Source organism: Halomonas sp. SS10-MC5 (assembly GCF_015992245.1).
In the GTDB taxonomy this organism is placed as follows: Bacteria; Pseudomonadota; Gammaproteobacteria; order Pseudomonadales; family Halomonadaceae; genus Halomonas; species Halomonas sulfidoxydans.
In genome coordinates, this window is record NZ_CP065435.1 from 3,278,180 (window position 1) to 3,392,544 (window position 114,365).

The 114,365-nt window shown below is 68.2% G+C and carries 98 protein-coding genes (2 of these 98 running past the window's edge); 34 read left to right on the top strand and 64 right to left on the bottom strand.

Annotated elements, in window-relative coordinates; genetic code table 11:
• The 5 genes from I4484_RS15305 to I4484_RS15325 all read right to left on the bottom strand — a co-directional run.
• On the bottom strand, nucleotides 1-81 hold the beginning of the coding sequence (locus I4484_RS15305) for an oxidoreductase (protein WP_197448098.1). Its footprint begins 1,017 nt before the window's first position; the window shows 81 of its 1,098 coding nt (coding positions 1-81); it begins with the start codon at nucleotides 79-81; the stop codon falls past the left edge of the window.
• A gap of 69 nt (nucleotides 82-150) precedes the next feature.
• On the bottom strand, nucleotides 151-1,995 hold the full coding sequence (gene ilvD / locus I4484_RS15310; protein ID WP_197448099.1) for a dihydroxy-acid dehydratase: 1,845 nt from the start codon (nucleotides 1,993-1,995) through the stop codon (nucleotides 151-153).
• Nucleotides 1,996-2,113: 118 nt separating this feature from the next.
• On the bottom strand, nucleotides 2,114-2,659 hold the full coding sequence (locus tag I4484_RS15315; protein WP_197448100.1) for a hypothetical protein: 546 nt from the start codon (nucleotides 2,657-2,659) through the stop codon (nucleotides 2,114-2,116).
• A 23-nt stretch (nucleotides 2,660-2,682) separates the two neighbouring features.
• Entirely contained in the window at nucleotides 2,683-4,491 is a 1,809-nt protein-coding gene (locus I4484_RS15320; protein WP_234283732.1) for a TRAP transporter fused permease subunit, read from the bottom strand.
• A gap of 52 nt (nucleotides 4,492-4,543) precedes the next feature.
• Nucleotides 4,544-5,521, bottom strand: coding sequence for a TAXI family TRAP transporter solute-binding subunit (locus I4484_RS15325; RefSeq protein WP_197448101.1), 978 nt, complete (start codon nucleotides 5,519-5,521; stop codon nucleotides 4,544-4,546).
• A 137-nt stretch (nucleotides 5,522-5,658) separates the two neighbouring features.
• Here I4484_RS15325 and I4484_RS15330 point away from each other — a divergent pair, with 137 nt between their 5' ends.
• On the top strand, nucleotides 5,659-6,387 hold the full coding sequence (locus tag I4484_RS15330) for an SDR family NAD(P)-dependent oxidoreductase (protein ID WP_197448102.1): 729 nt from the start codon (nucleotides 5,659-5,661) through the stop codon (nucleotides 6,385-6,387).
• A 69-nt stretch (nucleotides 6,388-6,456) separates the two neighbouring features.
• On the opposite strand, the gene lon is transcribed toward I4484_RS15330, so the two are convergent.
• From lon to I4484_RS15380, 10 genes are all read right to left on the bottom strand, one after another.
• Entirely contained in the window at nucleotides 6,457-8,892 is a 2,436-nt protein-coding gene (gene lon / locus I4484_RS15335) for an endopeptidase La (RefSeq protein WP_197448103.1), read from the bottom strand.
• A 121-nt stretch (nucleotides 8,893-9,013) separates the two neighbouring features.
• On the bottom strand, nucleotides 9,014-10,252 hold the full coding sequence (locus tag I4484_RS15340) for a DUF945 family protein (protein ID WP_197448104.1): 1,239 nt from the start codon (nucleotides 10,250-10,252) through the stop codon (nucleotides 9,014-9,016).
• 54 nt (nucleotides 10,253-10,306) lie between these two features.
• Nucleotides 10,307-10,780 (bottom strand): phosphatidylglycerophosphatase A, encoded by a 474-nt coding sequence (locus I4484_RS15345; RefSeq protein ID WP_197448105.1) that lies wholly within the window; start codon nucleotides 10,778-10,780, stop codon nucleotides 10,307-10,309.
• Complete coding sequence (gene thiL / locus I4484_RS15350; RefSeq protein ID WP_197448106.1) at nucleotides 10,777-11,730, bottom strand: thiamine-phosphate kinase; 954 nt, start codon at nucleotides 11,728-11,730, stop codon at nucleotides 10,777-10,779. The genes I4484_RS15345 and thiL overlap by 4 nt, the downstream gene beginning before the upstream one ends.
• 11 nt (nucleotides 11,731-11,741) lie before the next feature.
• On the bottom strand, nucleotides 11,742-12,248 hold the full coding sequence (gene nusB, locus I4484_RS15355; RefSeq protein ID WP_197448107.1) for a transcription antitermination factor NusB: 507 nt from the start codon (nucleotides 12,246-12,248) through the stop codon (nucleotides 11,742-11,744).
• Nucleotides 12,245-12,742 (bottom strand): 6,7-dimethyl-8-ribityllumazine synthase, encoded by a 498-nt coding sequence (ribE, locus tag I4484_RS15360; RefSeq protein WP_197448108.1) that lies wholly within the window; start codon nucleotides 12,740-12,742, stop codon nucleotides 12,245-12,247. Before ribE ends, nusB begins: the two co-directional genes overlap by 4 nt.
• Nucleotides 12,743-12,848: 106 nt before the next feature.
• Nucleotides 12,849-14,003: a bifunctional 3,4-dihydroxy-2-butanone-4-phosphate synthase/GTP cyclohydrolase II gene (ribBA, locus tag I4484_RS15365; RefSeq protein ID WP_197448109.1), complete on the bottom strand. Its 1,155-nt coding sequence runs from the start codon at nucleotides 14,001-14,003 to the stop codon at nucleotides 12,849-12,851.
• Nucleotides 14,004-14,207: 204 nt separating this feature from the next.
• Nucleotides 14,208-15,344 carry a bifunctional diaminohydroxyphosphoribosylaminopyrimidine deaminase/5-amino-6-(5-phosphoribosylamino)uracil reductase RibD gene (ribD, locus tag I4484_RS15370; protein ID WP_197448110.1) on the bottom strand — a complete coding sequence of 379 codons (1,137 nt, stop codon included), beginning with the start codon at nucleotides 15,342-15,344 and terminating at the stop codon, nucleotides 14,208-14,210.
• Between the two features lie 14 nt (nucleotides 15,345-15,358).
• On the bottom strand, nucleotides 15,359-15,841 hold the full coding sequence (gene nrdR, locus I4484_RS15375) for a transcriptional regulator NrdR (protein WP_197448111.1): 483 nt from the start codon (nucleotides 15,839-15,841) through the stop codon (nucleotides 15,359-15,361).
• Between the two features lie 135 nt (nucleotides 15,842-15,976).
• A complete protein-coding gene (locus tag I4484_RS15380) occupies nucleotides 15,977-16,450 on the bottom strand; it encodes a copper chaperone PCu(A)C (protein ID WP_197448112.1) in 474 nt (157 codons plus the stop codon).
• A 171-nt stretch (nucleotides 16,451-16,621) separates the two neighbouring features.
• Here I4484_RS15380 and dsbG point away from each other — a divergent pair, with 171 nt between their 5' ends.
• Nucleotides 16,622-17,377 carry a thiol:disulfide interchange protein DsbG gene (gene dsbG, locus I4484_RS15385; protein WP_197448113.1) on the top strand — a complete coding sequence of 252 codons (756 nt, stop codon included), beginning with the start codon at nucleotides 16,622-16,624 and terminating at the stop codon, nucleotides 17,375-17,377.
• Between the two features lie 60 nt (nucleotides 17,378-17,437).
• Here dsbG and I4484_RS15390 read toward each other — a convergent pair whose 3' ends face one another.
• From I4484_RS15390 to I4484_RS15420, 8 genes are all read right to left on the bottom strand, one after another.
• Nucleotides 17,438-18,454 (bottom strand): c-type cytochrome, encoded by a 1,017-nt coding sequence (locus I4484_RS15390; RefSeq protein ID WP_197448114.1) that lies wholly within the window; start codon nucleotides 18,452-18,454, stop codon nucleotides 17,438-17,440.
• Between the two features lie 11 nt (nucleotides 18,455-18,465).
• On the bottom strand, nucleotides 18,466-19,113 hold the full coding sequence (locus tag I4484_RS15395) for a cytochrome c (RefSeq protein WP_197448115.1): 648 nt from the start codon (nucleotides 19,111-19,113) through the stop codon (nucleotides 18,466-18,468).
• Between the two features lie 39 nt (nucleotides 19,114-19,152).
• A complete protein-coding gene (locus tag I4484_RS21085) occupies nucleotides 19,153-19,428 on the bottom strand; it encodes an ATP-binding protein (RefSeq protein WP_330932871.1) in 276 nt (91 codons plus the stop codon).
• 123 nt (nucleotides 19,429-19,551) lie between these two features.
• Nucleotides 19,552-19,965 carry a DUF6691 family protein gene (locus I4484_RS15400; protein WP_197448116.1) on the bottom strand — a complete coding sequence of 138 codons (414 nt, stop codon included), beginning with the start codon at nucleotides 19,963-19,965 and terminating at the stop codon, nucleotides 19,552-19,554.
• On the bottom strand, nucleotides 19,962-20,423 hold the full coding sequence (locus I4484_RS15405) for a YeeE/YedE family protein (RefSeq protein ID WP_197448117.1): 462 nt from the start codon (nucleotides 20,421-20,423) through the stop codon (nucleotides 19,962-19,964). Before I4484_RS15405 ends, I4484_RS15400 begins: the two co-directional genes overlap by 4 nt.
• A 25-nt stretch (nucleotides 20,424-20,448) precedes the next feature.
• Entirely contained in the window at nucleotides 20,449-22,221 is a 1,773-nt protein-coding gene (locus I4484_RS15410) for a SulP family inorganic anion transporter (protein WP_197448118.1), read from the bottom strand.
• A gap of 11 nt (nucleotides 22,222-22,232) precedes the next feature.
• Nucleotides 22,233-23,099: an MBL fold metallo-hydrolase gene (locus tag I4484_RS15415; protein WP_197448119.1), complete on the bottom strand. Its 867-nt coding sequence runs from the start codon at nucleotides 23,097-23,099 to the stop codon at nucleotides 22,233-22,235.
• Nucleotides 23,100-23,283: 184 nt separating this feature from the next.
• On the bottom strand, nucleotides 23,284-24,693 hold the full coding sequence (locus I4484_RS15420) for an MBL fold metallo-hydrolase RNA specificity domain-containing protein (protein ID WP_197448120.1): 1,410 nt from the start codon (nucleotides 24,691-24,693) through the stop codon (nucleotides 23,284-23,286).
• A 251-nt stretch (nucleotides 24,694-24,944) separates the two neighbouring features.
• On the opposite strand from I4484_RS15420, the gene I4484_RS15425 reads away from it, so the two are divergent.
• Nucleotides 24,945-28,796 (top strand): Ig-like domain-containing protein, encoded by a 3,852-nt coding sequence (locus I4484_RS15425; protein ID WP_197448121.1) that lies wholly within the window; start codon nucleotides 24,945-24,947, stop codon nucleotides 28,794-28,796.
• A gap of 12 nt (nucleotides 28,797-28,808) precedes the next feature.
• Here I4484_RS15425 and I4484_RS15430 read toward each other — a convergent pair whose 3' ends face one another.
• The 6 genes from I4484_RS15430 to I4484_RS15455 all read right to left on the bottom strand — a co-directional run bounded on the left by I4484_RS15430 (nucleotide 28,809) and on the right by I4484_RS15455 (nucleotide 38,441).
• Complete coding sequence (locus tag I4484_RS15430) at nucleotides 28,809-30,161, bottom strand: HlyD family type I secretion periplasmic adaptor subunit (protein WP_197448122.1); 1,353 nt, start codon at nucleotides 30,159-30,161, stop codon at nucleotides 28,809-28,811.
• The gene (locus I4484_RS15435; RefSeq protein ID WP_197448123.1) at nucleotides 30,158-31,906 is read right to left on the bottom strand and encodes a type I secretion system permease/ATPase; all 1,749 of its coding nucleotides are present in this window, start codon (nucleotides 31,904-31,906) and stop codon (nucleotides 30,158-30,160) included. Before I4484_RS15435 ends, I4484_RS15430 begins: the two co-directional genes overlap by 4 nt.
• Nucleotides 31,907-32,149: 243 nt before the next feature.
• Nucleotides 32,150-33,415, bottom strand: a complete 1,266-nt coding sequence (gene glyA, locus I4484_RS15440) for a serine hydroxymethyltransferase (RefSeq protein ID WP_197451072.1) — start codon at nucleotides 33,413-33,415, stop codon at nucleotides 32,150-32,152.
• A gap of 113 nt (nucleotides 33,416-33,528) precedes the next feature.
• Entirely contained in the window at nucleotides 33,529-34,944 is a 1,416-nt protein-coding gene (locus tag I4484_RS15445) for a hypothetical protein (RefSeq protein ID WP_197448124.1), read from the bottom strand.
• 150 nt (nucleotides 34,945-35,094) lie between these two features.
• The gene (locus tag I4484_RS15450) at nucleotides 35,095-37,695 is read right to left on the bottom strand and encodes an ABC transporter permease (protein ID WP_197448125.1); all 2,601 of its coding nucleotides are present in this window, start codon (nucleotides 37,693-37,695) and stop codon (nucleotides 35,095-35,097) included.
• Nucleotides 37,692-38,441 (bottom strand): ABC transporter ATP-binding protein, encoded by a 750-nt coding sequence (locus I4484_RS15455; protein WP_197448126.1) that lies wholly within the window; start codon nucleotides 38,439-38,441, stop codon nucleotides 37,692-37,694. Before I4484_RS15455 ends, I4484_RS15450 begins: the two co-directional genes overlap by 4 nt.
• A 73-nt stretch (nucleotides 38,442-38,514) precedes the next feature.
• On the opposite strand from I4484_RS15455, the gene I4484_RS15460 reads away from it, so the two are divergent.
• Nucleotides 38,515-39,147 (top strand): arylesterase, encoded by a 633-nt coding sequence (locus tag I4484_RS15460; RefSeq protein ID WP_234283744.1) that lies wholly within the window; start codon nucleotides 38,515-38,517, stop codon nucleotides 39,145-39,147.
• Between the two features lie 74 nt (nucleotides 39,148-39,221).
• On the opposite strand, the gene I4484_RS15465 is transcribed toward I4484_RS15460, so the two are convergent.
• Together I4484_RS15465 and I4484_RS15470 are read right to left on the bottom strand one after the other, a co-directional pair.
• Complete coding sequence (locus tag I4484_RS15465) at nucleotides 39,222-40,115, bottom strand: DMT family transporter (protein ID WP_197451073.1); 894 nt, start codon at nucleotides 40,113-40,115, stop codon at nucleotides 39,222-39,224.
• Between the two features lie 26 nt (nucleotides 40,116-40,141).
• Nucleotides 40,142-40,411, bottom strand: a complete 270-nt coding sequence (locus I4484_RS15470) for a SelT/SelW/SelH family protein (RefSeq protein WP_197448128.1) — start codon at nucleotides 40,409-40,411, stop codon at nucleotides 40,142-40,144.
• 54 nt (nucleotides 40,412-40,465) lie between these two features.
• Here I4484_RS15470 and I4484_RS15475 point away from each other — a divergent pair, with 54 nt between their 5' ends.
• The 4 genes from I4484_RS15475 to ettA all read left to right on the top strand — a co-directional run bounded on the left by I4484_RS15475 (nucleotide 40,466) and on the right by ettA (nucleotide 44,525).
• Nucleotides 40,466-41,782 carry an MFS transporter gene (locus tag I4484_RS15475; protein ID WP_197448129.1) on the top strand — a complete coding sequence of 439 codons (1,317 nt, stop codon included), beginning with the start codon at nucleotides 40,466-40,468 and terminating at the stop codon, nucleotides 41,780-41,782.
• A gap of 90 nt (nucleotides 41,783-41,872) precedes the next feature.
• Complete coding sequence (locus I4484_RS15480; protein WP_197448130.1) at nucleotides 41,873-42,307, top strand: PAS domain-containing protein; 435 nt, start codon at nucleotides 41,873-41,875, stop codon at nucleotides 42,305-42,307.
• Nucleotides 42,308-42,490: 183 nt separating this feature from the next.
• Nucleotides 42,491-42,703: a PA3496 family putative envelope integrity protein gene (locus I4484_RS15485; RefSeq protein ID WP_197448131.1), complete on the top strand. Its 213-nt coding sequence runs from the start codon at nucleotides 42,491-42,493 to the stop codon at nucleotides 42,701-42,703.
• Between the two features lie 160 nt (nucleotides 42,704-42,863).
• A complete protein-coding gene (gene ettA / locus I4484_RS15490; protein ID WP_197448132.1) occupies nucleotides 42,864-44,525 on the top strand; it encodes an energy-dependent translational throttle protein EttA in 1,662 nt (553 codons plus the stop codon).
• Between the two features lie 104 nt (nucleotides 44,526-44,629).
• Here ettA and I4484_RS15495 read toward each other — a convergent pair whose 3' ends face one another.
• The 14 genes from I4484_RS15495 to I4484_RS15560 form a co-directional block, all read right to left on the bottom strand.
• Complete coding sequence (locus I4484_RS15495; RefSeq protein WP_104202220.1) at nucleotides 44,630-44,788, bottom strand: DUF1328 domain-containing protein; 159 nt, start codon at nucleotides 44,786-44,788, stop codon at nucleotides 44,630-44,632.
• A 137-nt stretch (nucleotides 44,789-44,925) separates the two neighbouring features.
• The gene (gene lpxL, locus I4484_RS15500; RefSeq protein WP_197448133.1) at nucleotides 44,926-45,840 is read right to left on the bottom strand and encodes an LpxL/LpxP family Kdo(2)-lipid IV(A) lauroyl/palmitoleoyl acyltransferase; all 915 of its coding nucleotides are present in this window, start codon (nucleotides 45,838-45,840) and stop codon (nucleotides 44,926-44,928) included.
• 43 nt (nucleotides 45,841-45,883) lie between these two features.
• Nucleotides 45,884-47,002, bottom strand: a complete 1,119-nt coding sequence (alr, locus tag I4484_RS15505) for an alanine racemase (RefSeq protein WP_197448134.1) — start codon at nucleotides 47,000-47,002, stop codon at nucleotides 45,884-45,886.
• 132 nt (nucleotides 47,003-47,134) lie between these two features.
• Nucleotides 47,135-48,583, bottom strand: a complete 1,449-nt coding sequence (locus I4484_RS15510; protein WP_197448135.1) for a TolC family outer membrane protein — start codon at nucleotides 48,581-48,583, stop codon at nucleotides 47,135-47,137.
• A gap of 115 nt (nucleotides 48,584-48,698) precedes the next feature.
• The gene (gene rpoS, locus I4484_RS15515) at nucleotides 48,699-49,685 is read right to left on the bottom strand and encodes an RNA polymerase sigma factor RpoS (RefSeq protein WP_197448136.1); all 987 of its coding nucleotides are present in this window, start codon (nucleotides 49,683-49,685) and stop codon (nucleotides 48,699-48,701) included.
• A 144-nt stretch (nucleotides 49,686-49,829) separates the two neighbouring features.
• Nucleotides 49,830-50,903, bottom strand: a complete 1,074-nt coding sequence (locus tag I4484_RS15520) for a peptidoglycan DD-metalloendopeptidase family protein (RefSeq protein ID WP_197448137.1) — start codon at nucleotides 50,901-50,903, stop codon at nucleotides 49,830-49,832.
• Nucleotides 50,896-51,882, bottom strand: a complete 987-nt coding sequence (locus I4484_RS15525) for a DUF368 domain-containing protein (protein WP_197448138.1) — start codon at nucleotides 51,880-51,882, stop codon at nucleotides 50,896-50,898. Before I4484_RS15525 ends, I4484_RS15520 begins: the two co-directional genes overlap by 8 nt.
• Nucleotides 51,879-52,559, bottom strand: a complete 681-nt coding sequence (locus I4484_RS15530) for a protein-L-isoaspartate(D-aspartate) O-methyltransferase (protein WP_197448139.1) — start codon at nucleotides 52,557-52,559, stop codon at nucleotides 51,879-51,881. The genes I4484_RS15525 and I4484_RS15530 overlap by 4 nt, the downstream gene beginning before the upstream one ends.
• A complete protein-coding gene (gene surE / locus I4484_RS15535; RefSeq protein WP_197448140.1) occupies nucleotides 52,546-53,292 on the bottom strand; it encodes a 5'/3'-nucleotidase SurE in 747 nt (248 codons plus the stop codon). Before surE ends, I4484_RS15530 begins: the two co-directional genes overlap by 14 nt.
• A 4-nt stretch (nucleotides 53,293-53,296) precedes the next feature.
• Entirely contained in the window at nucleotides 53,297-54,361 is a 1,065-nt protein-coding gene (gene truD / locus I4484_RS15540; protein ID WP_197448141.1) for a tRNA pseudouridine(13) synthase TruD, read from the bottom strand.
• Complete coding sequence (ispF, locus tag I4484_RS15545; RefSeq protein WP_197448142.1) at nucleotides 54,358-54,846, bottom strand: 2-C-methyl-D-erythritol 2,4-cyclodiphosphate synthase; 489 nt, start codon at nucleotides 54,844-54,846, stop codon at nucleotides 54,358-54,360. Before ispF ends, truD begins: the two co-directional genes overlap by 4 nt.
• Entirely contained in the window at nucleotides 54,847-55,584 is a 738-nt protein-coding gene (gene ispD / locus I4484_RS15550; protein ID WP_197448143.1) for a 2-C-methyl-D-erythritol 4-phosphate cytidylyltransferase, read from the bottom strand.
• Nucleotides 55,577-55,912, bottom strand: a complete 336-nt coding sequence (gene ftsB, locus I4484_RS15555) for a cell division protein FtsB (protein WP_197448144.1) — start codon at nucleotides 55,910-55,912, stop codon at nucleotides 55,577-55,579. The genes ispD and ftsB overlap by 8 nt, the downstream gene beginning before the upstream one ends.
• A 74-nt stretch (nucleotides 55,913-55,986) precedes the next feature.
• The gene (locus tag I4484_RS15560) at nucleotides 55,987-57,120 is read right to left on the bottom strand and encodes a GNAT family N-acetyltransferase (RefSeq protein WP_197448145.1); all 1,134 of its coding nucleotides are present in this window, start codon (nucleotides 57,118-57,120) and stop codon (nucleotides 55,987-55,989) included.
• Between the two features lie 199 nt (nucleotides 57,121-57,319).
• On the opposite strand from I4484_RS15560, the gene edd reads away from it, so the two are divergent.
• From edd to I4484_RS15585, 5 genes are read left to right on the top strand one after another with little or no spacing between them, the layout of a single operon-like run.
• Nucleotides 57,320-59,206, top strand: a complete 1,887-nt coding sequence (gene edd, locus I4484_RS15565) for a phosphogluconate dehydratase (protein WP_197448146.1) — start codon at nucleotides 57,320-57,322, stop codon at nucleotides 59,204-59,206.
• Nucleotides 59,203-60,171, top strand: coding sequence for a glucokinase (gene glk / locus I4484_RS15570; protein WP_197448147.1), 969 nt, complete (start codon nucleotides 59,203-59,205; stop codon nucleotides 60,169-60,171). The genes edd and glk overlap by 4 nt, the downstream gene beginning before the upstream one ends.
• A 27-nt stretch (nucleotides 60,172-60,198) precedes the next feature.
• Entirely contained in the window at nucleotides 60,199-61,173 is a 975-nt protein-coding gene (locus tag I4484_RS15575) for a D-hexose-6-phosphate mutarotase (RefSeq protein WP_197448148.1), read from the top strand.
• Nucleotides 61,174-61,214: 41 nt separating this feature from the next.
• Complete coding sequence (locus I4484_RS15580; RefSeq protein ID WP_197451074.1) at nucleotides 61,215-62,048, top strand: aldo/keto reductase family oxidoreductase; 834 nt, start codon at nucleotides 61,215-61,217, stop codon at nucleotides 62,046-62,048.
• Between the two features lie 42 nt (nucleotides 62,049-62,090).
• Entirely contained in the window at nucleotides 62,091-63,065 is a 975-nt protein-coding gene (locus I4484_RS15585; RefSeq protein WP_197448149.1) for a carbohydrate kinase, read from the top strand.
• 4 nt (nucleotides 63,066-63,069) lie between these two features.
• Here the strand turns inward: I4484_RS15585 and cra are convergent, their stop codons facing one another.
• Entirely contained in the window at nucleotides 63,070-64,068 is a 999-nt protein-coding gene (gene cra, locus I4484_RS15590) for a catabolite repressor/activator (protein ID WP_197448150.1), read from the bottom strand.
• Nucleotides 64,069-64,276: 208 nt separating this feature from the next.
• Here cra and ptsP point away from each other — a divergent pair, with 208 nt between their 5' ends.
• From ptsP to I4484_RS15605, 3 genes are read left to right on the top strand one after another with little or no spacing between them, the layout of a single operon-like run.
• Nucleotides 64,277-67,153: a phosphoenolpyruvate--protein phosphotransferase gene (ptsP, locus tag I4484_RS15595; protein WP_197448151.1), complete on the top strand. Its 2,877-nt coding sequence runs from the start codon at nucleotides 64,277-64,279 to the stop codon at nucleotides 67,151-67,153.
• Nucleotides 67,153-68,127: a 1-phosphofructokinase gene (pfkB, locus tag I4484_RS15600; RefSeq protein WP_197448152.1), complete on the top strand. Its 975-nt coding sequence runs from the start codon at nucleotides 67,153-67,155 to the stop codon at nucleotides 68,125-68,127. Before ptsP ends, pfkB begins: the two co-directional genes overlap by 1 nt.
• Nucleotides 68,124-69,869 (top strand): PTS fructose-like transporter subunit IIB, encoded by a 1,746-nt coding sequence (locus I4484_RS15605; RefSeq protein WP_197448153.1) that lies wholly within the window; start codon nucleotides 68,124-68,126, stop codon nucleotides 69,867-69,869. Before pfkB ends, I4484_RS15605 begins: the two co-directional genes overlap by 4 nt.
• A gap of 185 nt (nucleotides 69,870-70,054) precedes the next feature.
• Here the strand turns inward: I4484_RS15605 and I4484_RS15610 are convergent, their stop codons facing one another.
• The 3 genes from I4484_RS15610 to zwf are packed head-to-tail and all read right to left on the bottom strand — an operon-like array spanning nucleotide 70,055 to nucleotide 72,920.
• A complete protein-coding gene (locus I4484_RS15610) occupies nucleotides 70,055-70,717 on the bottom strand; it encodes a bifunctional 4-hydroxy-2-oxoglutarate aldolase/2-dehydro-3-deoxy-phosphogluconate aldolase (protein ID WP_197448154.1) in 663 nt (220 codons plus the stop codon).
• A gap of 15 nt (nucleotides 70,718-70,732) precedes the next feature.
• Nucleotides 70,733-71,410 (bottom strand): 6-phosphogluconolactonase, encoded by a 678-nt coding sequence (gene pgl, locus I4484_RS15615; protein ID WP_197448155.1) that lies wholly within the window; start codon nucleotides 71,408-71,410, stop codon nucleotides 70,733-70,735.
• Between the two features lies 1 nt (nucleotide 71,411).
• Nucleotides 71,412-72,920 (bottom strand): glucose-6-phosphate dehydrogenase, encoded by a 1,509-nt coding sequence (gene zwf / locus I4484_RS15620; RefSeq protein ID WP_197448156.1) that lies wholly within the window; start codon nucleotides 72,918-72,920, stop codon nucleotides 71,412-71,414.
• A gap of 196 nt (nucleotides 72,921-73,116) precedes the next feature.
• Here zwf and I4484_RS15625 point away from each other — a divergent pair, with 196 nt between their 5' ends.
• Entirely contained in the window at nucleotides 73,117-73,974 is an 858-nt protein-coding gene (locus tag I4484_RS15625) for a MurR/RpiR family transcriptional regulator (protein ID WP_197448157.1), read from the top strand.
• A 21-nt stretch (nucleotides 73,975-73,995) separates the two neighbouring features.
• Here the strand turns inward: I4484_RS15625 and I4484_RS15630 are convergent, their stop codons facing one another.
• The 5 genes from I4484_RS15630 to I4484_RS15650 all read right to left on the bottom strand — a co-directional run bounded on the left by I4484_RS15630 (nucleotide 73,996) and on the right by I4484_RS15650 (nucleotide 79,252).
• A complete protein-coding gene (locus tag I4484_RS15630; protein WP_197448158.1) occupies nucleotides 73,996-74,616 on the bottom strand; it encodes a 2-dehydro-3-deoxy-6-phosphogalactonate aldolase in 621 nt (206 codons plus the stop codon).
• A complete protein-coding gene (locus I4484_RS15635; RefSeq protein WP_197448159.1) occupies nucleotides 74,613-75,596 on the bottom strand; it encodes a 2-dehydro-3-deoxygalactonokinase in 984 nt (327 codons plus the stop codon). The genes I4484_RS15630 and I4484_RS15635 overlap by 4 nt, the downstream gene beginning before the upstream one ends.
• Before the next feature lie 10 nt (nucleotides 75,597-75,606).
• Nucleotides 75,607-76,755 carry a galactonate dehydratase gene (gene dgoD / locus I4484_RS15640; RefSeq protein ID WP_197448160.1) on the bottom strand — a complete coding sequence of 383 codons (1,149 nt, stop codon included), beginning with the start codon at nucleotides 76,753-76,755 and terminating at the stop codon, nucleotides 75,607-75,609.
• Entirely contained in the window at nucleotides 76,752-77,546 is a 795-nt protein-coding gene (locus I4484_RS15645) for a FadR/GntR family transcriptional regulator (protein WP_197448161.1), read from the bottom strand. The genes dgoD and I4484_RS15645 overlap by 4 nt, the downstream gene beginning before the upstream one ends.
• 107 nt (nucleotides 77,547-77,653) lie before the next feature.
• Complete coding sequence (locus I4484_RS15650; protein WP_197448162.1) at nucleotides 77,654-79,252, bottom strand: solute:sodium symporter family transporter; 1,599 nt, start codon at nucleotides 79,250-79,252, stop codon at nucleotides 77,654-77,656.
• A gap of 263 nt (nucleotides 79,253-79,515) precedes the next feature.
• On the opposite strand from I4484_RS15650, the gene I4484_RS15655 reads away from it, so the two are divergent.
• From I4484_RS15655 to I4484_RS15665, 3 genes are read left to right on the top strand one after another with little or no spacing between them, the layout of a single operon-like run.
• The gene (locus tag I4484_RS15655) at nucleotides 79,516-80,385 is read left to right on the top strand and encodes a putative selenate ABC transporter substrate-binding protein (RefSeq protein WP_197448163.1); all 870 of its coding nucleotides are present in this window, start codon (nucleotides 79,516-79,518) and stop codon (nucleotides 80,383-80,385) included.
• Nucleotides 80,385-81,149 carry an ATP-binding cassette domain-containing protein gene (locus I4484_RS15660; protein ID WP_197448164.1) on the top strand — a complete coding sequence of 255 codons (765 nt, stop codon included), beginning with the start codon at nucleotides 80,385-80,387 and terminating at the stop codon, nucleotides 81,147-81,149. The genes I4484_RS15655 and I4484_RS15660 overlap by 1 nt, the downstream gene beginning before the upstream one ends.
• The gene (locus tag I4484_RS15665) at nucleotides 81,146-82,669 is read left to right on the top strand and encodes an ABC transporter permease (protein ID WP_234283731.1); all 1,524 of its coding nucleotides are present in this window, start codon (nucleotides 81,146-81,148) and stop codon (nucleotides 82,667-82,669) included. The genes I4484_RS15660 and I4484_RS15665 overlap by 4 nt, the downstream gene beginning before the upstream one ends.
• 18 nt (nucleotides 82,670-82,687) lie before the next feature.
• Here I4484_RS15665 and I4484_RS15670 read toward each other — a convergent pair whose 3' ends face one another.
• Nucleotides 82,688-83,065, bottom strand: coding sequence for a RidA family protein (locus I4484_RS15670; RefSeq protein ID WP_197448165.1), 378 nt, complete (start codon nucleotides 83,063-83,065; stop codon nucleotides 82,688-82,690).
• A 285-nt stretch (nucleotides 83,066-83,350) separates the two neighbouring features.
• Here I4484_RS15670 and modA point away from each other — a divergent pair, with 285 nt between their 5' ends.
• Genes modA through modC form a run of 3 tightly spaced genes read left to right on the top strand, consistent with a single transcriptional unit; the run spans nucleotide 83,351 to nucleotide 85,886 of the window.
• Nucleotides 83,351-84,124, top strand: coding sequence for a molybdate ABC transporter substrate-binding protein (gene modA, locus I4484_RS15675; RefSeq protein ID WP_234283730.1), 774 nt, complete (start codon nucleotides 83,351-83,353; stop codon nucleotides 84,122-84,124).
• Nucleotides 84,125-84,132: 8 nt separating this feature from the next.
• On the top strand, nucleotides 84,133-84,825 hold the full coding sequence (gene modB / locus I4484_RS15680; protein ID WP_197448167.1) for a molybdate ABC transporter permease subunit: 693 nt from the start codon (nucleotides 84,133-84,135) through the stop codon (nucleotides 84,823-84,825).
• Nucleotides 84,822-85,886 (top strand): molybdenum ABC transporter ATP-binding protein, encoded by a 1,065-nt coding sequence (modC, locus tag I4484_RS15685; protein ID WP_197448168.1) that lies wholly within the window; start codon nucleotides 84,822-84,824, stop codon nucleotides 85,884-85,886. The genes modB and modC overlap by 4 nt, the downstream gene beginning before the upstream one ends.
• A 28-nt stretch (nucleotides 85,887-85,914) precedes the next feature.
• Here the strand turns inward: modC and I4484_RS15690 are convergent, their stop codons facing one another.
• From I4484_RS15690 to I4484_RS15715, 6 genes are all read right to left on the bottom strand, one after another.
• A complete protein-coding gene (locus I4484_RS15690) occupies nucleotides 85,915-86,283 on the bottom strand; it encodes a winged helix-turn-helix domain-containing protein (RefSeq protein WP_197448169.1) in 369 nt (122 codons plus the stop codon).
• Between the two features lie 86 nt (nucleotides 86,284-86,369).
• Nucleotides 86,370-87,224 (bottom strand): universal stress protein, encoded by an 855-nt coding sequence (locus tag I4484_RS15695; RefSeq protein ID WP_197448170.1) that lies wholly within the window; start codon nucleotides 87,222-87,224, stop codon nucleotides 86,370-86,372.
• Nucleotides 87,225-87,337: 113 nt separating this feature from the next.
• Entirely contained in the window at nucleotides 87,338-88,828 is a 1,491-nt protein-coding gene (locus I4484_RS15700; protein WP_197448171.1) for a SulP family inorganic anion transporter, read from the bottom strand.
• Between the two features lie 339 nt (nucleotides 88,829-89,167).
• Nucleotides 89,168-90,082, bottom strand: coding sequence for a DMT family transporter (locus tag I4484_RS15705; RefSeq protein ID WP_197448172.1), 915 nt, complete (start codon nucleotides 90,080-90,082; stop codon nucleotides 89,168-89,170).
• Nucleotides 90,083-90,147: 65 nt separating this feature from the next.
• Nucleotides 90,148-90,951, bottom strand: coding sequence for a slipin family protein (locus tag I4484_RS15710; RefSeq protein ID WP_197448173.1), 804 nt, complete (start codon nucleotides 90,949-90,951; stop codon nucleotides 90,148-90,150).
• A 64-nt stretch (nucleotides 90,952-91,015) separates the two neighbouring features.
• On the bottom strand, nucleotides 91,016-92,476 hold the full coding sequence (locus tag I4484_RS15715) for a nodulation protein NfeD (RefSeq protein WP_197448174.1): 1,461 nt from the start codon (nucleotides 92,474-92,476) through the stop codon (nucleotides 91,016-91,018).
• A gap of 317 nt (nucleotides 92,477-92,793) precedes the next feature.
• On the opposite strand from I4484_RS15715, the gene I4484_RS15720 reads away from it, so the two are divergent.
• The 3 genes from I4484_RS15720 to I4484_RS15730 all read left to right on the top strand — a co-directional run bounded on the left by I4484_RS15720 (nucleotide 92,794) and on the right by I4484_RS15730 (nucleotide 96,498).
• Nucleotides 92,794-93,966, top strand: a complete 1,173-nt coding sequence (locus tag I4484_RS15720) for an ABC transporter substrate-binding protein (RefSeq protein ID WP_234283743.1) — start codon at nucleotides 92,794-92,796, stop codon at nucleotides 93,964-93,966.
• Nucleotides 93,967-94,171: 205 nt separating this feature from the next.
• The gene (locus tag I4484_RS15725; protein WP_197448176.1) at nucleotides 94,172-95,866 is read left to right on the top strand and encodes an ABC transporter permease; all 1,695 of its coding nucleotides are present in this window, start codon (nucleotides 94,172-94,174) and stop codon (nucleotides 95,864-95,866) included.
• On the top strand, nucleotides 95,863-96,498 hold the full coding sequence (locus tag I4484_RS15730) for an ATP-binding cassette domain-containing protein (protein WP_197448177.1): 636 nt from the start codon (nucleotides 95,863-95,865) through the stop codon (nucleotides 96,496-96,498). The genes I4484_RS15725 and I4484_RS15730 overlap by 4 nt, the downstream gene beginning before the upstream one ends.
• Here I4484_RS15730 and I4484_RS15735 read toward each other — a convergent pair.
• The 3 genes from I4484_RS15735 to I4484_RS15745 form a co-directional block, all read right to left on the bottom strand.
• The gene (locus I4484_RS15735) at nucleotides 96,488-97,081 is read right to left on the bottom strand and encodes a hypothetical protein (protein ID WP_197448178.1); all 594 of its coding nucleotides are present in this window, start codon (nucleotides 97,079-97,081) and stop codon (nucleotides 96,488-96,490) included. The two genes, I4484_RS15730 and I4484_RS15735, sit on opposite strands and share 11 nt — an antisense overlap.
• Before the next feature lie 94 nt (nucleotides 97,082-97,175).
• Complete coding sequence (locus I4484_RS15740; protein ID WP_197448179.1) at nucleotides 97,176-97,454, bottom strand: hypothetical protein; 279 nt, start codon at nucleotides 97,452-97,454, stop codon at nucleotides 97,176-97,178.
• Between the two features lie 128 nt (nucleotides 97,455-97,582).
• A complete protein-coding gene (locus I4484_RS15745) occupies nucleotides 97,583-99,922 on the bottom strand; it encodes a PqqD family peptide modification chaperone (RefSeq protein ID WP_197448180.1) in 2,340 nt (779 codons plus the stop codon).
• 293 nt (nucleotides 99,923-100,215) lie between these two features.
• Between I4484_RS15745 and I4484_RS15750 the strand changes: the two genes are divergently transcribed.
• The 8 genes from I4484_RS15750 to I4484_RS15785 form a co-directional block, all read left to right on the top strand.
• The gene (locus I4484_RS15750) at nucleotides 100,216-101,172 is read left to right on the top strand and encodes a sulfurtransferase (RefSeq protein ID WP_197448181.1); all 957 of its coding nucleotides are present in this window, start codon (nucleotides 100,216-100,218) and stop codon (nucleotides 101,170-101,172) included.
• Between the two features lie 585 nt (nucleotides 101,173-101,757).
• Entirely contained in the window at nucleotides 101,758-103,377 is a 1,620-nt protein-coding gene (glgA, locus tag I4484_RS15755; RefSeq protein WP_197448182.1) for a glycogen synthase GlgA, read from the top strand.
• A complete protein-coding gene (gene treZ / locus I4484_RS15760) occupies nucleotides 103,374-105,188 on the top strand; it encodes a malto-oligosyltrehalose trehalohydrolase (RefSeq protein ID WP_197448183.1) in 1,815 nt (604 codons plus the stop codon). The genes glgA and treZ overlap by 4 nt, the downstream gene beginning before the upstream one ends.
• Nucleotides 105,185-107,305, top strand: coding sequence for a 4-alpha-glucanotransferase (gene malQ, locus I4484_RS15765; protein ID WP_197448184.1), 2,121 nt, complete (start codon nucleotides 105,185-105,187; stop codon nucleotides 107,303-107,305). Before treZ ends, malQ begins: the two co-directional genes overlap by 4 nt.
• Entirely contained in the window at nucleotides 107,298-110,081 is a 2,784-nt protein-coding gene (treY, locus tag I4484_RS15770) for a malto-oligosyltrehalose synthase (protein WP_197448185.1), read from the top strand. Before malQ ends, treY begins: the two co-directional genes overlap by 8 nt.
• Nucleotides 110,082-110,091: 10 nt before the next feature.
• Nucleotides 110,092-110,862 carry a DUF2934 domain-containing protein gene (locus I4484_RS15775; RefSeq protein WP_197448186.1) on the top strand — a complete coding sequence of 257 codons (771 nt, stop codon included), beginning with the start codon at nucleotides 110,092-110,094 and terminating at the stop codon, nucleotides 110,860-110,862.
• Between the two features lie 39 nt (nucleotides 110,863-110,901).
• Nucleotides 110,902-113,106 (top strand): glycogen debranching protein GlgX, encoded by a 2,205-nt coding sequence (gene glgX, locus I4484_RS15780; RefSeq protein WP_197448187.1) that lies wholly within the window; start codon nucleotides 110,902-110,904, stop codon nucleotides 113,104-113,106.
• A gap of 54 nt (nucleotides 113,107-113,160) precedes the next feature.
• Nucleotides 113,161-114,365: the 5' portion of an alpha-1,4-glucan--maltose-1-phosphate maltosyltransferase gene (locus I4484_RS15785; RefSeq protein WP_197448188.1), read on the top strand. Its footprint extends 823 nt past the window's final position; 1,205 of the gene's 2,028 nt are visible here — the first part of the coding sequence; its start codon is at nucleotides 113,161-113,163; its stop codon lies off the right edge, out of view.

Sequence of the window (114,365 nt, forward strand, 5' to 3'; positions counted from 1 at the left end):
GGCCTGGATCAACGGGGCGTGGAAGATACGGCCGGCGATGCCGAAGCCGATCAAGCCGACGCCGAAGGTCTGCTTGCGCATGTCGTCGTTCCTTACTGCTGCATGAAAAAGCCCGCAACGGCGAACCGGGCCAGCCCGGTTCGCCGCATTTCAGTCGAGCTTGGAGAGGTCGCGCACCGCCCCCTTGTCGGCAGAGGTGGCCAGCAGCGCATAGGCCTTGAGCGCCGCCGATACCTTGCGCACGCGCTGAATGCTCGGTTTCCAGGCATCGGCGCCGCGCGCCTCCTCGGCTTCGCGCCGCGCCGCCAGCTCGGCGTCGGAGAGCTTGACGTCGATCGTGCGGTTGGGAATGTCGATACGGATCACGTCGCCGCTGCGCACCAGGCCGATGGCGCCGCCCGCCGCCGCCTCGGGCGAGACGTGGCCGATGGAGAGGCCGGAGGTCCCGCCTGAGAAGCGCCCGTCGGTGAGCAACGCACAAGCCTTGCCCAGCCCCTTGGACTTGAGATAGGAGGTCGGGTAGAGCATCTCCTGCATGCCGGGTCCGCCCTTCGGCCCCTCATAGCGGATGACGACGACCTCGCCCTCCTTCACCTGGCCGGCCAGGATGTGCTCCACCGCCTGGTCCTGGGACTCGACCACATGGGCCGGCCCTTCGAACACCAGGATCGAGTCGTCGACGCCGGCGGTCTTCACCACGCAGCCGTCCACGGCGATGTTGCCGCGCAGCACCGCGAGCCCGCCCTCCTTCGAGAAGGCGTGCTCGAGATCGCGGATGCAGCCGGTGGCGCGGTCGCCGTCGAGACTCGGCCAACGAGCGCTCTGGGAGAACGCCACCTGGGTCGGCACGCCGCCGGGGCCGGCCTTGTAGAACTCCACCACCTCGGGACTCGGGTTGCGCATGATGTCCCACTCGTCCAGGGCGTCCTTGAGGGTGTCGCCGTAGACGGTGGGCACGCGGGTATCGAGCACGCCGGCCCGGTCGAGCTCGCCGAGGATCGCCATGATGCCGCCGGCGCGGTGGACGTCCTCGATGTGATACTTCTGGGTGTTGGGCGCCACCTTGCACAGCTGCGGCACTTCCCGCGAGAGGCGGTCGATGTCGGCCATGGTGAAGTCGAGCTCGGCCTCCTGGGCAGCGGCCAGCAGGTGCAGGATGGTGTTGGTGGAACCGCCCATGGCGATGTCCAGCGTCATGGCGTTCTTGAACGCGGCCTGCGAACCGATGGCGCGCGGCAGCAGGTGGGCCTCATTGCCCTCGTAGTATCGCTTGGCCAGCTCGACGATGCGATGCCCGGCGGTCTCGAACAGCCGGCGACGATCGGCATGGGTGGCCACCACGGTACCGTTGCCCGGTAGCGCCAGGCCCAGCGCCTCGGTCAGGCAGTTCATCGAGTTGGCGGTGAACATGCCCGAGCAGCTGCCGCAGGTGGGGCAGGCGCTACGCTCGACCTCGGCCAGGGTGGCGTCGTCCACCGAGTCGTCGGCGGCCATGACCATGGCGTCGACCAGGTCGAGCCCATGGTCGAGCAGCTTGGTCTTGCCGGCCTCCATGGGGCCGCCGGAGACGAAGATCACCGGGATGTTGAGGCGCATGGCGGCCATCAGCATGCCCGGGGTGATCTTGTCGCAGTTGGAGATGCACACCAGGGCGTCGGCGCAATGGGCGTTGACCATGTACTCGACGCTGTCGGCGATGATGTCACGGCTCGGCAGCGAGTAGAGCATGCCGTCATGGCCCATGGCGATGCCGTCGTCCACGGCGATGGTGTTGAACTCCTTGGCCACCCCGCCGGCCTTCTCGATCTCCCTCGCCACCAGTTGGCCCATGTCCTTGAGGTGCACGTGACCGGGCACGAACTGGGTGAAGGAGTTGGCCACGGCGATGATCGGCTTGTGGAAGTCCTCGTCCTTCATGCCGGTGGCGCGCCAGAGGGCGCGGGCGCCGGCCATGTTGCGGCCGGCCGTGGTGGTGCGGGAGCGATATTCGGGCATGGTGTCCTCTTGATGCGCAGTTGGCGCTATGCGGTTCTCTCGCCGTCTCTGCCACCCACGGCGGCGACGGTCTCGGTCTGAAAATCAGTTCGATTCTGTCATGCACGAGCCGGGGCGGCTAGACCAATAGCGGGCTGTCGTCGGGTAACGGCTCGGTGCCATACAGCACCCAGACGTCCAGCGCCGGGCCCAGGTCCTCGACCAGGCGCAGCGTGTCCGGGTGTGCCTCCAGGGTCTGACGGGCGCAGATGCCCGCTTCGAAGCGGCCTTCCAGCAGCCCCTCGGCCACCGCCACCGTGGTGGGCGCATCGATCTCCTCCTCGAAGCCCGAGAGGTCGGTGTAGTAGCGCGTGGCCGGCTGGCGCGCCACCCGACGCGGCGCGGCGATCTCGCGTCGCGCCAGCAGTGCCAGCGGATGGCTACCGGCGACGAAGGCATCCACTGGAAAGGCGCGGTGCATGTAGCGCCCCACGCAGTCGGCGTGGCTGAAGTGCGCCGTGCACTGCAGGACCCGATCCACCTCGCCCGCCACCAGCGCCGCGAACGCCGCCGGGAAGCCCTCGAACAGCCTCACCTGCGCAGCGGCAAGCCCGCGGGTGTCGAGATAGCGGCGCAGCACCAGCACATGGTTGCTTCCTTCGGGGCCCAGCGTGGCAATGATCATCCCGTTTCTCCCAAGGGCTCATCTCAAAAGGCGAAGATCACCAGCGCGCCGGCCACCACGAGTACCACCCGCAGCCACGCTGCGCGCCGTGCGATCACCCCGTAGGAGATGGCGGCGAGGCCCAGCGCGATCTTGAGCGCATCGAAAACGGCCCAGAGAGGATCGAAGGCCAGGCGGATCACATCGGGATTGGCGACCATGGCCAGCGGAATGATGTAGAGCCCGATACCCAATGCCATGGCTTTCATCGCCACCTTGAGCCAGTTCTCCCCGACCATGCCGGCGGCGATGAACACCCCGCCGCATACCGGCGGCGTGATGGTCGAGAGCAGCGCGAACCAGAACACGAACAGGTGCGCCAATAAGGGCTCGAGCCCCAGCGCGGTGAGCGCCGGCCCCGCCACCGAGACGCAGATCACGTAGGCGGCCGTGGTCGGCACCTCCATGCCCAGCACCAGGCAGGCGAGCGCGGTGAGCAGCAGCGCCGGCCACAGCATCTCGTTCGACAGCGAGAGGATGCCGGAGGTGATCTTGACCCCGAGCCCCGTCAGCGAGAGCACGCCGATCACCAGCGAGGCACAGATGATGATGGCGCCGATCACCGCTACCTGGCGGCCGGCGGTGACCACCGCCTCGGCCATGCGCGAGGCGAAACCGCGCAGGGAGAAGGTGAGGTTCACGTCGAAGAACAGCAGCAGCATGCCGGCGAAGATGGCAATGCTGGCGGCGTACTGAGGGGTGTAGCCGCCGAGAAAGATGCGTTCGAGCAGCAGTACGAAGGGCACGGCGAAGAACAGCGAGGTGATCGCCACCTCCCTGCCGCCGGGCCGATCTCCCGCCGCCATGGGGCGCAGGTCGTGGCGGGTGGCGTAGGCGTTGATGCCCATCCACACGGTGGCGAAGTAGAGGATCGCCGGCAGCAGCGCCGCGGCCATGATCTGGGTGTAGGGCGTGCCGGTGAGTTCGACCATGACGAACGCCCCCGCCCCCATCAGCGGCGGCATGATCTGCCCGCCGGAGGAAGCCACCGCCTCGACGCCCCCGGCCAGGGCGCGCGGATAGCCCAGGCGCACCATGGAGGGAATGGTGATGGCCCCGGTGGAGGCCACGTTGGCCGAGGCCGAGCCGGAGATCGAGCCCATGAGCGCCGAGGAGATTACCGCCACCTTGGCTGCGCCACCGGTCAGGCGGCCGGCGACGGCGCTGGCCATGTTCATGAAGCCGCGACCCGCTTCGCCGGCGTTGAGCACCGCGCCGAAAATGACGAAAACCGCTACCACGCCGACGCTGACCCCCGTCAACTTGCCCCACAGGCCTCCCTCGGCGATGGTCAGGGTGCCGACGAAACTCTGTATCGGCAGCCCTGGGTGGCCGAACTGGCCGGGCACCATGTCGCCCAACAGGCCATAGAGAAGTGCCGCCAGCGTCACCAGCGGCAGCGGCCAGCCGATCGCCCGACGGGCCGTTTCCAGCGCCAGTACGATCAAGAATGCCCCGACGAGCATCTGGAAATGGGTATCGATGAAACCGTACTGGCTCGCCAACGCCTCCTCGTTGAAGGCGATGTAACCGCAGGCGGCAATACCCAGCAGGGTCAGCAGCCAACCGCTGCCGCGTTCATAAGGGGTTCGCGCCGCATGAATCAGGATCCAGGGCAGTGCCAGCGCCATGTGGATCGGCCGGCTGACCAAGGCAGGGGCCAGACCGTAAAAAATCAAACCGAGATGGAAGATGACAGTGACCGCGCCCAGGATCACCCAGGCGGGATGCGTGCGCGGCAAACCGTCGCCGACGACCGAGCCGGCCGCCGGGGAAGATAACGTCAGTGGCATAAGGAAGCCTTGAAAAAGGCCAGCGGCGAAGCTCGCCGGCTGGCCGGCAGGGTTAACGCAAGTCGTCAGGAATCTCGATGTCGGCTTCATCGTAATAGCGCACGGCCCCCGGGTGCAGGGTGCCGGCAATGTTGCCGATCATGTCAGGGGTGATACCACCCCACCAGGGCGACTCCTCGGCCATGGCATCGCGGCGCTCCCAGAACGTCTTGGTCAGGGTATAAGCGGTTTCTTCGTCCATGTTGGTCGTGGTATAGGCGATCACCGGCAGCGAGGTGGTCTCGACCGCTTCATCGATGCCGTTATAGGTGCCAGCCGGGATGGTCTGACGCGCCGCGCCGGTCTGTTCGATCTGCTCGTCGGTCAGGCTGACCAGGCTGACCGGCATGCTGGCGGCGGTCTCGATTACGTTGGGGGTGGGGAAAGAGCTTGCCGTGACGAAGGCATCGATCTGTCCATTCTTCAACGCATCCGGGCCGCTGCCGATCTCGGCATCCGCCACTTCCACCTTGTCCTGCAGGTCGAAAAGTTCGAGATAGCGTTCGGCCTCGCGAGCGCCGAAGGTGCCGCGACCGATGAGGATTTCCTTGCCCTCGAGATCCTCGAGGGCGATCACGCCCGCGTCGCCCGCCACCACGAAGTGCATGGTGATGGAGGGAATCGGGAACAGGCCGCGAATCTCCTCGAAGCGCGGGCTCTGCCGTTCGGCGAAGGGGCCTTCGCCAGCCATGGCCTGTTCGACCAGCCCCGGCGGCGTGGTGAAGACATAGTTGCCCTGGCGCGCCATCACCTCCATGACGTTCTGCACCGAGCCCTGGCTCTCTTCCAGGGTCAGCACGACCTCACCGTCGGTGCCCTGGCGAATGGCCTCGGAAAGTTCGACGCCCATCTGATAATAGGCGGTACCCGCCGAGGCGGACTTGTAGGTCACACGGGTCTCGGCCTGGGCGGACAGTGCGGTGGCGCCCACCAGCACGGCGGTGGCCGATGCCAGCAGGGTGCGGGTGAAGGCGTGCTTGGGATGCGGCATGTGATTCTTCCTCGAGTGTCCAGCAGTCGTTGACGATGCACTTGTTGTAGTGTTTCAGGATGACGCATTTATTAGGAAACATCCTGCAAAAGACTATAATGCCGATTTTTTGGCGCAAGGGAAATTTAGGATTAGCCATGCGTACCACGGCCGTAATCGGCGGCGCCGGAGGAATCGGCAGCGCCATCGTCGAACAGCTGCTCGCGGCGGGCGATTTCGTTCATGTCCTGGACCGCGAGGAGCGACGCGCGACGGCGGCGCCCCTGGTCGACGCCTGGCCGCAGCGATGCGCCTTCGTCGGCTGTGACCTGGGCCGCCCCGAGGATATCTCCGCCGCCTTCGCCGGGATCGAGGCGCGGGGCGCCGGGCTCGACGTGTTCGTCAGCGCCGCCGGCGTGATCCAGCGCGGGCCTTTCGTCGAGGTGCCGGCCGACGCGCTCGACGCAATGCTGACGGTCAACGTCCGCGGCGCCTACCAGGCACTGCAGGCCGCCGCCCGATTGATGATGGCCGGTGGCGGCGGGCGTATCGTCATCGTCGCCTCGGCCCATGGCCTGCGTACCACCAGCGAGCGTTCGGCCTATGCCATGTGCAAGGGCGCCATGCTGGCGCTCACTCGCGCCCTGGCGGTGGAACTGGGCCCCCACGGCATCCTGGTCAACGCCGTAGCCCCGGGGCCGGTCAGCGTGGGCATGCAGGATGCCGAGTCCGAATCGCGGCGGCGCTGGCAGGCAGCGACGCCGCTCGGCCGGGTGGCCGAAGCCGGCGAGGTGGCCAGGGCCGTGGCCTTCCTCGCCTGCGCCGAGAACACCTTCGTCAGCGGAGAGACGCTGGTGGTGGATGGCGGCGCCAACGTCTCGATGTAGGGAAACGCTGCACAATTTGCACAGCGCTTCCATGGCACTTCCATAGCGCCGTTCTCGACGTCACTGGGGTCAAATACCAAACGCCACCTTGGCCACGTCGCGGTAACGCTTGGCGAAGCGCACCGTCATACCTTCCTTGAGGAAGTCAGGCAATTCTTCGTAGTCGCGGCGGTTGGCCTCGGGCAGGATCACCTCGAAGATCCTGCTGCGCCGGGCGGCGATGATCTTCTCGCGAATCCCGCCCACCGGCAGGACCTGGCCGGTCAGGGTCAGCTCGCCGGTCATCGCCAGCGGCCGGTCGATGCCTTGGTGGCGCGCCAGGGACAGCAGCGCCGTGGCCATGGTCACCCCCGCCGAGGGACCGTCCTTGGGCGTGGCGCCTTCGGGCACGTGCAGGTGCACGAAGGCGGAGTCGAAGAAGTCGGTATCGACCCCGTACTCGGCGAGGTGACCCAGGGTGTAGCTGTAGGCGATGTTGGCCGACTCCTGCATCACCTCGCCGAGCTTGCCGGTCAGCTTGAAGCCGCGGGTCAGCGAGTGCACCTTGCCGGCCTCGATCGGCAGCGTGGCGCCGCCCATGGAGGTCCAGGCCAGGCCGGTGACCACGCCTTCGCCCTTGAGCACCTGTTCCTGGCGGAACAGCGGCGCCCCGAGGTACTCCTCGAGGTTCTTGACCGAGATGCGTACCGAGGCCTGCTCGCCTTCGAGCAGCTTGACCGCGGCCTTGCGCACGATGCTGTGCAGCTGCTTCTCGAGCTGTCGCACGCCGGCCTCACGGGCGTAACCCTCGATCACTTGGCGCAGCGCCGCGTCGGTGAGGTTGATGCGCTTCTTCGGGATCCTGTCGCGCTCGAGCAGCTTGGGCCACAGGTGGTGCTTGGCGATGGCCATCTTCTCCTCGGCGATGTAGCCCGACAGACGGATCTGCTCCATGCGGTCGAGCAGCGGACCGGGGATGGTGTCGAGCGCGTTGGCGGTGCATACGAACAGCACCTTGGAGAGATCCAGGCGCACGTCGAGGTAGTGATCGAGGAAGTCGACGTTCTGCTCGGGGTCGAGCACCTCGAGCAGGGCCGAGGCCGGGTCGCCCTGGAACGACTTGCCCAGCTTGTCGATCTCGTCGAGCATGATCACCGGGTTTTCGACCTCGACCTCCTTGAGCGCCTGGACCAGCTTGCCCGGCATGGCGCCGATGTAGGTGCGGCGGTGCCCCTTGATCTCGGCCTCGTCGCGCATGCCACCCACCGAGAAGCGGTAGAACTCCCGCCCCAGCGCTTCGGCGATGGAACGCCCGACCGACGTCTTGCCCACCCCGGGCGGGCCGACCAGCAGCAGGATCGAGCCGCCCACATCGCCCTTGAAGGTGCCCTCGGCGAGAAATTCGATGATGCGCTCCTTGACGTCCTTGAGGCCGTCATGGTCGCGGTCGAGCACCGCCCGGGCGTGCGCCAGGTCGAGCTGGTCCTGGCTGCGCACGCCCCACGGCATCGACGTGAGCCAGTCCAGGTAATTGCGCGTGGTGCCGTACTCCGGCGAGCCGGTCTCCAGCACCGAGAGCTTGTCGAGCTCCTCCTCGATGCGGGTCAGCACCTTGGGGGGCACCGTCAGCTCCTCCAGTCGGTCGCGGAAGGTATCGACGTCGTTCTCGCGGTCATCCTTGGAGATGCCCAGCTCGCGCTGGATCACCTTGAGCTGCTCGCGCAGGAAGAACTCGCGCTGACGCTCCTGCATCTGGGCATTGACCTGCTCGCTGATCTCGGTCTGCAGCTGGGCAACGTCGATCTCCTTGCGCAGCAGCGGCAGCACCTTCTCCATGCGCGCCTGCACCGGCAGCGTCTCGAGCACGGCCTGCAGCTCGCGCCCCTTGGCCGAGGTGATGGCGGCGGCGAAGTCGGTCAGCGGCCCCGGCTCGTGGGGGCTGAAGCGGTTGAGGTAGTGCTTGAGCTCTTCGCCGTAGAGCGGGTTGATCGGCAACAGCTCCTTGATGCCATTGATGATCGCCATGGCGTAGGCGCGGGTCTCGTCCTCGTCGGCCTTGACCGGCTCGCGCGGATAGCTGACCTCGACCAGGAAAGGGGGCTCCTTCGACAGCCAGCGCTGGATGCGGAAGCGGCGCAGGCCCTGGGCGATGAACTGCAGCTGCCCCTCCTCGCCGTGCATCTTGTGCACCTTGACCGCGGTGCCGATCTCGGGGAAATGCTCATGACCGAGCTCGTCCACCGCCCGGTCGCCGACGAAGGCCACCCCCAACGTCTGGTGGGGAGTATTGCCGACCCGGCGCATGGTCTCCTCCCAGCGCTCGCGGTTGATCACCAGCGGCTGGACCTGGGCGGGAAAGAAGGGGCGGTTGTGGATCGGCAGCAGGTAGATGCGCTCGGGCAGGTAGTCACTGGCCGGAATCACGGCGTTGGCGACTTCGTCCACCTCGCCATCGGAACCCAGCGCCTCGTCGGAGCCCGCCCGCGCCTGCCGCCAGTTGTGTTCGTCCTGATCATGCTCGCTCATGAAGACCTCGTCCTGAAGCTAGGAAAGCCGGTACACACTGAGCTGAGCAATGCGGGCGACGGCGGCCAACTTCAAGTCGGGCGTATCATTTGCCTGCGAAAGAAAAGGACGCCGCGCCTCTTCAGCGCCACAGGGGCGGCAGCGGGCGGCCGTTGACGCGCACCTGGCCCCGCCCGACGTCGACCTCGAGCGTGCGGGTATCCAGTGGCAAGCCGAGCCAGAGGGCAACCACGGTAGGCAGCTCGTACCAGGTGAAGTCGCCGTCGAGGCGCCGCCGCCAGCGCTCCTTGGCTTCGGGTTGGTCGAGGTCGGTCAGGCTCAGTGCCTCCAGCCGGCGGCCGTCGAAGAACAGCGCGCCATCGACGCGCGCCGCCAGCCCCAGCATCGGGCTGTCCAGCTCGAGGCGCTTGAGGTCGAGACGCGGCGAGTCCTGCAGGATCGCCAGCAGGTAGGGTTCGAGCTCGGCCAGCAGCGCCTCGCGGTCGCCAGCGTGGCGACCGCTGGCGGCCAGCTCACGCAGCCGCGACATGGTGCTGCGGATCGCATCGGCATTGAGCCGCGACAGCTCGGCTTCTACCTGCCCGGTCAACAGGACCTGCTCGGCGGTGTGGATCTCGCCCAGGTCGAGGTCGAGCTGCATGCGCAGCTCCTGGTCGTCCAGCGAGACCCGATTTGCCAGGCGCACGGCGGTGGCATCGAGCTTGAGCTGGGGCTGGTGCCAGGAGAGCGATTCGACCAGCAGGCGGTCCTCCTGGGTGAAGGCGTGCGCTCCCTCGGTATAGGCATACTGGCTGTTGAGCGTGGCGGGACCGATTTCCAGCCGCACGGCACCGTCGCTGAGCGTCCACGCCTCCAGCTGGGCGCGCAGCCGCCAGTCGCCCTGTTCGCCGCTGAAGCGCAGGCGCCCCCCTTCGAAGGTCAGCTCGCGCTGCTGCTGGGTGATACGCAGAGGGGACAGCTGAATCCCGCCCTCGAGGGCACCGTTCAGGGTGTGGTAGCTGGCCTCCCACTGGGGCGGAGAAGAGGCCAGCGAATCGCCGAACAGATTGTCACCGTCGGGGCCATGGCGGAGCATCGCCTCGCCGTCGAGCTGCGTGCTGAGCACGCCATGGCGGGCATGATAGGTCAGCTCCAGCTGCCACGTCTGGCCGAACAGCGGCGCCAGGAGAATGCGCCCGGTCGAGGACCACCAGCCCTGCTCCACGTCCACGCGCTTGATGTCGATCTCCCCGCGCGCCTCCAGGTCGGTGAGCGTACGGGCCATTTCTCGCTCGAACAGCCAGCTCGAGACCGCCTGCCCCGCCAGCCAGGCCAGCACCACCACGACCAGCAGCGGGACGATGAGCCGTTCCTTGCGCATAGCGTTCGCCTCCCTGTCGGTTTCCTTGCGCCAGCCCGTTCAACAATAGGTAACTTAGTGCAACCAGAGCCACAGGTGCATCGTGCTCCAGGCGTAGATGGCAGCCAGGACGTCATCGATCATGATGCCGAACCCGCCCGCCACGCGCCGATCGGCCCAGCGAATCGGCCATGGCTTGAACACGTCGAAGATGCGGAACAGCACGAAGCCCCACAGCGCCGCTTCCCAGGAGAACGGGACGGCGGCCATGGCGATCCAGTAGCCGACGAACTCGTCCCATACGATGCCGGAGTGATCGTGGACCCCGAGGTCGCGCGAGGTCTTGTCGCATAGCCACACGCCGGCCAGGAAGGAGACCGTCACCAGCGAGAGATACCAGGTCAGCGGCAGCTCCGAGAGCAGCCAGTAGAAGGGGATCGCCGCCAGGGTACCGAAGGTGCCCGGCGCCCAGGGCACGCCGCCGCTGCCCAGGCCGAAGGCGAAGAAGTGGACGGGGCGCCGCCAGACGCTCGGCGGGCAGCGGTTCATGACCCGCCCCCGCGGAAGTGCTGCCAGCCATGGCTACCCTCGAGGGCGACGCCCGAGATACCGGCCTCGCCACGAACCGTACCGATCGCGGTCAGCGCCAGCCCCTGCGCCGCCAGGCGACGCCTGGCCTCCTCCAGGGCGCTGCGGGGCAGGCTGACCAGAAGTTCGTAGTCGTCGCCGCCGCACAGCGCGGCGCGACTGGCCGCCGCCTCGCCCAGCGCCTCGACCAGGCCATCCGCCAGCGGCAGCGCCTCGGGCTCGAGCCCGGCGCCCACGCCCGACGCCGCGAGGAGGTGTTCGAGATCGGCCAGCAGGCCGTCGGAGATGTCGATGGCGGCACGGGCCAGGCCGCGCAGCGCCTGGCCGGCTGCGAGCCGCGGGGTCGGCTTGAGGTAGCGGGCCAGCAGCGGGTGGCCGAGGTCACGCTCGCCGCGCTGCCACAGCGCCAACCCACCGGCCCCACCGCCGAGCGCACCGGTCACGGCCAGCACGTCGCCGGCTCGGGCTCCGCCGCGGGACAGCGCTTCCCCGTTCGGCACCTCGCCCATCACCGTGACCCCGACGGCGAGTTCGCCGCGGGTCACGTCGCCCCCCACCAGCGCGACATGGCTGGCCTGGCAGAGCGAATGAAAACCGCGGGCGAACTCCGCCAGCCACGCCTCGTCGTCATTCTCGAGCGCCAGCGCCATGAGGCACCAGCGCGGCTCGGCCCCCATCGCGGCGAGATCGCTCAGGCTCACCGCCAGGGCACGGTAGCCGATTGCCTCGGCCGGTGCGTCGGCGGGAAAGTGCACGCCGGCCACCGAAGTATCGACGCTGACCGCCAGCTGCCTTCCCGGCCGCGGGGCGAGCAGCGCACAGTCGTCACCCACGCCCAGCGGCACGCCGGCCTCCGGGCCGGGTGCAGCGGGCGTGAAATGGCGGGCGATCAGTTCGAATTCGCTGGCCACCGGTGGCACCTTCAGCCGCGACGCGCCCTGACCTCGGCGCTACGCAACCGGGCGGCCAGCTTGTCGAGAATGCCGTTGACGTACTTGTGCCCGTCGGTGGCGCCGAAGGACTTGGCGAGCTCGACGCCTTCGTTGATCACGACCCGGTAGGGGACGTCCAGCCGGCGGCTGAGCTCGTAGGCGCCCAGGCGCAGGATGGCCAGTTCGATGGGGTCGAGGTCTTCCAGGCGGCGGTCGAGCAGAGGCGCGATGGCGGCATCCAGGTCGTCACGGAAACGTACCACGTTGTGCAGCAGCTCGTGGAACAGGGCCAGGTCGGCGATCTGCATCACCTTGGCCCAGTTCTCGTGATCCTCCAGGTCGTCATCGGGCAGCTGGCTGCGGAACTCGGCCTCCACGGCGGTCGCCGACTTGCCGGTCATGTGCCACTGGTAGAGGCCTTGTACCGCCAGTTCGCGGGCCGCGCGCCGTGCCTGCTGGCCTGCCGACGGGGTGCGCTGCGGACGCGATTCACTCATGAAGCTTCTCCGCTCTGGTTGTCACCGAAACCACGCAGCAACGACACCATCTCCATGGCGGCCATGGCGGCCTCGGCGCCCTTGTTGCCGGCCTTGGTGCCGGAGCGCTCGATGGCCTGCTCGATCGAGTTGACCGTCAGCACGCCGTTGGCGATGGGCGTCTCGAACTCGAGCTGGAGGTTGCCCAGCGCCGCGTTGCAGCCACCGGCCACGTACTCGAAGTGCGGCGTGCCGCCACGGATCACCGCGCCGAGGGCGATCACCGCGTCGGGACGCGCCACCTGCAGGGCGCGCTTCACTGCCAACGGCAGCTCCCAGGCCCCCGGCACGTGAACGATATCGATGTTCTCGGCCTCCACGCCGTGGCGCACCAGGCTATCCACGGCGCCTTCGACCAGGCTATCGACCACGTGATGGTTGAAACGCCCCACCACGATCACGTAACGACCGTCGACGTCGACGAAGTTGCCTTCCAGTTGAGACAGGGTATGCATCGCTGATTCCTGAAAATGATCCTGCTGAAAAACGATAGGTTCCGGCTGAAGTCGCGCGGGCCGGCAACTGGTGCCGGCCCCCCTTGTACATGGAAAGAGCGTCGGCTCAGCCTTCGGCGACCGCCCCCTCATCCCCCGGTGCGATCAGCTCGACCACCTCGAGGTCGAAACCGGACAGCGCCGAGAACTTCCATGGCGAGCTGAGCAGTCGCATGCGCCCCACGCCGAGGTGTCGCAGTATCTGCGAACCGGTGCCGATGGTCAGGTAGTTGCCGGCACCGTCGGAGTCGCTGGTGCGAGGCAGGCGGCGGCGCTCCAGGAATACCTCCAACTGGTCGCGAAAGTCCTGGTGCGGGCGGCCATCGTCGAGCAGCACGAACACGCCGTGCTCGACCCGGGCGATCTCTTCCAGCGCGCTGTGGGTCGTCCAGTTGCGGCTCTCGCTCTTCTGCAGCCCCAGCAGGTCGCGCATGGTGTCGGCCAGATGCACCCGTACCGTGGTCAGAACATCGGGGCTCGGCTCCCCCTTCACCAGCGCCACATGGTGGGCATTCTGGATCCGATCGTGGAAGATGTGCAGGGTCAGCTTGCCGACGGCCGTATCGACCAGCGTGGACTCCACCGGCTCGACCGTCTGCTCGTTGTGGATGCGGTAGTGGATCAGGTCGGCGATGGTGCCCATCTTGATGCCGTGCTCGGCGGCGAAGCGCTCGAGCTCCGGGCGCCGCGCCATGCTGCCGTCGTCGTTCATGATCTCGCAGATCACGCCGCTGGGATCGAAGCCGGCCAGGGCGGCCAGGTCACAGGCCGCCTCGGTATGCCCGGCACGGCGCAGCACGCCGCCCGGCTCCGCCATCAGCGGGAAGATGTGGCCGGGCTGAACGATGTCCTCGGCACGGGCATTGCGCGCCGCGGCCACCTGCACCGTACGTGCGCGGTCGGCGGCCGAGATCCCGGTCGTCACGCCTTCGGCGGCCTCGATGGAGAGGGTGAACTTGGTGCCGAAGCCGGAACCGTTGTCGCTGACCATCAGCGGCAGCTTGAGGCGCTCGCAGCGCTCGCGGGTCATCGGCATGCAGATCAGGCCGCGCGCATGGCGCGCCATGAAGTTGATATGCTCGGCCTCGACCTTCTCCGCGGCCATGATGATATCGCCTTCGTTCTCGCGATCCTCATCATCCATGAGGATCACCATCTTGCCCTGCCGAATGTCCTCGATCAGGTCTTCGATGGGAGCCAGGCCCCCGGGGGAAGATTGCACGCTGGAATCTCCGAATGTCGATCGACTTCCTGGGCGATAGGGCAGCGCAACAGCACGTTGCCGACCATATCGCACCACTTGAATGGGCGTCAGAGTACATTGGCGCGGCTTCGGGCGCCAGTAGCGAGTACATTGGCGCGGCTTCGGGCGCCAGTAGCGAGTACATTGGCGCGGCTTCGGGCGCCAGTAGCGAGTACCCTCCCCTCAGTCCTGCCGGTGCTCCGGTCGCGCCGTGATCCGCCAGTCGCGTCCCACGGCGCGGATGTCGAGGATCTCCAGCGGCCGCTGCTGGGCCATGCGTGTCAGGCCCGGCAGGGCGAACAGCGGCCGCGCCTCGCCGCCGAGCAGCGTCGGTGCCACGAACAGCTGCATCTCGTCGACCAGGCCGGCATCGAGCATCGCCCCGGCCAGCGTGGCGCCGGTCTCCAGCAGCAGCTCATTGACCAGCTCCTGTTCGGCCAGGTAGTGCATCAGCACGGCGAGGTCGACGCGGCCATCCTTGCCGGCGCGCAACACCACCACCTCAGCGCCGGCCGCCTCCAGACGGGCGCGGCGCTGCGGCTCGTGCCCGGGCACGGTCGCCACCAGCGTGCGCCCCGGCTCGCGCAGGCAGGCCGCCGCCTGCGGCAGGCGCAGTTGCGTATCGACCACCACCCGCAGCGGCTGGCGTGCGGCGATGGCATCGGCGTCGTCGAGGCCCAGCTGCGAAGCCCGTACCGTCAGGCGAGAGTTGTCGAAGATGATCGAATCGACGCCGGTCATGATCGCACTGGCGGCGGCTCTCAACCGCTGTACCTCGCCCCGTGCCTGGGGGCCGGTGATCCACTGCGATTCACCCGACTGCATGGCGGTGCGGCCGTCCAGGCTCATGGCCATCTTCAAGCGCACGAACGGTCGCCGGCGAGTCATGCGCGAGACGAAGCCGACGTTCAGCTTGCGCGCCTCCTCCTCGAGGAGCCCCACCTCGACTTCGATCCCTGCCTCACGCAGCATGGCGATACCGCGCCCGGCCACTTCGGGGTTGGGGTCCTGCATGGCGACGACGACCCGTTCGACGCCGGCCTCGATCAGCGCCACCGCGCAGGGTCCGGTACGCCCATGGTGCGAACAGGGTTCCAGCGTGACGTAGGCGGTGGCACGGTGGGCCGCCTCACCGGCCATGCGCAGCGCATGGACTTCGGCATGTGGCTCGCCGGCGCGCAGGTGCCAGCCCTCGCCGACCAGGCGCCGGTGACTGACCAGCACGCAGCCGACGCGCGGGTTGGGGTGCGTGGTATAGAGGCCGCGGCGGGCGAGCTGAAGCGCACGTGCCATCCAGGCGGCATCGGTCGGCTTGGCCATCTCTCTCCTCGGCGTTAGTCGTCGGCGGTGCCGGGCGGAAAGCCGGGTTCCTGGGCGAGACGGTCGATCTCGGCGCGGAATTCATCGATGTCCTGAAAACGCCGGTAGACCGAGGCGAAGCGAATGTAGGCCACCTGGTCCAGGCGCTTGAGAGCCTGCATGACGACATCGCCGATGTCGCGCGCCTGGATCTCGCGCTCGCCGCTGGCCCGCAGGCGGTGGCGAATCTGCTCGACGGCGGCCTCGATGGCCTCGGCGCTGACCGGACGCTTCTCCAGCGCACGCAGCATGCCGGCGCGCAGCTTGTGTTCGTCGAAGGTTTCCCGGGAACCGTCGGATTTCACTACCCTGGGCATCACCAGCTCGGCGGTCTCGTAGGTGGTGAAACGCTCGCCGCAATCGGTGCATTGGCGACGACGGCGCACCTGATCGCCCTCGGCCACCAGGCGGGAGTCGGTCACACGGGTGTCATGGGCGCCACAGAAGGGGCAATGCATGGTATCGGTCCGAACGTGGAGCGGGGCGACCGCGAGGCCGCGCAGGGTCACAAGGGTGAACTCGTTGGGCGATAGTGTACCCGTTCACCCGCTGGCCGCCCAGCATCGCCGGCCCCGGACCTCGACGGGGCAGCCTCAGTGCGCATGCCCCTGCGTGTGGCCGGCCTGCGCGGCGTCCGCGACGATACGTCGGACCGGGGCCTCGATCCGCTGGGTTTCGCCCGTCTCGAAGCGGAGCTCGATCTCGACGGGCTCGCCCTCCGCCAGCGGCGCGACCAGTCCGATCAACATCATGTGCAGCCCGCCAGGCGCCAGCTCCGTACTGCCACCGGCCGGCACCACGATCTGCGGCACCCGACGCATCTGCATCACCCCGTCCACGTCCCGATGGTCGTGCAGCTCCGCCGCCTCCGCCACCGGCGTTTCCGCGGCTACCAGCACCACGTCATGCTGCCCCGGGTTGCGCAGCGTCATGAAGGCGGCGGAGGTCTGCGAGCCGGGCGGCACGGCGCGTACCTGCGCATCCTCCACCACCAGCGGGTCGGCCAGCGCCGTCAGCGATACCAGCGACAGACCGGCGGCGACCAGCAGAGCACGAGGCAGCATCATAACGGGACTCCTTTGTTGTATCGTTGGCATGCGCCAGGAAAATGCAGCGCACAGCATACTATGACGCCCACGGTCAGTGCCCGGATGCGTCAACCCGACACGCCAGGCGGTCTCGCTGCGCGGTGAACGGTCCCTGCTCCGCCGACAGGAGCTTCTTTCAAGGAAATCGACATGGTGTTTCGCTTCACACTGCTTACGACGGCCCTCGCCACCCTTGCCGCCGCCCCCGATAGCAGGGCCGACGACTGGCCGCCTCCCGTTCGCGCGCTGATTGCCGAGGGCCTCGAGATCCATGGCGATTTCCCCGCTCCCGGTGGCCTGACGGGCTATGCCGCCAGCCACCAAGGCCGCGAGATGACCGTGTTCGTGACCGCCGATGGCGAACACGCCATCGTCGGAACCCTGGTCGATGCCGAAGGCAACGACCTCTCCGAGGCGCCGCTGGACGAACTGGTGCGCGCTCCCCAGGAGAACGAACTCTGGCGCCGGCTCGAAGAGAGCCACTGGATCGCCGACGGCAGCGTAGACGCCCCACGCACCCTCTATACCTTTACCGACCCGAACTGCCCTTACTGTCATCGTTTCTGGGAAGCTGCGCGGCCCTGGGTGGAGGCCGGCGAGGTGCAGCTGCGCCATATCATGGTGGGCATATTGGAACCCGACAGCCCGGCGAAAGCGGCTGCCCTGCTGGGTGCCGACGAGCCGTCAGCGGCGCTGCACCGCCACAGCAGCGGAAACGACGTGGCGCCGTCGGCCCAGCCCCGAAACATCGAGGACCAGGTCTACCGCAACAATCAGCTGTTCGAGGAACTAGGTTTCTACGCTACGCCGAGCACTCTTTTCCTGCTCGATGGACGTCTGGAGCGGGTGGATGGCATGCCCGACGAGGCGCGCCTGGTGGAGATGATGGGCGGCGAAGCACCTTGAATCGTCCCTTAGGGGATTGCCCGCCGGCTAGAGCCGGGCGGGGCAATCCTCTTGCCGTCATCAATCCTCGAGGTTCTCGAAGCGCGGCATCCCGACATTCCAGGGTCTAACCTCTCCTTTCTCTCCCGTGTTGGAGTGATCTCCCAGCAACACCCCGTCGTGTTCACGCTCGGTTCCATAAAGCGTGTTCTTGTGGAATGTGGCTTCGAAGCGCTCACGAGTTTCCCGGACGTCGCCGGTATAGCGTGGGTCCTGTGGCCGCTCCTGGCTGGTGAGGTAAAGGGCGACATCCCAGGCTTCTTGATCGGTCAGGCTCATAGGCTGGCCGAGCGGCATGTTGTGCTTGACGAATCCGGCCATGGTGAAGGTCCGCGCAATGCCCGCCCCCCAATTATTGGAGCCGTCACCCCACGGAGCCGGAAAGACATACTCGCCATTCTCGTAGAGACCGGAGCCGTCCTCGCTGTGGCAGATCGCACACTGCTCCTGGTAAATCTGCTCGCCGCGCGCATAGTCAGGGGCCTGTTCAGGCTCGTCGAGACGCGGGAAACCCCTCCCATATATCGGCTGCTGCGGATACATGGGCACGCCAGTAGCCAGCCACTGGTGGTAGGCTGAAAGCGCCACCATGTCATCGCTGCCATAAATGGGTGGAGAACCGTTCATTGAATAGGCGAAGCAGCCGGCGATGCGCTCCTCCAGGTTGTTGACGTGCTGGTTCTTGCCGCGGAAATCGGGCAGCGTGACGGCAGCCGGCCATACCGGCCCGCTAAATGGCTGGCGCCCCTCGCCCAAGTGGCAGCTCGAGCAGTTCATGTCATTGAAAACGTTCACGCCGCGCAATTGCTGGGTATTGGTGAACAGGTCATGCCCGCGCCGAATCACTTTCTTCAGCTCGGGATGCAGGTCTGCCTCCTCGAGGTCCTCCATGGTCGGTGGTACGTGCACCAGCTCGCCCTCCTTGGGAGCGGGATAACCCATTTCAACGAGGGTTTCGTATTCCGCCCAGACACCGGCGTTCACGCCCCCCGCCAGAACCACGCCGGTCAGAGCCAGGCCAATCGATCTTCTGTTCATGCTCTGCCCCCTCATTTTGTTGCCAAGTGCTGACGCGAGAGCCATGCCGCCACGGCTCGGATATCTTCATCGCTCATTCGCTTGGCGATGGAGCCCATCAGGTTCTGCGGATCGTTGTCACGTTCACCGGTTTGCCAGGTGCGTAGCTGAGTCTCGATGTAGCCGGCGTGCTGGCTGGCAATTCCAGGAAACGTGCTTCCTGCCCCCTGATTACCAGGACCGTGGCAGCTCTTGCACGACACGATATAGGCATTCCAATCGCCCCGCTGCGCCAGTTGCTCACCTCGCGCGAGCAGCGCCTCGTCGGCGTCTCCACCTCCCCCTGCCTCGGTGACGGGCAATTGGCTGTAATAGGCAGCCACATCAGCGACCTGCTGGTCGTCGAGCATGTTGGCGAAGGGTTGCATGGTGGCATTCTGCCGTCGGCCCGCCTTGAAATCCTGCAGCTGTTTGGCGATGTAAGCGGCATCTAGCCCCGCCAGGCGCGGCCAGGACTCTCCCCCGTCCATATGCTTTCCGCTGCCATCCGCCTGATGGCAGGCCACGCAAGCGGCGGCGGCAGTTTCACCGCGTTGCGGATTTCCCTCTTGGGCCAGGGCCGGCCCGGCCATCAGGCCAAGCATCAGGCCGAGGCTGACTACGCTATTCACGATCGTCATCTCGCATTACTCTCGTCGTTGTTATGGATCCCTTGTGGGTCATTGGTCCGGGGTTACCGAACCCCCCTGGTGCCGCACGAATGGCGGCGTCAATCGAGCTTCGAAACTACCCTCAGTGAGGCAACGGAAGCTCACGCTGCCACCAAAGCGCGCTGCGACGGCCGCCACGATAGACAAGCCAAGGCCACTGCCCTGTTGCATACCGTTTCGCCAGAAGCGATGCGTGACCTGCGTCAGTAACCCGGAATCGACGTCTGACACCTGATTACTTACTCGGAACAACAGTTCGTCATTCTCGACGAGCAACACATGCATAATGAAACCCAAGCGTTGTGCGAAATCCCGCCGCGCAAGAATTAACGCTGCGTTAAGCGACGGGAACGCTTGGCCAAGGGTGAGCGTCCTCACTCAGGCAAAAAGGGCAGCATCAACCAGTCCTCAGCCACGAGCGGGAAACGCGCGTGCCAGGAACCAGCCCGCCACCATCGCCACCAGCATGGCGAACAGCGGGGCGGTAAGCCCGGCGATGGAAGCAATGGCCGGCCCGGGGCAGTAGCCGGAGAGCCCCCAACCGATGCCAAACAGGGCGGCACCGCCGATCAGCCGGCCATCCAGATCCTGACGGGTCGGCAGTTGGAAGGTCTCGCCCAGCATTGGCCGCTCACGACGGAATACGACACGGTAGCCAATGAAGGTCGTCACCACGGCGCCGCCGAGGACGAACATCAAGGTCGGGTCCCAGGCGCCGAAAAGGTCGAGAAAGCCCAGCACGCGCGCGGGGTCGGTCATGCCGGCAAGTGCCAGACCTAGGCCGAACAGCAGCCCAGCGATGTAACCCATGACCGTCTTCATGCCCCACCTCCAATGACGTGCCGCACCACATAGACAGTCACGATGGCGCATGCCAGGAAGGTCGCAGTGGCCACCATCGAGCGGGGCGACAGCCGCGCCAAGCCACAGACACCGTGGCCGCTAGTGCAGCCGCTACCCAGGCCGGTGCCGACTCCAACCAGAAGGCCGGCCACGAGCATGAGCCCCACGCCACCAGCCGGCTGTCCAACTACCTCACCGGGTTCTCCGGCCACGTTACCCAGCCCCCCTCCTGTCAGCATGAGCAATAAAGGACCGCTGATCAGGCCCAGCACGAAGGCCACTCGCCAGGCGCTGTCTCCCTTGGGCAAGGTGGTCACCAGGCTACCGACGATGCCGCTGATACCGGCAATGCGTCCCAACGTGGCCATCAACCAGACAGCTGACAGCCCAATGAGTACGCCACCGACCAGTCCTTGCAAACTTGCGCTCCAATCCACGTCACTCCTCCCGTTTCTTTCAGATTCATTCCGTCCCCATTGTCAGCGGTGCGGACTCCACTCCACCGCATGACGTTCCAGGGGATTGTGTTTCGCCGCGTAGGTAACGCCAGGCATCGAAGGTGCTGAGAAACACCAGGCCCGTCATGTCATGGCAGAAGTCAGTGTGCTTGAGCCGATCCATCACCGGCCCCTTGACCTCCGCCAGGTGCAGCTTGACCCCAGCATCCCGCAAGCGGGTATTGATCGCCTCCAGACTCTCCAATGCCGAGGCATCGATCCGGTTGACTGCCTGACAAGCCAGCACGATGTGTTCCAGCCCAGGCTCACGCGCCGCCAACGACATCACTAAGTCTTCCAGGTAGCGTGAGTTGGCGAAGTAGAGGCTCTCGTCGACTCGCAATATGGCCAGGCGCGGATCTGTCTCGACTCGATGTCGCTTGACGTTGCGAAAGTGTTCGGTACCCGGCACCCGGCCCACCACCGCGCTATGGGGACGGCTGGTGTTGTAGAGATGCAGCGCCAGTGACAGCCCCACCCCCGCGAGGATGCCGCTCTCCACCCCATGACCGAGCGTCACACCAACGGTGGCGAACATGGCCAGGGCATCGGAGCGTGAGTAGTTCCAGGTGTGCCGCATGGCCTTGATGTCCACTAGGGAGAGCACGGCCACGATAATGGTCGCCGCCAGCGTGGCGATCGGCAGGTAGGCAATCAGCGGGGTCAACAGCAGCGCGGCGACGGCGATGCCTACGGCGGTGAATGCACCGGCGGCTGGCGTCTCGGCGCCCGCGTCGAAATTGACCACCGAGCGGGCGAAGCCACCGGTCACCGGCATGCCGCCGGTCAGCGACGCGGCAATGTTCGAGGTGCCCAGGCCCACCAGCTCCTGGTCCGGGTCGATGCGCTGGCGCCGCTTCGCGGCGAGGGTCTGCCCCACCGAGACCGACTCCACGAAGCCGATCACACTGATCAGCAATGCTGACACGAACAGCTGGCCCCACAGCTCCCCATCGAATCCGGGAAGGGTCAGTGGCGGCAGGCCTGCCGGCACCGTACCTACCACGGCCACGCCCTGCGCATCCAGACCCAGCGACCAAGTCGCCAGGGCGGTGACGGCGACGGCCAGTATCGGCGCCGCCTTGGTCAGCATGTCCGCGGGACGTGCGGGTATGCCCAGCTTCCCAAGGCCGTGCTTGAGCCAACGGCGGGCAACATGGAGGAACGCCAAAACGGCGAAGCCGATGACAAGCGTAGGCCCGTTTACCCCCTCCAGACTGCCACCCAGGCTGACCAATAGCTCCAGCAGGTTATGACCGCTGGCCTCCACACCCAGCACATGCTTTAACTGGCTAGCGGCAATGATCAGCCCCGAGGCGGTAATGAACCCCGAGATGACCGGATGACTGAGAAAGTTGGCCAGGAAGCCCAACCGGGCAATTCCCATCAGGGTTAGAATCAGCCCCGACATCAGCGCCAGCACCAGCGCCGCCCCGAGGTATTCCGGTGAGCCCTGGGGGGCGATCTGTCCCACTGCTGCCGCTGTCATCAGCGAGACCACCGCCACTGGTCCCACCGCCAGGGTCCGACTGGTGCCGAACACGGCATAGACCGCCAATGGTGCGATGCTGGCGTAGAGCCCCACTTCGGGTGGCAGGCCGGCCAGCATGGCATAGGCCAGCGACTGAGGAATCAGCATGATGGTCACGATGACTGCTGCCAGCAGGTCGCTTGCCAGGGTTGCACGCCCGTAGCCTGGCAGCCACTGCAGTATCGGCAGATAGCGCTTGGGACTCATCGCGATGGCTCTCAGAACTTGTTGATCGGCACCTTGAGGTAGACTTGGCCGTTGTCCTCGGGCGGCGGCATATGGCCGGCGCGCATGTTGACCTGCACCGACGGCAGGATCAGCCGCGGCATGTCGAGGGTGGCGTCGCGCTCGGTGCGCATCCTGACGAACTCCTCCTCGCTGATGCCCTCATGAACGTGCACGTTGTGGGCACGCTGCTCGGCGACGGTGGTCTCGTGCTGGTACGCCTCGCGCTCCGGTGCCCTGTAGTCGTGACACAGGAAGAGCCGGGTTTCGCCCGGCAGCGCCAGCACCTTCTGGATGGATTGATAAAGGGTGCGGGCATCGCCACCAGGGAAGTCGCAGCGCGCCGTACCGTAGTCGGGCATGAACAGGGTGTCGCCTACGAAGGCCGCATCGCCGATCACATAGGTCAGGCAGGCCGGTGTATGCCCCGGCGTATGCAGCACTCGTCCTTCCAGGTTACCGATGGCGAAGGTATCGCCTTCCTCGAACAGGCGATCGAACTGGCTGCCGTCGCGGGCGAACTCGGTGCCCGCATTGAAGGCCTTGCCGAAGACCTCCTGGACCACGGTGATCCTGGCACCGATACCGGTCTTGCCGCCGAGCTTCCCATGGAGATAGGGAGCAGCTGAGAGATGATCTGCGTGAACGTGGGTCTCGAGGATCCACTCGACTTTCAACCCCTCGCGCTGGATGAAGGCGACGATCGCCTCCGCCGAACGCGTATCGGTACGCCCTGCGGCGTAGTCGAAGTCGAGCACTGAATCGAGGATCGCACAGGCTCGACTGTCGGGATCCCGGACCACGTAGCTGAAGGTGTTGGTGGGCTCGTCGAAGAAGTGGGTCACGATGGGTTGGGACATGGGCCATGACCTCCGTTGGGTGTCGCTGCATGTCAGATGAGGCAGCATACCTTATCTAAAGTTCTAACGATATATCATTTTTGAATATAAAGCGACCACCTTGAAGCCAACGGCGATAGCACCGCAAGCGGGGCGAGGCGCGAGCCGAGCCTGGCGCCTCGCGTCAGCGCAGCAGGCGTAAATGCTAGAGTTCGATACGCTCGCCGTAGGCGGGAATGAAGGCTTCGATGCCGCTCTCGGCCAGGGCCGATTTCAACGCCTGCTGGGTTTGCGGTTCGCCGTGCACCAGGTAGAGGCGAGGGCGCTCCCGGAAGGCGCCGGCCCAGCCGATCAGCTGGCTCTGTCCGGCATGGGCGGAGAAACCGCCGATCGTGTGCACCTTTGCCCTCACCTCCAGTTCCTGCCCCAGCACACGCACACGTTCGGCGCCGTCGACGAGTTGACGCCCCAGGGTGCCGGCGGCCTGGAAACCGACGATCACGAGCCGGGTGTTGGCCTTTTCGAGGTTGTAGCGAAAATGGTGAACGATGCGTCCACCGGTACACATGCCGGCACCGGCGATGATGATCGCCCCGCCATGGATGCGATTGATCGCCATCGACTCCTCCACCGTGCGGGTCATGCGCAGGATCGGCAGGTACTGACTGGTATCGCCACTGGCGGCGATATTGAGCACCTTGAGGTCCTCGGCATCCAGGCTTTTGCGTGCGCGGTGGTAGAGCTCGGTGACCTTGATCGCCATGGGGCTGTCGAGAAACACCATCTGCTGGCGCAGCCGCCCCTCGTGGTAGAGCACGCTCAGGTGATAGAGGATCTCCTGGGTACGGCCCACGGCAAAGGCGGGAATCAGCACGTTGCCACCGCTGGCATGGGCTTCCTCCAATACCTGGGCGAACTCTTCGAGCGTCTCTTCGAGAGGCCGATGGTCGCGGTCGCCGTAGGTACTCTCCATCAGGACCACATCGGCGTCATACAGCCTGGCGGGATCCTTCATCAGCACCGAGCTGGGGTTGCCCAGGTCTCCCGAGAAGACGAGGCGCTTCGTCAGCCCGGCGGAGGGCACGGCCAGCTCGACGATCCCCGAGCCCAGGATATGACCGGCATCATGAAAGACCAGGGACACGCCACCGGGTAGCTCGATGGGCTGACCGTAGCCGTGGGACTTGCACAATGCCAGCGTGCGCTCCACGTCCTCCAGCGCATAGAGCGGCTCGGCCAGCGGCCTGCCGCTGCGTTGGCGCCTCTTGTTCTCCCATTCGACGTCCTTGGCCATGATGAAGGCGGCATCCTCGAGCATGATGTCGAGCAGGTCGCGCGTGCCACGGGTGCAGTGGATCGGGCCGTCGTACCCCTCGCGCACCAGCTTGGGCAACAGCCCGGCATGGTCCAGGTGCCCGTGCGAGAGCACCACCGCATCGAGCTGCTTCGCCAAGGCGCCGAACGGCACGGCGTTGGCGGCGTCCGCCTGCCTGCCGCCCTGGTGCAGTCCGCACTCCAGAAGCAGACGGTAGGTGCGATCGCCACCCTCCACTTCGATCAGATAACGTGAGCCGGTGACTTCCCCCACCGCCCCCAGGAACGTCAATGTCGACATCTGCCCATGCCCCTTCGCTGTGGCCGTTACATTTTCAGCATACTCGAAGGTGGGGCCGAGGATGCAGGCAAAACCTAGACCTGGGTCAGGTTTGGCTGCAGTCCGTACGGCGCAGCACAGACCGAAAAACGTCAGACCACGACATGGCATTCCTGCGGTGCACGGGGTTGCGTCTTTGAGGTGGAGGCGTATCGACGATACTACTTAACATACAGAAACAAACGCCCACGTGATCCTTGGGAGGATTGGCCATGAGCTCAACGGTTCAACCGGAAGAGCAGGAGCAGGACGGCCTGGTCACGCTCGACAACGTGGAGGAGGCAGAGTCAGCCTCCACCACCGTCCAGTTCCAGCAGGGCCTCGACGGTTATGCCGGGTCCGTCGATACCTACCTGCACGGCGGTTCCAAGGCCACCAGCCGGGCCGGCGCCGCCACGCTCAACGTCGACAGCGACGACAAGGGCAACGAGGTGCAGACACTGCTGCGCTTCGAGCAGATCTTCGGCAGCGGCGCCGGGCAGATCCCGCAGGGCGCCACCATTCTCTCCGCCACCCTGGAGCTTCATACCACCAGCAAGGGCGATGGCGCCCGACTGCACCGCATGCTGATACCGTGGAACGACACCGATACCTGGAACAGCTTCAGCGACGGGCTCCAGGCCGACGGCGTCGAGGCCCGCGCCAGCGCCGACCTCACCACCGGCTTCGTGCCCACCGGCACCACCCGGCTCGACGTCAGCGCCAGCCTGCAGGCCTGGGCCGACGGTGCGCCCAACCACGGCTGGGCGTTCCTGTCGACGGGTCCCGACGGCTGGGACTTCCACTCGGCGGAGGGCAGCACGCCGCCACGGCTGGTCGTCGAGTACACCACCGACGGCAGCGAACCCGACAACCGCCCGCCGGTGGCCAACGACGACAGCGCCACGACAACGGAGGGGGAGGCGGTCGAGATCGCCGTGCTGGCCAACGACAGCGACCCCGACGGGGATCCGCTGACGGTCGACAGCTTCACCCAGCCGGCCAACGGCAGCGTCACCCTCACCGATGACGACATGCTCGCCTACACCCCCGATGACGGTTTCACCGGCGAGGATAGCCTCACCTATCGCGCCTCGGATGGCGAGCTGGCCAGCGATTCCGCCACCCTGAGCGTCACGGTCGAGGAGAACGAACCACCGCCCGCGTCCGCCACGCTGCAGTTCCAGCAAGGCGTCGATGGCTATGCGGGGGTCGTCGACACCTATCTCCACGGCGGCTCCAAGGCCACCAGCCGGGCCGGCGCCACCCTCCTCAACGTCGACAGCGACGACAAGGGCAATCCGGTGCAGACGCTGCTGCGCTTCGAGCAGATCTTCGGCAGCGGCGCCGGGCAGATCCCGCTCGGTGCCACCATCGTTTCCGCCACCCTGGAGCTCAACACCAGCGGCAAGGGCGACGGCGCCCGGCTGCACCGCATGCTGGTGCCGTGGAACGACACCGATACCTGGAACAGCTTCAGCGACGGTCTCCAGGCCGACGGTGTCGAGGCCCATGCCAACGCCGACCTCACCACCGGCTTCGTGCCCACCGGCACCACCCGGCTCGATGTCACTGCCAGCCTGCAGGCCTGGGCCGACGGCGCGCCCAACCACGGCTGGGCGTTCCTGCCGACGGGCCCCGACGGCTGGGACTTCCACTCGGCGGAGGGCAGCACGCCGCCGCGGCTGGTCGTCGAGTACACCACCGACGGCAGCGAACCCGACAACCACCCGCCGGTGGCCTACGACGACAGCGCCACGACCAGCGAAGATGCCGCGGTCGAGATCGCCGTGCTGGCCAACGACAGCGACCCCAACGGGGATCCGTTGACGGTCGGCAGCTTCACCCAGCCGTCCAACGGCAGCGTCACGCTGAATCCCGACGGCACCCTCCTCTATACACCCACGGCGGGCTTCGTCGGCGATGACGTCTTCACCTACCGTGCCTCGGATGGCGAGCTGGCCAGCGACCCCGCCACCGTGACCGTCACGGTCGAGCCGGCCGAACCACCTCCCGTGACCGGCACGCTGCAGTTCCAGCAGGGCCTCGACGGCTATGCCGGTGTCGTCGACACCTACCTGCACGGGGGGTCCAAGGCCACCAGCCGGGCCGGGGTGACCACGCTCAACGTCGACAGCGAGGACAAGGGCAACGCGGTACAGACGCTACTGCGCTTCGAGCAGATCTTCGGCAGCGGATCCGGGCAGATCCCGCTGGGCGCCACCATCGTCACCGCCACCCTGGAGCTCAACACCACCGGCAAGGGTGACGGCGCCCGGCTGCACCGCATGCTGATGCCGTGGAACGATACCGATACCTGGAACACCTTCACCGATGGCCTCCAGGCCGACGGCGTGGAGGCCCATGCCAGCGCCGACCTGGTCACCGGCTATGTACCTGTCGGCACTACCCGGCTCGACGTCACCGCCAGCCTGCAGGCCTGGGCCGACGGCACGCCCAACTACGGCTGGGCCTTCCTCCCGGTGGGCCCCGACGGCTGGGACTTCCATTCGGCGGAGGGCAGCACGCCACCGCGACTGGTCGTCGAGTACACCACCGACGGCAGCGAACCCGACAATCACCCGCCGGTGGCTAATGACGACAACGCCACGACCAGCGAGAACGCGGCGGTCGAGATCGCCGTGCTGGCCAACGACAGCGACCCCGACGGGGATCCGTTGACGGTCGGCAGCTTCACCCAGCCGACCCACGGTACCGTCACGCTGAACCCCAGCGGCACCCTCACCTACTCGCCGAACCAGGGTTTCATCGGCAGCGATAGCTTCACCTACCGCGCCTCGGACGGGAGCCTCCAGAGCGGTTCAGCCACGGTCATCGTCTCCGTCGAATCCGGCATGCCCCCGCCCATTCCGCTGGAAACCTCCTACATTGCGACCGAATTCGGCACAGACCACCGACGCAATTTCGAGCACACCAATGCCAACAAGAGTTTCTTTCATGCCGGTACCTGGTGGGCCGTGTTGCCGGAGCAGAGCGGCTGGCACGTGTATCGCTTCGACGGCACCCTGCCCGAACCCGGCACGATGGGCGGGTGGTCGGTGGCGAGCCCGACCATGATGACCAGCGGCCGCCGAGCCGACATCGCCTGGCATGACGCGACCGATACGCTGTACGTGCTCAATTTCGGACCCACCGAATCGACGCCGCACCTCTATGCCATGGCCTATGACGCCCAGGCCCAGTCGTTCGTCGTGTCGGCGGATATCAAGCTGGCCGGTTCGGGCGGCAAGCTGTCGGGAGTGGAATGGCAGCGCAACCCCGACATGGCATTGGGAATGGACCAGAACGGCAACCCGCTGGTGGCCATCATCGGCCCTTCCGAAGCGGGCGGCGAACAGGGCTTGAAGCTGGCCTACCCGACCTCGAGCGACCTCTCGGCCTGGAGCGTGGTCGATATCGATAACGGCCCCACCACCGTCTCGGCCAGCAACGGCGACAACAAGGTCGACTTCGTGTCCTTCCAGTTGAACGGCGTCGACCATGTCGGCCTCGTCTACGGCGACAGCACCGCCAACGCCTGGAAGTTCGCCTCCCAGCCAACCTCCGCGACGCCCAGTGACTACGCCGACGGCTGGACCATCGAGCAGATCACCGACCGCGTGGCCCTGGATGATCATCTTGCCGCGGTATGGACCGGCAGCGCCATCGTCATGACCATGAAAGACGACAGGGATGCGATCTGGCTGGTCAAGGGCCTGCCCGGCGCCTGGGAGGAGCCGGTACTGGTGCATGCCGCCTCCCACAAGGCCAGCCGGCCGACCCTGGCCTATGACGAAGACAACGACTTCATCTACATCTTCTACCAGGAGAACGCCGTGAGCCCGTATGGTGACATTCATTTCAAGGTTTCACAGGTCGCCGAGCTATCCTTCGACACCGCCGCTTCCGGCACGCGAATCCTGACCAGCGGCAGCAACGACGAGAACATGACCGACCCTCAGACCCCCGTGCACGCCGTCGGTGAAGCTACCGGCGACAAGTTCTTTCTGTTCGCCCGCAACGCCGAGGCCAAGGAGATTTGGTACAACGACTTCCAGCTTGACGACGACATCTTTCTCGCCTGAGCGCCGGGCGCGTCACGCCTCGCGCACCGACCGGGCAAACATGTCGGTCAGCGGCTTGAGCAGATAGCTGGCGAAGGTACGCTCACCGGTGCGGATCATGACTTCCGCCGGCATCCCCGCCAGCAGCTGCATGTGGCCGTCCAGGGCCTGCCGCCCCGTGTCGGACACTCTCAGCCGAACCCGATAGAACCGCGCACCGGTCGCCTCGTCGGTCTGGCTGTCGGCACTGACATAGACGACTTCTGCCAGGCTCGAATGGGTCTGGCGCTGGTTGAAGGCGGTAAAGCGGATCTCGGCCGCTTGCCCCGGATACAGCCGGTCGACATCGCGCCCGGGCACGCGAGCTTCGATGATGAAGCCATCGCCCGCCGGTACCAGGTCGAGCAGCGAATCGCCCGGACGAACCACATCGCCGATGGAATGCACGCGGCGTTCCACCACCGTACCGGCGACGGGCGCCTTTATCGTGGTTCGCAGAACCTGATCCGACAGCGAGATGATGCGCTCCTCGGCTTCCGAGACCCGCGCCTGAACGTCGCGCAGTTGCTCGCCTACTTCCTTGTGGAATTCCTGAATTCGAACCTCGCGCAGCATGCGGTTCTCGCTCAGTTGGGAGCCCAGCCGACCGATCTCGGCACGCCGGCCGGCCACCTCGCCTTCGAGTTGCAGCAGGTCGCGCTCGACCTCCCGCAGACGCAGGTTATCGACGAGCCCCTTGGAATAGAGTCCGCGCAGGTCATTCTCCTCGGCGCTCAGCGAGGCCAGGTGACGCTCTCCCAGCCGCACCGCCTCCTCCAGTCCTTCGATCTGGCGTCTCAGCTGTATGACCTGCTCGTCCAAGGCCTCCAGCGCACCGCGATGGGATTCACGCCGCGCGACGAACAGTGCCTGTTGCAGGGCCAGCACCTCCTGAACCCTCGGCAGGTCGCTCGTTGTCAGCTCCTCGGGGATCGACAGCGTTGCACTGCCCTGCTGTTCGGCCAGCAGACGCAGCTCAGTGGCCCGGTGAATGAGATACTGCGAACGCATGATCTGCAGCTGACTTCGGGCCTGGGTATCGTCGAGCACGACCAGGGGCTGGCCAGCCGTCACGCTGTCGCCATCCTCTACCAGAATCTCCCGCACGATACCGCCCTCGAGATGCTGCACCGTGCGCCGGTAGGACTCCGCCGCCACGTACCCCGGCGCCACCACCGAGACGGAGAGTTCCGCGGTAAAGGCCCAGCCTCCAAAGCCCCCCAGCCCCAGCAGCAGCACCAGCAGGCCAAGGCGGTGATAGCGGCGCTCGTCGAGGGGAACGTGCGGGACCGATGCCGGCGCCGAGCCTGCCCCCACGCATGGCTGGTCGTCTCGGGTCGTCGTCATCTTCGCCCCTCCACGGGTGGTGGCGCGGCCGCCTGGCGCGCCTGCGCCTCGGCGGCCGCGCTGGGCACCGGCTTAATGGTCAGGCTTGCCATCACCTCTTCCCGCCGGCCGAAGCGCTGCATCTCGCCGTCGCGCAACAGCAGCAGCCGGTCCATTCCCTTCAGCACGCTGATGCGGTGGCTGATCACGCAGAGGGTGACGCCCTCCTGCTTGAGCGCCGACATCGCCGCCGCCAGGGCTCGCTCGCCGCGGTCGTCGAGGTTGGCATTCGGCTCGTCCAACACCACCAGCACGGGATCGCCATAGAGCGCGCGCGCCAGGGCAAGGCGCTGACGCTGCCCCCCCGAAAGGCCGCTGCCGGAAGCGATGAGGGTGTCGTAGCCATCGGGAAGGGCCAGGATCATCTCGTGCACGCCCGCCTTGCGCGCCGCTGCCACGACCCGGAGCGAGTCGACCTCGCCGAAGCGGGCAATGTTCTCGGCGATGGTGCCATCGAACAGCTCGATGTCCTGGGGCAGGTAGCCGATGCACGGGCCCAGGGCGTCACGTTGCCAGCTGGCAATGTCGGCTCCGTCGAGACGCACCGTCCCGGCCGACACGGGCCAGATGCCCAGCATGACCCGAGCCAGGGAGGATTTGCCGGCGGCACTCGGCCCGATGATGCCGAGATGCTCGCCGGGCGCCAGCTCGAAATGGACGTTGCTCAGCACCGGAATCCGGCCGCCCGGCACGCTCGCAGTCACGTTCTCCAGACACAGACGGCCGCTTGGCCGTGGCAAGGGCATCCGCTCGGGCTCCACCGGTACCTTGAGCAGTAGTTCCTCGAGACGGTGGTAGGCGCCACGCGCGGAAATGAAGCCCCTCCAGGTGCCGATCATTCGGTCGATGGGGGCCAGCGCTCGCCCCATCACGATGGAGCCGGCGATCATCATCCCCGGCGTCAGTTCTTCCCGCAGCACCAGCCAGGCGCCCAGTCCCAGGATCAGGGATTGGGCCAGCAGGCGCAGCACCCGTGCACTGCTGGCCAGTGCCTCGCCGCGATCGCTGGCCTGGGATTGCCCCGCCAGGTAGCGCCGGTGTCGCTGCGACCAGCGCGCCAGAATGCCCGGCAGCATGCCCATGGCGTGCAGTGCCTCAGCGTTGCGCAGGTTGGCGTCGACCAGTTCGTTCGCCTTGATCTGTTCGATGGCAGCCCCGCTCAGCAGCGGCTGGGTCATCTTCTCCCCCACCGCGGTCAGCGCCAGCAGCACCAGGCCGGCCCCCGTGGCGAACAGCCCCAACCAGGGGTGGAAGAAGAAAAGCACTGCCAGGTAGACCGGTACCCAAGGGGCATCGAAGAACACCAGCAGCCCATTGCCGGCCAGGAACTGGCGCAGGGTAGCCAGGTCGGTGAGCGGCTGGGCCGACTGCCGGCTTCCCGTCAGCAGGCTGTGTCGAAACATGGCCTGGCACAGCCTCCCGCTGAGCTGAAGATCCAGGCGATTGCCGATACGCACCAGGATGCGATAGCGCACCAGCTCGAGCAGCCCCATGATGAGGAACAGGAAAACCACCACCAAGGTAAGCATCAGCAGGGTCTCGCCGCTCAGGGTGGTCAACACGCGGTCGTATACCTGCAGCATGTAGATGGCCGGTACCAGCATCAGCAGATTGACGAAGAGGCTGAAGAGCCCCACCGAGGCAAAGGAACCCCGACAGGCCTGCAGGGCATGGTGAAGTTCCGAGGCTTGAGGTATCCGGACCATTGCAGGTCACCGTATGGGAGAGACGCCACCCAACCTTCATTACGGAAAGAAACACACCGTTTCAATCACGGTAGCACGCCACGCGCACGGCACCATCAGCCGTGCAGGAAAATGAACTCAAGGAGTTGATGACGCTAAGTCTTTTGGCTGAGCAACGAAGGCATCGGCCCCGCTTCCCCCAGAAACGACGACGCCTCGTGCCGTCACCGGCACGAGGCGTCGGGATGCGTTATCGCAGGGTATTCAGCGATAGACGGGGAACTGGGCGCAGACGGCCTCGACCTTGCCTTTCACCTCGGCTTCGACACCGGCGCTATCGTCACCCTTGGCCATGGTGTCGAGGATGTCGCAGATCCAGCCGGCCAGCTCGCGGCATTCGTTCTCGCCGAAGCCGCGAGTGGTCACCGCCGGCGTCCCGATGCGCAGGCCGGAGGTAACGAACGGGCTCTGCGGATCGCCAGGCACGGCGTTCTTGTTGACGGTGATGTGGGCGCGGCCCAGGGCGGCGTCCGCGTCCTTGCCGGTCAGCCCCTGCTTGATCAGCGAAAGCAGGAAGAGGTGATCCTCGGTGCCGCCGGAGACCACGTCGTAGCCGCGCTCGATGAACACCCCGGCCATGGTCTGAGCGTTCTTCACCACCTGCTGCTGGTAGGACTTGAACTCGGGCGCCATGGCCTCCTTGAAGCACACTGCCTTGGCGGCGATGACGTGCTCGAGCGGGCCGCCCTGGCCGCCGGGGAAGACGGCGGACTGCAGCTTCTTCTCGATCTCGGCGTCGCCCTCGCTGGAGAGGATCAGGCCGCCGCGCGGGCCGCGCAGGGTCTTGTGGGTGGTGGTGGTCACCACGTGGGCGTGGGGCAGCGGGCTCGGGTAGACCCCGGCGGCGACCAGGCCGGCGATGTGCGCCATGTCGACCAGCAGGTAGGCGCCCACCGCGTCGGCGATCTCACGGAATCGGGCCCAGTCGATGATCTGGGAGTAGGCGGAGAAGCCGGCAATGATCATTTTCGGCTGGTGCTCCTGGGCGAGACGCGCGACTTCCTCGTAGTCGATGCGGCCGCTGTCGTCGATGCCGTACTGCACCGCGTTGTAGTGCTTGCCGGAGAAATTCGGCTTGGCGCCGTGGGTGAGGTGGCCGCCGGCATCGAGGCTCATGCCCAGCACCGTGTCGCCCGGCTTGACCAGCGCCTGGAACACGGCGCTGTTGGCCTGGGAGCCGGAGTGCGGCTGGACGTTGGCATAGCTGGCGCCGAACAGCTGCTTGGCGTAGTCGATGGCCAACTGCTCGACGATGTCGACATATTCACAGCCGCCGTAGTAGCGCTTGCCGGGATAGCCTTCCGCGTACTTGTTGGTCAGCTGGCTGCCCTGGGCCTCGAGAACGCGGGGGCTGGCATAGTTCTCGGAAGCGATCAGCTCGATGTGCGCCTCCTGGCGAGCGACCTCCTTCTGCATCGCATCGAACAGGGCATCATCGAAACCGGCAATCGTCATGTCACGGCTGAACATCGGCGGGAAACCTCGCATCACGGGGAAATCGGGATGCGCCATGATACCCCAGCCCATGACGGCTTTCACATGAAAGGCCGTCATGGAGCGGTGCAGAAATTCTCATGCGGGGTTTAGCGTGTCTCGACTTTTATGTTGAGCTTCTCCGCCACCCCCAGCGGATCGGTCTGGTAGCTGTTCACGGTGCTCTCGGCGGGCAGCTTCACCCGCACTTCAAGCTCCTCGGCGCTACCCTCAAGCAGCTCGACCAGCCCCAGCAGGACCGCCTGCGCTTCCGGGCCGAACATCATGCCGAGACCCTGGGCCTGGGTGCGCGCCTGCTCGACGTACTGCGCCTCGGTAACTCCCTCCATCGCCGCGCCCAGGGTCGCCAGGCGGGCGAACAGCCCCTTGTCGGCCAGGTTCAGGCGCATGTCGCCACCCAGCAGGGTCGCGCGCTCGAGCCAATCGGTGTCGGCAAAGGCATCGGCCGGCGTGATTCCCGGCGGCAGCCGCACCGGCAGATTGATGTCGAACAGCAGGCGCAGCGCATCCTGGACGTCGACCTGGCTGTCGCTGACCAGCACGCTGTGCTCGCCCTTCTCCTGCCAGCTGCCGAGAAAAGCGGCGTCGAGCCGCAGTTCGCCGCTGCCGTCGGTCAGCACGTTGCTGGCCATGCGCAGCTGGGTGCGCTCCTCCTCGGGCGCCAGCTCGATCATGCGCGCCAGATCGAGATGCAGGCCTTCGAGGCGCACGCCGCCCTTGCCATCGTCGAAATCGCCGTCGACGTCGAGCAGGGCCAGGCTGCCGACCAGCTCGCTGGCCTCCACGTCGAGGTCGCGCAACAGCAACGACGCCAGCGTTTCCTCGCCTTCGGTATCGAGCCCGGTCAGCTCCTCGAGACGCAGCGAGGCCAGAGTGAAGGAGCCCGAGCCGATCTCGTCCAGGTCTTCCGCCGCCCCCGCCACGCCGGTGATCTCGAGCATGCCGATGGCGTCGTGGGTCAGCGACTCGCCACGCACCCGTTCGATGGTCATGCGCCCCTGGCCGCGCTGCAGGGGGGTGTCGGGAAAGAGCTCCCCGGCCAGCTCCGAGGCCAGTTCGAGCACGATGCCGTCGATGGCCAGGCTGCCGAGGCGTACCTCCTCGGGGTCCAGCCCCGCATGCAGCGGGATCACGGCGCGCGAGGGCTCACCCATGACGATTCGCTCCGCGCTCATCAGCGTCAGCTCGGTCAGGCTGTCCTCGATGCGAAAGCCTTCCAGCGTCACCTCGTCGGGCGCATCGTAGTCGCCGCTGACGATGTAGCGGTCGATCAACAGGCGCTCGCCCTCTTCGGTCTCGAAGACGATCTCCTCGGCCGTGGTCCGCGAGCGCAACATCCCGCTCGAGACCTCACCCAGCGAGAGGCTGCCGCCCCCGCCGAACAGCGCCCGCAGGTCGGCCTCTAGCCGCTCGGCATCCGCGGCTGCGATGCCGCAGGCACCCATGAGCGTGGCGAAGGCCAGCATCTGGCCCAGGCGAGTCGCCGGGGGACGAAGGGCTTGCATCGACTTTATCTCCTGTGGATGGCGGTGAGGGGCTGGGTGGCAATGTCCATCGGCGCCACGCTGACACAGTGTAACCGTAATGGGCGGCGACCGCGGCCCCGCCGTCAGCGCTGGCCGCGAACAATCAACGCAGTACCGGACCGCGGGGAGTCAAGCCTCTCCCAGCAGACCGAGACTCGCCGCCGGCGCCTGCCGGCGCAGACCGCGCGACAGAGCGTGGCCGATGGCGCCTATCAGCAGAGCGCCGCCCAGCGGCAGCACCAACCACAGCCACGGGTGCAGCCGCGGCGCCAGGTCGAGCCAGGCCACGTAGATGCCGGCGGTGGCCAGCTCGGCCAGCAGCGCGCCCATCAGGCCGCTGGCCAGGCCGAGGATGGCGAACTCGGCCCCCTGCACGCGGGAGATGAGCCCCCCACCGGCGCCGAACACCCGCAGCAGGCCGCTCTCGTGCGCCCGGGCCGGGCGGCTCGCGGTCAGCGCCGCGTAGAGCACGCTCACCCCGGCCAGCAGCACGAAGGCCAGCACCAGCTCCACCGCGCGGGTGACCTGGGTCACCACCTCGCGTACCTGGGCCAGGATCGCATCGATGTTGAGCAGCGAGACACCCGGGAAGCCCTGTACCAGTCGGCGCAGCGTCTCGCCCTGCCCCGCCTCGAGGTGAAAGGCGGTGATGAAACTGTGGCCGAAGCGCTCCAGCACCCCGGGGGGGAAGATGACGAAGAAGTTGGGACGGAAGCTGTCCCAGTCCAGGTTGCGCAGACTCGCCACCTCCCCGACGATCTCCTCGCCACCGATGGTGAACGTCATCCGGTCGCCGAGCGCCAGCCCCAGGCGTTCGGCCAGGCCGTCCTCGAGCGAGATCGGCACCGTGACCTCCCGGGGCTCGGCATCCACCGCCCCGAGCCAGCCGTCCCCCGCCGGTGCGCTCTCCAGTTCGTCGAACCAGCGCCCGGCCACCACCCGGTTGCCCTCCGGCAGCTCGGCCTGCCAGGTGAGGTTGAGTTCACGGCGCAGCGAGCCGTCGCCGCGCGACTCCACCGGCACGGCTTCGCGTGCCGGCTCGCCGTTGATCGCGGTGAGACGCCCGCGCACCATGGGATAGAGCGCCGTGCGGTCGTCGGCATTGGCCTCGAGGGCGTCGACGAACGCCTCGCGCTCGCCGGGCTGGATGTTGATGGCGAAGTAGTTGGGCGTGTCCTCGGGGAGCTGGGCCTGCCAGGTGGAGAGCAGGTCGCCGCGCACCAGGGCTATCATCGCCATGGCGAAGAAGGTCACCGCAAAGGCGAGCAGTTGTCCCAGGCTGGCGGCTCGCCGCCTGGCCAGCTGGCGCCCCCCCAGGCGCACGGCCTGGGACAGCTCGCCCTGGCCGCCGCCCTGGGGCAGGCGATCCGCGAGCCGCAGCACCAGGCCGAGCAGCAGCGAGCCCAGGCCCCACAGCACCACCAGCATGACCAGACCGCCCAACAGCAACGCGGCCGCCAGGCCGAAGTCGCCGGAATAGAGCCACAGCAGGCCGCCGAAGACCAGGCTGGCCACCAGCACGACCAGCCAGGCCGCGGCCGGCAGCGGATCGAGCTCGCGGCGCAGCACCTTGAGCGCACTGACGCGCTTGAGTCGCAGCAGGGTCGGCCCGGCGAAGCCGACCAGCACCGCCAGCGCCGTCAACACGCCGAGCCACAGCGGCAGCCAGCCCGGCGGCGGCAGGCTGAGCGGCAGGAAAGTGGTCAGCAGAGCCAGCAGCACGGCCTGCCCGGCCAGGCCCAGCAGCGCACCCAGGACCGACGCCGCCAGTGCCAGCCACAGCAGCTGCAGGGCAAACAGCCAGGTCAGGTCACGCTGGGTGGCACCGAAGCAGCGCAGCAGCGCCGCGGTGTCGAGATGTCGCTCGACATAGCGTCGGGTTGCCATCGCCACCGCCACGCCGGCCAGCAGCACGGCGGCGAGACCGGCCAGGCTCAGGTATTTCTCGGCCCGCTCCAGGGCGTTGCCGAGCCCCGGGCGGTCGCGGCGCACGTCACGCACCTCGACCCCGTCGCGGCGCAGCCGCTCGAGCAGCGGCGCCAGTCGCTCCAGCGCCTGGGGCGGGCCGGCGGCGAGCAGCTCGAACTCCACCCGAGCACCGGGCTGTACCAGGTTGGTGGCGTCGAGGTCGTCGACATGCACCATCAGGCGCGGGTTGAAGCTGCCGAAGCCGGCGGACTGATCCGGCTCACGTTCGACCAGGCCGGTCACCGTCAGCTCGCCCTCGCCCACCTGGATGCGATCGCCAAGCTCGGCCTCGAGCAGCAGCGCCAGGCGCGGGGCCAGCCAGGCCTCGCCGGGGGCGGGGCCGTGGTCCACGGTGTCGATGCCGGCGCCGCGGTCGACATGGAGCTGTCCGTAGTGAGGGTAGACGCCGTCGACCGCCTTGAGGCTGGCCGGCTGGAAAGCGTCGCCGAGGCTGACCATGGTCACCAGGTCGACCTGATCGCTCAGCGTCATCCCGGCCTCTTTCAGCGAGCGACGCAACGCGTCGTCGAAGGGTCGGCCCTGCTCCAGCACCAGGTCGCCGCCGAGCAGTTGGCCGGCCTGACGGGTCAGGCCGCGGTCCAGGCGGTCGAGGAAGAAGCCGATCATGGTGGAAGCCGCCACGGCCAGGGCCAGGGCGACGAACAGGGCGCGCACGTCGCTGGCACGCAGGTCGCGCAGCAGCCCGCGGGCGGAGAGTCGCAGCAGATTGGCGCCGGCCGGGCGGGATGAGCGCCGGCTCATGCGCCCACCTCGTCGCGTACGAGTTCGACCAGCCGCCCCTCCTCCAGGCGCAGGCAGCGGTCGCAGCGCGCCGCCAGGGCATGATCGTGAGTCACCAGTACCAGGGTGGTCCCGGCCTCGCGGTTTAGCTGGAACAGCAGCTCGATGATGCGCCCCCCGGTGGCCTGGTCCAGGTTGCCGGTGGGCTCGTCGGCAAAGACCAGTTCGGCGCCGGTGACGAAGGCCCGCGCCAGCGCCACGCGCTGCTGCTCGCCGCCGGAAAGCTGCTTGGGCAGGTGATCCAGGCGTTCGCCGAGCCCCACCCGGGTCAGCCAGTCGCGCGCCCGCGCCGAGGCATCGGGCAGCGGCGAAAGCTCGAGGGGAAGCAGCACGTTCTCCAGCGCCGTGAGGGTCGGCAGCAGCTGGAAGTTCTGGAACACGAAACCGACCCGGCCGGCGCGCAGCCGGGCACGTCCGTCCTCGTCGAGCTTGCCCAGTGTCTCACCAAACAGCTCGAGCTCGCCGCCGCTCGGCTCGTCCAGCCCCGCCAACAGGCCGAGCAGGGTCGACTTGCCCGCTCCGCTCTGCCCGAGGATCGCCACGCTCTCGCCGGGGAACACTTCGAGCGTCAAGCCACTCAGAATGGTGAGCCGCCGCTCGCCGCTCACGACCTGCTTGCCCAGCTGCCGAGCGTGTAGAATCGGTTGGATGTCGCGCCCGGCAGCGGGGGCAAGCGTAACCGCATCGGAAGTCGAGGAGTCGGTCATGGTGAAGGATTTCCCCAGTCGTCTGGTAAGAGAGCGTCGCACCCACCACGCCCGCTGGCGCTCAGCCATCGGCATGGCCGGCATGCTGGTCGTCCTGTGGCTGGCGACCGCCGCGGCCCTGGCCGCCGAGAGGCCGGTCGTGCTGGTCATGGGCGACAGCCTGAGTACCGCCTATGGCATCGAACGGGAAACAGGCTGGGTCAGCCTGCTCGAAACGCGGCTCGACGGACGCGCCCGTGTGGTCAATGCCAGCATCAGCGGTGAAACGAGCAGCGGGGGCGCCAGCCGGCTCCCCGAGCTAATCGGACAGCACCAACCGGACATCGTTCTGCTCGAGCTGGGCGGCAACGACGGCCTGCGCGGCCTGCCGCCCAGCCAGCTCGAGGCCAACCTGGCCGGCATGATCGAGGCCAGCCAGGACGCCGGAGCCGAAGTCCTGCTGCTCGGCATCGACATCCCGCCCAACTACGGGCCGGCTTACCGCCGCGCCTTCACCGATGTATTCGCCCGCCTGGCCGATAACTACGATACACCGCTGGTGCCCTTCCTGCTCGAAGGAGTAGCGCTCGAGGAAGGCATGATGCAGGACGACGGCATTCATCCCACCCGCGAGGCCCAACCGATCATCCTCGACAACGTGTGGCCGGCACTGGCGCCACTGCTGGAGGGCAACGGCGCGGAGCTGGCCGAAGCCGCACGGGAGTGACATCTGGCCAATGGTCCATTCACGGCCTGTTTCGTCCATTGGCGCCAGGGCTTCAAGCAGCTCCTCTTCGAGTATCAGCTGCTCTCCTGAGCCACCGCCGGCGCCTTCTGCCACTGCTGCAGGCCGAGCCCGCCGAGGATCAGCACCAGCCCGACCAGGGTGGAGACGAGGATCGGCTCGCCGACCACCACATAGAGCAGCAGCAGCGACACCGGCGGCGACAGGAAGATCAGGTTGGAGACCTTGGCCGTGCGCGACACGCGATGCACGGCCATCTGCCACAGCACGAAGGCGATACCCATCTCGAACAGGCCGACATAGATCCCCGCGCCAACGGCCGCCCAGCCGTGCCAGGAAAAGCCGGGGCCCAGCAGCATCAGCAGCGTGAGCACCGGCAGGCCGACACCGAAGTTTTGCCACTGGGCCACCAGCGGCGGGCGGGCGTCGCGCACGTTGAGCAGCCAGTAGAGCGCCCACAGTAGGGTGGAAGCCAGCGCCAGCCCAACCCCCAAGGGGTCGGCAAAGGCGACATTCAGCACCTGCCCCCGAGTGGCGATCACCCACACGCCCGAGTAGGCGACCAGCCCCGCCAGCACGTCGATGCGCGTGAGCCGTTGCCCCAGGATAGGCACCGCGAGAAAGGCCATGGCCAGCGCCCAGGTGTAGTTGAGCGCCATGGCCTCCTGCCCCGGCAGGCGGTCGTAGGCGCCGAACAGCACCAGATAGTAGGCCACCGGGTTCATCAAGCCGGCCCAGGCCGCGGTGCGCCAGCCATGCCGCAACGCCTCGCCGAGCAGCCCCTGGCGCACCACCAGCCCCCCCATCAGCAGCCACGACACCAGCGACGCCAGCCACATCAGCTCCAGCGGCGACATGTAGGCCAGGGCCACCTTGAAGGCGGTGGCGACGGTCGACCACAGCGCCACCGCCCCCAGCCCGAAGAGCATCGCCCCGCGATCCTGGCTCAGGATATCCGCACTCGTCATCGCCGCCCTCATCGGTCGATGTGCCCCAGATCCCGCTCGGGATCGAGCCGGTCGCGCACCCGCTGCTTGAGCTGCTTGCTGTCGGGAAAGCCGCCGTCGCGCTTGCGCTCCCACAGCGACTCGTCGTCGTAGAAGATCTCGAAGTAGCCCCCGTGGGAGGGTACCAGCGCCACCTCCTCCAGCTCCTCGCCGAAGGTGGAAAGCAGCTCCTGGGCCAGCCAGGCGCTGCGCAGCAGCCACTGGCACTGGGTGCAGTAATGAATGCGAATGCGTGACATACGGACACCCTGTCGCAACAATGGAATGGAGATGATAGCAGCCAAGGAGCCTGGATGGCCGAACGCGAGATCAGCCAGTCGCGTCTCTACGAGTGGTTGACGGGCGACGACGACAGCCGCATGTGCCAGGACATCCCCGACGCAGCGTGCCGCGAGCAACCGCACAACTTCTTCCTGCACCTGTTCGCCGCCCTGGGCAACAAGCTGGCCGACGAACTCTCCAGCGCCAGGTTGGTACTGCCCTGGCTGCTCGGGGTCATCGGCGCTCCGCTGTGGATGGTCGGGCTGCTGGTACCGATTCGCGAGTCGGGCGCGCTGCTGCCGCAGCTGTTCGTCGCCGGCCTCATCCGCCTCGAGCCACAGCGCAAGTGGGCGTGGGTGGTCGGCGGCGGCGTCCAGGCGCTGGCCGCCGCGGCTCTCGCCCTGCTCGCCCTGTATGGCCAGGGCGGCCTGGGCGGCACCCTGGTGCTGGCCACGCTGATCGTCCTGTCGCTGGCCCGAGGGCTCTCCTCCATCGCCACCAAGGATGTGCTGGGCAAGACCATCGCCAAGGGCCGACGCGGCAATCTGATGGGCTGGAGCGGCAGCATCGCCGGCGCCGTGACCCTGGCCGCCGGCGGCGCCCTGATGCTGTTCGAGGATCGCCCCGGCGAGCTGGCCCTCGCGGCGCTGCTGGGCGTCGCCGCCCTGGGCTGGCTGCTCAACGCCGCGTGCGCGGCACGCATCGCGGAGGAGCCCGGCGCGGTGGAGGGGGGCGAGAACGCCTGGAACAGCATCAAGCTGGGGCTGCGCCTGCTGCGTGACGATCGCGATTTCCTGCACTTCAACCTGTCGCGCTCGCTGCTGCTGGCCAGCGCCCTGGCGCTACCCTACGTCGCCCTGCTCGGCCAGCAGCAGAGCGGCACCGAGCTGGGCGGCCTGGGCGTGCTGGTCGTGGTATCGGGGGTGGCGGGCATGCTGGCCAACCCGGCCTGGGGCAAGCGCGCCGACGCCTCCAGCCGCACCGTGCTGCGCGACACCGGCCTGGGAGCCGCGATCTGCTGCCTGCTCGGTGCCGGTATCGCCTGGCTGCCGGGCGAGTGGACGCAGACGGTATGGCCCTACGCCCTCGTCTATGCCCTGCTCGTCATCGTCCATGCCGGCGTGCGCCTGGGCCGCAAGACCTACCTGGTCGACATGGCGGGACAGGACCGGCGGGCGCTCTACGTGGCACTGTCCAATACGCTCACTGGCGCCATGATGCTGCTGGTGGGCGGTGCGACCGGGCTGTTGGCGCAGTGGCTGGGCACCGACTGGCTGCTGGTGGCCCTGTCGCTGATGGCCCTCGCCGCCGCTGCCTCGGCCGCACGGCTGCCGGATGTCGAGCGATAGGCTCGCGGCGTTGTCAACGTGGCGAAGGCTGGCCATGATGTAGCATAGTGACGTTGTGTTACCGCCACCTCCCAGTCAGGAATGCCTTGAATGAAACGCGCCCCATTGATCAGCCCGGAACTCCTCGAGCGCATCGTCAATGCCTCGGAGGACGGTATCGTGGTCGCCGAGCAGGAAGGTGACGAGAACATTCTCATCTACGTCAATCAGGGCTTCGAGCGGCTCACCGGCTACAGCACCGACGAGATCCTCTATCAGGACTGTCGCTTCCTGCAGGGAGACGATCGCGACCAGCCGGCGCTGGCCAATATCCGCAAGGCCCTGAGCGAAGGGCGCCCCTGCCGTGAAGTCCTGCGCAACTATCGCAAGGACGGCACTCTGTTCTGGAACGAGCTGTCGATCACTCCGGTCTTCGATGCCGACGACAACCTGACCTATTTCATCGGCATACAGAAAGACGTCACGGAGCGCGTCGAGGCCCAGATGGAGCTGGAACGGATCAAGGCCGAGTACGGCCTCTCCTGACGGGCCCGGGACCCACAAAAAAATTCCTCAAAGGCTTGCTCTCGGCTCCTCCGGGATATATATAGCCGTCAGGTGCCAGCCATTGGCGCCGATGGCGCTTCAGGTCCGTCGCTTCGGACGCGAAGCGAATGTGCGACACGTCGATCGCCGAGCGGTCGACACCGGGCCATGGGAGGACTTCGCATGAGCCATGAACCCCTTGTCAACGACACTCACGACGACGATCAGGACTTCCTCGAAGCGGTGAACGACGACGAATACGTTCGCCCGCGTGCCACCAGCCGCGCCGACACCCTGCGTGCCCGACGCCGCGTCGAGGCCCTGCTGGAAGAGCGACGCCTGCAGCGCGCCATCGAAGACGATTGGATGCTGCTCGGCGAAGAAGAAGAGGAGTAGCCCCTCCCCCCCTCGGCACGAGGCATCCGTGGATGCCTCGTCAAGCATGCCGGTCGCCGCGCCGCATCCTGGCGCGGCGCCAGCCACGGCAGTGCTGGCCTTTGCCCCGCACGACCACTATCATCGGGACCACTGAAACCCTCAACCCCAGTGGAATTCCATGGCGCAATACGTCTTCACCATGAACCGGGTGGGCAAGGTCGTTCCGCCCAAGAAGCAAATCCTCAAGGACATCTCGCTGTCCTTCTTCCCGGGCGCCAAGATCGGCGTGTTGGGCCTCAACGGCGCCGGCAAGTCGACCCTGCTGCGCATCATGGCCGGCGTCGACAAGGAACATGAGGGCGAGGCGCGCCCCATGCCCGGCATCAACATCGGCTACCTGCCCCAAGAGCCGCAGCTCGACGACGCCAAGAACGTGCGCGAGACCGTGGAAGAGGCGCTGGGGGAAATCAAGGAGGCCCAGGCCAAGCTCGACGCCGTCTACGCCGCCTACGCCGAACCGGATGCCGATTTCGATGCCCTGGCCGCCGAGCAGGCGCGCCTGGAGAACATCATCGAGGCTGCCGACGCCCACAACCTCGAGCGCAAGCTGGAGGTCGCCGCCGAGGCGCTGCGCCTGCCCCCCTGGGAGGCACAGGTGGGGAACCTCTCGGGCGGCGAGCGTCGTCGCGTGGCCCTGTGCCGCCTGCTGCTCTCCAACCCCGACATGCTGCTGCTCGACGAGCCCACCAACCACCTGGATGCCGAATCCGTGGCCTGGCTCGAGCGCTTCCTGCACGACTACAGCGGCACCGTGGTCGCCATCACCCACGACCGCTACTTCCTCGACAACGTGGCCGGCTGGATCCTCGAGCTGGACCGCGGCCACGGCATCCCCTTCGAAGGCAACTACTCCCAGTGGCTCGAATCGAAGGAGAAGCGCCTGGAGCAGGAGGCCAAGCAGGAGGCCTCGCGGCAGAAGGCGATCAAGCACGAGTTGGAGTGGGTACGCTCCAACGCCAAGGGCCGCCAGGCCAAGAGCAAGGCGCGCCTCAACCGCTTCGAGGAGATGCAGTCCGGCGACTTCCAGAAGCGCAACGAGACCAACGAGATCTACATTCCGCCCGGCCCGCGCCTGGGCGACAAGGTGATCGAGTTCCACGGCGTGTCCAAGCGCTTCGAAGACAAGCTGCTCTACGAGGATCTCTCCTTCAGCGTGCCCAAGGGCGCCATCGTCGGCATCATCGGCGGCAACGGCGCCGGCAAGTCGACCCTGTTCAAGCTGATCACCGGGAAAGAGCAGCCCGACAGCGGCGAGGTGGTGATCGGCGAAACCGTCGACATTGCCTACGTCGAGCAGCTGCGCGACGCGCTCGACGACAAGCAGACGGTGTGGGAAGCGGTCTCGGACGGTCAGGATATTCTCAACATCAACGGCTACGAGGTCTCCTCGCGCGCCTACGTCGGTCGCTTCAACTTCAAGGGCAACGACCAGCAGAAGTTCCTCAAGGACCTCTCCGGGGGCGAGCGCGGCCGCCTGCAGCTGGCCCAGACCCTCAAGCAGGGCGCCAACGTGCTGCTGCTCGACGAACCGTCCAACGATCTCGACATCGAGACCCTGCGTGCCCTGGAAGAGGCCCTGCTGGCGTTCCCCGGCTGCGCCCTGGTGATCTCCCACGACCGCTGGTTCCTCGACCGTATCGCCACTCACATCCTGGCGTTCGAGGGCGACTCCCACGTGGAGTTCTTCGAGGGCAACTACACCGAGTACGAGGCGGATCATCGCAAGCGGGTCGGCAACGATACCCCGCATCGCATGAAGTACAAGCGCATCGATGCCTGAGGGTGCACTATCAAGCAAGAGGCCTCGCCATTGGCGAGGCCTCTTGTCGTTACGGCCGACTCACGTGGTCTACTCACATGGACAGAGGGCCACCGTGGAGAGGGTCATGGTCGTCTTCCGGTGATCAACGAGACGATGAACAGCACGATGAACAGGAAGAACAGGATCTGGGCGATGGTGGTGGCTGCCCCGGCGATACCGGAAAACCCCAGTACCCCGGCGATGATCGCAATGATCAGGAACAGCATGGCATTGCCGAGCATAGAAACCTCCTTGGTCGTCTAGGCGCCATCCTTCGGCACCGCGTCTATGGCTAGGTCACCTTAAGCGTTGCGTGAGCCCGAGGCAGCGTCAAGTAACCGACGGTCATCCGTTGTAACAGAGCTCCGTCCATTCGGCTTCAATAGAGGCCCGGCTCGCCCCGCGGGCGCGTCTTGAAGCGGCGGTGCAGCCACAGGTACTGCTCGGGATGCTTGCGTATCGCCTCCTCGATGATGGCATTGATGCGCGTGGCGTCGGCCACCTCGTCGCCACTGGGAAAGTCCTCCAGCGGCGGACGCCACTCGACCGTGTAGGTACGGTCGTCGGGGTTGCGGTGGAACATCAGCGGCACCACCGGCGCGCCGGTCATGCGCGCGATCTTGGCGGTGAGCCGAATCGAGGCGGCCTGGACGCCGAAGAACGGGGCGAACACGCTGGCGTCGCGACCGAAGTCCTGATCCGGCGAATACCACACGCTGTGGCCCGCCTTGATCCGCCGCACCACGCCGCGCAGATCGTGGCGATCGATCGCCTCGCCGAAGATGCGGCTGCGCGCGCGGGTCATGAAGCGGTCGAACAGCGGGTTGCCGTGCGGCCGGTAGACCACGTCGGCGGGAAAGAAGAGCGAGTGCAGCGCCCCCCCGAGGTCGAGGGTGGAGAAATGGATACCCAGGATCAGCACCCCCTTGCCCTGAGCCTGGGCCTGGGCCAGGTAGTGCGCGTTCTTGCAGGCGACGCGATGGCGCAGGTGGCGCGGATCGCGACACCAGGCGGTGGCGGTCTCGAGGATACCGATGCCATTGGCGGCGAAGGTCTTCCTCACCAGCTTGCTGCGCTGCACCTCGTCGAGTTCGGGAAAGCTCAGGCGCAGGTTGGTATCGACGATGTGGCGGCGGCGCGGCACCAGCCGCCAGGCCAGCAGCCCGATGCCGCGACCGAGGGCGAGCTTCAGGCGCCACGGCAGCCAGGCGCCCGCGCGCATGGCGGCAATGGCCAGCCAGGCCGGCCAATAGCGGGGATGGGCGAAGGAAGCGGGCCAGTTACGCTTGGACATGCAGGGTTCCGTTCGGCTCGAGTTGGGCGAAGGCAAGCAACGCTCAGGTACGCTGCGAATAGTGTCTGGGCACCCGCGGCAAGATGCCGGTCAGCAGCGTGTAGCTAATGGTATCGCAATGCCGGGCCACCTCGTCGACGGAGAGCACCGCGCCATGGCGAGACCGCCCCCACAGCACCACCTCGCTGCCGATGCCGGCCTCGGGGATGTCGGTCACGTCCACGGTGAGCATGTCCATCGAGACCTTGCCGGCAATCGCCGTGCGCCGCCCCGCCACCAGTACGGGGGTGCCATCCGCGGCATGCCGATCATAGCCGTCGCCATAGCCGCAGGCCACCACCGCGATGCGCGACGGCCGCGACGCGCGCCAGCGACCGGCATAACCCACCGGCTCGCCCACCGCCAGCTCGCGCACGGCGATGATCTCGGAACGCAGCGTCATCACCGGTTCGAGGCGGCGACTCGCCTCGCTCGGCTGTTCCAGCGGATCGCTGCCATACAGCATCACGCCGGGCCGGACCCAGCTGCCGTGGGCCTGGGGCCAGGCCAGGGTCGCCGGTGAATTGGCCAGGCACAGCGACGCCCCCAGGCGATGGGCCAGCGCCTGCATGCACGCCAGCTGCCGGTCGAAATAGGCGGAATCGCGAGCATCGGCGGTCGCGAAGTGGCTCATCAGCAGCAATCCGGTGGCATGGGCCGGCGCGGCGGACAGGCGCTCCCACACCGCGGCCACCTGATCGGGAGGGAAGCCCAGCCGGTGCATGCCGGAATCGACCTTGAGCCACACCGGGATCGGCCGGGCCGGCCGGTACGCCAGCAGTGCCTCCACCTGCCAGTCGCTGTGCACCGCCATCCACAGCCCCAGCGCCTCGACACGGGCCAGTTCTTGCGCCTCGAAGATACCCTCGAGCAGCACGATGGGCGTCACGATGCCCCCCTCGCGCAGGGCCTCGGCCTCCTCCAGACAGGCCACGGCAAAGGCCGGCGGCCGTCGTCCGGCGGGCAGGGCCTCCAGCGCGCCGGCACAGGCCACGGCACCATGGCCGTAGGCGTCGGCCTTGATCACGGCCAGGGCCCGGCTGCCGCCGGCCAGCTCACGGGCCAGCGCATAGTTGTGACGCAGGGCGTCAAGATCGACATCGGCAATCAGGGGCCTGGCCACGGGCAACCTCACACAGGACAAATAAACGCACGATTATCTTCTATATGCACCGCCACTTCACGAAGAAAACCACCGATTTCTCGGTGGCCTTCGACATATCACGCCGCAAAAATCCGACAACTCAGCAAATCATCAGGAAGGCGCCTGCGGTCGCTCGCCGATGTTCATGACCGGGTCGTCGTTGGCCTCGTCGGGCAATTCCAGCGAGACGCGCTCCCCCTCGGAGAGCCAGGCGTTGACGGACTGGATCGAGTCCGGCCCGAGCAGCCCCGCCTGCTGCTGCAGCTGCAGCAGACCGAGGATATAGTCATAGCGCGCCTCGGCATGTTCGGCGATGGCATTGAACAGGTTCTGCTCGGCATTGAGGACGTCGACGATGTTACGCGTGCCCACCTCGTAGCCCGAACGCGTCGCCTCCAGGGCGCTCTGGTTGGAGACGATTGCCTGGCGCCGTGCCTCGACCGTCTCGACGTCGTTGTTGACGCGCGTGAACAACGAGCGCACCTGCTGAATGGTATCGCGCCGCTGGGCTTCGAAGTCGTACTGGCTGGCTTCGAGCAGGAAGCCGCTCTGGCGAATCCGTGCCTGGGTCGAGCCGCCGGTATAGAGCGGCAGGCTGGCGCGCAGGCCGACCTGGCTCTCCGACTGCTCATCCGTGCCCGTGCGATCGGATTCCGACCAGCCGTAGCTGGCGAAGGCCGAGAGCGTAGGCTGACGCGCGGCGCGCGAGATATCGACGCTGCTGCGTGCCACCTCGATGGCGGCCTCGGCCGACAGCACCAGCGGGCTGTTGGCCATGGCGAGCTCGACCCAGGCTTCACGATCCGCTGGCACGGGGCGAGCAATCGGCACCTCGTCGTCCAGCGCTTCGATGCTGTCGTAGCGATGCCCGGTCAGGCGCTCGAGCGCCTCGAAGCTGACCCGCATGGCCCCCTCCGCGGCGAGGCGCTGGGCACGGGCCAGGTCATAGGAGGCCTGGGCCTCATGGACGTCGGTGATCGCGATCAGCCCCACCTCGAAGCGCTCCTGCGCCTGCTCCAGCTGGCGCTCGATGGCGGTTTCCTGGGCGCGCCGCGCGCTGAGGACATCGTGGGCCCGAAGGATCTCGAAGTAGGCGTTGGACACGTCGAAGAGCAGCTGCTGGGCCGCTGCGTCGACCCCCAGGGCATCCCGGTCGATCTCGCGCTCGGCCCGCTCCAGCTGGGCGCGACGGGTCGGGTCGTAGAGCGCCTGCTCGGCATCGAGGCTCAGCCCGACACTGTTGACGGAATCTTCTGTCTCGAATGCCTCGGCCGGAACGCCAGGAATCCGCAACCCCTCGTTGGAGCTCGAATAGGTTCGGGTGTGCGCCGCATTGCCGCCCACGGAGATCTGCGGCAACAGCGTACCGCGCTGTAAGTCCCGTGCGGCCTCGGTAGCCTGGAAGGCGGCCTGGGTGGACGACAGCTCGGCGTCGTTGGCCAGGGCGTCCTGGGCAATGGTCCAGAGGTCGGCCGCCTGGGCATTGCCAGCCATGAGGAAGCCGACGAGAACCGCCAGCCCCCGACGCGGCAAGCGTCGTGCGAAAGATGGGCGAAGCATATGTTCTTTTCCCTTGTTCATCCCTGCATCATGAGGACGCTAATGATACCTCAGCAGCATGCAGAAAATATGCAGCCGACCTGGAGGTCGGCTGCCGTTTCTCCCGCCACGGTGGCTATTCGTTGAAGATGTTGTCCATCGAGAGGCCCTGCTTCTCGAGCACCCGACGCAGCTTCTTCAGCGCCTCCACCTGTATCTGTCGCACCCGTTCCCGGGTCAGGCCGATCTCGTCGCCGACTTCCTCGAGGGTGGCCGCCTCGTGGCCACGCAGCCCGAATCGGCGCACCACCACCTCCATCTGCTTCTCGGTCAGCTCCGCCAGCCACTCGTCGACGTGCTGCTTGACGTCGACGTCGACCAGCGACGACTCGGGGCCCTGTTCGTTGTCGTCGGCCAGGGTCTCGATCAACGGCTTGTCGCTGTCGCCTCCCATGGGATAGTCCACCGAGGAGACCCGCTCGTTGAGCCCCATCATCTTCTTCACCGCCTCGACCGGTTTGTCGAGATGATCGGCAATCTCCTCCGGGGTGGCCTCGTGATCGAGCTTCTGGGTCAGCTCGCGTGCCGCCCGCAGGTAGATATTGAGCTCCTTGACGACGTGTATCGGTAGCCGGATGGTGCGGGTCTGGTTCATCAGCGCCCGCTCGATGGTCTGGCGAATCCACCAGGTGGCATAGGTGGAGAAGCGGAAGCCACGCTCGGGGTCGAATTTCTCCACCGCGCGGATCAGGCCAAGGTTGCCCTCCTCGATCAGGTCGAGCAGGGTCAGCCCGCGGTTGAGGTAGCGCCGGGCGATCTTGACCACCAGGCGCAGGTTGGACTCGATCATTCTCGCTCGCCCCGCGGGGTCGCCCTTCTGCGCCAGGCGGCCGAAGTGGACCTCCTCCTCTGGCGTCAGCAGGGGCGAGAAGCCGATCTCGTTGAGATAGATCTGGGTGGCGTCGAGGCTGTGGTGGTAATGCTTGTCCTCGCGACTCAGCGCCTTCTCGAAGGCGGCGTCATCGTCACTGGCCGAAGTGTCCGAATCCGTCTCGAGGTCCTGGTCGGCCTCGGTGACGTCATCGAGATCAACATCCTGAAGGTCCCGTTCAAGCATGCTCATCGGTTGCTACCCCGTGGTTTCGTCCTGAAATGCCTGTTGCTCTGGCATGGCTTACAGCACGCCGAGTTCTATTTGTTATGACTCCTCATGGCACCCTTCGGTACCAAGGCCCACCTGACGCCCCGACGGCAACCGCGATACTGGCTAGCGTTCCGGCAGAAACTTCAGGGGGTCCTGAGGCTGGCCATCCTTGCGCACCTCGAAGTGCAGCCTGGCGCTCTCGGCATCGCTGTCGCCCATGGTGGCGATCACCTGACCGGCTTCGACCACGTCGTTCTCCGTTACCCGGAGGCTGTCGTTGTGGGCGTAGGCGCTCAGGAACTGGTCGTTGTGCTTGAGCAGGATGAGGTTGCCGTAGCCCCGCACCCCGCTGCCGGCATAGACCACGATACCGGGCCCGGCTGCTCTGACAGGTTGCCCCTTTTGCCCGGCGATATCAATGCCGGCGGTGATGCTTCCACCTTCGCCGAAGCGACCAACCAGCTCGCCGTCGGTGGGCCACTGCCAGGGTACGTCGTCCACCGGTGTATAGCTACGACCGTTGCTTTCGGGTTGACGTTCCGGCTCACCGGCGACCTGCGTGCCGGCATCCTCCTGGGGCTGGGCTTGCGGCTCCTGCTGCGGCTCGGATTTGGGCTGCACGGCAACGGCCGCTTCGGGCTCCACCGCGGGCTCCGGCTGGGACTGGGTCTCGGGCTGGGGCTGGGGCTCCGGCTGGGACGGCGCCCCGGCGACACTCTGCGCGCCGGCGATCGCGGTATCGCTCGGCCCACCTCCCTCCTGTGCAAGGGGCTCCGCCGTCAGCCGCCGGTTGCGTTCGATGGCCTCCTCGTCTGGCAGCAGCCAGTCGTCGTCGCCCGATTGCACCGCGGCGGTGCCGCCCAGCGCCGTGGCCGTCGCGACCTGCCCCTCCTCCGGCTCATCCGAGCGCGTCCCGCCGGATGGCGCCGCCTCACCGTCGCTCAGGCGCAGCTGCTGGCCGGGCTCGATACGATAAGGCGGGCCGATCTGGTTGAGCCTGGCCAGGTCGCGATAATCCATGTCGTGGCGCCAGGCGATACCATACAGGGTATCGCCGGCCTCGACCGTGTAGTGGCTGGCCGGGGCGCGCTCGCGGCCCACCGAAAGATCGCGAACCTGGGGAGTGGAATACTCCTGTTGGGCAACACAGCCGGCCATGGCCATGGCAACGGCCGAAACGAGAAATACCTTACGCATTGGAGCCCTCCTTGTTGTCGGACGATTTGCGAGAGCCGTTGCCTGCCGAGCCAGGTGTCCTGCCCCCCGAATGGCGGCCCAGCGCCAGTACCAGCGCCCCCCCGACCAGCATGGCGACCATCACGGGTACCAGCAGACCAGGCTCTCCGGTCAGGTCGGCATAGTCGCCCGGCGTCAGGTAGCGGTAATCGAGCGGGATCACCTGGTCCTGGGGGCCGAGCTGGTAGCGTACCAGCTCGCGCCACGGCCACAGCACCGGCAGCGAGCCGACGATGAAGCCGATCAATAGCTGCAGGGTCGCGGTGTGATGATGACGCAGCAGCCAGGAGAGCAGCCGCGAAAAGCCGAACAGGCCGATCAGGCAGCCCACGGCAAAGGTCGCCAATAGCGGCAGGTCGAAGCTACGGATGCCCTGCATCACGGTGCCGTAAAGGCCCATGGTCAACAGCAGGAAGCTGCCGGACACGCCCGGCAGCAACAGGGCGCTGATGGCAATCGCGCCGCCGACGGCCAGCACCAGCGAGGGGCTGCCCAGCTGGGTGACCAGCGGCATCAGCGACGGCAGCCCATGGGCCAGCAGCAGGCCGACGATCAGCGGGATCAGGTGCCAGAACTTCCAGTCGGCCGGATGCCGGCTGACGACGATGGCCGAGGCCGCCACCAGGCCGAAGAAGAAGCCGTTGAGCAGCAGCGGGTAATCCTCCATGAGCCACACGACCAGGTGCGCCACGCTGACCAGGCTGGCGCCGATGCCGAGCAGCAGCGGCAGCACGAAGACCAGGTTGAGATGGGCGGAGAGCCCCCCCAGCCCCCCGCGACGCCAGGCCGTGAAGGCGCTGGGCCCGAACTGCTTGATGGTGTGGATGAGTTCCTCGTAGATGCCCGTGACGAAGGCGATGGTGCCACCGGAAACGCCGGGGACGGCATCGGCCGCCCCCATGCCGGCACCCTTGAGGAAGACACTGAGTTGTCGCTTCAACGAATCACTCCTTGCAACAACGGCACGAAGCGCACGCGCTCCAGCCGCTGGACGTCATGTTGGGAACCCGCGCGGCGCACCCGGGTCAGCCATTGCTCGCCGTCGGGGTCGGCCAGGGGCAGGATCATCACGCCCTCTTCGCCGAGCTGCGAGATCAGCACCTCGGGCAACTCGTGGGCGCAGGCCGTGAGCAGCACGACGTCGAACGGCGCTGCCTCCCGCCAGCCGTGGCCGCCATCCGCCAGCCGCAGGCGCGCGTTGTGCGCCTGCAGCAGGCGCAACCGCTTCGCCGCCCGGTGATGCAAGGCATTGATTCGTTCGACCGACCAGAGTTCCGGCACCAGGCGCGACAGGATCAGCGTCTGGTAGCCGGAGCCGGTGCCGATCTCCAGCACGCGCCCCGGGGCTTCCTGCATCACCAGTTCGGTCATGCGCGCCACCATCCACGGCTGGGACAGCGTCTGGCCATGACCGATGGGCAGCGAGGTATCCTCATAGGCGCGGTGGGCCAGCGCCTCGTCGAGAAAGAAATGGCGTGGCTCGGCGGCCATCACACGCAGCACCCGTTCATCGGTGATGCCCTGCCTGGCCAGGCGCGCCACCATGCGATCGCGGGTTCGCTGCGAGGTCATGCCGACACCGCGCAACAGTTCGGGTAATCGTTCAGGTGAATGCATCCAACCAGCCCTGCACATCCGCAATGGCCGCACGCTGCGTCAGGTCGGTCTGCAGCGGCGTGATCGAAACAAAGCCCGCCTCGATGGCGGCGAAGTCGGTATCGGGTCCATCATCGGCATTCTCCCCCACCGCCGCAATCCAGTAGCGCAGTCGGCCCCGCGGATCGCGCACTTCCATCGGCCGTGCCGCCGGGCCGCGATAGCCCATGCGGGTCACGCGAAAGCCCTGGATCTCCTCCCAGGGAAGGTCGGGCACGTTGACGTTGAGCAGGCTGCGCGGCGGTAGCGAGAGCTGGTCGGCCGCCCCCACCAGGCTCGCCGCCACGCGGCCGGCGGTATCGAAGTGGCGCGAGCCCACCAGTGACATGGCGATCGCCGGCATGCCCAGGTTGCGGCCCTCCATGGCCGCCGCCACGGTGCCGGAGTAGAGTACGTCGTCGCCCAGGTTGCCGCCGTGGTTGATCCCCGAGATGACCAGGTCGGGGCGCTCGTCCCACACGCCGTTGACGCCCAGGTAGACGCAGTCGGCCGGCGTGCCGTCGACACAGTGGAAGCCATTGTCCAGTGCCGTCAGCGCCAGGGGGCGATTGAGGGTCAGCGAGTTGCTGGCACCGCTGCGGTCGCGGTCGGGCGCCACCACGCGCAGCCGGGCATGGGGCTCCAGGGCCTCGTACAGGGCACGCAGGCCCGGTGCATGCACGCCGTCATCGTTGGAAAGCAGGAGTCTGCGCATTCGGTTAGCCCTCTACCGGAAGCGTCAAGGTGGGATGGTCGATGAGTTCGCGCAGCACCGCCGTGGCGAAGCTGCCGCGCGGCAGGTGGAAATCGAGCTGCGCCACGCTTTCGGCCCTTTCGAGCCGCGGCTGCCCCAGGCGCATGCGCAGGGCGCGCCGCGCCATGCGTACCCCGGCCTGCTCCAGCCCTCGGCACAGCGCAGCGTGGCGCTCGGCCAGCCCCCCCTCGTAACGTGCTGCCACGTCCGTCGCAAGCGAGGCGCCCGTCCCCCACAGCACGCCGGAGGGGTGGAGGTCGAGCCTCTCGGCCCGCTCGCTCAGCTCGGCATCGACGACGGCCACGCTGAACTGGCTTGCGCTGCCGTCGAGGATCGCCACGTCCCCAGCCACCAGCCGTCGCCAGCTGCCATCGATCAGGCGCATGGCCGTCAGTTCGTTGAACAGGTAGCTGCGAGCCGCCGAGAGCAGCATGCCCTCACGATCGTCGCGCTTGCGCCAGCCACGCGCCAGCAGCGCCCTGGCCCGCGCCAGGTTGCGCCCCGCCGGGCCGAAGCGCTGGGGACCGAACAGGTTGGGCACGCCATGGCGGCACAGCCAGGCCCAGCGCGCCTCGAGGTCGTCGCCGATCGCTTCCCCCGAGAGGCGCAGCTGGAAACGGTTGGCCCGGTGCACGCCGCGCTTGAGCTTGCGCGGATGGCGGACCTGCTCGTGGACGTTCACGCCGCAGTCGGCCAACCGTGCGGCCAGGTCGTCCGGCGCCGACTGGCCCGGCAGGTGGACCGAGAGCCACTGCCGGGTCACGGCAACGCGATCCTTCATGCCCGAGTAGCCCACGGCACGCACCGGCACGCCGCAGGCCCGCGCCAGGTGGCGCACCGCCTCGAGGGTGGTGAGCCCGCGCTTCTCGATCCAGAGCCAGAGGTGCTCGCCCTGCCCTTCGGGCGCGAAGCCGAGGATCTCCTCCACCACGAAGTCTTCGGGCGTGGCGCGGAACTCCCCCCTGCGCGGGGGGCCGAACTCGGCTTCGGTGGCGTGCGGCCAGTCGCCCGGGCGGGTGGGTTCGCTCACGTGACGGCCTCCTCGCGGACGAGCAGAACCACGGCCTCGGCGGCAATGCCCTCGCCGCGGCCGGTGAAGCCCAGTCGCTCGCTGGTGGTGGCCTTGACGTTGACCGCATTCAGGGCGAGCTCGAGGTCCTCGGCGATGTGGCTGCACATGGCGGCGACGTGGGGCGCCAGCTTCGGCGCCTGGGCGATCACCGTGGCATCGACGTTACCGACCCGGTAACCGGCCTCGCGCACCAGCGCCAGCACGTGGCGCAGCAGGGCGCGGCTGTCGGCACCGGCCCAGGCGGCGTCGGTATCGGGAAAGTGGCGGCCGATGTCGCCCAGCGCACAGGCGCCGAGCAGTGCATCGCTGATGGCGTGCAGCAGGACGTCACCGTCGGAGTGCGCAACGAAGCCGTGGTCGAAGGGAATGGCGACGCCACCGATCATGAGGTGGTCGCCGGCACCGAAGCGGTGGACATCGAAGCCGTGGCCGATGCGCAGCATTCAGGGGGTCTCCTCGTGCAGGTGCCCGGGGCTCGACGGGGGCTCATCCCGCTGGGCGGCCAGGATGTGGCCCGCCAGTGCCAAATCTTCCGGGTGGGTGATCTTGATGTTGTCGCGCCGGCCGGGCACCAGCAGCGGCGCAAGGCCCAGCGCCTCCACCGCCGACGCCTCGTCGGTGATGTCGCCTCCGCGCACTCGCGCCTCGCCCAGTGCGCGTCGCAGCAGGCCGTAGCGAAAGCCCTGCGGTGTCTGGGCCTGCCACAGCCCGTCGCGCGGCTCCGTGCTCGCCACGTGCCGCCGGCCGTCATCGCGCTTCATGGTATCGGCCACGGGCGTCGCCAGCAGCCCACCCACCGGGCTCCGCTTCAAGGCCGCGTAAAACCGCACCAGGTCGTCGACCCGCACGCAGGGGCGCGCCACGTCGTGGACCAGCACCCAGTCGTCGGCATCCGCATCGTCGGCGATGGCCTCCAGCGCCCGCCGCACCGAATCGGCGCGTTCGCTGCCCCCCTCGCTGCGCCGCCACTGGCCGAAGGGCACCCAGGCCGGATCGAAGTGGGCGTCGTCGGCGTCGAGGCACAGGCACAGCCGGGCCGCGGGAAAGGCCTGGTGCAGCCGCGCCAGGGTATGCGCCAGCACCGGCTGCCCTTCCAGCGCCAGGTACTGCTTGGGCAGCGCGCCCCCCATGCGCCGCCCGCGCCCCGCTGCCGGCACCACCAGCCACAGACGCTCACTCATTCATGCCCCCTCGTCCACCAGCCGTACCGGCCTGCTCCCGGCCAGCCTCGGACACCACGCCGGGCACCCAGTAGAACTGCTCGTCGGTGCGCACCATACCGATGTCGCTGCGCGCGCGCTCCTCGATGGCATCGAGCCCCGTCTTGAGATCCACCACCTCGGCGGCCAGCCGCGCGTTGCGGTCGCGCAGCGGCTTGTTGGCCGCATCGAGCACGGCCACACGCTCGCGTATCTCATGCAGCTCGCGAATGCCGCCGTCGCCGAGCCACAGGCGATACTGCAGCAGCGCCAGCAGCAGGAGCAGGGCGATGGCAAGCCACTTGAGCATCGGCTGATGTCCTCATGATTCTGAATGGCCGGCATTATGCCATCATCGCCTGCCCGGCTCACGCCCTGAACGCCTCACCTGCGGAAGGGCAAAGCTCGCTCGGCGGCTCGGCAGTAGGCGTCGACGTGACGGCGCTCCTCGTCGCAGAAGCCGGCCAGGGCGTCGCGCAGTCTCGGGTCGGCGATGTGGTGCAGCGAGCGCAGCCGCCTCGGGGCGAAGCCGCGGGTGAGCTTGTGCTCGCCCTGGGTCCCGGGGTCGAAGCAGGTGAGGCCATGGGCCAGGCAGTGCTCGATGCCCTGGTAGTAGCACGCCTCGAAGTGCAGGCAGTCGGCCAGCACCTCGCTGCCCCAGTAGCGCCCGTAGAGCGTGCGACGTCCCTGCAGGCAGAGCGCGGCGGCCACCGGCTGGTCATCCAGGCGCGCCTGGATCAGCACCAGGCTTTCGGGCATGGTGCGATGCAGGCGGCGGAAGAAGTCGAGATTGAGGTAGCCATGGCGGCCGCGCTCGAGGTAGGTGATCTCGTAGCAGCGAAAGAAGTGCTCCAGGTCGCGTACGCCGATCGCCTCTCCGGCCAGACGATGCAGGCGCAGACCCTGTTCGGCCACCCGGCGGCGCTCGCGACGAATCGTCTTGCGCCGCTTTGCCGTGAGGGCCTCGAGGAAACCCTCGAAATCACCGTAGCCGCGGTCCTGCCACTGAAACTGCACGCCGTGACGGACCAGCAGACCGGGACGCGCGGCGAGCCAGCCCTCGACCTCGGCGTCCGTGGCGAACAGCAGGTGCCAGCCCGACAGCGCATCTCCCTCCCAGGCCTCGGCCAGCACCCGTCGCGCCGCCAGCGGATCGACGCCCTCCGCCAGGGCCAGCCGCTGGCCCGGCACCGGAGAGAACGGGATCGCCGTGAGCCCCTTGGGGTAGTAGCGCCCGCCGGCGCTTTCCCAGGCATCGGCCCAGGCCCAGTCGAACACGTATTCGCCGTAGGAGTGGAACTTGTGGTAGTGGGGCATGACGCCGACCAGGGTCTCGCCGCGCCACAGGGTCAGGTGGCTCGGCAGCCAGCCGGTCGACCGGCCCACCGCCCCGCTCGCCTCCAGCGCGTGGAGGAACTCATGGCGCAGGAAAGGATGATCCTCGTCGATCAGCGCATTCCATGGCGCCGCCGCCACCGCCTCGATGGCGGGCAGCCGCTTGAGAATCAGCTCGGACATGGCATTCCCGTGAGGCAGGTAACCGAAGCGCCGGCTGACAACTGGCCGACGGCCGCCTACATTGTGCCCAGACCCACCAACGCTTTTCCATCGCCGTAATAAAACTACATGCTTTCGACGAGGCGCCTTCAAATTTGCCATGCGATGGGAGACAATTGTGTAAATTTACATTCATCGCCCAACGACGCGAGGTGCTCTCATGGCTCGCCCCACCGCACTAAACCCCACCGTCGAGCAGGTGACCGACCGCATCCGGCAGCGCTCACACCAGCGCCGCAAGCTCTACGAGGCGCACATGGCCGCACAGCACCAGCAGGGCGTGCACCGCGGCGAGCTCTCCTGCGGCAACCTGGCCCACGGCTTCGCCGGCTGCGACCATGCCGGTGACAAGGACCGCCTCAAGCTGACCAACAGCGCCAACTTGGCCATCGTCTCGTCCTATAACGACATGCTCTCGGCCCACCGGCCATTCGAGAGCTATCCGGAGATCATCAAGCAGGCCGCCCGCGGCATGGGCAGCACCGCCCAGTTCGCCGGCGGCGTGCCGGCAATGTGCGACGGCGTCACCCAGGGCATGCCCGGCATGGAGCTGTCGCTGTTCTCCCGCGACGTGATCGCCATGGCCACCGCCGTGGCACTGTCGCACAACATGTTCGACGCCGCCCTCTACCTGGGCATCTGCGACAAGATCGTGCCGGGGCTGTTCATCGGCGCGGCGCGTTTCGGCCACCTGCCGGCGGTGTTCGTGCCCGGCGGCCCGATGCCCAGCGGACTGCCCAACGACGAGAAAGCGCGCATTCGCCAGCTCTACGCCGAGGGCAAGGTGGGTCGCGAGGAGTTGCTCGAGGCCGAGTCGCGCTCCTACCACAGCCCCGGCACCTGCACCTTCTACGGCACCGCCAACTCCAACCAGTTGATGATGGAGATGATGGGCCTGCACCTGCCCGGGGCCTCCTTCGTCAACCCTGGCACCCCGCTGCGCGAGGCCCTGACCCGCTACGCCGCCGAACAGGCGGTGCGCAACACCGAACAGAGCGGCAGCTACCGGCCCTTCTACCGGCAGATCGACGAGCGCGCCATCATCAACGCCATGGTCGGCCTGCTCGCCTCCGGCGGCTCCACCAACCACACCCTGCACCTGGTGGCGATGGCCGCCGCCGCCGGCATCACCATCGACTGGAACGACTTCAACGATCTCTCGGCGGTAGTACCGAGCCTGACCCGGATCTACCCCAACGGCAGCGCCGACGTGAACCACTTCCAGGCCGCGGGGGGCATGAGCCTGCTGATCCGCGAGCTGCTCGGCGCCGGTCTGCTGCACGCCGACATCCCCACCGTGTTCGGTACCGACCTCTCCGCCTACACCCAGGAACCGTTCCTCGAGGACGGCAAGCTCACCTGGCGCGAGGGGCCGACCGAGAGCCTCGACGCCGACGTGCTGCGCCCGGTCGCCAATCCCTTCGCCCCCACCGGCGGATTGGTGGTGCTCAACGGCAACCTCGGCCGTGGCGTGATCAAGATCTCGGCGGTCAAGCAGGCACACCGCGTGGTGGAGGCACCGGTACGCATCTTCGACGACCAGAACCAGGTCAAGGCCGCCTTCGAGTCGGGCGAGCTCGATCGGGACGTGGTGGTGGTGGTGCGCTTCCAGGGCCCCAAGGCCAACGGCATGCCCGAACTGCACAAGCTCACCCCCTTCCTCGGCGTGCTGCAGGACCGCGGCCACAAGGTGGCACTGGTTACCGACGGGCGCATGTCGGGCGCCTCGGGCAAGGTCCCGGCCGCCATCCATGTCACCCCCGAGGCGGTGGATCGCGGCCCGCTGGCGCGCCTGCGCGATGGCGACGTGGTGCGCCTCGATGCCGAGCGCGGCGAGCTGACGGTGCTGGTCGATGCCGCCGAGTTCGCCAGTCGCAGCAGCATCGAGCCCAACCTGGAGCGCTACCATTTCGGCATGGGCCGCGAGCTGTTCGGCGGTTTCCGCCACCTGGCCGCCAGCGCCGAACTGGGCGCCGGCGTGTTCGGCGGCTTCGAGGACGAGGTCCTCTCCCGCGAGCTCGAGAAGATCTCCCAGGAGGATCAATGACCCGACCGGCCCTGATCGGCGATATCGGCGGCACCAATGCCCGCTTCGCCCTGGTCACTCCCGGCGAGTTCACGCCCCACGACATCCTCGCGCTGCCCTGCGCCGACTACCCCGGCCTGGTCGAAGCCGTGCGCGACTACCTGGCCCGGGTCGGGCTGGTTGCCGAGGCGGCGCCGCGGGAAGCCTGCCTGGCCTTCGCCTGTCCCATCGGCGACGATCGGGTGCGCATGACCAACAATCACTGGTCGTTCTCGCGCCGCGAGGCGCAGACGGCGCTCGGCCTCGAGCGGCTCAAGGTGATCAACGACTTCACCGCCCAGGCCCTGGGTGTTCCCCACCTCGCCGCCGACGAGCTGGTCGAGATCCACCCGGGCGTGGCGCGCGACCACGCCACCTGCCTGGTCATCGGCCCGGGCACCGGGCTCGGCGTGGGCGGCATCTTCCCGGGCCGTCGCGCCTGGATCCCGCTGCCCACCGAGGGTGGCCACGTCACCTTCGCTCCTACCGACGAGCGTGAGCAGAACCTGCTGCGCCACTTCCGCAACCGCTACGGCCGGGTCTCGGTGGAGCGCATCCTGTGCGGCCAGGGGCTGCTCGATCTCTACCTGGCACACTGCTCGTTGAAGGGCGCCAACCCCAGTTGCCAGACCCCGGCCGAGGTCACCGCCGCCGCCGCGAGCGGCGACGGCATCGCCCGTGATACGCTGCTGCGGTTTCTCAAGATCCTCGGCGATGTCTGCGGCGACGCCGCGCTGACCATGGGGGCACGCGGCGGGGTCTACCTGTGCGGCGGCATCCTGCCACGGCTGCTGGAGTGGCTGCCCCGGAGCCGCTTCGTCGAGGCCTTCACCGACAAGGGCCGCATGAGCGACTACACCCGCGCCATCCCGGTTCGTGTGGTCACCGCTCCCTGGCCGGGTCTGCTGGGCGCCGCCGAGGCCCTGCGCAACGAAGAAGTGGAATGACGAAGTGAAGCAAGGAGAGGAGTACGCATGATTCCGCCAAGCCTGCGAGCCCTGCTCGACGACACCGACGGCCAGCGTGAGTGCGAGTGGGCCGATCGCCGCGTGTGGCTGGCCCGTGAAGCCTGGGGCGAACTGGCCGTCTGCTTGCAGGGTGCCCAGGTGCTTCACTTTCTACCGGCGTCCGACGCCACGCCAGCTGAAGGCTCGCTACCTTACGCGCCCACCCCCGTGCGAGCTGGCGCGCCCGTGGCCATGGGCGAGGGGGAAGAAGCATTGGTACCCGGCGGCTGGCTGTGGGTCACGCCCACGCCCCAGGCGCTGCCCGGCGCCATTCGCGGCGGCATTCCGCTGTGCTGGCCCTGGTTCGCCGACGAGCGCGGCGCCGACGAGAGCCCCGATCGCTCCGGCCCCATGCACGGCCCGGCGCGCAAGGCACAGTGGCGCCTGGAAGCGGCCGACGAGCACGAGGGCGGCGTCGAGCTGCATCTCTCCCCCACCGAGCGCCTGCACAGCCAACTGGTGCCGCGCGCGGTGATCCAGGCCAATGCCCGGCGCCTGCACGTGGAGCTGATCACCGAGCACGTCGGCGAGACCCCGGTCAAGCTCAGCGGCGCCCTGCACAGCTACCTGGCCGTGGCCGACAGCTTCGCCTGCCGCGTCGAAGGGCTGGCCGGCGCCCGCTATCTGGACAAGCTGGCCGGCTTCGCCGAACGCGAGCAGCAGGGCGAACTCGCCGTGCGCGGCGGCCTCGATCGTATCTACCACAGCAACGCCGAGGCGGTGCTCGACGACGGCGACCGCCGCCTGCGCATCGCCCGCCAGGGCAGCGACTCGGTGGTGGTGTGGCACCCGGGCGAGACGCCGCCCGACGACACGCCGGTCGTGGCCGCACGCCACTTCCTCTGCGTGGAATCGGCCAATACCCGCCTCGACCCGGTGTGGCTGGTACCCGGCGCCCAACACCTGCTGGGCACGACGCTGACGTGCGAGGCAGGCTCGTGAAGCACGCGGCCGGATCGCTGGAGACGCCTTTCCTGCTGGGAATGATGCGCCTGCACGAGGTGGCCGACCTGCATGCGCCGGCGCACCTGGCAGCCTGGATCGAAGCCCGCCTCGACGAAGGGCTCGACTGGTTCGACCACGCCGACATCTACGGCGACACCCAGGGCGAGGCCCTGTTCGGCGCGGCCCTGCGCACACGCCCCGGGCTCGCCGCACGAGTGCGGGTCGTGACCAAGGCCAGCATCGTCACACCCGGGCGCGACGCCTCATCGTTTCGCGTCAAGCACTACGACAGTTCGCCGGCCTACCTCGCCCGCAGCATCGAGGCTTCGCTGGCCCGCCTGGGCGTGGAGCGCCTCGACCACTTCCTGCTCCATCGACCCAGCCCGCTGATGGATGCCGAGGCCACGGGCCGCGCGCTGGACGACGCCATCGACGCGGGCAAGATCGCCGCCGCCGGGGTCTCCAACTTCCTGCCCACCCAGTGGCGACGCCTGCAGGCCGTCATGCATCACCGCCTCTCGGTCCATCAACTGCAGCTCTCGCTCGATCATGCCCTGCCGCTGTTCGACGGCAGCTATGATGCATTGATCGACGATGGCCTGGTACCGCTCGCCTGGTCGCCGCTGGGCGGCGGCCGGGTCTGCGAAGGGCCGGCCGGCCCGCTGCTCGCACGGCTCGCCGAGGAGCGCGGCGTCTCTCCTGCCGGCCTTGCCCTGGCCTGGCTGCGCGCCCTGCCCGGCCAGCCGCGCCCGGTGATCGGTAGCCTGCGCGCCGAGCGCATCGCCAGGCTGCAGGCGGACGCCGGGCTCGAGCTCGATCGCCCGGCCTGGTACGCCCTGCTCGAGGCGGCACGCGGACACGAGGTGGCCTGAGCGCACGCCCACCCACGACAACGACAGTTCGAGAGGACACAGATGACGCCCGTGATCGCCTTCGGCGAAGCTCTCGTCGACATGCTCTCCAGCCGCCTCGGCGAGGCGGACGGCGATGCCCCCGAAACCTTCACCCCCTACGCCGGCGGCGCGCCGGCCAACGTCGCCGTGGCCTGCGCCAGGCTGGGCGTGCCCAGCCGCTTCCTCGGCATGCTCGGCGCTGACCATTTCGGCGACTTCCTCGTCGCGGAACTTGCCTCTCACGGCGTCGACCTCTCCGGCGCGGTGCGCACCCGCGAGGCGCGCACGGCGCTGGCCTTCGTCTCCCGCGATGCCAGCGGCGAGCGCACCTTCGACTTCTACCGCCCGCCCGCCGCCGACCTGCTCTACCGCCTGGAACACCTGCCGGCCGGCGTGTTCGCCGACCCCGCCATCCTGCACTTGTGCAGCAACAGCCTGACCGAGCCGGAAATCGCCGAGACGACCCTGGCCATGGCCGACATGGCCGGCCGCGCCGGCTGCCTGGTCAGCGTCGATGCCAACCTGCGCCACAACCTGTGGGCCGGCGGCAGCGCCGACATCGCCCTGGTCACCCAGCTCATCGACCGTGCCGCCCTGGTCAAGCTCTCGACCGACGAACTCGACTACCTGCGCGCCGATCACCCGGCCGACGCCTGGCTGGCCGAGCGGTTGGCCGCCGGCGTCAGGCTGGTGGTGATCACCGACGGTCCCCGCGAGGTACGCGCACTGGGCGTGGGCAGGGAACTGCGGCATAGGCCGCCGCGGGTCGAGGCGGTGGACACAACCGCCGGCGGCGACGCCTTCATCGGCGGGCTGCTGGCCGAGCTGGCCGGCCACTGCGAAGAGAAGGGCATCGACGGCGGCTGGCACCAAGACGACGTTTTCCTGCGTCGTGCACTGAGCACCGCCGCCAACTGCGGCGCCCATGCGGTGACCCGGCCCGGCGCCTATGCCGCCCTGCCTGACCGTGACGACCTGGCCAGGCTGCGCGGCTAGCGAGTCATGAGGCGAACCTGACCGGCAGCCTGCGACGCAGCGTGCGCGGCACGACCTGCTGACCCACCCGGTAGTCGCCCTGCGAAGCCGCCAGGGCGCAGGTCAGCACCATCGCCGCCATGCGGTCGTGGTCCTGCACCGCCGAGTTGACCGGCAGCGGCAGGAAGTCGAGCAGGCGGCTGTCGCCGAAGGTGGCCAGGCGCAGCGTCTGCGGCAGGCCACCCTCCTCGAGCAGCACGTCGAAGACCCCGTCGAGCAGCGTGTAGGACGCCGTGACGACGGCATCCGGCAGGCCGTCATGCTCGAGCAGCTCGCGCATCAGCCGGGCGCCGTCGGCACGATCGTAGCGCTCGGCGCCGAGGATCAGCGGCGTCGCGCCGTGCCCCGCCAGCGCCCGCTGGAAGCCGGCCCGTCGCTCACGGCTGATGGAGAGCGCCGGCACCGCATCGAGCCAGGCGATGCGCGTCACCGACTCGTCGAGCAGCGAGCGCGTCAACTGCTCGGCGGCTTCACGATCGTTGCTCACCACGCTGGCAAAACGTCCTGGATCGAAGCCACGGTCCACCGCCACCACCGGCAGGCCTCCCTGCAGCAATTCGCCATAGAAGGGGTCGTCCATGGGCAGGCAACTGGCGGTGATCAGCACCTCGCAGCGCTGGGCACGCAGCGATAGCGCCAGGTCGCGCTCGGCGTCCGGCTGGTCGTCGGAGCCGACGATCAGCAACTGGTAGCCCTGCTCGCGGGCGCCACGCTCGAGGCGCTTGGCCAGGCGCGCATAGCTGACGTTCTCCAGATCGGGCACGATCAGACCCAGCGTGCGGCTCGAGCCACGCCGCAGTGCCGCGGCCTGGGCATCGACCCGATAGCGGTGCTCATGCACCACCGCCATGACCCTGTCCACGGTGTCCTGGCTGATGCGTCGCTCGGCGGCCTTGCCGTTGATGACGTAGCTGGCGGTGGTGCGCGATACCCCGGCCAGCCTGGCGATTTCAGCGAGAGTCATGGGTTTCCTCTGTGTCAGGGAGCGATTCTACGTCACGCCCGGGCCTTTCCGCCCCCTCCCAAAGTCTAAGTAAACGCGGCTTGCGAAACCAGATGAATCGTTCCAGCATGATTGATATGCAAGCTGACACGATTCAGCAAGAACGATCCGGACGATCCCGTTCGAGATGCGCCGGCTTGCCGCCTGAACGCGCCCAGGAGAATACACGATGCTCACGCTACGCCCCGAGGATATCCACCTCGACTGTCAGGCGCCCGACTGGCGCGCCGCGCTGGACCAGGCCGCCGAGTCGCTGCACCAGGCGGGACTGACCTCGCCCGCCTATCGCGACGGCTTGTTCCAGCGCGAGACCCAATCCTCGACCTATCTCGGCAACGCCATCGCCATTCCCCATGGCACGCCCCAGAGCCGCGAACACGTGCGTACCACCGGCGTGCGCGTGCTGCAGTTTCCGGCCGGGGTCGAATGGCATGACGGCCAGCGCGTGCACGTGCTGGTCAGCATCGCGGCCCAGAGCGACGAGCATCTCGGCATCCTGCGCCAGCTCACCCATGTGCTCGACGACGACAGCGTCGGCCAGCGCCTAGCCGAAGCCCGCTCCGCCGCGGAAGTCGCCGCGCTGCTGTCGAAGGCGCAGGTGGAAGCGCGGCTGGACGCCGAGACCCTGTGCCTCGGGTTTCCCGCCCGCGACACCCGCGAGCTGGCCCTGGCCGGAGCCGCCCGCCTGCGCCAGCTCGGCTGCGTCGAGAATCGGTTCGTCGCCGAGATGGCCGAGCGAGAGCCGCTTCCACTCGGCCAGGGGCTGTGGCTGGCCGCCAGCGAGCAGGGGGTGGAGAGTCCGGCGCTGGCCCTGGCCACCCCCGATACACGGCTGGCCAATGTCGGCGAAGAGGTAAAAGGCGTGTTCTGCCTGGCCGCCCAGGGCGACGCTCATCGCGGCCTGCTGGAGCGCATCCTGGCGCTGCTCGACAGCGGCGCCGCGGCCGAACTGCCCGGCGCCGACGCCGCCACCGTGCTGGCCCGGCTGGCGGGCGAGTCGGCTACGGCCCATACCCGGCTCGCTCGGGTGCTCAACGCCCACGGCCTGCATGCCCGCCCGGCCAAGCAGCTGGTGCAGGTCGCCCGGCAGCAGGGCCTGCCCATCCATGTGCGCCTGGCCGAAGGGGGCGGCGCCGCGGTGCCGGCCACCAGCCTGACCAAGGTGATCAACCTCGGCGCCCGGCGCGGCCAGCAGCTGGCCTTCTCCGCTGAGGGCGACAACGCCCGGGCGGCGCTCGACGCCGTCTGCCGGGCCGTGGCGGACGGCCTCGGCGAACAGGTCCTGCCCTTCGACGAGAGCCGCGAGCGCATCACGCCACAAGCGGACGAAGCCCCCGCCGAGCCGCTGCCCGACGATACCCCCCACCAGGGCGTGGCAGCCTCGCCGGGGCTCGCCATCGCTCCGGTCTTCGTGCTGCAGACACCGCGCTTCGACTACCCTCAGCATGCCGCCGATCCCGCCGGGCAGCAGCGCCGCCTGCAGGACGCCATCGCCGAGGGTGCGGCACAGCTCGAGGCGCTGGAGCGCGAAGCCCGCGGCGGCGAGGTGGCCCAGATCCTCTCCATGCACGAGGAGATGCTGCGCGACCCCGAGCTGTTCGAGGCGGCCCGCGAGGGCATCCAGGACGGCCGCTCCGCCGAGGCCGCCTGGTGGGAAGCCATCGAGACCGCCGCCCACGCCCAGGAGATGCTCGCCGACCGGCTGCTGGCCGAGCGCGCCGCCGACCTGCGCGACGTCGGCCGTCGCGTGCTCGGTGTCCTGTGCGAGGTAAAGCTGCCCGAGCCGCCGGAAACGCCCTACATCCTGGTCACCGACGATATCGGCCCCTCCGACGTGGCGCGCCTCGACACGCGCCGGGTGCGTGGCCTGCTCACGGCCCGCGGCGGTGCCACCGCGCACAGCGCGATCCTGGCCCGGGCGCTGGGCATTCCCGCGGTGGTGGGCGCCGGCGAGCGCGTGCTGACGCTAGCAGGCGGCGAGGAGCTGATCCTCGACGGCGAGCGCGGCCGGGTGATCCCGGCGCCCTCCGCCGAGCGCCGCGCGGCCGCCGAGCAGCGCCTGGCCGAGCGCCAGCAGCGCGAAGCCGAGGCGTGGGAGGCGCGCTTCGAGGAGGCGCGTACCCGCGACGGTCACCGCGTCGAAGTGGCCGCCAACCTGGGCAATACCGCCCATGCCGCCGATGCCGTGGAGCGCGGCGCCGAGGGCGTCGGCCTGCTGCGCACCGAATTCCTGTTCATGGCCCATGCCCAGGAGCCGGACCTCGACACCCAGGTCGGTGAGTACCGCGAGGCGCTCGAGGCCCTCGGCGGCCGCCCGCTGGTGGCCCGCACCCTGGACGTGGGCGGCGACAAGCCGCTGCCCTACTGGCCGGTGCCCCGCGAGGACAATCCCTTCCTCGGCCTGCGCGGCATCCGCCTGTCCCTGACCCGCCCCGAGGTGCTCGAGACCCAGCTGCGCGCGCTGCTGATGGCGGCCGCACCGGAGCAGGCGCCGAGGCCGCTGCGCATCATGCTGCCGATGATCAAGGACATCGCCGAGTTCCGCGCGGCACGCGCCATCCTCGACCGCCTGCTCGACGAGATCCCCGCCGCCGATCGGGCCACCGACGTACAGCTCGGCGTGATGATCGAGGTACCCTCGGCCGCCCTGCTGGCACCGACGCTGGCCGCCGAGGTCGACTTCTTCTCGGTGGGCACCAACGACCTGACCCAGTACACGCTGGCCATTGACCGCGATCACCCCGCCCTCTCGGCCCAGGCCGACGGCCTGCACCCGGCGGTGCTGCGCCTGATCGAGATGACCGTGGCGGCGGCCCATGCCCATGGCAAGTGGGTCGGCGTGTGCGGCGAGCTGGCCAGCGACACCCTGGCCGTGCCGGTGCTGGTCGGGCTCGGCGTCGACGAACTCTCGGTCAGCGCGCGCCAGGTACCGCTGGTCAAGGCGCGGCTGCGCGAGTTCGACCTCGCCGAAGCCCGCGCCCAGGCCGAGCTGGCGCTGGCCCAGGCCACCAGCGAGGCGGTCCGCGACGCCCTGGAGGTACGCTGATGGCCCGCGTGCTCTGCCTGACGCTCAATCCCGCGCTGGATCTTTCCGTGAGCCTGGAACGGCTGACGCCGGGCGCGGTCAACCGCACCCGCGAGACCCACCTGACGGCAGCCGGCAAGGGCGTCAACGTGGCCCGGGTGCTGGCCGATCTCGGCCACGACGTCACCGTGTCGGGCTTTCTCGGCGCCGACAACGACGGTCCCTTCCTGCGCGCCTTCGAGGCCATGGGCGTGGAGGACGCCTTCCTGCGCGTACCCGGTGAGACCCGTATCAACGCCAAGCTCGCCGAGGCCGACGGCCGGGTCACCGACATCAACGGACCCGGCGTGGCCATCGATGCCGCCGCCTGGCAGCGCCTGCTCGACGGGCTCGATACGCGCATCGACGATCCGCGACGCCGGCCCGACGCCGTGGTCATCGCCGGCAGCCTGCCACCCGGCGTGGCGCCGACCGATCTCGCCGGGCTGATCGCCCGCCTGCGCGGTGCCGGGCTGCCGGTATGGGTCGATACCAGCGGCGAGGCGCTGACCCGGGCCATCGAGGCGCGTACCACCGCGGTCAAGCCCAACGAGCAGGAGCTTGCCGCCTGGGCCGGCGAGAGCCTGGAGAGCGCCGAGGCACGGCTCAAGGCGGCACTGCGCCTCTATGCCGCCGGCATCGAGGAGGCCGTGATCTCCGCCGGCCCCGCCGGCGTGCTGTGGGTCAGCCGCCGCGGCGCCTGGCAGGCCATGCCGCCGCGCCTGGCGGTGGCCAGCACCGTGGGCGCCGGCGATACCCTGCTCGCCGCCCTGCTGCACGGTGTGCTCTCGGGCCACCCGCCCGACCAGGCCCTGCGCCTGGCCACCGCCCTTTCCGCCGAATCGGTTCGTCACCTGGGCGTGGGCAACCTCCACGCCGACGACTTTCCGCAACTCCAACAACAGACCCGCGTACGGCGCCTCAACGACGTCGACGCAGGGGGAGCCCTCGCATGAACGTGATCATCATTACCGCATGCCCCAGTGGCATGGCCACCACTTTCCTCGCCGCCCGTCGCCTGGAGCAGGCCGCCCGTCGGCTGGGTTGGCAGGCCAGCGTCGAGATGCACAGCCAGCTCGAAGCCGTCGAGCCCGTCCCGGCCGAGGCCATTGCTGCAGCCGACCTGATCGTGATCGCCGCCGACCAGGTCCCCGCCGCCGAACGCTTTGCCGGCAAGCGCCTGTTCCAGGCAAGCACCGACGAGGCACTGCCCGACCCCCAAGCCTTCCTCGAGCGCGCTCGGCGCGAGGCTTCCGATTACACACCGCCTGCCACGATGGCAACCGTAAGTGCCACGCCCAAGGCCGGCGGCAGCAGCATCGTCGCCGTGACCGCCTGCCCCACCGGCGTGGCCCATACGTTCATGGCCGCCGAGGCATTGAGCGAAGCGGGCAAGGCGCTAGGGCATGCGATCCGCGTGGAGACCCAGGGCTCCGTCGGCGCGCAGGACAAGCTCACCGATGAAGAGATCGCCGCGGCCGAAGTGGTGATACTCGCCTGCGATATCGAGGTCGATCCGACCCGCTTCGCCGGCAAGCGCATCTATCGCACCTCTACCGGCAATGCGCTCAAGAAGCCGCGTCCCACCATCGAGGCGGCGCTGGCCGAGGCCGAGGTGGAGGACGCCGCCGGCGCCACGCGTCGCAGCGAGGCGAAGAAGAGCCTCAAGGAGAAGGGCGTCTACAAGCACCTGCTCACCGGCGTCTCCTTCATGCTGCCCATGGTGGTGGCCGGCGGTCTGCTGATCGCGCTCTCCTTCGTCTTCGGCATCGAGGCCTTCGAGCAGGAGGGCACGCTCGCCGCGGCGCTGATGCAGATCGGTGGCGGCACGGCCTTCGCCCTGATGATCCCGGTGCTGGCCGGCTACATCGCCTATTCCATCGCCGACCGGCCGGGCATCGCCCCGGGCATGATCGGCGGCATGCTGGCGGCGGAGATCGGTGCCGGCTTCATCGGCGGCATCCTCGCCGGCTTCCTGGCCGGCTACGTGGCGCTGGCGGTGACCCGCCACGTGCGGCTGCCGTCGAGCGTCGAGTCGCTCAAGCCGATCCTGATCATTCCGCTGATCGCCAGCCTGGTCACCGGCCTGACCATGATCTACGTGATCGGCGAGCCGGTGGCGGCGATATTGGCTGGCCTGACCAGCTTCCTCGCGGCCATGGACTCGACCAACGCGGTGCTGCTCGGCATCCTGCTCGGCGCCATGATGTGCTTCGACCTGGGCGGACCGGTCAACAAGGCCGCCTACACCTTCGGCGTCGGCCTGCTCTCGACCCAGACCTACGCACCGATGGCGGCGATCATGGCCGCCGGCATGGTCCCGGCCATCGGCATGGGGATCGCCAGCTTCGTCGCCCGCCACAAGTTCTCCGAGCCGGAGCGCGAGGCGGGCAAGGCGTCGTTCGTGCTGGGGCTGTGCTTCATCAGCGAGGGCGCCATCCCCTTCGCCGCCAAGGATCCGCTGCGGGTGATCCCGGCCTGCATGCTGGGCGGGGCCATCACCGGCGCCCTCTCCATGCTGGTCGGCGCGCAGCTGATGGCGCCCCATGGCGGCATCTTCGTGCTGCTGATTCCCAATGCCATCACCCCGGTGTTGCTCTACCTCGGCGCCATTGTCGCCGGTTCGCTGATCACCGGCCTGGGCTACGCCGCGATCAAGCGCGGCGCCGCCCCGGTGGCCGTCGCCGCCAACGCCTGATACCTACCTGACAGGCGTTCCAGCGCTGGTGCATGCCGCCCAAGGGCGACATGCACCAGCGCATTTCCTCAGGCACCACCGATCGCCCCCTCAGGCGACAGACAAAAAAAGCCCGGCCGCGAGGCCGGGCGCAATGACAGCCACTGGCTGCCGAGAGAGCACGAGAAAGCGATCAGCGAAGCCGTTCAGTGATGAAAGCGCTGGGCGGCTTCCTTGGCGAGCTGGCGGATGCCGTTCCAGTCTTCGGCATCGACCAGCGACTTCGGCGTCAGCCAGGACCCCCCCACGCACATCACGTTCTTCAGCGCCAGGTAGTCCTCGGCGTTGTCGAGGGTGATGCCGCCGGTGGGGCAGAAGCGTGCCTCGGGAATCGGGCCGGCAAAGGCCTTCAGCGCCTTGACGCCGCCGCTGGCCTCGGCAGGGAAGAACTTGAAGCGGCGGTAGCCGTACTGCCAGCCGGTCATCAGTTCGGAGACGGTGGCCACGCCGGGAAGCATCGGTACCGGGCTGCTGACGCCGTAGCGATAGAGCGCCTCGGTGGTGCCCGGCGTGACGACGAAATCGGCACCCACCTGCTCGCTCTGGCGATACTGGGCCGGGGTCAGCACGGTGCCCACGCCGATGCTGGCCTGGGGCAAGGCCTCCTTCAAGCGGCGCACCGCCTCCAGCGCGCAGTCGGTGCGCAGGGTCACTTCGAGTACCGTGAGCCCGCCCTCGACCAGGGCGCGGCCCAGCGGCACGGCGTCCTCCACCCGCTCGATGGCCAGCACCGGGATGACCTCGGCCTTGAGGCAGATGCTGTCGAGTTCGGTGATACGCGTGGACGGCAGCTGTTTGTCGATGGTCATGAGCAAGACTCCAGTTCAGGGGGCCCAGTAGACGGCCAGCGGGCAGGAAAGAAAGGCGCGGATCGGCAGTTCGCGCAGGTCGTCGCCGGACAGGGCGCGGGCCAGCACGCTGCGCTTGTCGTCGCCGGTGATGTAGAGCACGTGACGTCGCGCCTGGTGCAGCCGGTCGGCGCTCAGGGAAATGCGTGCCTGGGGCTGGCTCGGCGTGCGCGCGGCCAGCACCGGGGCGTCGGTGGTGAGCCCCAGCTCCAGCTCGCGACTGTCGGGAAACAGCGAGGCGGTATGTCCGTCGCCGCCCATGCCCAGCACCACCAGGCTGGCCGGCCAGGCCAGCGCCTCGATGCGCCGGGTGACCGCCTCGACGCCCTGCTCGGGGGTCTCGTCATCGGTGGTCAGCGAGACGAAGCTGGCCGCCGCCGCCCGGTCCTGCAGCAGGTGGCGCCGTACCAGCAGGGCATTGCTCGCCGCGTCGGTCTCGCTCACCCAGCGCTCGTCGGCCAGGGTCACGTCGACCCGCTCCCAGGGCAGCTCCTGCCGAGACAGGGCCTGGAAGTAAGGCACCGGGGTCGAGCCGCCGGATACCACCAGCAGGGCCCGCTCCTGCTGCGCCAGGTCCTGGCGCAGCGCTTCACAGGTGGCTTCGGCGAGCTGCGCGGCGAGCTGTTGGCGCGGCTCGGCTGCAAGATCGGTCATGTCAGTAGTCCTCGTACCAGCTGCGCCCATCCTGGGTGATCATGGCGATGGAGGCCACCGGCCCCCAGGAGCCGGCGGGATAGCGCCGCGGCGGCTCGCCCATCTCCTTCCAGGCGGCAATCAGGCTGTCGCACCAGTGCCAGGCGTGCTCGACCTCGTCGCGGCGCACGAACAGGTACTGGCGCCCCTTCATCACCTCGAGCAGCAGGCGCTCGTAGGCGTCGGGAATGCGCGTCTGGGGGAAGGCGCTGCCGAAATCCAGGTGCAGCGGACCACGGCGCAGGCGCATCCCCCGGTCCAGCCCGCTGTCCTTGGTCAGCACCTCCAGTGCGATACCCTCGTCGGGCTGCAGGCGGATGACCAGCTTGTTGGCCGCCAGGTTGCGCTGGTCGGGGTCGAAGATGTAGTGGGGCTGCTGGCGGAAGTGCACCACGATCTGGGAGAGCTTCTCGGGCATGCGCTTACCGGTGCGCAGGTAGAACGGCACCCCGGCCCAACGCCAGTTGGCCACGCCGGTCTTCATGGCGACGAAGGTCTCGGTCTCGCTGTCGCGATTGGCGCCCTCCTCCTCGAGGTAGCCTGGCACCCCCTTGCCGTGGATGGTGCCGGCGATGTACTGGCCGCGCACCACGTCACGATTGAGCCGGGCCTCGCTGAAGGGCTGCAGCGCCTTGAGCACCTTGACCTTCTCGTCGCGGATGGCGTCGGCATCGAGGTTGGCCGGCGGGTCCATGGCGATCAGGCAGACCAGCTGCAGCAGGTGGTTCTGGACCATGTCGCGCAGCTGGCCGGCACGATCGAAGTAGCCCCAGCGCCCCTCGATACCGACCTGCTCGGCCACGGTGATCTCCACGTGGGAGATGTGGTTCTGGTTCCACTGGGTGCCGAACAGCGGGTTGGCGAAACGCAGCGCGATCAGGTTCTGAACGGTCTCCTTGCCCAGATAATGGTCGATGCGATAGACCTGGGACTCTTGGAACACTTCGCCGATGGCGTCGTTGATCACGCAGGAGGACTCGAAGTCGTAGCCGATCGGCTTCTCGACCACCACCCGGGAGAGCTCGTCGAGGCACTCGCCGGCCTGAAGGTTGCGACAGATCTCACCGTACAGGCTCGCCGGCACGGCCAGGTAGACGACCAGGGGGCAGACGACGGTGTCATGGCGCACGGCCTCGCGCCACTCGGCGATGGCGCGGTAGCCCTCGGCGGTAGCGAAGTCGAGCTGCAGGTAATCGAGGCGTGCCGTGAAGCGCTTGACGGTCTCGTGATCGAGCTCGGCGGGCTTGACGTAGGTCTGCAGGGTTTCGGCGATCCGCCGGCGAAAGGCGTCGGGCTTCAACTCCTGGCGCGCCAGCCCCAGGATGCGCGTGTCGTCATGCAGCAGGCCCTCGCGGTCGAGGTGGTAGAGCGCCGGGTAGAGTTTGCGCAGCGACAGGTCGCCCAGGGCACCGAACAGCGCGAGATCGATGACCGGCCGACTCTCTTCCTCTGGCCGCGTGGTTGCCTTCATGTCCGCCCCCATTTGGTTAATTTACACAAAAAATACGTAAAAACAGCCTGTCTATCAACCAATATTTTGTAATATTACGCTCATGATCGGTATTTCCGATAGCTCGGATCGCGCCTGACCGCGACTCCGCGATAGGATAGCCGTCGTTCATGTTGTTAAATCACTACATTATCAGCTTGAGAGAGTCCCTTCAGCCATGGCCCATCACGACCTGCTGCAACGAATCCGTCAACGCCTCGAGGAGCTCAACCGCTCCGAGCGCAAGGTAGCAGACGTCATCCTGGCCGATCCGGCCCGGGCCACCGGCCTGAGCATCGCCAGCCTGGCCCAGGCGGCGTCGGTCAGTGAACCCACGGTCAACCGCTTCTGCCGCAGCTTCAATGCCAAGGGCTATCCCGATTTCAAGATCAAGCTAGCCCAGAGCCTGGCTGGCGGCACGCCCTACGTCAGCCAGTCGGTGGAGCCCGGCGATGCGGCGGTGGACTACACGCGCAAGATCTTCGGCGCCACCATCGCCGCCCTTGACGAAGCCAGCCGCACCCTCGACCCGGACCGCATCGAGCGGATGGTGGACTACCTGATCCAGGCCAAGCAGATCCACTTCTTCGGCCTGGGCGCCTCCGGCGCCGTGGCCCAGGATGCCCAGCACAAATTCTTTCGTTTCAACCTGCCGGTCACCTCCTACGTCGACGTGCTGATGCAGCGCATGATCGCCTCGGCCTGCCACACCGGTGACGTCGTGGTGGTCATTTCGTGGACCGGCCGTACCCGCGAGCTGGTCGACATCGCGCGCCTGGCGCGCGAGAGCGGCGCCGTGGTGCTGGGCATCACCGCGCCCGGATCGCCGTTGGCCGCGGAGTGCACCGAGACGCTCGAGGTGCCCACGCCGGAGGACACCGACGTCTACATGCCGATGACCTCGCGCATGATCCAACTCACCCTGATCGACGTGCTGGCCACCGGCGTCACCCTGCGCCGCGGCGAGGACTTCCTGCCCCACCTGAAGAAGATCAAGGATAGCCTGCGCGACACCCGCTACCCGCCCCGCGGCTGAACGCCGCGTGACGCCACTGTATCATCTGGCCCCAGCCTCGCTACCGGCGGCCTGCCAGGCCGCCACCAGCGCCCGCGCCTGCCGGCACACCTGTTCGGGCGACTGCCCGGGGCGATAGAGGGCACTGCCCAGGCCGGCACCGTCCACACCGGCGGCACGCCAGGCGGCGAACTCCTCCGCACCGATGCCCCCCACGGCGTAGAGCCGGGTGCCGCCGGGCAGCACCGCGCGCAGCGCCTTCATGCCCTCTACTCCCACCTGCACGGCAGGAAACAGCTTCAGCCCCGTGGCACCGGCCTCCAGGGCATCGAACGCCTCCGACGGCGTCAGCACGCCGGGCCAGCTCTGCAGGCCCAGCCGTCGGGTCTCCTCGATCACCGCGGGGCGGCAGTTGGGTGATACCACCAGGCGGCCGCCGGCGGCATGCACTTCACGCACCTGGTCCGGGCTGAGCACCGTGCCGGCCCCCACCGCGGCGCGGTCACCCAGTGCCGCGGCCAGGCGGCGGATGCTGTCGAGCGGATCGGGTGAGTTGAGCGGGACTTCCAGCGTCGTGATGCCGGCGGCGAGGACGGCCTCGCCCACCGCCACCGCCTCGTCGGGGTTGATGCCGCGAAGGATACCGATCAGGGGCAGGGTCATATCCGTCTCCATGATGAGTTGTCACCACCGGCCCGTGCCAATCCCAGGCCGGCGAGCACCGCCGTGTCGCCGTCGAGGCGCCTGCCGGCATGGCCGAGCGTCTCGAGGGCCAGCGCATAGCGCTCGCACAGCGCCGCACTGCCGACCAGGGTCACGGGCGTAGCCGGCAGCTCGCATTGCATGCCGGCAAGCTCCAGACCGATGACGAGCCCCGAGAGGCGCGCCCCCAACCGGGCTCGCCGCGCCTCCCCGGCGGGCAGCGAATCGTCGAGCAGATCGGCGGCGCGCAGGCCGAACAGCCGCTGGGCGAAGCGTCCGGGCTCGGCGGCCGCCTCGCGCACCGCACCGACGAATGCCTCGCGGCAGCCCGGCGCGTCCAGCCCGGCCTCGGCCACCGAGTGCCGCAGCACCGAGCGGCTGGCCAGCAACCGGTAGAGCTCCCCGCTGAGCGCGGTAGCGAAGCGCATCACCGTGCCCGCCTCGAGCCAGGCCCACTTGGCGTGGGTGCCGGGCAGGCAGACCAGCCCCGAGAAGCCGGGCTCGCGCGCCACCAGGCCGGCCAACTGGGTCTCCTCGCCGCGCATCACGTCGAAGTCGCGGCCCGTGGCGTCGGCGTGCTGGCACAGCCCCGGCAGCAGGTGCACCTCGAGTCGCGCATCGCGCAGCACGGGAGCCACGGCGCCGCGAGCCAGGTCGTCCAGGCGCGTCGGCACCGGCAGGTAGGCCGCCTCGCGCCAGCCCTGACGGGCGCCGGCCATGCCGCAGACCCACACCGCCACGCGCCCGGAAGCGGACAGCCAGTCGCCGATCGCCTCCAGCAGTGCGGGTTCGTACTCCTGCGGCGCCAGGGTCAGCATGCCCTTGTCGCTGCCCGCGCGGGCCAGCACCTCGCCGCGCTCGTCCAGCCCCCAGGCGCGCAGGTGGCTCGAGCCCCAGTCCACCGCGACCCACGCCAGCCGCTCGCGTACCGCATCGCTCATGACGGTCTCCTCACCATTCGGCGATGGAGCCGTCCTCATGGCTCCACACCGGGTTGCGCCAGCGGTGACCCACCTTGGCCCGCTCCTCGACGAAGGCCTCGTCGATCTCGACGCCAAGGCCGGGCCCCTGGGGAATGGCACAGAAGCCCTCCTCGATGGCCAGCGCCGACTTGTCGACCAGGTAGTCGAGCACGTCGTTGTCGCGGTTGTAGTGGATGCCCATGCTCTGCTCCTGGATGAAGGCGTTGTGGCTGACCGCATCCAAGTGGAGCGAGGCGGCCAGGGTCAACGGGCCGAGCGGGCAGTGCGGAGCCAGGGCCACGTCATGGGCCGAGGCCAGCGCGGCGATCTTCAGCCCCTCGCTGATGCCGCCGCAGTGGGAGAGGTCGGGCTGGATGATGTCGATCATGCCGTCGGCGAGCAGGTCGCGGAATTCGAACCGCGTGTGCAGCCGCTCGCCGGTGGCCAGCGGGTAGCCCAGGCCGCCGGCGATGTGCTTCAGGCTAGGCAGGTGTTCGGGGGCCACCGGCTCCTCGACGAACATGGGGTGAAACGGCTCCAGTTCGCGCAGCAATGCCTTGGCCATGGGCCGATGGACGCGGCCGTGGAAGTCGATGCCGATGCCGACCTCGGGGCCCACCGCCTCGCGGGCCTCGGCCACCCGCGCCACCGCCTCGTCGACCTTGCGGTGCGAGTCGACGATCTGCAGCTCGGCGGTGCCGTTCATCTTGAAGGCGGTGAAGCCGCGCCCCACCAGCTCCCTGGCGCCCGCCCCCACGTCGCTCGGCCGGTCGCCGCCGGTCCAGGCGTACATGCGCATGCGCTCGCGCACCGCGCCGCCCAGCAGCTGGTGCACCGGCACGCCCAGATCGCGCCCCTTGAGGTCCCACAGCGCCTGGTCGATACCGGCGATGGCGCTCATCAGGATGGGGCCACCGCGGTAGAAGCCGGCGCGATAGAGCGTGTTCCACAGGTGCTCGATGCGGTGCGGATCCTGGCCGACCAGGTAGTCGGCGAGTTCATGCACCGCGGCCTCCACCGTGGCGGCGCGGCCCTCGATGACCGGCTCGCCCCAGCCGTAGCAGCCACTGTCGGTCTCGATCTTGAGGAATAGCCAGCGCGGCGGCACCTGCCAGGTCCTGAGTCGGGTGATCTTCATGTGGAGCGCTCCTTGGTGTCGGGTTCGGCCACCGGCGTGGTGGCGGGTCGTGAGGCCGCGTCGGCGACGATCCCCAGATCGACGGCGGTGCGCCGCAGCACGTCGGCGGCGGCCGCCTCGGCGGCGTCGGCGTCGCGGCGACGAATCGCCTCGAGCAGCCGGCCGTGGCGCGCCAGGCTGTCCTCCAGGTCGGCAGCAAGGGGCCGGAGGTGAGCCTGGGAGCGCACGATCAGGGCGATGATCGAAGGCCGCAACAGGTGTCCCATCTGGCGCCAGACCAGGTTGTGGCTGGCGCGGTAGACGGCATCATGGAAGGCCACGTCGTACTCCGCATGCCGCGCGCTGGCTTCCGGTCTGCCGGCGGTACGCCGCATGCCCTGGTAGGCCGCCTCCAGGCGTTCGAGATCCCCCGCGTCGGCGGCCTGGGCCGCCAGCCGCGCGACGGCCGGCTCCGCCGAGTGGCGAAAGGCGAAGATCTCGCGCAACAGCTCGGCGTCGGGGGCCTCGATCTCGGCCATCCAGGTACTCACCAGGGGATCGAGCAGGTGCCATTCGTCGATCTCGCAGACCACGCTGCCCCGCCCCGCGGTGCGCTCGACCATCCCCAGCGCGACCAGGGTGGCCAGGGCGTTGCGCACCTGGTTGCGGCTGACTTCGAAGTGTTGGCAGAGATCACGCTCACGGGGAAAGGTCTCGCCGGGTCGCCAGCGCCCGGCCAGCAACGCCTGACCCAGCAGCCGGGCCAGGCCATCGGCGCCGCCCTGGTGACGCGGCAGTGAAGCCAGTGTCATGAGGCCTCCTAGGAAAGCAAATGTCAGACATTTTACCGCGCAGCACGCCACCCCGCCAGCCTGCGGCACGTCGGGGCGGGCCGCTTCGCCGCCCGCCCCACGGGGGGCTAGACCCCGGCGAAGGCTGCGTAGATGACGATCACCAGCACCACCAGCAGCAGGCCGACGGGCACGGCGCCGCGCCAGGGGGTGAGGTCGACGTCCCCACTGTACTCGTGGACCCAGGCGGTCTCGCGCGGGCGCAGCTTGCCGATCAGCAGCATCATGGCCACCAGCAGCACGAAAACCCCGGCGACGAAGTGGAACTCGTGCATCACCAGCGGCAGCTTGTTGAACGGCGGCACGAAGTAGCCTGCGGCGATCAGCAGGCAGCCGCCGACCAGGGCGATCTTGGCCGCCATGGGCGGCACGCGTGTGGTGAGCAGGCCGACGATCACCACCGCGAGGATGGGGATGAAGTAGATGGCGTTCATCTTCTGCAGGTAGTCGAACAGGCTCTCCTGGCCGGCCAGCAGCGGCGCGATGGTCATGGTGGCGAAGGCCATGATCCAGCCGAACACCTTGCCCGACCTGACCACCTGCTCCTCGCTGGCCTGCTTGTTGAGCACGCCCTTGTAGAGCCCCAGGCTGAAGATGGTGGTGGTGCTGTTGAGCGCCGAGTTGAACGACGACAGGATGGCGCCGACCATCACCGCGGCGAAGAAGCCGGTGAGATAAGGCGGCAGCACGTTGAACACCAGGTGACCGTAGGCCTCGTCGGCCTGCACGCCCTGGTCGGCGTAGAGGTGGTAGGCGATGATGCCCGGCAGCACCAGGTAGAGCGGGCCGAGCAGCTTGAAGAAGCCGGTCAGCAGCACGCCCTTCTGCCCCTCGGCGAGGTTCTTGGCGGCGAAGGTACGCTGGATGATCTGCTGGTTGGTGGTCCAGTAGAAGAGGTTGATCAGGAACACGCCGGTGAAGAGGGTGGAGAACGGCACCTGCTGGTCGGAGCCACCAATGGAGTTGAGCTTCTGCGGATCGCTCTCCTTGAGCACCTCCCAGCCGGCGAGCAGGCCGCCGTCATCGCTGACCGCCTGCAGCCCGAAGTAGACGATGACGAAGCCGCCGACCAACAGCCCGACGCCATTCAGCGTATCCGACACGGCCACCGTGCGCAGCCCACCGAACAGGGCATAGACGGAGCCGATCAGCCCCACCCCCCAGACCGTCAGCCACAGCAGCAGCGTCGACGACTCGATGCCGGTCAGGCCGGGGAGGTCGAGCATGCCGAGCAGCCCCATGGCGCCGGAGTAGAGAATGATCGGCAGCAGAATCACCGCATAGGCGATCAGGAAGATGACGTTGCAGATCAGTTGGGTGCCGGCATCGAAGCGAATCAGCAGCATCTGCGGCAGGGTGGCGATACCGCTCCTGAGGAAGCGCGGCAGGAAGAACAGTGCCAGGGCCACTAGGGCGATCACCGCCACCACCTCCCAGGCCATGACGCTCAGGCCGTCGCTGAACGCCGAGCCGTTGAGCCCCACCATCTGCTCGGTGGAGAGGTTGGTCATCAGCAGCGAGCCGGCGATCAACGGGAAGGTCAGCGAGCGGCCGGCGAGGAAATAGCCGCTGGTGCTCGCATGATCGTCGCGGCGGGTCAGGCGCCAGGTGATGAAGGCCACCAGGCCGGTGAAGAACAGGAACGACAGCAGGGTCAAGGCATGCATGCGGGGACACTCCCTTGCGGATATCCAGCAGTCCATTGCGCCAGCACAAAATGTCTGACATTGGCGAATTCACTACATTCTAGGCAAACGCAGCGCTCCCGACATGCGCCTTTGGTCGAAAATTCTCCTGATGTTTATGGAATATTACTAACAAAACTTAAGGTGAGATCGTCCCCTGCCCGCCACTTCGGTGCCGGGGTTGCCAGCCGGACGGCGCGGCACAACAATAGCGCCTCCACCTCCGCTGTACTCAAGGATTCCCCATGCGCCGGATCGCCCTGACCCTCACGCTGCCTGCCATCGCCCTGACCCTGGCCGCCCCCGGGGCCCTCGCCGAGACCTTCCGCTTTACCGCCATCCCCGACGAGGACGAGGCGCGCCTGGTGGAGCGCTTTGCCAAGGTGGCCGACTATCTGGAGGAGCAGCTTGGCGTCGAGGTGGAGTACGTACCGGTGAAGTCCTACAGCGCCGCGGTCACCGCCTTCCGCAACGACCAGGTCCAGTTGGCGTGGTTCGGCGGGCTCTCGGGGGTGCAGGCGCGTCGCCTGGTGCCCGGGTCCCAGGCGCTGGCCCAGGGCAGCGAGGACGACGCCTTCGTCAGCTATTTCATCGCCCATGAGTCCACCGGCCTCGAGCGCGCCGACGAGCTGCCCGACGAGATCGAGGGCATGAGCCTGACCTTCGGCTCGCGCACCTCCACCTCCGGCCGGCTGATGCCGGAGCACTTCCTGCGCCAGCGCTTCGACAATGCCGATCCGGAGCGCTTTTTCTCCCGCGTCGGCTACTCCGGCGACCACTCGCGTACCATTGCGCTGGTGGAAGCCGGCACCTATGACATCGGGGCGGTCAACTACACCGTCTGGGAAGCCGCCGAGGAGGAGGGCCGGGTCAATACCGACCAGGTCCGAGTGATCTGGGCCACGCCGCCCTATCCCGACTACAACTGGACGCTGCGCGGCGACGCCGACGAGCGCTTCGGCGAGGGCTTTGCCGAGAAAGTCCGGGCCGCCTTTCTGGAAATGGACGACCCGGAGCTGCTCGCCACCTTCCCCCGCGAGGCGTTCATCCCCGCCGACAACGAGCTCTACGCCCCCATCGAGGAGGTGGCCGAGGCACTCGGCCTGCTGCGCTGATGGAGGGAGAGCAACGTCGCCTGCTGGTTCGCTTCGATGGTGAGGACATCGGGCATGGCGCGCATGTCGTCCTGCCACGCCTGACCCTCGCCCTGCATGAGGGCGAAAGGGTCGCGTTGCTCGGCCAGAGCGGCGCCGGCAAGTCGACGCTGCTCGGCGAGCTGCGCCGGCGGCTCGACCGCCAGGCGGCCTGGTGCCCGCAGCACCACGGCCTGGTGCCCCAGCTTGCGGTCTATCACAACGTCTTCATGGGGCGCCTGCCGGAGCATTCGGCGCTGGCCAACCTGTGGAACCTCGTGCGCCCACTGCGCCGCCCATGGCGCGAGGTGGCCGCCCTGTGCGATGAGCTGGGCCTGGCCGGCCTGATGCGCCGTCCGGTGGGCCAGCTCTCCGGCGGCCAGCGCCAACGGGTAGCCATCGCCCGGGCGCTCTACCAGGCCCGGCCGCTGTTCCTCGGCGACGAGCCGATGGCCAGCATCGACCCTCACCAGGCCCTGCGTCTGCTGGACCTGATCGATGCCCGCCACACCACTTCGGTCGTCGCCCTGCACCAGCGCGAGCTGGCGCTGACCCACTTCGACCGCGTCTGGGGCTTGCGTGACGGCCGTCTGGCGATCGATGCGCCCGCCGGCTCGCTCACCCTGGCCGAGCTGGACGCGCTCTACCCCGACGCCGATGCCGCGAGGCATGGCCCGGATGCGCTCGACGCCGATATCGGCGTGCCGGGCGTCGATGCTCTCCCCTGCCCTCGGGGGCGGTCGTGAACGACAGCCTGCCGGCCCTGCCCCCAGCGGGGTGGAGAGCGTGGTGGCGGGGCCAGTCGCCCGGCCTGCGCCTGGCCCGGCATACCCTGGGCCTGGTGGCGCTGGCGGTGCTGCTGGCGCCCTTCGCCGACCTGGCCATCCACACCCGCGATCCCTGGGGCGAGCTCGGCCGCATGGCGGCCGGCCTGGCGTGGCCCGCCTGGGGCGCGCTGGAGTCGCCCTTCTCGGCGCTCGGCCTCACCGTGGCGGTGGCGCTGTGGGGTACGCTTGCCGGGGTGATCCTGGGCTTTCCCCTGGCGCTGCTGTTCGCCCGCTCGCGGCTGGTGCGTGCCGGCTGCGCCTTCGTGCGCGCCATCCATGAGCTATTCTGGGCCCTTCTTTTCTTGCAGGTGTTCGGCCTCTCGGCGCTCACCGCGCTGGCGGCCCTGGCGATTCCCTACGCCGGCATCTTCGCCAAGGTCTATGCCGAGATCCTCGAGCAGACCCCGCGCGCGCCGCGCGACGCCCTGCCGCCCGGCAGCGGCCGGCTGGCCCGCTTCGTCTATGCCGAACTGCCGCTGGCCTGGACCCAGCTCGCCGCCTACACCCGCTACCGCTTCGAATGCGGCCTGCGCGCCAGCGTGCTGCTCGGCTTCGTCGGCCTGCCGACCCTCGGCTTCCATCTCGAGACGGCGTTTCGCGAGGGGCGCTACCACGAGGCGGGGGCGCTGCTGTGGCTGTTCTACGGGCTGATCGCCAGCCTGCCGTGGTGGGGGCACAAGCGCGTGATTCCGCTGCTGCTGGTGGGCGGCGCCTGGCTGCTGGGCCCCTGGCCAAGTGTGGAGGGGGCGCTGCTGTGGCGCTTCGTCTCCGAGGACATCTGGCCGGCGGCGCTGCTCGCCGGCGATTGGGCGGGGCTGGTGGAGTGGCTGTCGCGGCTGCCGTCGCTGGGACCCGCCATCGGCAACACCCTGCTGCTGGGGCTGCTCGGCACCGTGGGGGCACTGGCGGTAGCGCTGGTGCTATGGCCGCTGGCAAGCCGCCACTTCGGCAACCGTGCCACCCGCCTGGCCGGGCATGGCGTGCTGATCTTCCTGCGTTCGACGCCGGAACTGATGCTGGCGTTCATCTTCCTGCTGCTGCTCGGCCCCTCGCTGCTGCCCGCCTGGCTGGCCCTGGCGCTGCACAACGGCGCCCTGATCGCCTTCCTGGCGGCACGTCACGCCGATGCCATCACGCCCGGCATGCCGGGACTGCCCGCCAGCGGGCGGCTGGCCTACGAGCTGCTGCCGCGGGTCTACCCGGGCCTGCTGGCCCTGCTCTACTACCGCGCCGAGGTGATCCTGCGCGAGACGGCAATCCTCGGCATGCTCGGTGTCGCCACCCTGGGCTTCTACATCGAGGAGGGCTTCGACTACCTGATGTTCGACGTGGCCTTGTTCCTGCTGCTCATCACCGCCGCGCTCAACATCGCCGTGGACGCCCTCTCGCGGCGGCTGCGGCCGCGAGAGGCGCCACTAGATGACCCCTGCGCCCGCTAGGGGAGCAAAGGTCTAGCGTCAGTAGGGATAATCGCCGCCGGCGACGACAGCCGCCGTGACGGTGATCTCCACCCTGAGCTCATCGGCGGGCATGGGCGCGCAGACGCAGGTGCGCGCCGGCGCATGGCCGGTGGGCACCCAGGCATCCCACACCGCGTTCATGGCGGCGAAATCGCTGCCCTCCTTGAGGTAGATCGTCGCCGTGAGCAGGTGCTCGCGATCGGAGCCGATCTCGGCGAGCAGCGCATCGACCCGGGCCAGCATGCTCTCGGTCTGCTCGGTGATGTCGCCGTGGCGCGCCTCGGGGCCGGCCACCTGACCGCACAGGTAGGCGATGCCGTGGTGGATGACGGCGCGGCTCATGCGCGCCTTGGTATCGTGACGAACGATGGTCATGCTTCCTCTCCTTGAACGTAGGCCGGCCGATTCTACCGCATCGTCGGGCGCCGCCGACGTCGGGACGAGCGGCGAAGCGGTGGCCATGCCGGCCTTCGATGGGTCGTTCATCATGCCATCGCTCAGGGAGGGCGTCATGGGCCAGCCCCGGGACATACCTCTCGCGCGGTATGGCGCGCTCGGCGTCGCATATGGCAACATACGGCGGATCGTTATATCCCGAACGATATGACGATGCCTTGCCTGCGCCGACCGAATCTCAAGGGACAGCCGTGGAGACCTCGCGTGCCCCACCTTCTCAAACGCCTGCTGGCGGGCATGACCTCCTTCGCCCTGACGCTGACCGTGGCCCAGGCCGACCAGGCAACGGCCCGCATCGCCGCCGCCGCCAGCCTGCGCCCCGCCATGGATGAGCTCGTTGCCGACTATCGGTCCAGCCATCCCGGCGCAAGGCTCGAGGCAGTCTACGGCTCATCGGGCAGCTTTCGCGCCCAGATCGAGAACGGCGCCCCCTTCGATCTGTTCTTCTCTGCCGACATGGACTTTCCCCAGGCGCTCGAGGCAGCCGGCCATGCCGCCGGCGAGGCAGTGCCTTATGCCGAGGGTCGTCTGGTGCTGTGGAGCGGCGGAGACGACGCTTCGACCCTGACGCTCCAATCCCTGACCGAGGAACGGTTCCGGCGCATCGCCATCGCCAACCCCCGCCACGCGCCCTACGGCGCTCGAGCCGAGGAGGCGCTGCGCTCCAGCGGCCTGTGGGACGCGCTGGAGCCGAAGCTCGTGTTCGCAGAGAACATCGGCCAGGCCCTGCAGATGGTGCATAGCGGTGCCGCCGACGTCGGCATCCTGGCGCTGGCCCAGATGCATGGCCCGAGCTTGGAAGGGGCGGCGTTCCAGGTGATCGATGCCGATCTTCACCAGCCCCTGGAGAATGGCTACATCATCACCCGGCGTGGCGCCGAGAATCCTGCCGCCCGGGGCTTCGCCGCCTTCGTGCAGAGCCCCGAGGCGCAGCGGATCCTCGAGAACTACGGCTTTTCCATCCCGCGCAGCCACTGAGGGTGACGATGTTCGGCCTGACGCCCTCCGATTGGGAAGCCCTGCGACTGACCCTGCGACTGGCCCTGATCAGCACGGCGCTGCTGCTGGTGCTGTGCCTGCCGCTGGCCTGGTGGCTGGCTCACACCCAGCGCCGGGTGAAAGTGGTCGTCGAGGCGCTGGTATCGCTGCCGCTGGTGCTGCCTCCCACCGTGATCGGCTTCTACCTGCTGATCCTGCTCGGTCCGCGTGGCGCCGTGGGCGGCACGCTGGAGCGCCTGGGCGCGAACCACCTGGCCTTCACCTTCACCGGCCTGGTGATCGGCTCGATGATCTATTCGCTGCCTTTCGTGGTGCAGCCGATGCAGAACGCCTTCCAGGCCATGGGGCGTCGCCCGCTGGAGGTGGCCGCCACCCTGCGGGCCGGCCCGCTGGACCGCCTGGTGTCGGTCGTGCTGCCGCTATCGCGCCAGGGTCTGCTGACTGCGGCGGTGCTCTCATTCGCCCACACCCTGGGCGAGTTCGGCGTGCTGCTGATGATCGGCGGCGGGATACCGGGCCAGACCCAGGTCGCCTCCATCGCCATCTACAGTCATGTGGAAGCCATGGACTACGCTTCCGCCCATCGCTTGTCGCTGTTCCTGATGCTGGCGGCGTTCCTGCTGCTGGTCTGCGTCTATGCGCTCAACAAGCGCTTCAAGATCGTGAGGATGACGCCGTGAGCGTCGCGGGCAGCTTTCGGCTGACGCGCGGTAGTTTCGTGCTGGAGGCCGAACTGAAACTCCCCGAGCGGGGTGTCACGGCGCTGTTCGGCCGCTCCGGTTCGGGCAAGACCACCCTGCTGCGCTGCCTGGCCGGGCTCGAGCGCAGCGAGGGCTGGCTGACGGTCAACGGCCAGCGCTGGCAGGCCCCCGACCACGTCCTGCCGGTGCACCGTCGCCCGCTGGGCTACGTCTTCCAGGAGGCGAGCCTCTTTCCCCATCTGCGGGTGCGCGACAACCTGCGCTACGGCTATCGACGAGTCGAGCCCAGCCGTCGCCGCGTCGACTTCGACGAGACCGTGAAACTGCTCGGCCTCGAAGCGCTGCTGGAGCGTCATCCCCAGGCGCTCTCAGGCGGGCAGCGGCAGCGAGTCGCCATCGCCCGCGCCCTGCTCGCCAGCCCCCGCCTGCTGTTGATGGATGAACCCATGGCCTCGCTGGACGCGACCAGCAAGGCGGAAATCCTGCCCTATCTGGAGCGGCTGCACGCCCACCTCGAGATTCCGGTGGTCTACGTCAGCCACGCCCTCGACGAGGTGACCCGCCTGGCGGATCACATGGTGCTGCTGGAAGCGGGCCAGGTACTGGCCGCCGGCCCCTTGCACGAGCTGCTGGTGCGCAGCGACCTGCCGTTGTCCCACGCCGACAACGCCGCCGCGGTGCTGGAGACACGCGTCGAGGGATACGATGCCGACCGGCAGCTCGTCGCGCTGACGTGCGGCGCCGGGCGGCTGTGGGTCTCGCGGGAAGCGGCATCGCCGGGCAAGCGGCTGCGGCTGAGCATTCACGCCAGCGACGTGGTAATCAGCCTGACGCCGCCCCAGGATGCCAGCGTTCTCAACTGCCTGCCGGCGCAGGTGGCCGAGATCAGCGACGACCCCCACCCCGGCCATTTGCTGGTACGCCTGGCAGTCGCCGAACAGATGCTGCTCTCGCGCATCCCCCGCGAGGCTTCCCAGCGCCTGGCCTTGCACCCAGGGCAGCAGGTGTATGCCCAACTGCGAGGCAAGGCGCTGTCATGACGTAGTCGCGCCACGCCAGGCGGGATGATCAGGAAGGCGTTGGCGAAGCGATCAGAAGAGCGGCGAAGGCCTCCATCTCCTCGGCCACCGCCTCGCTGGCGATGCGCTGCATGCGCAGGTAGCGCGCCAGGACGTCCTCACCGAACGGGGTGAGGCTGGCGCCTCCGCCGCCCTTGCCCCCGGTGGCCGTGTTGACCAGGGGCTCCTTGAAGCACTGGTTCATGGTATCGACCAGCAGCCAGGCGCGCCGATAGCTCATGCCCATCTGGCGGGCTGCCGCGGAGATCGAACCGGTCGCGGCGATGGCCTCGAGCAGTTGGACCTTGCCCGGGCCGATGGCGATGGCGCGGCCCAGCTGGACACGCAGGCGAGGAGTCGACGGATTCGGGGCTGACACGCTGGCCTCCTTGGAGCGTCATCGACAGGATGCTACCACTGCGCACGCTGCGCTGGCATCGGGGTCCCGGCCGTCGGGAGCCATGCTCAGCGCAGCAGCAGCACCGGCCCCCTGGCCCGGCGCAGCATGGCGGTGGTGGTGCTGCCCACCAGCAGGTGGCGGATGCGCGAGTGGCCGTAGGCGCCCATCACCAGCAGGTCGATGGCGTTCTCTTCCTGATAGGCGCGCAGGGTCTCCTCGACCTCGCCGGCACGGATCGCCCCCTCGGCCTCGTGGCCGGCCTCGCGCAGCGTGGCCAGCGCCCAGTCGAGCTGCGAGCGGTTGTCGCCGGTCTCGGCGCCGACGATCACCACGTGCACCGGGATGCCGTTGAACAGCGGGCTCTTGGCCAGCATCTCGACGCCCTTGCGGGTGGTCTTGCTGCCGTCGAAGGCGAGCATCACCCGCTGAGGCTGCGTGAAGGTCTCCGGCACCATCAGGATCGGCCGATGCAGGGCGCGCACTACCCGCTCCAGGTTGGAGCCCAGGTGCTCGCTGGCCTGGTGGGCGGTCTCGCCGCGCTTGCCCAGCACCAGCAGGCGGATCTCGTCCTGCAGTTCGGCCAGCGTCTCGACCAGGGTACCGTTGCGCTGGCGCGTGCCGGGGTTACCCACGCCATCCTCGACGGCACGCTCGCAGGCCGCCCGGAGCATCAGCCGGCCCTGCTCCTGGGCCACCTTGGCGCGCTGCTCGTCGAGCTGCGAAAGCTCCTCGAGCAGGTGCTCGCGGGAGCCCAGCCCGATGTTGCCGGAGAGATCCGCCTCGGCGGTCTGCGGGTGGTTGTCCACCACGTGGAGGAAGGTCAGCGGCGCGCCGAGCGCCAGGCTGGCCCAGGCGGCGTAGTCGCACACCCCAGTAGAGAACTGCGAGCCGTCGATGGCGGCCATTACCTGTTCTGTCATGGTGTCGTTTCCCATGCTGGCATTGTCGTCGCAGCGCTCAAGGACACTGCGACGCCCGATTCGACCCAGCGGGCCGCGGCTCCTTCAAGAGGAGCACCGGCCCGCGATTGGCGTCAATGGCCGCCCATCAACTTTTCCACGGCAGCCGGATCGTCATGGATGGCGTAGCGGTCGACGATGGTGGCGCTGGCCTCGTTGAGGCCGATCAGCTCCACCTCGGTGCCTTCACGGCGGAACTTGATCACTACCCGGTCCAGCGTCTGCACGGCGGTGATGTCCCAGAAGTGCGCGCGCGACAGGTCGATGGTGACCTTCTGCACGGTTTCCTTGAAGTCGAAGGCATTGCCGAAGCGCTCCGAGGAAGCGAAGAACACCTGGCCGACTACCCGGTAGATGCGACGGCTGCCGTCATCGGCCTCTTCGGAGCCGATGTAGAGGATGTTGCCGACCTTGTTGGCGAAGAACATCGCCGCCAGCAGCACACCGACGAACACGCCGATGGCCAGGTTATGGGTGCCCACGGTCACCGCCACGGTGGCCAGCATGACAAGGTTGGTGCTCATCGGGTGCTTCCTGAGGTCGCGGATCGAGGCCCAGCTGAAGGTGCCGATGGAGACCATGATCATCACCGCCACCAGCGCGGCCATGGGGATCTGCGACACCCAGTCGGCGAGGAACACCACCATGATCAGTAGCACCACGCCGGCCACGAACGTGGAGAGACGCCCGCGGCCGCCCGACTTCACGTTGATCACCGACTGGCCGATCATCGCACAGCCGGCCATGCCGCCGAGCAGGCCGGCGCCGATATTGGCGATGCCCTGCCCCTTGCACTCGCGGTTCTTGTCGCTCGGGGTATCGGTCAGGTCGTCGACGATGGTGGCGGTCATCATCGACTCCAGCAGGCCCACCACGGCGAGCATCACCGAGTAGGGCAGGATGATCCACAGCGTCTCGAGGGTCAGCGGCACGTCGGGCCACAGGAACACCGGCAGGGTGTCGGGCAGCTCGCCCATGTCGCCCACGGTGCGGATCTCCATGCCGCTCGCCATGTAGACGGCGGTGAGCACCACGATGCACACCAGCGGCGAGGGAATCGTCTTGCCGATCCTGGGCAGGTAGGGGAACAGGTAGATGATGCCGAGCCCGGCCGCCGTCATGGCATAGACGTGCCAGGTCACGCCGGTCAGTTCGGGAAGCTGCGCCATGAAGATCAGGATCGCCAGGGCGTTGACGAAGCCAGTGACTACCGAGCGCGAGACGAAGCGCATCAGGTCGGCCAGCTTGAGGTAGCCGGCGACGATCTGCAGCCCCCCGGTGAGCAGGGTCGCGGCCAGCAGGTACTCGAGGCCATGGTCGCGCACCAGGGTCACCATCAGCAGCGCCATGGCGCCGGTGGCCGCCGAGATCATCCCCGGGCGACCGCCGGTGAAGGCAATGATCACGGCGATACAGAAGGAGGCGTAGAGCCCCACCTTGGGGTCGACGCCGGCGATGATGGAGAAGGCGATGGCCTCGGGAATCAGGGCCAGCGCGACCACGATACCGGCGAGGGAGTCGCCCTTGAGGTTGGAGAACCACTCTTGCTTGATGGATCGGATCATTCTTCGGTCCAGTCGATGGGTTGCATACCAGCCGGCGCCAGCGCCGGAAAGTACCAGGGGTCGAGTCGCAAGCGTCCCTTGGCTTGGCGTCGAAGACACCGCCCTGGGGCTGATCAAACAGGACTCAATGAAAAAAGCGGGTACGGGCGGGATGCCCGTGACATCGGCTGATGTCGAGCGGTGGTGAGCCGATGACGGCATCACCCGGGGAGAGAGAACGCTAGGGCGGCGTGGCCAGCCCGGTTAGAGGAGTCAGCACGTAGCGTCGCATCCTTGGTCAGGGGAACTCGCGGGGCTCGGTTTTCAACCTGACACGCCCCTCACGAGCGGCGCATGGTATCAGAGACCACGCTGCGCTGCACCCCGCCCCCGCAGGCGCCGTTCCAGCCGGCGCTCATAGAGCCCCTTGGCCAGCAGCGTGCCGAGCACCAGGGCACCGCCGATCAGCGCCACCGGCGCCGGCCGCTCGCCGAGGATCCACCACACCCACAGGGTGCCCACCACCACCTCGAGCAGCATCAACAGCCCCACCTCGGCGGCCGGCAGGTAGAGCGGCCCGCGCTGGATCAGGGTGAAACCCAGCGGCAGCAGCACCAGGCACAGCAGTACCAGCAGCAGCAGGCTATCGGCCGGCGGCAGCGCAATGCCGCCGCCGGCCAGGCCGAACAGTGCCGCCACGGCCGCGACGATCAGGCCGGAAAGGGTCAGCATGGGGCTCATGTCGACGCCCGGGCGGGTGCGGCAGAGGGTGAAGTTGGCGGCCAGCGCCGTCGCCGCCAGCAGCGCGAAGCCGTTGCCGATCCACGAGCCCGCCCCGGTATCGTCGAGCACGATCAGCGAGGTACCGAGCAGGCACAGCCAGATGGCGAGCCAGGTACGCCGCGGCAGCCGCTCACCGAGAAACAGCCGCGAGAGCAAGGCGGCGATCAGCGGCGCCCCGGCCAGGATCATCAGTACGTTGCCGCCCTTGGTGTACTGGTTGCCGAGCACGAAGCCGAAGGTGGAGAAACTGAACAGCAGCGCCACGCCGATGCCGGTCCCGCCGCAGCGGCGGTAGGCCGCCAGCGTGCCGGCCCCGTGCCGCGCCAGCATGAGGAGGATGAAGCCCAGCGCGGTCAGCAGCCCGCGCCACAGCAGAATCTCGCTGTCGGGTAGACCGATCAGCTTGATCAGCAGGGCGTCGGGGGAAATGATCAGCGCACCGCCACCGGTCAGCAACAGCCCCTGTTGGCGGTGTGAAAGGGAGTGGAACAAGGCGACCTCATCTTCCGTCAGGTCGCCTCAGGATGCCACGCCCAGGCGGGCGTGGCACGTTTCGTTCAGCCTTCGCCCAAGTCGTCTGGTCTCGTTCCCGCGTTGCGCGCCTGAGCGGCCGGCGAGGCCTGCATGTGCTTGAACGCCTCCATGATGTCCATCGGCAGCGGGAAGACGATGGTCGAGGCGTTCTTGTTGCTCATGTCGCTCATGGTCTGCAGGTAGCGCAGCTGCAGCGCGGCGGAGTTCTCGGCCATCACGTTGGCCGCCTCGACCAGCTTCCTGGAGGCTTGCAGCTCGCCCTCGGCGTGAATCACCTTGGCCCGCCGCTCGCGCTCGGCCTCGGCCTGGCGGGCGATGGCGCGAATCATGCTCTCGTCCAGGTCGACATGCTTGATCTCGACGTTGGCCACCTTGATGCCCCACTCCTCGGTCTGGGTGTCGATGATCTCCTGGATGTCGTCGTTGAGCTTGTCGCGCTCGGAGAGCATCTCGTCGAGATCGTGCTTGCCCAGCACCGAGCGCAGCGTGGTCTGGGCCAGCTGACTGGTGGCGAGGGTGAAGTTCTCGACCTGGATGATCGCCTTCTCCGGATCGACCACGCGGAAGTAGAGCACCGCGTTGACCTTGACGGTGACGTTGTCCTGGGAAATGACGTCCTGCTCCGGCACGTCCATGGTGATCACGCGCAGGTCGACCACGCTCATCTGCTGGATCCCGGGAATCACGATGATCAGCCCCGGCCCCTTGACCGACTGGAAGCGACCGAGGAAGAAGATCACGCCACGCTTGTATTCCGGCAGAATGCGGATCGACGCGGCGATCAGCATGAACAGCAGCACTACCGGCACGAGATAGGAAATCATCATGAGCACACTCCTCGATATGTCTGGCCTCGATGTGTCAGGTTGCCCCTGTCGCGAAAGCGTTCCCTTACTGCGCCGCCCGATCGGCGGGCACGACCACGAGCGTCAGCCCCTCGACCGCCACCACCCTCACCTCCTGGCCGCGCGTCAGGGCGGCACTGCTGCGGGCATTCCAGCGCTCGCCCCTCAGGCGGACATGGCCCTGCCCCTGAAAATCCTCCTGGGCCACGCCAAGGCTGCCGACGAGCTGCTCCTGGCCGGTACGGGCAGGCCGCCGGCGAAGACCGGCGAAACGGATCAATACCCACAGCATGATCCCCGCGGCCAGCAGGGCGATGCCGCCGATCAGGGGAAGGGAAACCGCCAACTGTTCTGAGTCCATCAGCATCACCGAACCGATCACGAAAGCCACGATCCCCCCCATGCCGAGAATGCCGAAGCTGGGCATCAGCGCCTCGCCCACGATCAGGCCGAGCCCGACCAGGATCAGCGCCAGACCGGCATAGTTGATCGGCAACAGCTGGAAGGCGAACAGCGCCAGCAGCAGCGAAATCACCCCGATGGTGCCCGGCACCAGGCTGCCCGGGTTGGAAAGCTCGAAGATCAGCCCGTAGAAGCCGATGATCATCAGGAAGTAGGCCACGTTGGGGTTGGTGATCACCTGCAGCAGCTCGGTGCGCCAGTCGGGATCGAAGCGCTCGATGACGAGGTCTGCGGTGTTCAGGGTGCGCTCGCCACCCGCCATCACCACGTCGCGCCCGTCGATCTGGGCCAGCAGGTCGTCGATGTCGCTGGCGACCACGTCGATCACGCCACGTTCGAGCGCCTCGCGGGAGGTCAGGTTGACCGCCTCGCGCACCGCCTCCTCGGCCCAGTCGGCGTTGCGGCCGTGACGCTCGGCCAGGCCGCGAATGTAGTAGACGGCGTCCTCGAGCACCTTGCGCTCCATGGCGGTCTCACCGCGCCGGGGAGACGGCTCGGTGTCCGCCTGCTCATCGCCGGCCTCGGCGCCATCCCCGGCGGCCTCGTCGCCATCCCCGGCGGCGTCCTCGTCAGGAGCTTCCTCCGCGGGATCGTCCATGCCGGGCAACCCCCCGCCCCCCATCTGCACCGGGGTGGCCGATCCCAGGTGGGTCGAGGGGGCCATGGCGGCCACGTGGCTGCCGTAGAGCAGGTAGGTGCCGGCGCTGGCGGCGCGCCCACCGCTGGGAGAGACGTAGATGGCGACGGGCACCTGCGATGCCAGCATGGCGCGGATCATGCTGCGCATGGTGGCATCGAGCCCGCCCGGGGTGTCCATCTGCACGATGACGAGTTCGGCATCGCGAGCGGCGGCACGTCGCAACCCGCGCTCGAAATAGTCGCCGGTAGCCGGCCCGATGGCGCCCTCCACCGTCATGACCAGGGCGATGCGCCCATTCTCCTGAGCCTGGCTCTGCCATGCCAACAGGCCACCGCCAAGGAGCAGACACAGAAAGCTCGCCCACAGCACAAGACGGTGAAACCAGACGACACGGCGCACGCTCATGACAACCTTTCCTCGCGTCGTGATACGGGTATGCTTGTTAAGACCCCACTCTTGGTGTTTCAGTTTCTACTGAAATCAGGTTAGCAGGCCTCGCCATACCACGCCGTGTCGACTTACTCGGGCTCCGCTCGGCGAAGGTGTCAGCATGGCAGCTACCCTCGCGACCGCGGTGTAGGATCCGCAACGATCCGCAACGAGGGGCATCGCACCTGTGGACGGCAGGCTACGGCTCTTCACATGGGGCCACTCTCCAATCCACCCTATCGAGGAGTGAGTCGATGTCGCTGCGTCTACTTCGTGTCCTGCCATTGGCTGCCATGCTCGCCCACCCACTCCACGCAGCCTCCGCCCTGCAGGAATGGGAGAGCGTGCTCGACGAAGCCCGCGGCCAGACCGTCTACTGGCACGCCTGGGCCGGCGACACGCGGATCAACGACTATCTCGACTGGGTCAAGCGCCGGGTCAGGGACGAGCATGAGGTCGAACTGGTGCACGTCAAGATCGACGACACCGGCTCCGCCGTCTCCCGGGTCTTGGCCGAGCGCAGCGCGGGCAATCACGACGACGGCAGCGTCGACCTGGTCTGGCTCAACGGCGAGAACTTCGCCGCCATGAAAGAGAACGACCTGCTGTACGGCCCCTTCGCCGAGCAGTTACCGAATTTTTCCCTGACCCATCCTGAGCACAACCCCGAGGTGGTGACCGACTTCACGCTGCCCACGGAAGGCTATGAGTCGCCCTGGGGCAAGGCGCAGATCACCTTCTACTACGACGCGGAGGCACTCGATGAGGAGCCGCCGCGCAACATGGCGCAGCTGCTCGCCTGGGCCGAGATCAACCCGGGGCGCTTCACCTATCCGCGCATACCCGACTTCCTCGGCAGCACCTTCCTCAAGCAGGCGCTCATTGCCCTGGCCGACGACACCGATGTGCTCTACGAACCGGTCGTGCAGAGCGATTTCGAGGCCGTTACCGCGCCGCTGTGGGAATACCTGGATGCCCTGCATCCCCACCTGTGGCGCCGCGGCCGGCAGTTTCCCGCCAATGGCCCCGAGCTGCGTCGCCTGATGGGCGACGGCGAACTGTCCCTGGCCTTCACCTTCAACCCGGCGGAGCCGGCCGCCGCCGTGGCCGACTTCGAGCTGCCCGAGTCGACCCGCAGCTACGTCCTCGAGGGCGGCACCCTGGGCAACGTGCACTTCGTCGCCATTCCGTTCAATTCGCCCCGCCGGGCCGGCGCCATGGTCGTGGCCAACTTCCTGCTCTCGCCCGAGGCCCAGGCACGCAAGCAGGACCTCGCGGTATGGGGTGACCCCACCGTACTCGACGTGACACGCCTCGACGCCGAGACCCGTTCCTTGTTCGAGCAGGAGAGCGACAACCCTGCCCTGCTGCCGCCGGAGGCGCTGGCCGAGACCCTGCCGGAACCGCACCCGAGCTGGATGACGGCGCTGCAGGACGCCTGGCAGGCGCGCTACGTCGGTCGCTAGTCTCTGTCTGAAAAGTCGGCGAGCGAAGGTCAGACAAGGCAAAAATCGTCGAAAAGACGGAGTTTACGGGGTGTAAATGAGTACTTTGAGCCGATTTTTAACGCGGTATGACCGAGCGCAGCCAGTTTTCGGACAGGGCCTAGGACACGCTGAAGATGGCCAGATGCACTCGCCGACACCACCTGGCGGCAGGTAACGCGCTTTGATGCTGCGCCTCGCCCCACTGCTGATCGTCACGCTGCTGGTCGGCCCGATACTGGCCGGCCTGACCATGGCGCTGCTGCCTGCCTTCGGCTATCTGCCGGCGCTGGGCGGCGAACGCCTGAGCCTGGCCCCCTGGCGCGAACTGTTCGCCCAGCCGGGGCTGGCGCGTTCGGTGGCGGTCAGTTTCGCCAGCGGACTGGTCACCACCGCCGTATCGCTCGCCGTGGTGCTGCTGTTCCTGGCCAGCGTGTCGGGCAGCCGGCTGGATCGCTGGATACGGCGTATGGTGGCGCCGCTGCTGTCGCTCCCCCATGCCGCCGCGGCCTTCGGCCTGGCATTCCTCATTGCCCCTTCGGGGCTGTTGGCGCGGCTGGTCTCGCCGGAGCTGTCCGGCTGGCAACGCCCGCCGGACCTGCTGATCGTCAACGACCCCTGGGGGCTGACGCTGATGGCCGGCCTGGTGGTCAAGGAGATCCCGTTCCTGCTGCTGATGAGCCTCGCCGCCCTGCCCCAGTTCGATCCCGAGCGACGCGTGGCCATGGCCCGCTCGCTCGGCTATCGCCCCATGACCGCCTGGCTCAAAGTGGTGGTCCCGGCGCTCTATCCGTTGATACGGCTGCCGGTCTACGCGGTGATCGCCTACGCCACGGCAGTGGTGGATGTCGCCCTGATCCTCGGCCCGACGCTGCCCCCGACCCTCGCCGTGTCGATCCTGGCCTGGTACCAGGACCCCGACCTCTCCCGGCGCTTGGTGGCCTCGGCAGGCGCCGTGCTGCAGCTCGGCGTCACGGCGTCGGCGCTCGCCGTCTGGTGGTGCCTGGAGGGCCTCGTCGCCCGGCTGGGTCGGGCCTGGCTCGCCCGCGGTGGACGCGGCCAGGGCGAGCAGCCGTTGCGCCTGGCGGGCAAGGGGCTGATCCTGCTCGCCTCGCTTACCGCCTTCGTGGGCCTGGCCGGTCTCGCGCTCAGCTCCATCGCGGGCCTATGGCGCTTTCCCGATGCCCTGCCCCAGGCCGTGACCGCCGCTCACTGGTTGCGCGCCCTGCCAACCCTGGCAGGGCCGGTCGCCACCACGGCGCTCATCGCCATCGGCGCGACGCTGATCGCCCTGGCCTTGACGCTGGCGGCGCTCGAGAACGAGCAGCGCAGCGGGCGCCATCCGGCCGAGGGCAAGCTGCTCTCGGCGCTGACGCTGCTCTATCTGCCGCTGATCGTGCCGCAGATCGCCTTTTTGTTCGGCCTGGTGGTGGTGATGGAGTCGCTGGGTACGCGGCCACGGCTATGGCTGGTGATCTTTGGTCATCTGCTGTTCGTGTTGCCCTACGTGTTCCTGTCCCTTTCGGAAGCCTACCGTCGCTTCGACCCGCGCTGGTCGCAGCTCGCCCTTAGCCTTGGCACCTCCCGCCACGCCGTGTTCTGGCGCGTGCGCCTGCCCATGCTGCTCGCCCCGCTGCTCACCGCCGGTGCCGTGGGTCTCGCCGTCAGCATCGGCCAATACCTGCCCACGCTGCTGCTCGGGGCCGGGCGCATCGCCACGGTGACCACCGAGGCGGTGTCGCTGGCCGCCGGAGGCAACCGCCGGGTGATCGGCGTATGGGCACTGGTCCAGGCCAGCCTGCCGCTGGTGGGATTTCTCATTGCCGTGGGCCTGCCGCGGTTGCTCTGGTCCAACCGCCGCGGCATGCGAGGGTCGTTATGAACACATCCCACCACTTGGTGCTGGAGGATATCCATATCGCTCTGGTCGGGTCGCCCCTGCTGTCACTCGATGCCGAAATCGGCCCAGGCGAGGTGCTCACCGTCATGGGGCCTTCCGGCTCCGGCAAGTCGACCCTGCTGGCCTACCTGGCGGGCTTTCTCGCACCGTCCTTTCAGGCCAGCGGACGGATCCTGCTCGACGGGCGCGACATCAGCCGGCTGCCGGCGGAACGGCGCGGCATCGGCCTGCTGTTCCAGGACCCGCTGCTGTTTCCGCACCTCTCGGTCGCGGGCAACCTGCGCTTCGGCATGCCCCGCGCCGTCCCCGACAAGGCAGGGCGAATCGAGGCAGCGCTGGAGCAGGTTGGCCTGGGAGGTTTCGGGTCGCGCGATCCCGCGACGCTGTCGGGCGGTCAGAAGGCGCGTGTGGCCCTGATGCGCCTGCTGCTCGCCGAGCCCTGCGCCGTGCTGCTCGACGAACCCTTCTCCAAGCTCGACCGACCGCTACGCCACGACATGCGCCGGCTGGTCTTCGACCGGCTGCGCGAGGCGGGCCTGCCCAGCCTGCTCGTCACCCATGACAGGGAGGACGCCGAGGATACCGGCGGCCGGGTGATCGAACTCAGTCACTGAGAGCGAGCCTGGGTTTGCTCGACCTGGCGAAGGAGCCTGTCTGAGGTGGGGTTGCACTTCGCTGCCAGAATCGAAGCGTCGATGGGTGGACGCCGAAATGCGCCGGCAGGGTCACGCCGAGGCTCTCCGCCATCATTCCCAGCAGGGCCATGTGATGCACCGTATGGCTGGTCAAGAACGCCAGCTCGCGCGCCAGGCTGGTGGTCAACGACAGGCATCCGCTGGCCCCCTCGACGGGGTATCGCACCCTCAACGTGGCCGACTGATGCGCCTCCAGGCATGACAGCGCGGTGCCGATCGCGACAAGCCTCGCAACGGCCAAGGACGGCTCGGCTTCGAGCCGTTGGTCCCGCCGGCGGTTCTCATAGTCGATACTGCCAACTCCCGCGCCGGCCAGCAGGGCATCGTAGTGGTCGAGGATATGGCGCACGTGCTTGCCCAGGCTCTGGCGCCTCGTCGGGCCGAAGGCGTGCCGATAGACGGCGGGCGCCAGCCGCTCCAGGAACGTCTGCAATTGATGCAGGGCCAGCCGGTTCTCCTCGATGAGGCTGTCGAGACAGGCAGTGTCTTGTGGTTCGCTCATGCGCCTTTCCTCTTGGGTGGACGGGCCTCGGATTGCCGGCTCCGTACCGGGTCACGTCAGTGCCCGGCACGGAACACGGCGGGACGAGACATCCCTAGGTGCCTTCGGCCTCGGCTTCCGCTTCTCCTTCCGCTTCGCCCTCGGCCTCGCCCTCTGGCTCACCTTCCGCTTCAGGCTTCTTCTCCTCGTGCGCTTCGGCCAGCATCAGCGGCGCCTCCTGCCCACTGGTGTAGGCCGGCTGCGTGCCGGCCTCGTCGGCCGAGGCCTGCAGCGCGGCGCCACTGGCCACCAGCGCCAAGGCGGGGGCCGCGTAGCCGAGACGGCGGCTTAGCCGGCTCAGCAGCGTGCGGCGCTTCTCCTCGTGCTCTGTCATATCGTCTTCTCCTTCAGGGTCTTGATGTGAAGGCGGCATGCAGCATAGGGCTGTCACGCCGCCTGGCAACGAAACGGGCTCATCGAGCTCGCTTCGACAGGTGGCCCACATGGTGGGTCACCGGCTGCTCAGTTCCCGGCCGCCATCGAGTCGGCCGGGGTGGGTTGGGAGACGTCCAGTTGAGTCAGCGTGGATTCGACGCCGACCGTCCAGCACGCTCTACCCTCCAGCCAGCGGTCCAGCTGCTGTATCGTCTCCGCCGAAGGGGGCACGCCGCCTGCCGTGCGACAGCCCGGCAGCAGCACCCCCAGGGCGTCGAGCCGGGACAGCGGCGTGGGGGTAGCGGGGGCGGACTCCGTGCCGGCCATGACCCAGACCGGCAGCTCGCGTGGCAGCATCGGGAGAGCTTCCGCCACGCTCCAACCGGCTCCCGGCCCTGGCAGGCCGAGCGGTTCCAGACGCACCTCCTCGCCCTCCGCCGTCAGCCTGACGCCACGGGAGAACCGGCTGCGGAGCGCCGAAGGCAGGGCGGCAAGCGCCTCCCGCGCTTGGGGTTCGCCGGCGACGCATAGCGCGACGCTGCCCGCCGGCGTCACCACCAGATGGGCGTCGATCACCGGCTGCCCCGGCCCCGCGGCCTGACGCAGCAGGAACTCCGTCAGTGCCGGCACGATGGCTGGGAGCGTCAGGCGGGAGGCGATCAGCGTGTCGTTCGATGCCAGAGCATACCCCGCCGCCGCCTTCAGCAACGCCAGCCGCGGCAGTTCCCGGGCCGCCTCGGCAGAGAGCGGCAGAAGTGCGTCCCCAAACCCCGCCTGCAGGCGCTCCATGGCAGCGACGTCGGCCACTTCCAACGCCCAGCGCCGCTGCTCATGGGCCAGCAGCACCGTCTGGCCGGCCTCGTCATTCGCCGACGGTGCGCCAGCAGCAGCATCATGTTCCGGTAGCGCGATCCCCTCGTCGCCACGCTGGCACAGCAGGCCCAGGCGGCACCACTCCGCAAGCGTCGACCCCACCTCTCCGCGCAACGACTCGGCGCCAGGGGCATCCTCCGCCTCGGCGGTCGCCGCCCCCAGCGCCTCGACGATCACCTCGGGTTCGAGCCCCTCGGTGGCCAGCAGCCAGATCAACGCCGCGGTGTCGTTGGGACGATAGAGGCGACCGCTTCCGGCGTCGTAGAGGGCCAACTGCTGGTCGTCGTAGACCTCGCTGACGCGACGGCGCATCAGCTTGGGACGCGGCACACGGCGGCCGGCCAAACCATCGGCCAGCGCCAGGTCCTCAGGCGTCGGCAGGGGAAAGTACGCCAGGTAGCGCTCGGGGTCGGCGGCGGGCAGCAGGCGCTGGAAGCCGCCGGCCCTGGCCAGCTCCGCCTCGGCTTCGGCCAGCGGGTCGGGGGCTTCGGCAGCATCGCCGTCAGCGAGGCCGGTCAGCGCGATCAGGTCGCGCACCAGGTCGCCCTTGATCCCCTCCTCGATGAGCCCGCCGCTTTCCGGTGCGGCACAGGTCCCAAGCGACGGGCTCAGGTTGCATTCGAGGATCCACGGCTTGAGGGTGTCGTCGATCAGGCAGTCGAGCCCCAGCAGCTCGTAGCAGCCCCTGGGATCGGCGCCCAAGGCGGCGGTACGGCTTCGCATCGCATCGACCCCGGCGATGGCGGTAAGACTCACGAGCTCCTCGATGCGCGCGAACAGCGCCGCGTCGTCGTGCCCTTGCTCGCGCAGCCAGGCGCGGTAGCGGTCGAGATCGATGAACTCCACCGGCACCTCGGCGCGGGTGTTGAGCGCATTGATGTCGGGATTGGTCAGCTGGCTGTAGGGGTTGTCGGCGTCCTCCGGGTCCCAGGGCTCGGAGGCGAGCTTGGCGAAGCCTTGGCGATAGAGATAGACCCGCAGCGGCGCGAGTGAGGCGATCAGCACGTAGAGCCGCAGCACGTACTTGTGCCCCCGAATGGTATGCGGTTGGTCGAGATACTCTTGGACCAGCCAGTCGGGCGCCAGCGGCGCCTCGCCGACGTCGCGCAGCACCCGTACGCCCTTGCCCTTGGAGGCATTGGTCGGCTTGAGGATCCAGCGCTGGGCGGGATTGCCCCGAGCGGCCTGCTGCAGCGCATGATAGTCGTGCGGCATGACATAGGCGCGAGGGAAGAAATCCAGCCTCGAGGTCAAGGGATGCTGCGCCCCGAAACCTTCGGCCATGCGCGTGCGCAGGTTCGCCAGGCTCTCGTGCAGCCGGCTCTTGACGGTCAGCGCCGCATTGCCGGGAACGTGGTTGATGCGGCGCCGGGGCGAGGCGTTGCGGAACTGGGCTGGCTCGGGCATGCCGGTCACCCACGCACTGTCCCACTGCTGCGCATCGCCCTCTTCCCAGCCCCGGGCTTCGAGGGCCTCGCGAAAGAACCGATCCTGCTCGGCGGCCCGCCTGCCCGCCAGCCAGAAACGCCGCGGGGGCGGCTGCTGTTCCGTCATGCTCGCGTTCTCCTGTGTCTTGTTTGTCGGGGCGTCGCCACGGATTCGCGGCGTGACCGGCAACCGCCGGGGCCTGGCAGATCCCGAGGCCCCTCCTTTGTCGTTCAGGCTGTGTCGCCACGACTGCGCGTTCCTTACAACCGATAGCAGCCAATCGCCACGCTGTCGCCGGTGAGGTCCGGATCGTTATTCCCCTGGGGAATGTGTCCGACGGAAAGCGTTCTCGACGAAACGTTGCGAGACCAGCACCACCGACCTAGGCTCCTTCCATCCCCAGCGAGGAGGATGGACTCATGCGGATCTCTCTGTTCCTGGCGGCCGGCGCACTGGCGTTTGCCGGTACCGCCCAGGCGATGCACCCCTCTCCCCTGGTCGATGCCGAGTGGCTCGATGGCCAACGAGACAATGACGATCTCGTGGTACTGGACGTGCGCTCCGCCATTGACGACGGCGGCGACCGTGCCGCCTTCGAAGCCGCCCGAATTCCTGGCAGCCGCTACAGCAACTATGCCGAGGATGGCTGGCGCGAAGAGCGCGATGGCGTGGCCGGGCTGATGCCCGACGAGGAAAGCCTGGCCGAGCTGATCGGCGGCCTGGGCATCGGCAACGACACCACCGTGGTCGTCGTGCCCGCCGGCACCGGTCCGACCGATTTCGGCAGCGCGGCCCGGGTCTACTGGACCTTCAAGGCACTCGGCCATGACGAGGTGACCATCCTCAACGGCGGCTTCGCCGGCTGGGAGCAGCAGGGCTTCGAGACCGCCAGCGGCCCGGTCGACCCGCCCGAGGCGGTCTCCTTCAGCACGACGCTGCGCGAGGAGCTGCTGGCCACCGACGAGGAGGTCGAAGCCTCCCGCCAGGCCGGCGAGCAGCTGGTGGACGCCCGCCCCGAGGGCTTCTACCGGGGTGAGGAGCAATCGCCCGCCGCTCGCGTGCCGGGCACCATCCCCGGCGCCGTGAACCTGCCCCACCACGACGCCCTGGTCGAACGCGACGGCGCCTGGTACCTGGAGCCCGAGCGGCTGACGGCGGCCATCGATGCCCTGGCGCTGGATCGCGAGGCCCCCACCGTCGCCTTCTGCAATACCGGGCATTGGGCTTCCAGCGGCTGGTTTCAGCTCAGCGAGGTGGAAGGGCTCGACAACGTCACCATGTACGACGGCTCCATGGCCGCCTGGACCCGCGACGATTCCCGTCCGGTGCAGCTGGCCGATCGCGACACCCTGAGGGTGGGCGAACTGCTCGATTGAATCGCAATGACCACGCTGCGCAGCGGTTCCACTCCTGCGACAGCCCCCTAAGCCGTTCGAGCCGCTGTCCCGGAGCGGCCACCACTTCGACCCGGGACAGCGGAACGAGCCGACTCCTTGGCGGCGGGACACTGGCATCTATTCTGCGTTACAGACAGCAAGGCAATCACACGATTTGCTAAAAAACATCAGAAGAAAGGCCTACCAACCCCACCTAGACGACCTACCTCTTTTTTCGTCTGAGTGCGGGTGAAGCCAGCGCGTTTCCGTGTCGCCGCGCAGCGCCAGGCCCCGCTCACTGTGACGGCGAGTCAAGGGGCCTTATCACGTTGTAAACCCCGCTTTCCTTCCTTTTCGCTGTTGGCCCGGCTGAGTCCGACCCGCCTCCCCTCTGAGATTTCATTACCTAAGTTATGTGAGCATTTCTCTTCGCCGCAGTAGGATTCATCGTCTATACCTATGCAACGTCACCTTTTGACCAGCTTACTATCGAGGCCAGGAAAAGCCCGAAAGCAAGCGTTTCATACTGGCAAAAGGGAGTTATCGCGGCGTATTGGCCATGCCACTACAGGGAGGTCCGTCACAATGGGCAATGTGGCACTGAAGGGTATCGATTCCGAAACAAAAAATGACAGGCCAGGTCGCTCGATCGTGGCCACCGACGACCTGCCCCTTGGGGTGTATCACGGCACGAAGGGGGAGCGCGATCGCGGCAAGCCGTTCGGATTCGGCACGCCGAACCTTCCTTCGCAGCGCATCCTGTTCGTCACCGCCGAGATCGCCGATTTCGTCAAGGTCGGAGGGCTCGGCGACGTCTCATCCGCCCTGCCCCGGGCATTGGCGGCTCACCACGACATTCGTATTCTGCTGCCGGCCTACCGTGAAGTCATCGCCTCGTCACAAGAGATCCGCCGCGTCGGCCGGCTCCCGGCCTACGCCGAGCTGCCGGCCTGCGAGGTCGGCGAGATGACCTGCGCCGACGGCCTGGTGATCTACGTGCTGCTCTGCCCCGAACTCTACGAGCGCGAAGGAGGGCCCTACGGCACCGGACCGGGCGGGTACGGCAGCAGCGGCTGGGACGACAACGACATTCGCTTCGCCCGGCTGTCGCTGGCCGCCGCCGAGATCGCCGCCGGCCACGCCGGGCTCGACTGGCAGCCGCAGCTGTTGCACCTCAACGACTGGACGTGCGGCCTGGCACCGGCCTACCTGCAGTGGCAGGGGAGCCACGTCCCCAGCGTGTTCACCATCCACAACCTGGCCTATCAGGGCCTGTACGACGCGTCGCGCTGCGCCGCCCTGGGCATTCCCGACGATGCCTTTCAGATCGAGGGGCTCGAGTACTACGGCAAGCTCTCCTTCATGAAGGCGGGGATCGTCTATGCCTCTCACGTGACCACGGTGAGCGCGACCTATGCCCAGGAGATCACCACCCCGGAGTTCGGCTGCGGTCTGCATGGCCTGCTGCGCTGCAAGGCGGAGCAGGGCCGGCTCAGCGGCATTCCCAACGGCATCGACGACTCCTGGGATCCGCGCACCGATGCTCACCTGGTGCAGGCCTTCTCGGCCAACGACTGGCGCGGCAAGCGCGCCAACGCCGAGTACGTGCGCCACCGCTTCGGCCTGGCCCCCAGCGCCGGCCCGCTGTTCGCCATGGTCTCGCGCATGGTGCACCAGAAGGGGGTCGACCTGGTCATCGAGGCGGCCCCCAGCATCGTCCAGGCCGGCGGCCAGCTGGTCTTCATCGGCAGCGGCGAGCGCCGGGTCGAGGCCCAGCTCGACCGCCTGGCCGAACGCTATCCGGGGGCCGTGGGCGCCTATATCGGCTTCGACGAGGACGAGGCCCGCTGCATCTACGCCGGCAGCGACTTCCTGCTGATGCCGTCGCGCTTCGAGCCCTGCGGCCTGAGCCAGATGTATGCCCAGCGCTTCGGCTCCCTGCCCATCGCTCACCGCACCGGCGGCCTGGCCGATACCATCGAGGACGGCGTGACCGGCTTCCTGTTCGACAAGGTCACCCTGGCCAGCTTCATGCAGGCGATCCAGCAGGCCTTCTCTGTCTATCACTCCACGGAGCTGTTCTACGCCATGCGGCGGGCGGCCATGACCGGCCGCTATCACTGGCGCCAGTCGATCGCCCCTTATACGCAGCTCTACCAGCGCATCAGCGAAGAAGCGGGTGTGGAGGCACGCACCACGGGATGAACGAAGCAGAGCGATTTCACTACAGCTTCGGCGCCCAGGTCATCGGCCCGGAGTGGACGCAGTTCTCGCTTTGGGCACCCAGCGCCAGCCGGGTCGACCTCGAAGTGGAGGGCCTCGCGCCCATCGCCATGACCCACGCCGGCGAAGGGCGCTTCGTCGGCGAGGCCCCCTGCGATCACGGCGCCCGCTACCGCTATCGTGTCTACGTCGCCGGCGCGGCGCAGGGCATCGCCATCGCGGACCCCGCCTCCCGTGCCCAGGCGGGAGGCGTCGAGGGGCCGAGCATGGTGGTCGACCCCTATCATCACGCCTGGCGCCATGCCGACTGGCGGGGCCGCCCGTGGCACGAGACGGTGCTCTACGAGCTGCACCTGGGGGCGCTGGGCGGCCTGGCCGGGGCGCGCCAGCAGCTGCCCTACCTGGCCGAGCTCGGCGTCACGGCGGTGGAACTGATGCCGGTGGCTGCCTTCCCCGGGGCGCGCAACTGGGGCTACGACGGCGTGCTGCCCTACGCCGTGGACGAGACCTATGGCGATCCCGATGCGCTCAAGGCCTTCATCGATGACGCTCATGGCTTGGGGCTGATGGTCTTCCTCGATGTCGTCTACAACCACTTCGGTCCCGACGGCAACCACCTGCCGCGCTATGCCGGTGCCTTCTTTCGCGACGACCGTCAGACGCCCTGGGGGCCGGCCATCGATTTCCGCCAGCCCATGGTGCGTCGCTTCTTCATCGAGAACGCGCTGATGTGGCTCGACGAGTACCGCTTCGACGGCCTGCGCTTCGACGCGGTGCATGCCATCGGCGAACGCGACTTCCTGCGCGAGCTGGCCGAGACGCTGCGCAGCCGCATCGACCCGCGACGCCACGTGCACCTCGTACTGGAGAACGAGCACAACGACGCCGGCCTGCTGGGCCCGGGGCTGTTCACCGCGCAGTGGAACGACGACTGGCACAACGTCATGCACGTGCTGCTCACCGGCGAGAGCGAAGGCTACTACGGCGACTTCGCCGAGGCCCCGACGCAGAAGCTGGCGCGCTGCCTGGGCGAGGGCTTCGTCTACCAGGGCAACGCCACCCGGCAGGGCACTCCCCGCGGCACGCAGAGCGCGCACCTGCCGCCGACCGCCTTCGTCGCCTTCCTGCAGAACCACGACCAGATCGGCAATCGCGCGCTGGGCGAGCGCCTGACCCGGCTTGCCGAGCCGCAGGCGCTGGCAGCCGCCACGCTGACGCTGCTGCTCTCGCCCATGGTGCCGCTGCTGTTCATGGGCGAGGAGTGGGCCAGCGAGCGCCCCTTCCTGTTCTTCACCGACCACCGTGACGAACTGGCCGAGGCCGTGCGCGAGGGCCGCCGGGCGGAGTTTGCCGCGTTCAGCGCCTTTCAGGATCCTGCCTCGCGCGCGGCGATTCCCGATCCCAATGACATGGCCACCTTCGAGGCATCAAAACCCGACATCGAGGTTCGCGATACCTCCCCCCATGCCGAATGGCGGGCCTTCGTCCGTTGCCTGCTGGCGATTCGCCAGGCCGAGATCGTGCCGCGCCTGGATGGCGCCCGTGCGCTGGGTGCCGAAGCACTCGCCGAGGGCGCCGTCGTCGCCCGCTGGCAGATGAACGACGACACCCGGCTGGTCATCGCCATGAACCTCGGCGAACGAACCGCGGCCACCCGCGCCTTCGGTGTCGGCCGGTGTCTCTTTGAGACCCGTGAGGGCGTGGCGGTCGCCACCGAGAGCGGCAGCCTGCCGCCACGCTGTGCCGCGGCCTGGCTGAAACACGTACCGGGCGACGAGGAGCTTTGCGCATGAGCGAGGAGGGTCTGGAACGACTGGCCACCGCGGCCGGCCTGATCGTCGAATGGGAAGACAGCGAGGGCCGCCCTCGCCGGCTCAGTGACGCCGTCCAGCGCGATCTGCTGGCTCGGCTCGGGCACCCGGCCGGCAGCGCAACCGAGATCGCGGCCAGCCTGGAGCGGCTGCGGCCTCCCGCCTCGCCGCGGGAGTGGCCGCCCTTGCTTACCGCCGAACAGGGGGCGACAACGCCCCTGCCGTCGCCGCTTCCTCGCGGAACCCGCTACCGGCTCGTACTGGAAAGCGGCGAGCGCCGGGAGGGTACGCTCGACGATGACCACGGGGCATTGCCCGCCGTCGACGCGCCCGGCTACCACCGCCTGCAGCTCGCCGACGTCGAGCTGACCCTGGCCGTGGCCCCGCCGCGCTGCTTCACCCTGGCGGATGCCTGCGCCGGCGAGTCGCCACGCCGGTGGGGGTTGGCGGCGCAGCTCTATGCCCTGCGCCGGCCTGGCGACGGCGGTCTCGGCGATACCCTGGCCCTGGAGCAGCTGGCACGCCACGCCGCCGAATCCGGCGCCGCGGCGCTGGCCGTGAGCCCGACGCACGCCATGTTCAGCGCCGACGTGAACCACTATAGCCCCTACTCGCCCTCGAGCCGCCTGCACTATCACGCCCTGCACGCCGCTCCCGAGTCGCTGCTTGGCGAAGCAGCGGTGGCGGCGGCCATCGAGCGCAGCGGTCTGGCCGAGACCCGGGCCCAGCTCGAAGCGCAGGAGCTGATCGACTGGCCCCGGGCGGCGCACACCAAGCTCACCTGGTTGCGCGCGCTGTACGACGAGGTGATGCAGCGCGAGGACGCCGAGGCACGGCGCGCCCGCCAGGCCCTGGCGACCTTTCGCGAACGGGGCGGCGCCATACTCGAGGCACACTGCCGCTTCGAGGCCCTGCAGCAGGCACGGGGCGAACGCGACTGGCGCCAGTGGCCGGCGGCGCTGCGTGACCCGGCAAGCCCCGGGGTGGCACGCTTCGCCGAGGAGCATGTCCACGCAGTCGGCTTCCCTGCCTTTCTGCAGTGGCTGGCAAGCGAGGGGCTGGCCCGCGCCCAGGCCACGGCCCGTGAGGCCGGCATGCCGATCGGTCTGATCGCCGACCTCGCCGTGGGGGCCGACGCGGCCGGCAGCCAGGCCTGGAGCCGCCCGACCGAGATGCTGGAGGACCTGTCGATCGGTGCGCCGCCGGATACCTTCAACGTCCACGGCCAGGATTGGGGGCTCGCCCCCTTCTCGCCCCAAGGGCTGGTACGGTCGGGGTTCCGAAGCTTCATCGACATGCTGCGGGCCGGCTTCGCCCATGCCGGCGGGTTGCGCATCGATCATGTGCTGGGCCTGATGCGCCTGTGGCTGGTGCCTCACGGCGCACCGCCCGACGCGGGCGGCTACGTGCGCTATCCGCTCGACGACCTGCTGCGCCTGGTCGCGCTGGAGTCCTGGCGCCACCGCGCCATCGTCATCGGCGAGGACCTGGGTACCGTCGCCCCCGGCTTTCGCGAGCGCCTGGCACGCCACGGCATCCTCGGCATGCGCGTGCTGTGGTTCGAACGCGACGACGACGGCGGCTTCCTGGCGCCGGGGCAGTGGTCGCGGCACGCGGTCGCCACCAGCTCGACCCACGACCTGCCGACGCTGGCCGGCTGGTGGGCGGGGCGCGACATCGAGTGGCGCAGCCGCCTTGGCCTGCTCGGCGAGAACCAGGATGCCGACAGCGAACGCGCCGAGCGCCGCATCGAGCGGTCGCGCCTGGCTCGGGCGCTGCGCCTGGTCGACGATCACGTGCCGCAAGCGCCTCTCGACGCCGCCGCCCTGCCCGCCTCGCAGGTGCTCGATGCCTGCGTCCGTCGCCTTGGCGTAACACCGGCGCCGCTCACGCTGCTGCCGCTGGAGGATGCCCTGGGTCTCGAGGAGCAGGCCAACCTGCCGGGCACCCTCGACGAGCATCCCAACTGGCGGCGGCGCCTGCCGGACGACGCCGATCGCCTGCTCGCCTCGCCGGAGACGAGGGAGCGCCTGAAGGTACTGGACGAGGCGCGCCGACAAGCCGCCCACGACATCCAGGAAGGGGGGCACGATGAGTGAGATTCGCGCTACCGTACGCCTGCAGTTCCATCGTGGCTTCACCCTCGACGATGCCGCCGAGTGGGTGGGCTACTACGCCAGGCTCGGCATCAGCCATGTCTATGCCTCGCCGCTGCAGATGTCACGCGTGGGCTCGCCCCATGGCTACGACGGCACCGACCCCACCCGCATCGACCCCGAGCTCGGCGGCGAAGCGGCGCTGGAACGGTTGGTGGCACGGCTGCGCGAGCATGGCATGGGATTGATCCTCGACATCGTGCCCAACCACGTGGCGGTGGGCGGCTCGCAGAACCCCTGGTGGCAGGACGTGCTGGCCTGGGGCCGGGCGAGTCCCTACGCCGGTTTCTTCGATATCGACTGGCACTCGCCCGACCCGCTGCTCGCCGGCAAGCTGCTGCTGCCTTTCCTCGGCACGCCCTACGCCGACGCCCTGCACGGCGGCGACCTGGTGCTGCGCCACGAGCCCGAAGCGATGGATTTCCATATCGCTTACCACGAGCATCGTTTCCCCCTCGACCCGCGCCGCTATGGTGACATCCTGCGCCTGGCCGAGCACACGGCGCTGTGGGACCTGGCGCCGCGCTTCGATGCCTTGCAGCGGCGCGAGGACGCCTACACCGCCGTGGCCGAGTGCCGCCACGCACTGCGCCAGGCACTGGCGGACCCGGCCGCCGGACAGGCGCTGGCTCGAGCCCTGGCGCTGTTCGACGGCGCCACCCGCGGCGGCGCCATCCGCCTGCACGACCTGCTGGAACAGCAGGCCTACCGCCTGGCCTGGTGGCGCACCGGGGCCGACGAGATCAACTGGCGGCGCTTCTTCGACATCACCGAGCTCGGCGGGCTGCGCATCGAACGACCCGAGGTGTTCGAGGCCGTGCACGCCCTGCCCCTGCGCCTGGTGGAGCAGGGCTGGGTCGATGGCCTGCGCGTGGACCACGTCGACGGCCTGGCCGATCCGCGCGGCTACTGCCGCCGCCTGCGGGCCCGTCTGGGCGAGTGCCAGAAGCGGCGGCCGCCGCAAGCGGTGCGCCACGTGGCGATCTATGTCGAGAAAATCCTCGCCGCCGACGAGACCCTGCACCGCGACTGGGGCGTCGACGGCACCACCGGCTACGAGCTGATGAACGCCATCTCCGCCCTCCAGCACGACCCGGCCGGCGCCGAGCCGCTGCGCGGCCTATGGCGCGACGTCAGCGGCCGGGAACCGGACTTCCCCGCCGAGGTGCGCCTGGCCCGTCGCGAGGTACTCACGACCCTGCTGACCAGCGAGTTCGAGGCCTGCGCGCGTGCCCTGCATGCGGTGCCCCGCCACGCCCTGGCCACCCGGGACATCACCCTGGCGGCAGTGCGCCGGGCGCTGACGGCGCTGGTCGTGCACTTTCCGGTCTATCGCACCTACGCCGACGACGGCGGCCGCCCCGAACTCGACGCACCCTTCTTCGACCAGGCCATGGCCGGCGCTCGCGGCGAGCTGAGCCCGCCCGATGCCGAGGTGCTGGCGTGGCTGGAACGCTGGCTGGGCGGCGAGGCACCCGCCGACGCCGGGGACGCCGAGGAGCGCTGGTTGCGCCAGCGCGCCATCGTGCGCTTCCAGCAGCTCACCTCGCCGGTGGCCGCCAAGGCCGTGGAAGACACCGCCGGCTATCGCAGCGCGGCGCTGATCTCGCGCAACGACGTCGGCTTCGACGGCGAGCACTTCAGTCACTCGCCGCGCTGGTTCCACGACGCCAACGCCTGGCGCGCGCGCCACTTTCCCCACGGCCTGGTCGCCACGGCCACCCACGATCACAAGCGCGGCGAAGACGTGCGTGCCCGCCTGGCCGCGCTGAGCGAGAACGCCGGCGGCTTCGCCACCCGCGTGGAGCGCTGGCGCGACCTGGCTGCCCCGCTGCGCCAGGCGCTGCCTGACGGGTCTGCCCCCTCCCCCGGCGACGAGCTGATCCTCTATCAGGTCCTGCTCGGCGCCTGGCCACCGACGCTGGAGCGCCACGACACCGAAGCCATGCGCCGCTTTGCCGAGCGCCTCGCCCAGTGGCAGCAGAAGGCCCTGCGCGAGGCCAAGCTGCGCACGCACTGGCTGTGGCCCGACGAGGCCTACGAGAGCGCCTGCCGCGCCTATCTGGAGGGGCTGCTGGCCTCCCCCGCGCTGTGCCGGGAACTCGAAGCGGCGGCCCGCGAGCTGGACCTGCCGGGCGCGCTCAACGGCCTGGTCCAGACGGCGCTGCGCCTGACCGCTCCCGGGGTGCCCGACCTCTACCAGGGAGGCGAATTCTGGGACCACAGCCTGGTCGACCCCGACAACCGGCGTCCGGTCGACCATGCGGCACGCCAGGCCGCGCAGGACCGCCATCTAGCGCCCGTCACGGCGCTGGAGAGCTGGCAGGACGGTGGCGTCAAGCAGGCCCTGATCGCCCGCCTGCTGGCACTGCGCCACGACTGGCCCGAGCTGTTTCGCCACGGCGGCTACCGCGAGCTGGAGAGCGCCGGCGACCACGGCGAGCGCCTGGTCGGCTTCCTGCGTGAGCAGGACGGCCGGCAGCTGCTGGTGGCGGTGCCGCGCCTGACCGCGGCGCTGCTGGCGGGCGCCGAGCGGCCCCAGGTGTCGCCATCGCGCTGGGGCGATACCCGGCTTCGTCTGCCCGGTCGAAGGGATGGCGCTTGGCAATGCGCGCTGACCGGTACCACGCTGAGAGTAACCAAGGAGCAAGTCGCCGCCGGGGAGCTGCTGAGTGCCTTTCCCGTCGGCATCTATCTACGCGACACACAGAGTCAATAGGAGAGCTAGGATGGCTGACGAAGAGCGCGTACGGAACCTGGCCTACCAGATCTGGGAGTCGGAGGGACGCCCCGAGGGCCAGCAGCAGCGTCACTGGGACATGGCGCTGAAGATCGTCATCGCCGAAGAGGAAGCAGGCGTCGACGCCGAGCTGGAGGAGGTCGGCGAACCGGTGGACGAGCCGCCCCTGCTCGAGGACGACCTGCCGCTGGAGGACGACGAGACCGGCATCCAGGAGAATCGCTTGCCGCTGGACTCCCCCGACGGCGAGCCCGATTTCGATGAGCTGCCCTACCGCGACGACCGCGACGTGGGGCGCGACCCGCCGGTGCAGGATCGCGCCAGCCCCGGGCCGGCCACGAACGAGCCCGAACCCACGGCGGCCTCGACCCGACCGCTGCCGGCGGAGCAGGCCACCGCCACCGGCGCCCAGGATCAGGACGTCGCCAACCGGGGCGGAGCGGATGCACCGGCCACTTCCCCCGAGCCCTCGGCGGGGCCGCTGGAGCCGCTGCCGGAGGAATCCGCCACCATGCGTCGCCGGCGCCAGCCACGTCGCGACGACGATGGACTGACCGCCGCCGATGCCAGCGACACGTCACAAGTGCCGGGCAAGACGGCGGCACCGGAGGGCAAGACGTCACGCCGCGGCGCCGCCCGGTCCGCCACCACGGCCAAGGCCGGTTCACCCTCCACGGCGACGAGCGGCAAGCCCTCTGCCGCAGCCAAGGGCGACAAGGCACGCAAGCGCGGCGGTCGCAGCGGCTCCGGGAGCGAGTGACGGATGGCGCATCCTCCTCGAACCACAAGGAAGGCAGGCATGAATACGAGGGAAGACTGGCGCAGCGACGACCGGGCAGCGACGGCAGACGAGTCTCCCGGCGTGATCCGCCGTTCTCGGGTGCGCGAGGGCGCGCCGTTTCCGCTGGGCGCCACCTGGGATGGGCTGGGCGTGAACTTCGCCCTGTTCTCGGCCAATGCCACCCGGGTCGAGTTGTGCCTGTTCGACGCGACCGGCCACCAGGAACTGGAGCGCATCGAGCTGCCCGAGTACACCGACGAGGTGTGGCACGGCTACCTGCCGGATGCCAGGCCCGGCCAGCTCTACGGTTACCGCGTCCATGGCCCCTACGCACCGGAGGAGGGCCATCGCTTCAACCCCCACAAGCTGTTGATCGATCCCTACGCCAAGCAGCTGGTGGGCGAGCTGACCTGGGACGAGGCGCTGTTCGGCTACACTCTCGGCCATCCCGACGGCGACCTCAGCTTCGATACCCGCGACAGCGCTCCGTTCGTGCCGCGCTGCCGGGTGATCGATCCCGCCTTCACCTGGGGCCGCTCTCCCTTCGTCCAGCAGCCATGGGACCGCACCGTACTCTACGAGACCCACGTGCGCGGCTATACCATGCGCCATCCGGCGGTTCCCGAGCCGCTGCGCGGCACCTTCTCGGGGCTGATGGTCAACGAGGTGGTCGACTACATCCGCTCGCTGGGGGTGTCGTCGGTGGAACTGCTGCCGATCCACACCTTCGTCGACGACCAGCACCTGCTCGAGCGCGGGCTGCGCAACTACTGGGGCTACAACACCCTGGGCTTCTTCGCTCCCCATTCGCGCTATCTCTCGGGCGACAACATCAACGAGTTCAAGCAGATGGTGGCCTGCTACCACGCCGCCGGTCTCGAGGTGATCCTCGACGTGGTCTACAACCACACCGCCGAAGGCAACGAACTCGGCCCGACCCTGTCGTTCAAGGGCATCGACAACGCCTGCTACTATCGGCTGCTGCCCGAGGAGCCGCGCTACTACATCGACGACACCGGCACCGGCAACACGCTCAACCTGAGCCACCCGCGGGTGCTGCAGATGGTCACCGACTCGCTGCGCTATTGGGCCACCGAGATGCGCATCAACGGCTTCCGCTTCGATCTGGCGACGATCCTCGGCCGCGAGCCCCACGGCTTCGACGAGGGCGGCGGCTTCCTCGACTCCTGTCGTCAGGACCCCGTGCTGAGCCAGGTCAAGCTGATCGCCGAACCCTGGGACTGCGGCCCCGGCGGCTACCAGGTGGGCGGCTTTCCCCCCGGCTGGGCGGAGTGGAACGACCGCTTCCGCGACAGCAGCCGTGCCTACTGGCGCGGTGACGAAGGCCAGCTGGCGGAGTTCGCCTCACGCCTGATGGGCTCGGCGGACCTGTTCGATCGCCGCGGCCGCCGCCCCTTCGCCTCGGTCAACTTCGTCACCGCCCACGACGGGTTCACGCTGCACGACCTGGTGGCCTACGACGACAAGCACAACGAGGCCAACGGCGAGGACAATCAGGACGGCCACGACCACAACCTGTCGTGGAACCACGGCGAGGAGGGGCCGACCGAAGACGCCGAGATTCGCTCGCTGCGCCTGCGCCAGATCCGCAACTTCCTGGCCACGCTGCTGCTCTCCCAGGGCACGCCGATGCTGCTCGCCGGCGACGAGCTGCTGCGTACCCAGCGCGGCAACAACAACGCCTACTGCCAGGACAACGAGATCGGCTGGGTCGACTGGAATCTCGAGGGCGACGCCCACGACATGATCGACTACCTGCGCCGGCTCATCCGCCTGCGGCTGCACTACCCCATCCTGCGTCGAGGGCGTTTTCTCTCCGGCGAATACAACGAGGAGATGGGGCTCAAGGAGGTGACCTGGCTGGCGCCCGACGGCAGCGAGATGGACGTCGAGCGCTGGGAAGATCCCCAGGCGCGCAGCCTCGGCCTGCTGCTCGACGGCCGTGCGCGGCCCTCGGGCATCCGTCGCGCCGGCGACGACCGTTCGCTGCTGATCCTGTTCAACGCCAACCCAGACCCCATCGCCTTTCGCCTGCCCGAAGTGCCGCGCGGCAGCGGCTGGGTGTGCCGTCTCGATACCAGCCGCAGCCCGGCGCCGGACAACACCCTGAGGGCCTTCGGCGAGGAGTACGCCATGGACGGTCGCTCGCTGGTGCTGGTCGAGCTGCTGCAGGAGGCCGGCCCCGTGAATCGCGGGGAGTGAGAGAACATCGGCCGAGGGACCTGGCCGAGCGTTGCGACAAAGGAGGAACATGCGATGAGTTCAACTCCGTTAACGGCGCCCGTCGGCAGCTCGGCACACGGGCAGGACCCAAGCCACGTCCAGGCGGCCGTCCAGGCGCCTCGCATCGCCATCGAGTCGGTCCAGCCGACCCTGGACCAGGGGCGGTTCGCCGCCAAGGCCATCGTCGACGAGCCGGTCAAGGTCACGGCGAGGATCTTCGCCGACGGCCACGATCTCCTGGCGGCGGCGGTCTGCTGGTACGACGCCACCGACCGCCGACATCGCGAGCCCATGCAGCCGGCCCATCCGGCGGGACTGGACATCTTCGAGGGACGCTTCACCCCGCGCGGCATCGGGCGGCACCGCTTTTTCATCGAAGCCTGGTGGGACACTTACGCCTCCTACTGCCACGAGCTGTCGAAGAAGCATCAGGCCGGCGTGCCGGTCGGCCTCGAGCTCGAGGAGGGCCGGCGTGAGCTCGTCCGGGCGATCGAGCGCAGCGAAGGCGAGCTCAGGGAGGCGCTCGAGGCCAGCCATGAGCGCTTCCGACTGCTCGGCTCCGATGCCGAGCGTGTCGCCCTGCTGCTCGACGCCGACATGGTGCAGTTGATGCACGAGGCAGACGCTCGCCCCCACCTGACCCGCAGCGACGCCATCTACCCGCTTGACGTGGAGCGGCCCAAGGCCCGTTTTTCGAGCTGGTACGAGCTGTTCCCACGCTCGGAGACCGACACCCCCCAGCGCCACGGCACGTTCAAGGATGTGCACAAGCGCCTGCCGCTGATCCGGGACATGGGCTTCGACGTGCTCTACTTTCCCCCCATCCACCCCATCGGACTCACGCACCGCAAGGGTCCCAACAATACGCTCGAAGCCGGACCGGACGACCCCGGCAGCCCCTATGCCATCGGCAGCGAGGAGGGAGGACATGAAGCGATTCATTCTGAACTGGGCACGCGAGATGATTTTCGTGATCTGGTCCGTGCAGCAGCCGATCATGGCCTGGAGGTCGCGCTTGACTTCGCCATCCAGTGCTCGCCCGATCATCCCTGGCTCAAGGAGCACCCCGGCTGGTTCTCATGGCGACCCGATGGGTCCATCCGCTATGCGGAGAATCCGCCCAAGAAGTACCAGGACATCGTCAACGTCGACTTCTATGCCGAGGAGGCGATACCGTCCCTGTGGGTCGAGCTGCGCGACGTGGTACAGGGATGGGTCGACGAGGGGGTGAAGATATT

Coding starts and splice junctions, on each gene's coding strand:
- ilvD (WP_197448099.1), bottom strand. CDS start 1,995: ATGCCCGAATATCGCTCCCGCACCACCACGGCCGGCCGCAACATGGCC.
- I4484_RS15315 (WP_197448100.1), bottom strand. CDS start 2,659: ATGATCATTGCCACGCTGGGCCCCGAAGGAAGCAACCATGTGCTGGTG.
- I4484_RS15320 (WP_234283732.1), bottom strand. CDS start 4,491: ATGCCACTGACGTTATCTTCCCCGGCGGCCGGCTCGGTCGTCGGCGAC.
- I4484_RS15325 (WP_197448101.1), bottom strand. CDS start 5,521: ATGCCGCATCCCAAGCACGCCTTCACCCGCACCCTGCTGGCATCGGCC.
- I4484_RS15330 (WP_197448102.1), top strand. CDS start 5,659: ATGCGTACCACGGCCGTAATCGGCGGCGCCGGAGGAATCGGCAGCGCC.
- lon (WP_197448103.1), bottom strand. CDS start 8,892: ATGAGCGAGCATGATCAGGACGAACACAACTGGCGGCAGGCGCGGGCG.
- I4484_RS15340 (WP_197448104.1), bottom strand. CDS start 10,252: ATGCGCAAGGAACGGCTCATCGTCCCGCTGCTGGTCGTGGTGGTGCTG.
- I4484_RS15345 (WP_197448105.1), bottom strand. CDS start 10,780: ATGAACCGCTGCCCGCCGAGCGTCTGGCGGCGCCCCGTCCACTTCTTC.
- nusB (WP_197448107.1), bottom strand. CDS start 12,248: ATGAGTGAATCGCGTCCGCAGCGCACCCCGTCGGCAGGCCAGCAGGCA.
- ribE (WP_197448108.1), bottom strand. CDS start 12,742: ATGCATACCCTGTCTCAACTGGAAGGCAACTTCGTCGACGTCGACGGT.
- ribD (WP_197448110.1), bottom strand. CDS start 15,344: ATGGCCAAGCCGACCGATGCCGCCTGGATGGCACGTGCGCTTCAGCTC.
- nrdR (WP_197448111.1), bottom strand. CDS start 15,841: ATGCATTGCCCCTTCTGTGGCGCCCATGACACCCGTGTGACCGACTCC.
- I4484_RS15380 (WP_197448112.1), bottom strand. CDS start 16,450: ATGATGCTGCCTCGTGCTCTGCTGGTCGCCGCCGGTCTGTCGCTGGTA.
- dsbG (WP_197448113.1), top strand. CDS start 16,622: ATGGTGTTTCGCTTCACACTGCTTACGACGGCCCTCGCCACCCTTGCC.
- I4484_RS15390 (WP_197448114.1), bottom strand. CDS start 18,454: ATGAACAGAAGATCGATTGGCCTGGCTCTGACCGGCGTGGTTCTGGCG.
- I4484_RS15395 (WP_197448115.1), bottom strand. CDS start 19,113: ATGACGATCGTGAATAGCGTAGTCAGCCTCGGCCTGATGCTTGGCCTG.
- I4484_RS21085 (WP_330932871.1), bottom strand. CDS start 19,428: ATGCATGTGTTGCTCGTCGAGAATGACGAACTGTTGTTCCGAGTAAGT.
- I4484_RS15400 (WP_197448116.1), bottom strand. CDS start 19,965: ATGAAGACGGTCATGGGTTACATCGCTGGGCTGCTGTTCGGCCTAGGT.
- I4484_RS15410 (WP_197448118.1), bottom strand. CDS start 22,221: ATGAGTCCCAAGCGCTATCTGCCGATACTGCAGTGGCTGCCAGGCTAC.
- I4484_RS15415 (WP_197448119.1), bottom strand. CDS start 23,099: ATGTCCCAACCCATCGTGACCCACTTCTTCGACGAGCCCACCAACACC.
- I4484_RS15420 (WP_197448120.1), bottom strand. CDS start 24,693: ATGTCGACATTGACGTTCCTGGGGGCGGTGGGGGAAGTCACCGGCTCA.
- I4484_RS15425 (WP_197448121.1), top strand. CDS start 24,945: ATGAGCTCAACGGTTCAACCGGAAGAGCAGGAGCAGGACGGCCTGGTC.
- I4484_RS15430 (WP_197448122.1), bottom strand. CDS start 30,161: ATGACGACGACCCGAGACGACCAGCCATGCGTGGGGGCAGGCTCGGCG.
- I4484_RS15435 (WP_197448123.1), bottom strand. CDS start 31,906: ATGGTCCGGATACCTCAAGCCTCGGAACTTCACCATGCCCTGCAGGCC.
- glyA (WP_197451072.1), bottom strand. CDS start 33,415: ATGTTCAGCCGTGACATGACGATTGCCGGTTTCGATGATGCCCTGTTC.
- I4484_RS15445 (WP_197448124.1), bottom strand. CDS start 34,944: ATGCAAGCCCTTCGTCCCCCGGCGACTCGCCTGGGCCAGATGCTGGCC.
- I4484_RS15450 (WP_197448125.1), bottom strand. CDS start 37,695: ATGAGCCGGCGCTCATCCCGCCCGGCCGGCGCCAATCTGCTGCGACTC.
- I4484_RS15455 (WP_197448126.1), bottom strand. CDS start 38,441: ATGACCGACTCCTCGACTTCCGATGCGGTTACGCTTGCCCCCGCTGCC.
- I4484_RS15460 (WP_234283744.1), top strand. CDS start 38,515: ATGGCCGGCATGCTGGTCGTCCTGTGGCTGGCGACCGCCGCGGCCCTG.
- I4484_RS15470 (WP_197448128.1), bottom strand. CDS start 40,411: ATGTCACGCATTCGCATTCATTACTGCACCCAGTGCCAGTGGCTGCTG.
- I4484_RS15475 (WP_197448129.1), top strand. CDS start 40,466: ATGGCCGAACGCGAGATCAGCCAGTCGCGTCTCTACGAGTGGTTGACG.
- I4484_RS15480 (WP_197448130.1), top strand. CDS start 41,873: ATGAAACGCGCCCCATTGATCAGCCCGGAACTCCTCGAGCGCATCGTC.
- I4484_RS15485 (WP_197448131.1), top strand. CDS start 42,491: ATGAGCCATGAACCCCTTGTCAACGACACTCACGACGACGATCAGGAC.
- ettA (WP_197448132.1), top strand. CDS start 42,864: ATGGCGCAATACGTCTTCACCATGAACCGGGTGGGCAAGGTCGTTCCG.
- I4484_RS15495 (WP_104202220.1), bottom strand. CDS start 44,788: ATGCTCGGCAATGCCATGCTGTTCCTGATCATTGCGATCATCGCCGGG.
- lpxL (WP_197448133.1), bottom strand. CDS start 45,840: ATGTCCAAGCGTAACTGGCCCGCTTCCTTCGCCCATCCCCGCTATTGG.
- I4484_RS15510 (WP_197448135.1), bottom strand. CDS start 48,583: ATGCTTCGCCCATCTTTCGCACGACGCTTGCCGCGTCGGGGGCTGGCG.
- rpoS (WP_197448136.1), bottom strand. CDS start 49,685: ATGAGCATGCTTGAACGGGACCTTCAGGATGTTGATCTCGATGACGTC.
- I4484_RS15520 (WP_197448137.1), bottom strand. CDS start 50,903: ATGCGTAAGGTATTTCTCGTTTCGGCCGTTGCCATGGCCATGGCCGGC.
- I4484_RS15530 (WP_197448139.1), bottom strand. CDS start 52,559: ATGCATTCACCTGAACGATTACCCGAACTGTTGCGCGGTGTCGGCATG.
- surE (WP_197448140.1), bottom strand. CDS start 53,292: ATGCGCAGACTCCTGCTTTCCAACGATGACGGCGTGCATGCACCGGGC.
- ispF (WP_197448142.1), bottom strand. CDS start 54,846: ATGCTGCGCATCGGCCACGGCTTCGATGTCCACCGCTTCGGTGCCGGC.
- ispD (WP_197448143.1), bottom strand. CDS start 55,584: ATGAGTGAGCGTCTGTGGCTGGTGGTGCCGGCAGCGGGGCGCGGGCGG.
- ftsB (WP_197448144.1), bottom strand. CDS start 55,912: ATGCTCAAGTGGCTTGCCATCGCCCTGCTCCTGCTGCTGGCGCTGCTG.
- I4484_RS15560 (WP_197448145.1), bottom strand. CDS start 57,120: ATGTCCGAGCTGATTCTCAAGCGGCTGCCCGCCATCGAGGCGGTGGCG.
- edd (WP_197448146.1), top strand. CDS start 57,320: ATGGCTCGCCCCACCGCACTAAACCCCACCGTCGAGCAGGTGACCGAC.
- glk (WP_197448147.1), top strand. CDS start 59,203: ATGACCCGACCGGCCCTGATCGGCGATATCGGCGGCACCAATGCCCGC.
- I4484_RS15575 (WP_197448148.1), top strand. CDS start 60,199: ATGATTCCGCCAAGCCTGCGAGCCCTGCTCGACGACACCGACGGCCAG.
- I4484_RS15580 (WP_197451074.1), top strand. CDS start 61,215: ATGATGCGCCTGCACGAGGTGGCCGACCTGCATGCGCCGGCGCACCTG.
- I4484_RS15585 (WP_197448149.1), top strand. CDS start 62,091: ATGACGCCCGTGATCGCCTTCGGCGAAGCTCTCGTCGACATGCTCTCC.
- cra (WP_197448150.1), bottom strand. CDS start 64,068: ATGACTCTCGCTGAAATCGCCAGGCTGGCCGGGGTATCGCGCACCACC.
- ptsP (WP_197448151.1), top strand. CDS start 64,277: ATGCTCACGCTACGCCCCGAGGATATCCACCTCGACTGTCAGGCGCCC.
- pfkB (WP_197448152.1), top strand. CDS start 67,153: ATGGCCCGCGTGCTCTGCCTGACGCTCAATCCCGCGCTGGATCTTTCC.
- I4484_RS15605 (WP_197448153.1), top strand. CDS start 68,124: ATGAACGTGATCATCATTACCGCATGCCCCAGTGGCATGGCCACCACT.
- I4484_RS15610 (WP_197448154.1), bottom strand. CDS start 70,717: ATGACCATCGACAAACAGCTGCCGTCCACGCGTATCACCGAACTCGAC.
- pgl (WP_197448155.1), bottom strand. CDS start 71,410: ATGACCGATCTTGCAGCCGAGCCGCGCCAACAGCTCGCCGCGCAGCTC.
- zwf (WP_197448156.1), bottom strand. CDS start 72,920: ATGAAGGCAACCACGCGGCCAGAGGAAGAGAGTCGGCCGGTCATCGAT.
- I4484_RS15625 (WP_197448157.1), top strand. CDS start 73,117: ATGGCCCATCACGACCTGCTGCAACGAATCCGTCAACGCCTCGAGGAG.
- I4484_RS15630 (WP_197448158.1), bottom strand. CDS start 74,616: ATGACCCTGCCCCTGATCGGTATCCTTCGCGGCATCAACCCCGACGAG.
- I4484_RS15635 (WP_197448159.1), bottom strand. CDS start 75,596: ATGAGCGATGCGGTACGCGAGCGGCTGGCGTGGGTCGCGGTGGACTGG.
- dgoD (WP_197448160.1), bottom strand. CDS start 76,755: ATGAAGATCACCCGACTCAGGACCTGGCAGGTGCCGCCGCGCTGGCTA.
- I4484_RS15645 (WP_197448161.1), bottom strand. CDS start 77,546: ATGACACTGGCTTCACTGCCGCGTCACCAGGGCGGCGCCGATGGCCTG.
- I4484_RS15650 (WP_197448162.1), bottom strand. CDS start 79,252: ATGCATGCCTTGACCCTGCTGTCGTTCCTGTTCTTCACCGGCCTGGTG.
- I4484_RS15655 (WP_197448163.1), top strand. CDS start 79,516: ATGCGCCGGATCGCCCTGACCCTCACGCTGCCTGCCATCGCCCTGACC.
- I4484_RS15660 (WP_197448164.1), top strand. CDS start 80,385: ATGGAGGGAGAGCAACGTCGCCTGCTGGTTCGCTTCGATGGTGAGGAC.
- I4484_RS15670 (WP_197448165.1), bottom strand. CDS start 83,065: ATGACCATCGTTCGTCACGATACCAAGGCGCGCATGAGCCGCGCCGTC.
- modB (WP_197448167.1), top strand. CDS start 84,133: ATGTTCGGCCTGACGCCCTCCGATTGGGAAGCCCTGCGACTGACCCTG.
- I4484_RS15695 (WP_197448170.1), bottom strand. CDS start 87,224: ATGACAGAACAGGTAATGGCCGCCATCGACGGCTCGCAGTTCTCTACT.
- I4484_RS15700 (WP_197448171.1), bottom strand. CDS start 88,828: ATGATCCGATCCATCAAGCAAGAGTGGTTCTCCAACCTCAAGGGCGAC.
- I4484_RS15710 (WP_197448173.1), bottom strand. CDS start 90,951: ATGATGATTTCCTATCTCGTGCCGGTAGTGCTGCTGTTCATGCTGATC.
- I4484_RS15715 (WP_197448174.1), bottom strand. CDS start 92,476: ATGAGCGTGCGCCGTGTCGTCTGGTTTCACCGTCTTGTGCTGTGGGCG.
- I4484_RS15720 (WP_234283743.1), top strand. CDS start 92,794: ATGCTCGCCCACCCACTCCACGCAGCCTCCGCCCTGCAGGAATGGGAG.
- I4484_RS15725 (WP_197448176.1), top strand. CDS start 94,172: ATGCTGCGCCTCGCCCCACTGCTGATCGTCACGCTGCTGGTCGGCCCG.
- I4484_RS15730 (WP_197448177.1), top strand. CDS start 95,863: ATGAACACATCCCACCACTTGGTGCTGGAGGATATCCATATCGCTCTG.
- I4484_RS15735 (WP_197448178.1), bottom strand. CDS start 97,081: ATGAGCGAACCACAAGACACTGCCTGTCTCGACAGCCTCATCGAGGAG.
- I4484_RS15740 (WP_197448179.1), bottom strand. CDS start 97,454: ATGACAGAGCACGAGGAGAAGCGCCGCACGCTGCTGAGCCGGCTAAGC.
- I4484_RS15745 (WP_197448180.1), bottom strand. CDS start 99,922: ATGACGGAACAGCAGCCGCCCCCGCGGCGTTTCTGGCTGGCGGGCAGG.
- I4484_RS15750 (WP_197448181.1), top strand. CDS start 100,216: ATGCGGATCTCTCTGTTCCTGGCGGCCGGCGCACTGGCGTTTGCCGGT.
- glgA (WP_197448182.1), top strand. CDS start 101,758: ATGGGCAATGTGGCACTGAAGGGTATCGATTCCGAAACAAAAAATGAC.
- treZ (WP_197448183.1), top strand. CDS start 103,374: ATGAACGAAGCAGAGCGATTTCACTACAGCTTCGGCGCCCAGGTCATC.
- malQ (WP_197448184.1), top strand. CDS start 105,185: ATGAGCGAGGAGGGTCTGGAACGACTGGCCACCGCGGCCGGCCTGATC.
- treY (WP_197448185.1), top strand. CDS start 107,298: ATGAGTGAGATTCGCGCTACCGTACGCCTGCAGTTCCATCGTGGCTTC.
- I4484_RS15775 (WP_197448186.1), top strand. CDS start 110,092: ATGGCTGACGAAGAGCGCGTACGGAACCTGGCCTACCAGATCTGGGAG.
- glgX (WP_197448187.1), top strand. CDS start 110,902: ATGAATACGAGGGAAGACTGGCGCAGCGACGACCGGGCAGCGACGGCA.